106 protein-coding genes (1 of these 106 only partly in view) are annotated in these 100,992 nt (G+C 67.0%); 56 read left to right on the top strand and 50 right to left on the bottom strand.

The genetic code is table 11. The features are described from left to right. The 7 genes from ABDW31_RS17465 to ABDW31_RS17435 form a co-directional block, all read left to right on the top strand. The coding region (locus tag ABDW31_RS17465) for a hypothetical protein (RefSeq protein WP_343699229.1) at positions 1 to 188 on the top strand (188 nt) is incomplete at its 5' end. Then, positions 185 to 550, top strand: a complete 366-nt coding sequence (locus tag ABDW31_RS17460) for a DUF4810 domain-containing protein (protein WP_343699228.1) — start codon at positions 185 to 187, stop codon at positions 548 to 550. The genes ABDW31_RS17465 and ABDW31_RS17460, both read left to right, overlap by 4 nt. Positions 551 to 557: 7 nt before the next feature. Continuing rightward, complete coding sequence (locus tag ABDW31_RS17455) at positions 558 to 1,235, top strand: GNA1162 family protein (RefSeq protein ID WP_343699227.1); 678 nt, start codon at positions 558 to 560, stop codon at positions 1,233 to 1,235. Positions 1,236 to 1,392: 157 nt separating this feature from the next. Then, positions 1,393 to 1,833: a hypothetical protein gene (locus ABDW31_RS17450; RefSeq protein WP_343699226.1), complete on the top strand. Its 441-nt coding sequence runs from the start codon at positions 1,393 to 1,395 to the stop codon at positions 1,831 to 1,833. Positions 1,834 to 2,414: 581 nt separating this feature from the next. Beyond that, positions 2,415 to 2,867 (top strand): nuclear transport factor 2 family protein, encoded by a 453-nt coding sequence (locus ABDW31_RS17445; RefSeq protein WP_343699225.1) that lies wholly within the window; start codon positions 2,415 to 2,417, stop codon positions 2,865 to 2,867. 94 nt (positions 2,868 to 2,961) lie between these two features. Continuing rightward, positions 2,962 to 4,155 carry a chlorophyllase gene (locus ABDW31_RS17440; RefSeq protein WP_343699224.1) on the top strand — a complete coding sequence of 398 codons (1,194 nt, stop codon included), beginning with the start codon at positions 2,962 to 2,964 and terminating at the stop codon, positions 4,153 to 4,155. A gap of 74 nt (positions 4,156 to 4,229) precedes the next feature. Beyond that, positions 4,230 to 5,264 (top strand): AraC family transcriptional regulator ligand-binding domain-containing protein, encoded by a 1,035-nt coding sequence (locus ABDW31_RS17435; RefSeq protein WP_343699223.1) that lies wholly within the window; start codon positions 4,230 to 4,232, stop codon positions 5,262 to 5,264. A gap of 110 nt (positions 5,265 to 5,374) precedes the next feature. On the opposite strand, the gene ABDW31_RS17430 is transcribed toward ABDW31_RS17435, so the two are convergent. The 3 genes from ABDW31_RS17430 to ABDW31_RS17420 are packed head-to-tail and all read right to left on the bottom strand — an operon-like array spanning position 5,375 to position 6,911. Continuing rightward, positions 5,375 to 5,911 (bottom strand): DUF1003 domain-containing protein, encoded by a 537-nt coding sequence (locus ABDW31_RS17430; protein WP_343699222.1) that lies wholly within the window; start codon positions 5,909 to 5,911, stop codon positions 5,375 to 5,377. After that, complete coding sequence (locus ABDW31_RS17425; protein ID WP_343699221.1) at positions 5,908 to 6,390, bottom strand: low affinity iron permease family protein; 483 nt, start codon at positions 6,388 to 6,390, stop codon at positions 5,908 to 5,910. The genes ABDW31_RS17430 and ABDW31_RS17425 overlap by 4 nt, the downstream gene beginning before the upstream one ends. Next, positions 6,390 to 6,911 (bottom strand): hemerythrin domain-containing protein, encoded by a 522-nt coding sequence (locus ABDW31_RS17420; protein ID WP_343699220.1) that lies wholly within the window; start codon positions 6,909 to 6,911, stop codon positions 6,390 to 6,392. Before ABDW31_RS17420 ends, ABDW31_RS17425 begins: the two co-directional genes overlap by 1 nt. 240 nt (positions 6,912 to 7,151) lie before the next feature. Here ABDW31_RS17420 and ABDW31_RS17415 point away from each other — a divergent pair, with 240 nt between their 5' ends. Continuing rightward, positions 7,152 to 9,098, top strand: a complete 1,947-nt coding sequence (locus tag ABDW31_RS17415) for an ATP-binding protein (RefSeq protein WP_343699219.1) — start codon at positions 7,152 to 7,154, stop codon at positions 9,096 to 9,098. A 48-nt stretch (positions 9,099 to 9,146) separates the two neighbouring features. Here ABDW31_RS17415 and ABDW31_RS17410 read toward each other — a convergent pair whose 3' ends face one another. Then, positions 9,147 to 9,332 carry a helix-hairpin-helix domain-containing protein gene (locus tag ABDW31_RS17410; RefSeq protein ID WP_343699218.1) on the bottom strand — a complete coding sequence of 62 codons (186 nt, stop codon included), beginning with the start codon at positions 9,330 to 9,332 and terminating at the stop codon, positions 9,147 to 9,149. Positions 9,333 to 9,424: 92 nt separating this feature from the next. Here ABDW31_RS17410 and ABDW31_RS17405 point away from each other — a divergent pair, with 92 nt between their 5' ends. From ABDW31_RS17405 to ABDW31_RS17395, 3 genes are all read left to right on the top strand, one after another. Further along, positions 9,425 to 9,853: a GFA family protein gene (locus tag ABDW31_RS17405; protein ID WP_343699217.1), complete on the top strand. Its 429-nt coding sequence runs from the start codon at positions 9,425 to 9,427 to the stop codon at positions 9,851 to 9,853. Between the two features lie 621 nt (positions 9,854 to 10,474). Continuing rightward, the gene (locus tag ABDW31_RS17400) at positions 10,475 to 10,738 is read left to right on the top strand and encodes a hypothetical protein (protein WP_343699216.1); all 264 of its coding nucleotides are present in this window, start codon (positions 10,475 to 10,477) and stop codon (positions 10,736 to 10,738) included. 115 nt (positions 10,739 to 10,853) lie between these two features. Beyond that, positions 10,854 to 11,060 (top strand): hypothetical protein, encoded by a 207-nt coding sequence (locus ABDW31_RS17395; RefSeq protein ID WP_343699215.1) that lies wholly within the window; start codon positions 10,854 to 10,856, stop codon positions 11,058 to 11,060. A gap of 508 nt (positions 11,061 to 11,568) precedes the next feature. On the opposite strand, the gene ABDW31_RS17390 is transcribed toward ABDW31_RS17395, so the two are convergent. Continuing rightward, entirely contained in the window at positions 11,569 to 12,078 is a 510-nt protein-coding gene (locus ABDW31_RS17390; RefSeq protein WP_343699214.1) for a pyridoxamine 5'-phosphate oxidase family protein, read from the bottom strand. Between the two features lie 152 nt (positions 12,079 to 12,230). On the opposite strand from ABDW31_RS17390, the gene ABDW31_RS17385 reads away from it, so the two are divergent. The 17 genes from ABDW31_RS17385 (at position 12,231) to ABDW31_RS17305 (ending at position 26,777) form a co-directional block, all read left to right on the top strand. Beyond that, positions 12,231 to 12,599, top strand: coding sequence for an MmcQ/YjbR family DNA-binding protein (locus tag ABDW31_RS17385; RefSeq protein ID WP_343699213.1), 369 nt, complete (start codon positions 12,231 to 12,233; stop codon positions 12,597 to 12,599). Between the two features lie 170 nt (positions 12,600 to 12,769). Further along, positions 12,770 to 13,678 (top strand): P-type conjugative transfer ATPase TrbB, encoded by a 909-nt coding sequence (trbB, locus tag ABDW31_RS17380; protein ID WP_343699235.1) that lies wholly within the window; start codon positions 12,770 to 12,772, stop codon positions 13,676 to 13,678. A gap of 79 nt (positions 13,679 to 13,757) precedes the next feature. After that, positions 13,758 to 14,129, top strand: coding sequence for a TrbC/VirB2 family protein (locus ABDW31_RS17375; RefSeq protein ID WP_343699234.1), 372 nt, complete (start codon positions 13,758 to 13,760; stop codon positions 14,127 to 14,129). Further along, positions 14,129 to 14,395: a VirB3 family type IV secretion system protein gene (locus ABDW31_RS17370; RefSeq protein ID WP_343699212.1), complete on the top strand. Its 267-nt coding sequence runs from the start codon at positions 14,129 to 14,131 to the stop codon at positions 14,393 to 14,395. The genes ABDW31_RS17375 and ABDW31_RS17370 overlap by 1 nt, the downstream gene beginning before the upstream one ends. 3 nt (positions 14,396 to 14,398) lie before the next feature. Next, positions 14,399 to 16,843, top strand: a complete 2,445-nt coding sequence (gene trbE / locus ABDW31_RS17365; RefSeq protein ID WP_343699211.1) for a conjugal transfer protein TrbE — start codon at positions 14,399 to 14,401, stop codon at positions 16,841 to 16,843. Continuing rightward, entirely contained in the window at positions 16,840 to 17,556 is a 717-nt protein-coding gene (gene trbJ, locus ABDW31_RS17360) for a P-type conjugative transfer protein TrbJ (protein WP_343699210.1), read from the top strand. Before trbE ends, trbJ begins: the two co-directional genes overlap by 4 nt. Next, the gene (gene trbK-alt, locus ABDW31_RS17355) at positions 17,553 to 17,780 is read left to right on the top strand and encodes a putative entry exclusion protein TrbK-alt (RefSeq protein ID WP_343699209.1); all 228 of its coding nucleotides are present in this window, start codon (positions 17,553 to 17,555) and stop codon (positions 17,778 to 17,780) included. The genes trbJ and trbK-alt overlap by 4 nt, the downstream gene beginning before the upstream one ends. Continuing rightward, the gene (gene trbL, locus ABDW31_RS17350) at positions 17,777 to 19,045 is read left to right on the top strand and encodes a P-type conjugative transfer protein TrbL (RefSeq protein ID WP_343699208.1); all 1,269 of its coding nucleotides are present in this window, start codon (positions 17,777 to 17,779) and stop codon (positions 19,043 to 19,045) included. The genes trbK-alt and trbL overlap by 4 nt, the downstream gene beginning before the upstream one ends. After that, a complete protein-coding gene (gene trbF / locus ABDW31_RS17345; RefSeq protein ID WP_343699207.1) occupies positions 19,042 to 19,728 on the top strand; it encodes a conjugal transfer protein TrbF in 687 nt (228 codons plus the stop codon). Before trbL ends, trbF begins: the two co-directional genes overlap by 4 nt. Continuing rightward, on the top strand, positions 19,725 to 20,504 hold the full coding sequence (gene trbG, locus ABDW31_RS17340; protein ID WP_343699206.1) for a P-type conjugative transfer protein TrbG: 780 nt from the start codon (positions 19,725 to 19,727) through the stop codon (positions 20,502 to 20,504). The genes trbF and trbG overlap by 4 nt, the downstream gene beginning before the upstream one ends. After that, a complete protein-coding gene (locus ABDW31_RS17335) occupies positions 20,501 to 21,646 on the top strand; it encodes a TrbI/VirB10 family protein (RefSeq protein WP_343699205.1) in 1,146 nt (381 codons plus the stop codon). Before trbG ends, ABDW31_RS17335 begins: the two co-directional genes overlap by 4 nt. Continuing rightward, positions 21,643 to 21,867 (top strand): DUF2274 domain-containing protein, encoded by a 225-nt coding sequence (locus ABDW31_RS17330; RefSeq protein ID WP_343699204.1) that lies wholly within the window; start codon positions 21,643 to 21,645, stop codon positions 21,865 to 21,867. The genes ABDW31_RS17335 and ABDW31_RS17330 overlap by 4 nt, the downstream gene beginning before the upstream one ends. Before the next feature lie 42 nt (positions 21,868 to 21,909). Further along, the gene (locus ABDW31_RS17325) at positions 21,910 to 22,113 is read left to right on the top strand and encodes a hypothetical protein (protein ID WP_343699203.1); all 204 of its coding nucleotides are present in this window, start codon (positions 21,910 to 21,912) and stop codon (positions 22,111 to 22,113) included. Between the two features lie 77 nt (positions 22,114 to 22,190). Beyond that, entirely contained in the window at positions 22,191 to 22,796 is a 606-nt protein-coding gene (locus ABDW31_RS17320; RefSeq protein ID WP_343699202.1) for a DUF4142 domain-containing protein, read from the top strand. 21 nt (positions 22,797 to 22,817) lie between these two features. Next, positions 22,818 to 23,222: a DUF3597 domain-containing protein gene (locus ABDW31_RS17315; protein WP_343699201.1), complete on the top strand. Its 405-nt coding sequence runs from the start codon at positions 22,818 to 22,820 to the stop codon at positions 23,220 to 23,222. 333 nt (positions 23,223 to 23,555) lie between these two features. Next, positions 23,556 to 26,204: a DNA ligase D gene (gene ligD, locus ABDW31_RS17310; protein WP_343699200.1), complete on the top strand. Its 2,649-nt coding sequence runs from the start codon at positions 23,556 to 23,558 to the stop codon at positions 26,202 to 26,204. A gap of 66 nt (positions 26,205 to 26,270) precedes the next feature. Beyond that, on the top strand, positions 26,271 to 26,777 hold the full coding sequence (locus tag ABDW31_RS17305) for a hypothetical protein (RefSeq protein WP_343699199.1): 507 nt from the start codon (positions 26,271 to 26,273) through the stop codon (positions 26,775 to 26,777). Here the strand turns inward: ABDW31_RS17305 and ABDW31_RS17300 are convergent. The 6 genes from ABDW31_RS17300 to ABDW31_RS17275 form a co-directional block, all read right to left on the bottom strand. Next, positions 26,774 to 27,667: a Ku protein gene (locus tag ABDW31_RS17300; protein WP_343699198.1), complete on the bottom strand. Its 894-nt coding sequence runs from the start codon at positions 27,665 to 27,667 to the stop codon at positions 26,774 to 26,776. The two genes, ABDW31_RS17305 and ABDW31_RS17300, sit on opposite strands and share 4 nt — an antisense overlap. 71 nt (positions 27,668 to 27,738) lie before the next feature. Further along, positions 27,739 to 27,981 carry a DUF5961 family protein gene (locus tag ABDW31_RS17295; protein ID WP_343699197.1) on the bottom strand — a complete coding sequence of 81 codons (243 nt, stop codon included), beginning with the start codon at positions 27,979 to 27,981 and terminating at the stop codon, positions 27,739 to 27,741. A gap of 62 nt (positions 27,982 to 28,043) precedes the next feature. Beyond that, positions 28,044 to 28,325 carry a hypothetical protein gene (locus ABDW31_RS17290; protein ID WP_343699196.1) on the bottom strand — a complete coding sequence of 94 codons (282 nt, stop codon included), beginning with the start codon at positions 28,323 to 28,325 and terminating at the stop codon, positions 28,044 to 28,046. 181 nt (positions 28,326 to 28,506) lie between these two features. Continuing rightward, positions 28,507 to 28,869, bottom strand: a complete 363-nt coding sequence (locus tag ABDW31_RS17285; protein WP_343699195.1) for a hypothetical protein — start codon at positions 28,867 to 28,869, stop codon at positions 28,507 to 28,509. Positions 28,870 to 28,871: 2 nt separating this feature from the next. Next, on the bottom strand, positions 28,872 to 29,072 hold the full coding sequence (locus ABDW31_RS17280; protein WP_343699194.1) for a KGG domain-containing protein: 201 nt from the start codon (positions 29,070 to 29,072) through the stop codon (positions 28,872 to 28,874). Between the two features lie 94 nt (positions 29,073 to 29,166). Continuing rightward, positions 29,167 to 29,457 carry a hypothetical protein gene (locus ABDW31_RS17275; protein WP_343699193.1) on the bottom strand — a complete coding sequence of 97 codons (291 nt, stop codon included), beginning with the start codon at positions 29,455 to 29,457 and terminating at the stop codon, positions 29,167 to 29,169. Between the two features lie 277 nt (positions 29,458 to 29,734). Here ABDW31_RS17275 and ABDW31_RS17270 point away from each other — a divergent pair, with 277 nt between their 5' ends. Further along, positions 29,735 to 31,384: an EAL domain-containing protein gene (locus tag ABDW31_RS17270; protein WP_343699192.1), complete on the top strand. Its 1,650-nt coding sequence runs from the start codon at positions 29,735 to 29,737 to the stop codon at positions 31,382 to 31,384. Between the two features lie 8 nt (positions 31,385 to 31,392). Here the strand turns inward: ABDW31_RS17270 and ABDW31_RS17265 are convergent, their stop codons facing one another. Next, positions 31,393 to 31,620, bottom strand: coding sequence for a hypothetical protein (locus tag ABDW31_RS17265; RefSeq protein ID WP_343699191.1), 228 nt, complete (start codon positions 31,618 to 31,620; stop codon positions 31,393 to 31,395). 342 nt (positions 31,621 to 31,962) lie between these two features. Here ABDW31_RS17265 and ABDW31_RS17260 point away from each other — a divergent pair, with 342 nt between their 5' ends. Then, entirely contained in the window at positions 31,963 to 33,909 is a 1,947-nt protein-coding gene (locus ABDW31_RS17260; protein WP_343699190.1) for a PAS domain S-box protein, read from the top strand. A 25-nt stretch (positions 33,910 to 33,934) separates the two neighbouring features. Here the strand turns inward: ABDW31_RS17260 and ABDW31_RS17255 are convergent, their stop codons facing one another. Then, positions 33,935 to 34,582, bottom strand: a complete 648-nt coding sequence (locus tag ABDW31_RS17255; RefSeq protein ID WP_343699189.1) for a DUF6766 family protein — start codon at positions 34,580 to 34,582, stop codon at positions 33,935 to 33,937. 229 nt (positions 34,583 to 34,811) lie between these two features. Here ABDW31_RS17255 and ABDW31_RS17250 point away from each other — a divergent pair, with 229 nt between their 5' ends. Then, a complete protein-coding gene (locus ABDW31_RS17250) occupies positions 34,812 to 35,339 on the top strand; it encodes an antirestriction protein ArdA (RefSeq protein WP_343699188.1) in 528 nt (175 codons plus the stop codon). Between the two features lie 173 nt (positions 35,340 to 35,512). Here the strand turns inward: ABDW31_RS17250 and ABDW31_RS17245 are convergent, their stop codons facing one another. Together ABDW31_RS17245 and ABDW31_RS17240 are read right to left on the bottom strand one after the other, a co-directional pair. Then, positions 35,513 to 35,833 (bottom strand): hypothetical protein, encoded by a 321-nt coding sequence (locus ABDW31_RS17245; RefSeq protein WP_343699187.1) that lies wholly within the window; start codon positions 35,831 to 35,833, stop codon positions 35,513 to 35,515. Then, positions 35,830 to 36,603, bottom strand: a complete 774-nt coding sequence (locus ABDW31_RS17240) for an exodeoxyribonuclease III (RefSeq protein WP_343699186.1) — start codon at positions 36,601 to 36,603, stop codon at positions 35,830 to 35,832. Before ABDW31_RS17240 ends, ABDW31_RS17245 begins: the two co-directional genes overlap by 4 nt. 106 nt (positions 36,604 to 36,709) lie before the next feature. Here ABDW31_RS17240 and ABDW31_RS17235 point away from each other — a divergent pair, with 106 nt between their 5' ends. The 3 genes from ABDW31_RS17235 to ABDW31_RS17225 all read left to right on the top strand — a co-directional run bounded on the left by ABDW31_RS17235 (position 36,710) and on the right by ABDW31_RS17225 (position 42,126). Further along, the gene (locus tag ABDW31_RS17235; RefSeq protein WP_343699185.1) at positions 36,710 to 36,892 is read left to right on the top strand and encodes a hypothetical protein; all 183 of its coding nucleotides are present in this window, start codon (positions 36,710 to 36,712) and stop codon (positions 36,890 to 36,892) included. 123 nt (positions 36,893 to 37,015) lie between these two features. Then, entirely contained in the window at positions 37,016 to 37,441 is a 426-nt protein-coding gene (locus ABDW31_RS17230; RefSeq protein WP_343699184.1) for a hypothetical protein, read from the top strand. 209 nt (positions 37,442 to 37,650) lie between these two features. Beyond that, positions 37,651 to 42,126 (top strand): ATP-binding protein, encoded by a 4,476-nt coding sequence (locus ABDW31_RS17225; protein ID WP_343699183.1) that lies wholly within the window; start codon positions 37,651 to 37,653, stop codon positions 42,124 to 42,126. A gap of 1 nt (position 42,127) precedes the next feature. Here ABDW31_RS17225 and ABDW31_RS17220 read toward each other — a convergent pair whose 3' ends face one another. Together ABDW31_RS17220 and ABDW31_RS17215 are read right to left on the bottom strand one after the other, a co-directional pair. Further along, positions 42,128 to 43,624: an HWE histidine kinase domain-containing protein gene (locus ABDW31_RS17220; protein WP_343699182.1), complete on the bottom strand. Its 1,497-nt coding sequence runs from the start codon at positions 43,622 to 43,624 to the stop codon at positions 42,128 to 42,130. Between the two features lie 228 nt (positions 43,625 to 43,852). Continuing rightward, positions 43,853 to 47,191, bottom strand: coding sequence for a DEAD/DEAH box helicase (locus tag ABDW31_RS17215; RefSeq protein ID WP_343699181.1), 3,339 nt, complete (start codon positions 47,189 to 47,191; stop codon positions 43,853 to 43,855). 233 nt (positions 47,192 to 47,424) lie between these two features. Here ABDW31_RS17215 and ABDW31_RS17210 point away from each other — a divergent pair, with 233 nt between their 5' ends. Continuing rightward, entirely contained in the window at positions 47,425 to 48,285 is an 861-nt protein-coding gene (locus tag ABDW31_RS17210; protein WP_343699180.1) for a DUF1206 domain-containing protein, read from the top strand. Further along, positions 48,180 to 49,523, top strand: coding sequence for a DUF2252 family protein (locus ABDW31_RS17205; RefSeq protein ID WP_343699179.1), 1,344 nt, complete (start codon positions 48,180 to 48,182; stop codon positions 49,521 to 49,523). The genes ABDW31_RS17210 and ABDW31_RS17205 overlap by 106 nt, the downstream gene beginning before the upstream one ends. Here the strand turns inward: ABDW31_RS17205 and ABDW31_RS17200 are convergent. The 4 genes from ABDW31_RS17200 to ABDW31_RS17185 form a co-directional block, all read right to left on the bottom strand. Next, positions 49,520 to 50,443: an NAD(P)/FAD-dependent oxidoreductase gene (locus ABDW31_RS17200; RefSeq protein WP_343699178.1), complete on the bottom strand. Its 924-nt coding sequence runs from the start codon at positions 50,441 to 50,443 to the stop codon at positions 49,520 to 49,522. The genes ABDW31_RS17205 and ABDW31_RS17200 overlap by 4 nt on opposite strands. Before the next feature lie 84 nt (positions 50,444 to 50,527). Further along, positions 50,528 to 52,663, bottom strand: coding sequence for a catalase (locus ABDW31_RS17195; protein ID WP_343699177.1), 2,136 nt, complete (start codon positions 52,661 to 52,663; stop codon positions 50,528 to 50,530). A 61-nt stretch (positions 52,664 to 52,724) separates the two neighbouring features. Beyond that, positions 52,725 to 53,261 carry a hemerythrin domain-containing protein gene (locus tag ABDW31_RS17190; protein ID WP_343699176.1) on the bottom strand — a complete coding sequence of 179 codons (537 nt, stop codon included), beginning with the start codon at positions 53,259 to 53,261 and terminating at the stop codon, positions 52,725 to 52,727. A gap of 110 nt (positions 53,262 to 53,371) precedes the next feature. Then, entirely contained in the window at positions 53,372 to 55,504 is a 2,133-nt protein-coding gene (locus ABDW31_RS17185; RefSeq protein WP_343699175.1) for a PAS domain-containing protein, read from the bottom strand. Positions 55,505 to 55,887: 383 nt separating this feature from the next. On the opposite strand from ABDW31_RS17185, the gene ABDW31_RS17180 reads away from it, so the two are divergent. Then, positions 55,888 to 56,103, top strand: a complete 216-nt coding sequence (locus tag ABDW31_RS17180) for a hypothetical protein (protein WP_343699174.1) — start codon at positions 55,888 to 55,890, stop codon at positions 56,101 to 56,103. A gap of 303 nt (positions 56,104 to 56,406) precedes the next feature. Beyond that, complete coding sequence (locus ABDW31_RS17175) at positions 56,407 to 56,688, top strand: hypothetical protein (protein ID WP_343699173.1); 282 nt, start codon at positions 56,407 to 56,409, stop codon at positions 56,686 to 56,688. Here ABDW31_RS17175 and ABDW31_RS17170 read toward each other — a convergent pair. The 11 genes from ABDW31_RS17170 to ABDW31_RS17120 form a co-directional block, all read right to left on the bottom strand. Continuing rightward, positions 56,685 to 57,020 (bottom strand): hypothetical protein, encoded by a 336-nt coding sequence (locus ABDW31_RS17170; RefSeq protein ID WP_343699172.1) that lies wholly within the window; start codon positions 57,018 to 57,020, stop codon positions 56,685 to 56,687. The two genes, ABDW31_RS17175 and ABDW31_RS17170, sit on opposite strands and share 4 nt — an antisense overlap. A gap of 10 nt (positions 57,021 to 57,030) precedes the next feature. After that, on the bottom strand, positions 57,031 to 60,195 hold the full coding sequence (locus tag ABDW31_RS17165; protein WP_343699171.1) for an error-prone DNA polymerase: 3,165 nt from the start codon (positions 60,193 to 60,195) through the stop codon (positions 57,031 to 57,033). Further along, positions 60,192 to 61,613 carry a DNA polymerase Y family protein gene (locus ABDW31_RS17160; RefSeq protein ID WP_343699233.1) on the bottom strand — a complete coding sequence of 474 codons (1,422 nt, stop codon included), beginning with the start codon at positions 61,611 to 61,613 and terminating at the stop codon, positions 60,192 to 60,194. Before ABDW31_RS17160 ends, ABDW31_RS17165 begins: the two co-directional genes overlap by 4 nt. Positions 61,614 to 61,635: 22 nt before the next feature. Further along, the gene (locus ABDW31_RS17155; protein WP_343699170.1) at positions 61,636 to 62,436 is read right to left on the bottom strand and encodes a damage-inducible protein; all 801 of its coding nucleotides are present in this window, start codon (positions 62,434 to 62,436) and stop codon (positions 61,636 to 61,638) included. Between the two features lie 343 nt (positions 62,437 to 62,779). After that, positions 62,780 to 63,154: a hypothetical protein gene (locus ABDW31_RS17150; RefSeq protein WP_343699169.1), complete on the bottom strand. Its 375-nt coding sequence runs from the start codon at positions 63,152 to 63,154 to the stop codon at positions 62,780 to 62,782. A gap of 31 nt (positions 63,155 to 63,185) precedes the next feature. Next, on the bottom strand, positions 63,186 to 63,539 hold the full coding sequence (locus tag ABDW31_RS17145; protein ID WP_343699168.1) for a hypothetical protein: 354 nt from the start codon (positions 63,537 to 63,539) through the stop codon (positions 63,186 to 63,188). Positions 63,540 to 63,607: 68 nt separating this feature from the next. After that, the gene (locus ABDW31_RS17140) at positions 63,608 to 64,375 is read right to left on the bottom strand and encodes an SOS response-associated peptidase family protein (protein ID WP_343699167.1); all 768 of its coding nucleotides are present in this window, start codon (positions 64,373 to 64,375) and stop codon (positions 63,608 to 63,610) included. A gap of 69 nt (positions 64,376 to 64,444) precedes the next feature. Next, complete coding sequence (locus tag ABDW31_RS17135; protein ID WP_343699166.1) at positions 64,445 to 64,801, bottom strand: hypothetical protein; 357 nt, start codon at positions 64,799 to 64,801, stop codon at positions 64,445 to 64,447. Between the two features lie 67 nt (positions 64,802 to 64,868). Continuing rightward, positions 64,869 to 65,132: a DksA/TraR family C4-type zinc finger protein gene (locus ABDW31_RS17130; RefSeq protein ID WP_343699165.1), complete on the bottom strand. Its 264-nt coding sequence runs from the start codon at positions 65,130 to 65,132 to the stop codon at positions 64,869 to 64,871. A 108-nt stretch (positions 65,133 to 65,240) separates the two neighbouring features. Beyond that, positions 65,241 to 65,834: a peptidase S14 gene (locus ABDW31_RS17125; RefSeq protein ID WP_343699164.1), complete on the bottom strand. Its 594-nt coding sequence runs from the start codon at positions 65,832 to 65,834 to the stop codon at positions 65,241 to 65,243. Further along, positions 65,831 to 66,079, bottom strand: a complete 249-nt coding sequence (locus tag ABDW31_RS17120; RefSeq protein WP_343699163.1) for a hypothetical protein — start codon at positions 66,077 to 66,079, stop codon at positions 65,831 to 65,833. The genes ABDW31_RS17125 and ABDW31_RS17120 overlap by 4 nt, the downstream gene beginning before the upstream one ends. A gap of 210 nt (positions 66,080 to 66,289) precedes the next feature. On the opposite strand from ABDW31_RS17120, the gene ABDW31_RS17115 reads away from it, so the two are divergent. Beyond that, entirely contained in the window at positions 66,290 to 66,724 is a 435-nt protein-coding gene (locus ABDW31_RS17115) for a hypothetical protein (RefSeq protein WP_343699162.1), read from the top strand. On the opposite strand, the gene ABDW31_RS17110 is transcribed toward ABDW31_RS17115, so the two are convergent. Continuing rightward, positions 66,721 to 67,704, bottom strand: coding sequence for an ATP-dependent DNA ligase (locus ABDW31_RS17110; RefSeq protein WP_343699161.1), 984 nt, complete (start codon positions 67,702 to 67,704; stop codon positions 66,721 to 66,723). The two genes, ABDW31_RS17115 and ABDW31_RS17110, sit on opposite strands and share 4 nt — an antisense overlap. A gap of 154 nt (positions 67,705 to 67,858) precedes the next feature. Beyond that, positions 67,859 to 68,122, bottom strand: coding sequence for a hypothetical protein (locus ABDW31_RS17105; RefSeq protein ID WP_343699160.1), 264 nt, complete (start codon positions 68,120 to 68,122; stop codon positions 67,859 to 67,861). A 56-nt stretch (positions 68,123 to 68,178) separates the two neighbouring features. Here ABDW31_RS17105 and ABDW31_RS17100 point away from each other — a divergent pair, with 56 nt between their 5' ends. Next, positions 68,179 to 68,895 carry a Crp/Fnr family transcriptional regulator gene (locus ABDW31_RS17100; protein WP_343699159.1) on the top strand — a complete coding sequence of 239 codons (717 nt, stop codon included), beginning with the start codon at positions 68,179 to 68,181 and terminating at the stop codon, positions 68,893 to 68,895. A gap of 102 nt (positions 68,896 to 68,997) precedes the next feature. Here the strand turns inward: ABDW31_RS17100 and ABDW31_RS17095 are convergent, their stop codons facing one another. Next, a complete protein-coding gene (locus tag ABDW31_RS17095) occupies positions 68,998 to 69,756 on the bottom strand; it encodes a Crp/Fnr family transcriptional regulator (RefSeq protein WP_343699158.1) in 759 nt (252 codons plus the stop codon). Positions 69,757 to 70,080: 324 nt separating this feature from the next. On the opposite strand from ABDW31_RS17095, the gene ABDW31_RS17090 reads away from it, so the two are divergent. Together ABDW31_RS17090 and ABDW31_RS17085 are read left to right on the top strand one after the other, a co-directional pair. Continuing rightward, positions 70,081 to 70,815: a Crp/Fnr family transcriptional regulator gene (locus ABDW31_RS17090; protein ID WP_343699157.1), complete on the top strand. Its 735-nt coding sequence runs from the start codon at positions 70,081 to 70,083 to the stop codon at positions 70,813 to 70,815. 169 nt (positions 70,816 to 70,984) lie between these two features. After that, positions 70,985 to 71,911: a methyltransferase gene (locus ABDW31_RS17085; RefSeq protein WP_343699156.1), complete on the top strand. Its 927-nt coding sequence runs from the start codon at positions 70,985 to 70,987 to the stop codon at positions 71,909 to 71,911. Here the strand turns inward: ABDW31_RS17085 and ABDW31_RS17080 are convergent. The 6 genes from ABDW31_RS17080 to ABDW31_RS17055 are packed head-to-tail and all read right to left on the bottom strand — an operon-like array spanning position 71,908 to position 77,833. After that, a complete protein-coding gene (locus tag ABDW31_RS17080; protein WP_343699155.1) occupies positions 71,908 to 72,723 on the bottom strand; it encodes a cyanophycinase in 816 nt (271 codons plus the stop codon). The genes ABDW31_RS17085 and ABDW31_RS17080 overlap by 4 nt on opposite strands. Continuing rightward, entirely contained in the window at positions 72,720 to 73,607 is an 888-nt protein-coding gene (locus ABDW31_RS17075; RefSeq protein WP_343699154.1) for an isoaspartyl peptidase/L-asparaginase family protein, read from the bottom strand. The genes ABDW31_RS17080 and ABDW31_RS17075 overlap by 4 nt, the downstream gene beginning before the upstream one ends. Then, positions 73,600 to 76,338 (bottom strand): cyanophycin synthetase, encoded by a 2,739-nt coding sequence (gene cphA, locus ABDW31_RS17070; RefSeq protein ID WP_343699153.1) that lies wholly within the window; start codon positions 76,336 to 76,338, stop codon positions 73,600 to 73,602. The genes ABDW31_RS17075 and cphA overlap by 8 nt, the downstream gene beginning before the upstream one ends. Before the next feature lie 3 nt (positions 76,339 to 76,341). Next, positions 76,342 to 76,608: a hypothetical protein gene (locus ABDW31_RS17065; RefSeq protein WP_343699152.1), complete on the bottom strand. Its 267-nt coding sequence runs from the start codon at positions 76,606 to 76,608 to the stop codon at positions 76,342 to 76,344. Continuing rightward, positions 76,605 to 76,841 carry a hypothetical protein gene (locus ABDW31_RS17060; protein ID WP_343699151.1) on the bottom strand — a complete coding sequence of 79 codons (237 nt, stop codon included), beginning with the start codon at positions 76,839 to 76,841 and terminating at the stop codon, positions 76,605 to 76,607. The genes ABDW31_RS17065 and ABDW31_RS17060 overlap by 4 nt, the downstream gene beginning before the upstream one ends. Positions 76,842 to 76,846: 5 nt before the next feature. Beyond that, on the bottom strand, positions 76,847 to 77,833 hold the full coding sequence (locus tag ABDW31_RS17055) for an iron-containing redox enzyme family protein (RefSeq protein ID WP_343699150.1): 987 nt from the start codon (positions 77,831 to 77,833) through the stop codon (positions 76,847 to 76,849). A gap of 251 nt (positions 77,834 to 78,084) precedes the next feature. On the opposite strand from ABDW31_RS17055, the gene ABDW31_RS17050 reads away from it, so the two are divergent. The 5 genes from ABDW31_RS17050 (at position 78,085) to ABDW31_RS17030 (ending at position 83,152) form a co-directional block, all read left to right on the top strand. Beyond that, complete coding sequence (locus ABDW31_RS17050; RefSeq protein ID WP_343699149.1) at positions 78,085 to 78,672, top strand: SRPBCC family protein; 588 nt, start codon at positions 78,085 to 78,087, stop codon at positions 78,670 to 78,672. A gap of 27 nt (positions 78,673 to 78,699) precedes the next feature. Continuing rightward, positions 78,700 to 79,890, top strand: a complete 1,191-nt coding sequence (locus tag ABDW31_RS17045) for a zinc-dependent alcohol dehydrogenase (protein ID WP_343699148.1) — start codon at positions 78,700 to 78,702, stop codon at positions 79,888 to 79,890. Then, positions 79,890 to 80,681, top strand: a complete 792-nt coding sequence (locus ABDW31_RS17040) for an SDR family NAD(P)-dependent oxidoreductase (RefSeq protein ID WP_343699147.1) — start codon at positions 79,890 to 79,892, stop codon at positions 80,679 to 80,681. Before ABDW31_RS17045 ends, ABDW31_RS17040 begins: the two co-directional genes overlap by 1 nt. A 197-nt stretch (positions 80,682 to 80,878) precedes the next feature. Further along, entirely contained in the window at positions 80,879 to 81,061 is a 183-nt protein-coding gene (locus tag ABDW31_RS17035) for a hypothetical protein (protein WP_343699146.1), read from the top strand. 138 nt (positions 81,062 to 81,199) lie between these two features. Next, a complete protein-coding gene (locus ABDW31_RS17030; RefSeq protein ID WP_343699145.1) occupies positions 81,200 to 83,152 on the top strand; it encodes a glycoside hydrolase family 65 protein in 1,953 nt (650 codons plus the stop codon). On the opposite strand, the gene ABDW31_RS17025 is transcribed toward ABDW31_RS17030, so the two are convergent. After that, complete coding sequence (locus tag ABDW31_RS17025; protein ID WP_343699144.1) at positions 83,149 to 83,994, bottom strand: NAD(P)H-hydrate dehydratase; 846 nt, start codon at positions 83,992 to 83,994, stop codon at positions 83,149 to 83,151. The genes ABDW31_RS17030 and ABDW31_RS17025 overlap by 4 nt on opposite strands. Continuing rightward, positions 83,991 to 84,755 carry a histidine phosphatase family protein gene (locus tag ABDW31_RS17020; protein ID WP_343699143.1) on the bottom strand — a complete coding sequence of 255 codons (765 nt, stop codon included), beginning with the start codon at positions 84,753 to 84,755 and terminating at the stop codon, positions 83,991 to 83,993. The genes ABDW31_RS17025 and ABDW31_RS17020 overlap by 4 nt, the downstream gene beginning before the upstream one ends. Before the next feature lie 415 nt (positions 84,756 to 85,170). Between ABDW31_RS17020 and ABDW31_RS17015 the strand changes: the two genes are divergently transcribed. Together ABDW31_RS17015 and ABDW31_RS17010 are read left to right on the top strand one after the other, a co-directional pair. Beyond that, positions 85,171 to 86,427, top strand: a complete 1,257-nt coding sequence (locus ABDW31_RS17015; RefSeq protein WP_343699142.1) for a tyrosine-type recombinase/integrase — start codon at positions 85,171 to 85,173, stop codon at positions 86,425 to 86,427. Between the two features lie 55 nt (positions 86,428 to 86,482). Continuing rightward, positions 86,483 to 88,303 carry a hypothetical protein gene (locus ABDW31_RS17010; RefSeq protein ID WP_184719072.1) on the top strand — a complete coding sequence of 607 codons (1,821 nt, stop codon included), beginning with the start codon at positions 86,483 to 86,485 and terminating at the stop codon, positions 88,301 to 88,303. A gap of 5 nt (positions 88,304 to 88,308) precedes the next feature. Here the strand turns inward: ABDW31_RS17010 and ABDW31_RS17005 are convergent, their stop codons facing one another. The 6 genes from ABDW31_RS17005 to ribD all read right to left on the bottom strand — a co-directional run bounded on the left by ABDW31_RS17005 (position 88,309) and on the right by ribD (position 92,535). After that, complete coding sequence (locus tag ABDW31_RS17005; protein WP_172274710.1) at positions 88,309 to 88,464, bottom strand: hypothetical protein; 156 nt, start codon at positions 88,462 to 88,464, stop codon at positions 88,309 to 88,311. Between the two features lie 307 nt (positions 88,465 to 88,771). Then, positions 88,772 to 89,065, bottom strand: a complete 294-nt coding sequence (locus tag ABDW31_RS17000) for an AlpA family phage regulatory protein (protein WP_184719073.1) — start codon at positions 89,063 to 89,065, stop codon at positions 88,772 to 88,774. A 177-nt stretch (positions 89,066 to 89,242) separates the two neighbouring features. Continuing rightward, the gene (gene ribH / locus ABDW31_RS16995; RefSeq protein WP_184719074.1) at positions 89,243 to 89,746 is read right to left on the bottom strand and encodes a 6,7-dimethyl-8-ribityllumazine synthase; all 504 of its coding nucleotides are present in this window, start codon (positions 89,744 to 89,746) and stop codon (positions 89,243 to 89,245) included. Then, complete coding sequence (ribB, locus tag ABDW31_RS16990) at positions 89,743 to 90,966, bottom strand: 3,4-dihydroxy-2-butanone-4-phosphate synthase (RefSeq protein ID WP_343699141.1); 1,224 nt, start codon at positions 90,964 to 90,966, stop codon at positions 89,743 to 89,745. Before ribB ends, ribH begins: the two co-directional genes overlap by 4 nt. Then, the gene (locus tag ABDW31_RS16985) at positions 90,942 to 91,556 is read right to left on the bottom strand and encodes a riboflavin synthase (protein ID WP_184719076.1); all 615 of its coding nucleotides are present in this window, start codon (positions 91,554 to 91,556) and stop codon (positions 90,942 to 90,944) included. The genes ribB and ABDW31_RS16985 overlap by 25 nt, the downstream gene beginning before the upstream one ends. Before the next feature lie 13 nt (positions 91,557 to 91,569). Further along, positions 91,570 to 92,535 carry a bifunctional diaminohydroxyphosphoribosylaminopyrimidine deaminase/5-amino-6-(5-phosphoribosylamino)uracil reductase RibD gene (gene ribD / locus ABDW31_RS16980; RefSeq protein ID WP_184719077.1) on the bottom strand — a complete coding sequence of 322 codons (966 nt, stop codon included), beginning with the start codon at positions 92,533 to 92,535 and terminating at the stop codon, positions 91,570 to 91,572. Between the two features lie 144 nt (positions 92,536 to 92,679). Between ribD and ABDW31_RS16975 the strand changes: the two genes are divergently transcribed. Beyond that, on the top strand, positions 92,680 to 93,357 hold the full coding sequence (locus tag ABDW31_RS16975) for a GntR family transcriptional regulator (protein WP_184719078.1): 678 nt from the start codon (positions 92,680 to 92,682) through the stop codon (positions 93,355 to 93,357). Between the two features lie 111 nt (positions 93,358 to 93,468). Here the strand turns inward: ABDW31_RS16975 and arsH are convergent, their stop codons facing one another. Next, complete coding sequence (gene arsH, locus ABDW31_RS16970; protein ID WP_184719087.1) at positions 93,469 to 94,200, bottom strand: arsenical resistance protein ArsH; 732 nt, start codon at positions 94,198 to 94,200, stop codon at positions 93,469 to 93,471. A 54-nt stretch (positions 94,201 to 94,254) separates the two neighbouring features. On the opposite strand from arsH, the gene ABDW31_RS16965 reads away from it, so the two are divergent. From ABDW31_RS16965 to ABDW31_RS16940, 6 genes are all read left to right on the top strand, one after another. Continuing rightward, positions 94,255 to 94,611: a helix-turn-helix domain-containing protein gene (locus ABDW31_RS16965; RefSeq protein WP_184719089.1), complete on the top strand. Its 357-nt coding sequence runs from the start codon at positions 94,255 to 94,257 to the stop codon at positions 94,609 to 94,611. A gap of 2 nt (positions 94,612 to 94,613) precedes the next feature. Beyond that, a complete protein-coding gene (locus ABDW31_RS16960; protein WP_184719091.1) occupies positions 94,614 to 95,288 on the top strand; it encodes an MIP/aquaporin family protein in 675 nt (224 codons plus the stop codon). Further along, entirely contained in the window at positions 95,285 to 95,698 is a 414-nt protein-coding gene (gene arsC, locus ABDW31_RS16955; RefSeq protein ID WP_184719093.1) for an arsenate reductase (glutaredoxin), read from the top strand. Before ABDW31_RS16960 ends, arsC begins: the two co-directional genes overlap by 4 nt. A 534-nt stretch (positions 95,699 to 96,232) precedes the next feature. Continuing rightward, the gene (locus ABDW31_RS16950) at positions 96,233 to 96,565 is read left to right on the top strand and encodes a DUF3768 domain-containing protein (protein ID WP_184719095.1); all 333 of its coding nucleotides are present in this window, start codon (positions 96,233 to 96,235) and stop codon (positions 96,563 to 96,565) included. A 49-nt stretch (positions 96,566 to 96,614) separates the two neighbouring features. Further along, positions 96,615 to 96,878, top strand: coding sequence for a hypothetical protein (locus tag ABDW31_RS16945; RefSeq protein ID WP_184719097.1), 264 nt, complete (start codon positions 96,615 to 96,617; stop codon positions 96,876 to 96,878). A 37-nt stretch (positions 96,879 to 96,915) separates the two neighbouring features. Beyond that, positions 96,916 to 100,992, top strand: the 5' portion of a protein-coding gene (locus ABDW31_RS16940) for a hypothetical protein (RefSeq protein WP_184719099.1). The gene runs 2,619 nt beyond the window's last position; only the first 4,077 of its 6,696 coding nucleotides appear in the window; its start codon is at positions 96,916 to 96,918; its stop codon lies off the right edge, out of view.

Raw genomic sequence — 100,992 nt, 5'->3', positions numbered from 1 at the left:
ACATCCCCGTCTCGATCCGCGGCTACACAAGCCGCCGATCTGGCCATCAAAGCCTCAAGGACAGGGGGTCATTTTTGGACGCCGATATCCCCGAGATGGGGGTCATTTTTGCAAGCCGAAACACACTTTTCGACAAGGACATCTATGTCGGCGCCGGCTCCAAGGTCGCCGTGGAGCTTGCCCGATGACATTGCGCGCCCTGACACTTTTGGCAGTCCTTTCGGCCAGCAGCGTGCTTTGCGCCTGCGCCACACCAGCCCGCTTTGAATGGGGAGCTTACGAAAGCGCCCTCTACATCTATGCGAAGAAGCCGGATCGCCGCCCAGACTATCGCGCCGCCCTCGAAGCGGCCGTGGAGAAGGGGCGCAAGACAGATCGCATTGCACCCGGCCTTCTTGCAGAACTCGGCTACCTGCATCTGGAGGACGGCGATACCGACAAGGCCGTCTCGCTCTTCGAGGAAGAGATGCGCCGCTTTCCTGAAGCCCGGCCCTTTCTCGGCGGCGTGATCGCGCGCGCCAAGAAGAACAACGCCACCACGACCGAGTGAGGGGATGATGTCCATCAAAGCCTGCCTGCGACTGATAGCTCTCGCTGCCGCGGCCGTGTCGATCACCGCCTGCGCCGCCGCGCCAAAGGTCAAGGATTACCAGGCGTTTCGCGCCGAAAGCCCCCGCAGCATCCTGGTGGTGCCAACGCTGAACAACACCGTCAGCGTGACCGCGCCGGACTTCTTTCTCTCGACCATTAGCCGCCCGTTCGCCGAGCGCGGCTATTATGTGTTTCCAGCGCACATGGTTCGGCAGCTGCTAAACGCGGACGGGCTTTCCGATCCTGGCCTTGTGCACGCGGCCGACCCGCGCCGCCTGGGCACGCTCTTTGGATGCGACGCGGTTTTGCTCGTCGCCATTCAACAATGGGATTCAAAATACGCGCTGATAGCGACCACTACGACGGTCAAGTTCGACTACACGTTGAAGAGCTGCAAGACCGGCGCGACGATCTGGGAAGACACCCAGACCATGGCCTACTCACCTCAAGGCGGTTCAAGCGGCAATCCGCTCGCCGACCTGATCGCCGCCGCCATCACGGCTGCCATCGAGAAGGGCATGCCCAACTACATGCCGCTCACGGTCCAGGCCAATGCGCTGGCGGCTGGCGCGCCCGGGCGTGGAATTCCAGCGGGGCCGTACCTTCCTGCGCAGTTCGGGAAAGATCAGAAGGTGTTTCCGTGAAGTTGCATCGGCGTTTGAGCGTGAGCTTTCCTGGACTGCGATCTGACGGCCAGTACGGCCATCCGATTCTAGCACGTGGTCTTGGTAGGTGAGCGTACGTCAGCTCGTCGGTGTTGCCCTTGTCCTCCTGTTGGGGGGCTGTGGCGAAGAACCGGCCATGGCTCCGGAAGCGGCGGCCAAGGTGCCCGTGCAGTGGAACCTTCAGGCTAAGTCAATTAGCCAAGCGGATGCCGAGCGCGCTCTGGATATCTTCCTGAAAAGCTGCCCCGATCTCGGACAGCGAGCCGGAAACGACATCGAGAGCATCCGAGTCCGAACTACGGATGAGTACGCCGATCACCGCCTCAGGCTGGGTTGGAAAACCAGTTTCGAAGTGTCGGTCGCGCTGCGGGACGACTTGAAGACACTGCCCAATTTTACGAGTGATGGGTCCGGGCTTTCCGGTCAAACCCTCTGGTACAATCTGGGTGGTGGGTTGCGGCCGGGTGCTCTGTCAGGCAAACGCGCTGCCCAGGCGCTGTGCGGATTTCCGATGGGCGAGGGGGCCGATACCTTCAAGTCGATCTCGGCGCTCGGTTTCCTTGACTCGCCAAGCTAGGCAAAGGTCGAGTTTCTGGAGTTGGGCCAAGGTCCGCTTTTGGCGCGACGTCGCCGTCGAAGCTCCCTATCGTCGCCCCTAGTGAGCCGTCATCCGATCGCGTCTCTCATGACCTTCGCTCTTCGGCGAAGTTCCGCGGCGACTTCACGCGCCAGCGCGGGTCCACCTTCGAATGTGCCAGCCCCTTTGTCGCACTCTGCCGCTATTCGGTCGAAGTGGTCTGGTGATGATGGAGCCATCTCCTCAAGGATTTCCCTGATGATGAACTCTGCATCCGAGGAGAGATGAAATGGCGCATCATCATTAGGGGAGCGGGTCATAGCTACGTAACGTGCCAGCTCGCCCAGTAGAGCAAACTCTCCCATTTGCGGCTCAAATGAGGGCGTCGCGTCCCCGAGCAGATGGTCGAACTTGCAGTTGGGTCGCTGCGGCTGTCGCGTGGCGCAAAAACGTCCAGTTTCTGCCCGGATGCCAACGGCGGAAAATGGCGCAGGCCGGCAACGTTACAGGCTGCGGATCGGCGGGGGAGGATAGGAAGCGGCTCTCTTCCATGCCACCCTCGGGCGAACAAGGAGCAGCGTATGCGCATTCCACTGGTCGTCTTTGCACTGACCTGCTTCGTCGCCCACGGCGCCGCAGCTCAAAGCGCGCCATCGATCCGCATGCCGCCAGAAATAGGCGCTGCTTACGGTCGGCTGGGTAAGACTATCGTCACTCACGACGCGGAGGGCGTGAAGTCCGTTTGGGCCGAAGACTTCATCGTCAACTCGCCCAACAACACGGTATTGCGCCGCGACGAGGTGATCGCGGCGATGAATGAGGACCTGCTCGACTACAAAGACTTTCGCAAGAACATCACCGTCGTCGATCAGAAGCCCGGCGCCGTCATCGTGATGGGCTACGACACCCTGGTCCCCCTCAAAGGACCAGGCGCAGGCAAGCAAGTTTCGCGACCATTCACCGACGTCTGGATGAAGCGTGGCGAGGCGTGGATGCTCGTGGCCAGACAGGCCACGATTGCCGCCGCCAACTGAAACAAGGAAGATGTCAGCTTAGGTCTGACGTGGATCTCGCCGTTACACGGCGTGCCGAAGGTCCAGTTCCCGGAATTGACGACAGCAGCTCATCGTGCTGCGCAGCCGCCTCGCGCTTCCAGACCGCCAATACGAGCGAGATGGCCGGCAAAGGGTGCTGGTTGTCCACCGGCTAGGTCTATCCAATCGTGAGTTGGCGCCATCTGCCAGTAGACTGGCGCGCTCGGTGAATGTTCGAATTCTTGGGCGGCCTAACTTCGGGTCATCGGCGTCGGCGCTCTTCGTGATCGCCAACGCGTCTGATCCGGAGACGTCAGCCATGAACAACCTCATCAAACAAGCGCAACACATCCCGGTCGACGAGGCCAGGACCACAATTTCGATCAGCCCGATCACGCTGGCCGCGCCCGGCCGGGGTCTGCCGCTTGAGCTGCGCATCACCGGGCCTGTTTCGGGCGAGGCGTTGCCCATCGTCCTCTTATCGCACGGCCACGGCCCATCGAACTACATCCCCTCGAAGGACGGCTATGGCCCGTTGGTCAACTTCTACGCCGAGCGCGGCTTTGTCGTGATCCAGCCCACCCACCTCAACTCGAAAGTCGCTGGGCTGCCGGCCGGCTCCGCAGGCGGACCGCTCTTCTGGCGCTCGCGCGTCGAGGACATGAGCTTGATCCTGGATCGTCTGGACGAGGTCGAGGCTGCGGCGACAGCTTTCAGGGGGCGACTGGATCGCGCCAAGGTCGCTGTGGTCGGCCATTCGATGGGCGGCCAGACCGCTGGCTTGTTGCTCGGCGCGCGGCTCACCGACCCGAAGGATCCGGCGGCCCAAGACGTCAACGTGCTGGAGCCGCGCATCAAGGCCGGCGTGCTGCTGACCGCGCCTGGCAATGGCGGCGACAGCCTGACCGAGGCGACGGCCAGCAACTATAGCTGGTTCAATCCCGACTTTTCGCACATGACCACCAGGAACCTTGTCGTCGTCGGCAGCGACGACGCCTCGGCTCACCTCACGGTCCGCGGTCCGTCCTGGCACGCTGATCCTTACCATTGCAGCCCCGGCGCCGAGGCGCTCATGACCGTTCTGGGCGGCAAGCACGGTCTTGGTGGCATCTCCGGCTACGACGCCAAGGAAACCGATGACGAGGAACCCGAGCGCCTGGAGGTTGTCCTGCGCATGACCTGGGCCTATCTGCGCTCGGCGTTCGATGGTGACGATCGCGCCTGGGCCGCCGCGCGGGCCGCGCTGCAAACCCATGCCCCGTCGCAGGCGCGGGTCGACCTTCGCTAGCGGAGCAGAGCGTTCTTGACCATGTTTGGGCGCATGGTCAGGGACTCGCGCGAATGACGGGCAAGGAGCCACGTATGACCTCTCAAGTGTTGGATAGAGGCCGGTTTCCGCCAACGCTTTGGCGAGCGATGCAGAGCGCGGGGCTGAAGCCTTCCAAGGTCCTGCGCGCGGCCCGGCTTCCCTCGACCCTGCATCTTGACGCCTCCGCAATCTTTTCCACGACCCAGCTGTTCGCGATCTGGAAGGCGCTTGAGGCGATTGCAGATGACCCAGGCGTGGCGCTTCGGCTGCTCGACGGGGCCGATCGCTGCGGCCACCAGCCCGCCTTCATTTCCGCGCTCTACGCGTCCGACTTTCGGGACGCCATCCAGCGTATCGAGCGCTTCAAGCGGATGGGCGCCTGCGAGGTGTTCACCACTGAGGAGGCGAACGGGCGCTGGACGATCATTAAGGAGTGGCCGTTCGCGATGGAGACCGAGCCGGCGGTCTCGGTGGATCTGAGCTTCATGTTCTTGCTGGAGCTTGGCCGTCGAGGAACCGGCCGGCGTATTTGCCCGGCGCGAGTTGAATATCAACGAGCGGGCCCCAGGAACCGCGAACTTGAGGACTACTACGGGGCCCCGTTGGTGTTCGCGGCCCCGCGAAACGCGATGATCTTCCATGTCGAGGATCTAGCCGCGCCGTTCCCCGGGCACAGCCCTGAGTTTCTCGATCTCGTCACGCCGGGGCTGGCGGCCGCGTTCGCGGAAATGCATGAGGACCACACAATCGCCGACCGTGTGAAGTCGGTGCTCAAGCGCGCGCTCGCCAGCGGCCGCCCCGAGGTGGCGCACGTCGCGAGGGATCTGGGGATGAGCGAACGCACGCTGCAGAGGCGGATAACCGATGAGGCCACGACGTTTCGTGCGCTGCTCTCGGATGCGCGACGCGAGCTCAGCCAGCAACTGCTCGCCGATCCCGCCATTCACATCGACGAGGTGACCTACCTGCTCGGGTATCAGGACACCACCTCGTTCTATCGGGCCTTTAAGGACTGGGCGGGCGTTTCGCCGGGCGAGTGGCGATCAGGGTTTGGAGCGGAATCCAAGACGGCCGAAGGTCTTCACTGAATATGGGCCTGCCTCGTTGCCGGACCTGCCAAAGGCATTGAGGGGCTCGCAGGGTTTCAAGCGGCTAGGCCAGAGTCGTGTCGAACGCCAAGAGGCCGCGGTCGGCGCACCTACGCTTTGTGCTCGTCCCCTTCGCGGTCGATCGAAGCGGCCATGGCTTCCGGATCGGCGGGCTTGGCCATGTCGGCAGTCTCCGCATCGACCCGATCGGCGACCCCGGGATCGTCACGACGAAGCTCTTCCAGGAGCTGAATGATCTTGGCGCTGCGCCGATCTGCCAGGAGGGCCACTTCCAGGGTCAGTTGAGCGCGGCGGTCGGCGAGCAGGTCTTCGCGCCGTTGCGTGACCAGGATCAGGATCGATACGATGAGGGCTGCTACGGTCGCGGCCAACTCTAGCCACGCGAAAGCCGGCTGATCCACTTTGCCGCCACCCCGCACAGCGGCAAACAGCGTCCAGGCGCCGACGACGCATAGCAGGATGAGCGGCGCGCTCGGGCGCCCCAGGCGCTCGGTGATCTTGTCGATCGCCCTTTGCAAGCTTGTTGCCTTGCTATCGTGGTCGCGGTGGAGTTTGACGACGGACTCCACCGTCTCCTCGACATGCTGGGCCAAGACGCCGCCAGGTTTCGAAGCCGCGTCGCTCATGACCGCTTGGCCTTCGCGCCAGAACGGGGCGGGGCAGGGCGTTTGGCCTTCTGGTTGGAGCGCGCCGGCTTGGACTTGGGCGCCTGCCGCGCCGTCCGTTCCGCCGTTGCCCTGGCGGCGATCTTGGCGCTGCGTTCAGCGTCGCGCTGACAGCGCGCGTGCAGGGCTTCCAGCTCTTTGTCTGTGAGCTTCTCGATGCCCATGAACTCGTCCATCGCGTCGGAGGCGCGGATCAGCTCATCAAGCTTGGTCTGCAAGGCGACGCCGTCGCGATTTTGGGTGTTCTGGATCAGGAACACCATCAGGAACGTGACGATCGTCGTGCCGGTGTTGATGACCAGCTGCCAGGTCTCGGAGAATTTGAACACCGGGCCGCTTACGGCCCAGATCACGACAGCTGCGACGCAAAGCAGAAAGGCGACGGGGCTTCCCGTCGCCTTGGCCGTTGCGTTCGCGAATTTGGCGAACAGCTTGTCCATCAGTGCTGCGCGAGCGTCGTGCCTTCCAGGGTCGGCGTCTCGGGAACGGGAAGGCCGCCAGCCTTGTAGTTGGCGATCAGCTGCGCCTTTTCGGCCGCCATCTGCTCGCCCAGCGCATCCATGTCCAGTCCCGCCTTGCGCGCCTGGCTGAACATGCCCTCCACGCGCTGTTCCTCTTCCTTCACGTGGTGCTCGATCATCTCCGAGAGCACCTTGACCTTGGCGTCATAGAATTCGTCGTCGGGACCGCCAGCCTCGATTTCGGCGATCAGCACCTTGGCGCCGTCGTGCTCGACGTAGGCCTCTTTCAGGAGGTCTTCCTCCACCTTGCCCTCACAGGCCGGGTAGAAGATGTCTTCCTCGATCTTGGTATGGACAGTGAGTTCCATGCAGATCTGTTCGGCCAGCGCCTTCTTCTTGCCGTCGCCCTTGGCGGTCTCAAACTTGGCGAACAGATCCTCGACCTTTCGGTGATCGGCTTTCAACAGCGCGATGGCGTCGAGTTTACCGTTGTCGGCCATGGATACATCTCCTCAGAAACAATCAGGGTCGTCGTCAGCACAGCAACGATAGGCGTCAGCGGTCGTTCCCAAGCAGACAGCAGTTGAGAGGTGTTCGCGACTGGGCCGTTGGCGTGGAACGCGGGCGAGGGGCAGGGGTTGTCACTCAAGTCGTGTTCGACGACGCCTACGCGTCGCCGTGGCGTAGCCAGTTTCCGCGTAACTTTCCCTACAACTCTCCGCGCGCGTAACCGGACCGCCATGGCCATACACTTCGACGGCATAGACATTGATGGGCTGGGAAACCTCATTGATGTGCTCGAAGCCAGTCCCGACTGCGTGAAGATCCTGGATCCCGATGGCCGAATTCACGCGATCAATTCGGCTGGTTGCGCCTTCCTCTGCGAGACGAGCGCTGTCCTGGAGGGACGCCTGTGGGCGGATTTCCTGCCCCAGGGCTTCCGGGACGCGGCGCAGAACGCCGTCGCCGGCGCGCTGACCGGGGCAACGCTGCGCTTGTCCACCCCCTGCCAGACGCCGAAGGGGCCTCGATACTGCGATCTCACAGTCTCGCCATTGCGCAGCCCCGGCGGGCACGAGGTCGTCGCGGTCCTTGCCAGCACGCGCGACGTCACCGACCTCGTGACGGGCCGGCTCACCGCCGAACAGGTGGCGCGGGATATGGCGCGCCAGTCCGCCGCCCTGCGTGCGGCCGGCCTCGTGGCCAAGCTTGGCGCCTGGGAAATCGACTATCAGCGAGACGAGATCTTTTGGTCCGACGAGATCTGGATGCTGATGGGCCAGCAACCGCGCCGGCTTGCCCTGGAGGATGCGGACTCGGTGCTGACCGGCGAGAACCGCCGGCAGTTGCGTCAAGCCCTTCAGGACTGTCGTGAAACGGGCCGGCCGTTCGCCCTCGACGTGCCCATCACGCGCAATGATGAGACGATCATCTGGGTTCGGATTTTCGGCGAGCTTGATCCCAGCGGTCATATTCTGCGCGGCGCGGTCCAGGACATCACGGCGCAACGCACCGCCGAGGCCGAACTGGTGGCGGCGCGCGACGCCGCGCAGGCCGCCAGCGCGGCCCAGAGCGCCTTTCTAGCCAACGTGTCCCACGAGATCCGCACACCCTTGCACGGGATCTTGGGGATGGCGCAAGTCATGGAGACAGAAGGGCCCACGCCCCTGCAACGCGAGCGCCTGACGATCATCCGCCAGTCGGGCGAAACCTTGATGGCGCTGCTCAACGACATCCTGGACCTGGCCAAGATCGAGGCGGGTCACATCGAGATGCGGGAGCGGGCGTTCGACCTGCAGGCGGCATTGACGGCCGCATGCGGTCCGTTCACCTACCTCGCGGCCCAGCGTGACCTGCCGCTCGACCTTACAGTGGATCCAGAAGCGGCCGGGCGTTGGATTGGCGATGAGCTTCGGCTGCGCCAGATCATTTCGAACCTTGTCTCCAACGCCGTGAAGTTCACACAGGCGGGGAGCGTCACGGTGTCGGCGCGCGCCACGCAGCTGGGTCTCTGCGTTGCGGTGTCCGACACTGGGCCCGGCATCTTCCCCGGTGACGTTGACCAGCTTTTCGAAAAGTTCACTCAGGGGCATGGCCCAAGCCGTGGCGGATCTGGCGCGCTCAGCGGCACGGGCCTTGGCCTGGCGATCTGCCGGCAGCTGGCCAGGCTCATGGGCGGCGACGTCACGGTCGATAGCGAGCTTGGTCGAGGATCAACGTTCGAGGTCTGCGTGCCCCTGGAACGCGTTGCGCCGTTCGATAGCGCGACGGGTGCACAATCACCGTCCGCGCCGATCGCCGAGGCGGCGCCATTGCGCATCCTGGCGGCCGAGGACAACCCCACCAACCAGTTGATCCTGCGATCGATGCTCGCCCCCTTGGGGGCTGAGCTCCTGATCGTGGGCGACGGCCTATCGGCGGTGGAAGCCTTCGACGCCGAGCCGTTCGACGTGATCCTGATGGATATCCAGATGCCGCGGCTCAACGGTGTGGAAGCCACCCAACGAATTCGCAGCATCGAGTTCGACCAGCGTCGTCGGCAAACGCCTATCGTGGCGCTCTCGGCCAACGTGATGGCGCACCAGGTCGAGGCCTATCGCGCCGCAGGCATGAACGACGTCGTCGAAAAGCCTATCGATCTGGCTCGTCTCTACAGGGTGCTCGAAGGGGTGGTCGATCAGACATGACCGGGCAGGGCAGCAACCGTCCGGGCTGGCGTCGGAAGTGGAGCGTGACTAGCCGACAATGAGTTGGCCCTCGACGCCCTCGGTCTTGCCCGAGAGGCCGGGGACTTCGTCGAGCTGGCGCAGGCTCGTGAAGCGGCCGCGTTCTTCGCGATAGCGCACGATCTCGAAGCCGTGACCGTGAAGGACCTCAATGGTGTCCAGCTCATCGGCCGTGGCGGTGTTCAGGTTCAGCATGGTCGTGGTCCTCAAACCTCGGCGAATCCGACGAACGCCCGAGAAGACCGCTGGGTTCGCGTCCGAACGGCGCGGCCGCGCGTTGCAAGGCCATGAGCCACGTTGCTGAGCGGACCGGCGGCTGCGCCTGTGGCGCAGTGCGTTTGAAAACCACCGGCGAGCCCAAGCGCGGCGGGCTGTGCCACTGCCTGACCTGCCGGAAGGCCCACGCCAGCGCCTTCAATCCGTTCGTGGTCTTCGCGCCGCAAGCGGTCGAGGTGCTCGGGACCACCCAAGCGTGGCTTAGCTCGCCTGGCTACGTCCGGCGGTTCTGTCCCGAGTGCGGGTCCCGTGTTCTCGCCGAAAACAGCGACGGCGCGGGCGGCCGCGAGATCGAGCTGTCGTCGGGGAGCTTCGACGAGATCGGCTTGTTCTCCCCGCAGTATGAAAGCTGGACGGTGCGGCGAGAACCTTGGCTGGATCACCTTGAGGCGCCGCAATACGACGAGAACCGGCCAGCGCTGCCCGAGCCCGCCGACTAGACCGATCTGCGGGACCTGCGGTTCGGTGCTCGCTCCGGGCGGGCGTCAGGATAGGCGAGCGCTTACCGGATCGATCACAGCGCCGGCCACGTCTGGTCGGGATCGGCGGAGGCGGGGCCTTGCGCCTTTAGCGCGCGAGGTCGAGGCGCGGATGATAGGGCGCATCGCCGCGAGCCATCAAACCCGCCTCGGGGCGCTGGGGGTCCCTTCGCGGCGTCATTTGCTGGTGACATTGGTCGGCCTCTTGACCAGGGCGAAGGACGAACTAATTCATCGCCTGCTTGCCGGGGGCCGACAGGGTCCCGGCTCTGGGGCGCCGACGTTTCGCGCGGCGCTCTTCATGTCCAGTTTTCTTTCGAGGAGATGGAAATGAGCACAGCGTTTCGGTTCCGAACACCAACTGCCGCAAGGGTCCGTGTCGGTCACTCGGCCGCGTGCGCCAGGACTGCGCTGGCCACCTGCGGGGCTATAGCCCAGCCGCCACATCGCCTGGCCGAAACGGGGCACGACGCCAGGCGCGCGCGCCAGGCGACCGGCGCACCGGTTCCGACGGCTCGTCCTCGCGCCGCTCAGGCCTCGGTCGCGACAGCGGCCGAACTGGCGGCCTGAGGAGGTCGCGCCATGCACGTCGATCCGAAGGCCAATGAGCGCGTGCGGTCTTGGCCCGTACGCCCTGCGGTCGGATTCCTGCATCCGCTGGAGGTCGTCAAGGACACCGAGCTTGATCTTGCCGAGAAGCGCGAGATCCTCGCGGCCTGGGCGTCGGACGCCAGTGCTGTCGAGCATCGTCCAAGTCAGAGATGGCTCTTGGGAACACCGGCCCCCGTGCCGCTCAGCGAGGTCCTGTCCGCGCTGAAGCGGTTGGACCGCGAAACGTTCTCTTGAGTTGGGGCGGCGGCCGGCCCGTGAAGGGTCGGCCGCTACCCGTCCCATCCTGCCTGACCCTGTTATGACAATGCCCTGCTACGTGTTTGTCGAGCCTTTAGAGGACGGCTGGAGCGTGCGCGGCGACTTCGAAGACAGTCCCACGCGCTTTCCGACCGGCGCGCGCGCCGAACAGGCCGCTCGCGAAATTTGCCACCGGTTGGCCGATGCCGGCGATCCCGTGGTCCTGGAGATCCGCTTGCGCGACGGCGCGCGTGCCGGTCGGTTCCTCTTCCCGCCTTTTGGCGGCGAGCCGAGTCGCGCCTGGCCGTTGCGGGCCTAGCCTGGCGACCCTCGAGCGCCCTGGTCGATTGTTTCGGGCGCCACGCAACCAGGCTGGGGGGCGGTGGAAGCGATCGCATCGCCGCGTTTCTTCGCCGGTCGATCGCTGCCGTCCGCCGGGGGACTTGCATGACGGATCAAAAGATAGCGCCCCGGAAGGTCCGGGGCGCTGGTGTCGCTCAAGCCCATGGCGAGCGCTTAAGGCCGGAGGCCTCGTGGTCGACGTCGGGATGCGGCCTGACGCGGGTGGGCGTCAGGCCATCACGGCTCGAGGACGGCGGCGGCGCGGCGGCGCGGCGATGTCCGATCGCGCCGCGTCGTAGGAGCGCTGCAAGTGGCGACCAAATTCCTGATGCTGACGTGAGCGGACATTGTCGGACCTCCCGCTGATTTACATCGACACGCTCGCCCTGATCCAGCGACAGCGGCCCGGAGGGCGAGGCGTTTAAACTACGCTCGAGTCGCCCATCGCGTTCCCGGTGCTGATCCGTGATCGGACGAGCTTGGTCTCACAGATCGACCTTGGCGTTGTCGCCCATCTGCGGCGCCGCGCCTGTCACCGCCGCCACCACCATCTTGACCAAGGCCACGGTCTTGCCGGGGCTGTCCCAAAGTTCGCCGTTGTGGGGCGTGAAGGTGATCAGGCGGATCGACGGGTCGCTCGCGTCTTCCCACCAAGCCTTGTCGAAGTCCGTCCAGAGCGACGTGATCTTGGCGCGGTCGTTGCTAACCCGCGCTGATCCGGCCATCACCGCGTACTTGTAGTGGCTGTTGTCGGCCCAGGCGCACGACACGGCGGGGAAGTGCTCGACCTGGCCGTTCTTGTCGCCCTCGACGTCGACGAGAAAATAGATCGCGTGCTCGTCGCGGCGAACGCGGGCCGACAGCGGCCGGCTGTGCTGATGCTCGCCGTCCCAGGTGGTGAACATGCCGATGTCGATCTTCTCGGCCAGCTCCCAGATCCGGTCGGCGACCTCTTGCGGCGACTTGGTGTTGTCATCGCTGCGTTCCTTGGTCATCGGGTCTCCTCATGGCTTGGACAGAGCCAACGCGCCCGGCCGGGCGGCGTTGCGCAGCGGCCCAGCCCAGCCCACGACCGATCCTGACGGGGCAACACGACATTTTGCATGGGGCGGGCGACTCGGCTGATCTCACCGCGACGAGGCTTGCGATGACCCCTGACCAATTTTCCGCACTGGCGCTGGCGCTCGGACCTGCCGTCCAGGTCAAACCGATCCTGGAGACGGTTCAGTTCCGCGTGGGCGGCAAGGCGTTCGCGACCTTGGGCTGGCCGGCGGAGGGCTGGGCCGTGGTCAAGGTCGCGCCGTCTCGCCAGGCCTGGGCGCTGTCACTGGGAGCAGGTGTCGCCCCCGAGCCCGGTCGGCGTCGCAAGGCGGGTATCGTGCTCATCCGCTTGGCGGCGATAGACGCGGGCGTGACGGCAGACCTTCTGGGTGACGCCTGGTCCTTTGCCCATCGCGCCAGTCGGGCTTCTCGAGACGGCGGTGTCGCAGCGGCCGAGACCGCGCTTTTCGCCTGACAGGAAGGGGCGCTCGCCGCCGTTTGCCTGTCTTTCTACGCCACTGTCCGATCCGCCGATTTGGCTGTTGAGATCGGCCAATTCACGGTCTTCTTACTCATCCCCGTAGCCAACGGGGATCTGTCGTGGACCTTTCCGAAACCCAAGCAGGACGTGAGCGCAGCCGCCAGATGCTGCGCACCGCCCTGGGCCCGCTGCTCCTGGCGCGGCTCGAAGACCCCGGCGTCGCCGAGGTCATGCTCAATCCCGATGGTCGGGTGTGGATCGACCGCTTCGACGCGGGCCTGATCGATGCTGGCCTGTCGGTTTCGGCTGATGACGCCGAGCGGATCCTGCGGCTGGTCGCTCACCATGTGGCCGCCGAGATCCATGCGCAGCAGCCGCGGCTGTCTGCCGAGCTCCCCGGCACGGGTGAGCGCTTCGAGGGCCTGATGCCGCCGCTGGCGGCCGCCCCGACCTTCTCCATTCGCAAACCCGCGAGCCTGGTGTTCCGGCTCGATGACTATGTTCGCGCCGGCGTCATGACCGAGCGGGAAGGGCGGGTGCTGGCCAAGGCCGTCGCCGACCGCGCCAACATCCTGGTGGCGGGCCCGACCTCCAGCGGCAAGACCACCCTGGTCAACGCGCTCCTGGCCGAGATCGCCATGGGCGGCGACCGGGTGATCCTGCTGGAGGACCTGCGCGAGCTGCAGTGCACGGCGCCCAACCAGGTGGCCCTGCGCACTCGCGAGGGTGTCGCCAGCCTGACCGATCTCGTCCGCTCGTCCCTGCGCCTGCGGCCCGACCGCATCATTATCGGCGAGGTGCGCGGGCCCGAGGCCCTCGACCTGATCAAGGCCTGGGGCACTGGGCACCCCGGCGGCGTCGGCACCTTGCATGCCGGCTCGGCCCTGGGGGCGCTGCTGCGCCTGGAACAGCTGATCCAGGAAGCGGTGGTCACCGTGCCGCGAGGCCTGATCGCCGAAACCATCGATGTCATCGCCGTGCTCGCCGGACGCGGGCGAGCGCGACGCTTGATCGACCTTGTCCGCCTGGAGGGCCAGGCGCCCGACGGCGCCTACCAGCTCAGCCCCGCCTGAGACCCTAAGCCCCCCAAACCCCGACATCGTTGAAGGAGATGGTTTCGTGTTCACGAGCCTTGCCCTGCCGCGCGCCCCTATGCCTGCTCATCGGCCGCCCGGCCTGCCGTCCCGTGCGCGTCGTTTTCGCGATCGGTTTCCCCAGCTCAAGCCCTGGATCATCGCCGGCCTTGCCGGCGGGCTGACCCTGCTCAGCGCCCAGGCCCAGGCCGCCGGCTCGGGCATGCCCTGGGAAGAGCCGCTGCAGCAGATCCTGGAGTCCGTCGAAGGGCCGGTCGCCAAGATCATCGCGGTGATCATCATCATCGTCACGGGCCTGACCCTGGCGTTCGGTGAGACCTCCGGCGGCTCACGCAAGCTGATCCAGATCGTCTTCGGCCTGTCGATCGCCTTCGCCGCCAGCTCCTTCTTCCTGTCGTTCTTCTCGTTCGGCGGCGGAGCGCTGGTCTGATGGCCGGCGATCGCGCTCTGGGGTTCGCCGCGCCCGTCCATCGGGCCCTGACCGAACCGATGCTTCTGGCCGGCGCCCCACGCGCGATCGCCTTGGTCAACGGCACCCTGGCCGCGGCCCTCGGCCTTGGCCTGCGCCTTTGGATCGTGGGGCTTCTGGTCTGGCTGGTCGGCCATGGGCTGGCCGTCTGGGCCGCGCGCCACGATCCGCAGATCTTCGATGTCGGCCGCCGCCACGTGCGCCTGCCGGCCCACCTGGAGGTCTGAGCCATGCTCGACCTTCGCGAATATCGCCGCCGACCCACGCTTCTGGCCGACTACCTGCCATGGGTGGCTCTGGTCGCCCCCGGCGTGGTGCTGAACAAGGACGGAAGCTTCCAGCGCACCGCCGAGTTTCGCGGTCCTGATCTCGACAGTTCCACCGACGCGAAGGTCGCCGCGGTCGCTGCTCGCCTCAACGGCGCCTTGCGGCGTCTGGGCTCGGGCTGGGCGATCTTCGTCGAAGCACGGCGTGATCCCTCGGCGGCCTATCCGACCAGCGTCTTTCCCGATCCGGTCTCGGGTCTCGTCGAGGAAGAGCGGCGCGCCGACTTCGTGGAAAGCGGCGAGCACTACGAGAGCCGCTATTTCCTGACCCTCAGCTACCTGCCGCCGGCCGAGCAGCGGGGGAAGATCGAGCGGCTGTTCGTCGAGGGCAAAAGCAGCGCCCAGGTGGACTGGCGCGCCGAGCTGGCCGCCTTCATCGATCGCACCGACCGCTTCCTGGCCCTGCTCGATGGCCTGATGCCCAGCCTGGCCTGGCTGGATGACGCGGCGACCTTGAGCGTCCTGCACGGCGCTGTCTCGACGACCCGCCAGCGCGTGGCGGTTCCACAAACGCCGATCTATCTCGACAGCCTCCTGGCGACGGAGGCCCTGGCCGGCGGTTTGGAGCCGCGTCTGGGCCGCGCACACCTGCGAGTCCTCACCATCGTGGGCTTCCCGCCCGCGACGACGCCGGGCCTGCTGGACGATCTCAACCGGTTGGCCTTCGCCTACCGCTGGTCGACCCGGGCCCTGTGCCTGGACAAGACACTCGCCACGGGCCTGCTGACCAAGATCCGCCGCCAGTGGTTCGCCAAGCGCAAGTCGGTGCTGACGCTGCTGCGCGAGGCCCTGACCCAGGAGCCGTCGGCCCTCGTCGACAATGATGCGGCCAACAAGGCTGGCGAGGCGGATCTCGCCCTGCAGGACCTCGGCCGGGACGCCGTCGCCTACGCTTATGTCACCGCCAGCGTCGTGGTCTGGGACGATGATCCCGCCCGCGCCGACGCCAAGCTCGCCCTGGTCGAGAAGGTCATCCAGGGCCGCGAGCTCACGGTCATCCGCGAGAGCGTCAACGCCGTGGAAGCCTGGCTGGGAACGCTGCCGGGTCATGCCTACGCCAACCTCCGTCAGCCGCCGCTCTCGACCCTGAATCTGGCCCACCTGGCGCCGCTCTCGGCGGTCTGGGCCGGACCCGAACGCAACCGCCATCTCGACGGGCCGCCGCTGCTGATCGCCCGGACGGCCGGTTCGACCCCGTTTCGTCTCAGCCTCCACGTCGACGACGTCGGCCACACCCTGGTGGTCGGCCCCACGGGCGCGGGCAAGAGCGTGCTTCTGGCCATGCTGGCCATGTCGTTCCGGCGCTATCCGGGCGCCCAGGTCTTCGCGTTCGATTTCGGCGCCTCCAGTCGCGCCGCCGTGCTCGGCATGGGCGGCGACTTCCATGACCTGTCGGGCGAGGGCGGCAAGGCCCCGACCCTTCAGCCGCTGTCGATGATCGACCAGCCCGAGGAGCGCGCCTGGGCCGCCGAATGGCTAGCGGCGATCCTCGCCCGAGAGGGCGTGACCATCACCCCGGCGGTGCGCGAGCACCTCTGGGCGGCGCTGGGCAGTCTGGCCGGCGCGCCGACCGCCGAGCGCACCCTGACGGGTCTGGTGGCGCTGCTGGCCAGCCCGCCTCTGAAGGCCGCGCTCGCGCCGTTCGTCCTGGGCGGCCCACACGGCCGGCTCCTGGATGGCGCCGGCGAGCGGCTAGGGGAGGGCGACGTCCAGGTCTTCGAGACCGAGGGTCTGGCGCGTCTGGCGGCCGCGCCGGCGGTCCTGGCCTACCTCTTCCATCGCATCGGTCGGCGCCTGGACGGCCGGCCGACCCTGATCCTGATCGACGAGGGCTGGCTGGCGCTCGACGACCCAGCTTTCGGCGCGCAGCTGCGCGAGTGGCTGAAGACCCTGCGCAAGAAGAACGCCTCGGTCGTCTTTGCCACCCAGTCCTTGGCCGACGTCACCAGCAGCGCCATCGCCGCGGCGATCATCGAAAGCTGCCCGACCCGGATCTTCCTGCCCAACCCCCGGGCGCTGGAACCGCAAGGCGCGGCCGCCTATGCGCGGTTCGGTCTCAACGCGCGGCAGATCGAGATCCTGGCCCGCGCCACGCCGGCCCGTGACTACTACCTGCAATCGCGGGTCGGGGACCGCCTGTTCGATCTTGGTCTGGGGCCCGTGGCGCTGGCCTTCAGCGCGGCGTCTTCGAAAGCCGACCAGGCGCTGATCGGCAAGGTCCTCAAGAGCCATGGCAAGCGCGGCTTTGCCGCCGCCTGGCTGCGCGCCAAGCGCCTGACCTGGGCCGCAGCCCTCCTGCCGGGCGGATCGGCCGTCCCGGCGAGCACCTCCCCGGAGACTTCGTCATGATCCTCAACCGTCGCCGCCTGGCGGGCGTCGTCGTTGCGAGCCTGCTCGCCGCCGGGCCGCTCGCGACCTCCACGGCTCGAGCCCAGTTCACGGTCTTCGATCCGACCAACTACGCCCAAAACGTCCTGCAGGCCGCTCGCGCCCTGCAGACCATCAACAACCAGATCAGCTCGCTGCAGAACGAGGCGCAGATGCTGATCGGCCAGGCCAGGAGCCTGGCCAGCCTGCCATACTCGTCCCTCGCGGCGCTGCAGGCTCAGGTCGATCGCACCCGGGAGCTTCTGGGGCAGGCCCAGGGCCTGGCCTACGACGTCACCCAGATCCGCGAAGCCTTCCGCACCCAGTACGGGGCCGTTGACCTATCGGTGACGGACGCGGCCCTGACGCAGCGCGCCGATGCGCGCTGGGGCGCGGCCGTGTCGGGGTTTCAGGACGCTCTGAAGGTCCAGGCCGGCGTGGTCGGCGGCATGGGCGCCAGCCGCGACCAGCTGGCGGCCCTGGTCGGCCAAAGCCAGGGCGCGGTGGGCGGGCTGCAAGCCGCCCAAGCCGGCAACCAGCTCCTGGCCCTGCAAGCCCAGCAACTGGCCGATCTTCTGGCGCTCAGCGCCGCCCAAGGACGGGCCCAGGCCCTGGAAGCCGCCGACCGCGCCGCCGCGCGCGCCGACGCCAAGGCCCGCTTCTCCAAGTTCATGGGGAGCGCCGGCACGCCGTGACCAAAGCCCTCGTTTGGGGGACAGCACTCATCATTCTACTGGGCGCCGCTGTCTTGGCGGGCGGGGCGTCCCAGCCTTCATCGGTCACGAAGCCGGCCATCGGCCCGCGTGATCCAGAGCTGTCGCGCTGCCAGGGCCTCGGCGAGGCCGGCGGACAGGACGCGCGCTGCCGGGCCGCCTGGGCGTCGGCCCGCACCCGCTTCTTCGGCGGGGCCGCGTCATGAGCGACGTCGGCGTCATCGATCGCTTCTTCGATACCTTCAACCGATACCTCGATAGTGGCTTTGGGCTCCTGGGTGGGGAGGTGGCGTTCCTCTCCACGACCCTGGTGGCGATCGACGTCACCCTGGCGGCGCTCTTCTGGGCCTGGGCGTCGAATGAGGACGTGCTGGCCCGTCTGATCAAGAAGACCCTCTATGTCGGGTTCTTCGCGTTCCTGATCGGCAACTTCCAGACCCTGTCTTTCGTGGTGTTGAAGAGCTTCTCGGGCTTGGGCCTGAAGGCCTCGGGCGCCGGGATTTCGGCCGACGACTTCCTTCGGCCGGGCAAGTTGGCGGCGCTGGGCGTGTCCTCCTGCAAGCCGCTGCTGGAAGCGGCCGCCGAGCTGGGCGGCTTCCCGGGCTTCTTCGAGAACATCGTCCAGATCGTTGTCCTGCTGCTGGTGGCGCTCTTCGTGATCGTCGCCTTCTTCATCATCGCGGTTCAGATCTTCGTCGTACTGATCGAGTTTAAGCTGGTCACCCTGGCCGGCTTCGTCCTCGTCCCGTTCGGTCTCTTCGGCCGTACCGCGTTCCTGGCCGAGAAGGTGCTGGGCAACGTCATCGCCAGCGGCGTCAAAGTCATGGTGCTGGCCATCGTCGTCGGCATCGGCTCCTCGCTTTTTTCCGAGTTTACCCGCGCCGCCGGTGGCCAGCCGACGCTCGAAGAGGTCCTGGCCATGGCCCTCGCCGCCCTGACGCTTCTGGGGCTGTCGATCTTCGGGCCAGGCGTGGCCTCGGGCCTGGTGTCGGGCGCGCCGCAGCTGGGCGCGGGCGCCGCCGTCGGGACAGGCGTGGTCGTTGGGGGCATTGCGATGGCCGGCGCCGCCGCCGCGCAGATGGTCGCCAGTGGCGTGGCCAGTTCGGGCGCCGGCGCGGCGGCTGCGGCTGGCAGTGGCGGACGTCCGCCGCCCGCAGGCTCGGCGCCCTCGGGCGGCTCGCCGCCCAATCCACCGCCGGGCGGCGGCGGCGCCAGCGCGGCGCCGTCAGGCGGCGGTCCGTCCTCGCCGCCGCCGAGCAGCGGACCCGGCGGCCAGGGCGGGGCCAATGCTCCGAGCGGACCGGCCTCGTCGGCCAAACCAGACGACCCGTCCGAGCAACCGGCCTGGGCTCGAGACCTCGAGCATCGCCAGACCCTGACCCATGGCGCGGCCATGGCCGTCCACGCCGCCGGCAGCGGCGATGACCACAGCGCCGGCGCGGCGCCCAGCCTTTCGGAGGATCGATCATGAGCCCGCTCAAGGGACCGGCGCGCTATGGCGCGACGCCGGAGGCAGAGACCGCCTACCAACGGGCCGGGCAGGCCTGGGACGCAAGGCTCGGCTCAGCGCGCGTCCAGGCCTTCAACTGGCGCCTGGTGGCCATGGGACTGCTGGCGCTGAGTGGCGGCCTTTCGGCCGGCCTCGTCACCCTGTCCCTGCGTGGTGGCGTCACGCCGTGGGTCGTCGAGGTCGACAAGTTGGGCGAGCCACGGATCGCCGCGCCGGCCGTCCAGGGCGCGCGGGCTACCGATCCGATGATCGCCTGGACGCTGGCGCGCTTCGTCACCGACGTTCGCACCGTCTCCACTGATCCGGTGCTGATGCGGCAGGCCTGGCTTCGAGCCTACGACTTCACCTCGACCGAGGGGGCGGCGGTGCTGTCGGACCACGCCCGGCGCGCTGATCCGTTCAGCCAGGTCGGCAAGACCCAGACCACCGTGGCGGTGACCAGCGTGGTTCGCGCCTCGCCCGACAGCTTCCGGCTGGCCTGGACCGAGCAACGCTTCGCCGATGGCCAGCTGGTCGCCACCGAGCGATGGACCGCCATCCTCACCGTCGTCGTCAAGCCGCCGCGCACGGCCGAGGGCCTACGGGCCAATCCGCTGGGCGTCTTCGTCACCGCACTGTCCTGGTCCAAGGAGTTTGGCGCATGACCCGCCTGGCCTTTTGCGCAGGCTGGGCCTGCATCCTGCTGGCGCCCTCCGCCTGGGCGCAGCCGATCGAAGGCGACGCACGCCTTGCCGCGCCGGCGGGCATGAAGGATTTCGACTGGCAGGAGACCGCCGTCTATCCGGTGATCGCCACACCGGGACGGATCACCGACATCGTGCTGGAGCCGGGGGAGGCTCTGGTCGGAGCCGGCGCGATCGCCGCCGGCGACACCGCCCGCTGGGTCATCGGCGACACCGCCAGCGGCGCGGGCCTTGGCCGGCGGGTGCATGTGCTGATCAAGCCGACGGCGGCAGGGCTGGCGACGAACCTGCTGATCAACACCGATCGCCGCACCTACCATTTGGAGCTTCGCGCCTCGGCGCGGACCTGGCAGGCCCAGGTCTCTTGGACCTATCCGGCGCCGGCGCCGGGTCCGGTCGATGCGCCGCCGGCGCGGCCCGCGCTTGACCTGATGCGGGTCAATCGGGGCTACCGCGTCGAGGGCGATCATCCCGTCTGGCGCCCCGTCGCGGTCTTCGATGACGGTCAGCGCGCCTATGTCGAGTTCGGCCCCGGCGTCGTGCTGGACGACCTGCCGCCGCTCTATCGGCTCAGCCCCGACGGCAAGGCCAGCGAGCTGGTCAACTTCCGTGTCGAAGACCGCCGGATCGTGCTCGATCGCCTGTTCGACCGTGTCGAGCTGAGGCTGGGGATCAAAAGCCAGGCAAAGCGGGTTCGGATCGTTCGCCTAGGCGCCGCGCCGGAGGCGTCGCAATGAGCGCCGAGCGCACCGAGGCCGAAGAGGCCGTCGCCAAATCCTTACGCCTGCATGCGAGCCCGGCCCCCGTCGCTCGGATCTCGCGCCGGGCCCTGATCATCACCACCGCGATTATCTCAATCGGCCTGTTCGGTGCGGTGAGTTGGTCGATGCTCGATCATCGGCGCGCGGCCCAGCCCAAGGCCGACACGGCGCCGGTCGCGACGCCGTCGGAGCGGGTGACGGCTCTGCCCAAGGGCTATACGGGCCCGGCCGGCGTACCGGCCCTGGGACCGCCGCTGCCGGGCGATCTTGGCCGGCCGATCCTGGCGGCGCAAAGGGCGCAAGCGCCGGATGGGGCAGCGGCTGTGTCGACGGTTGATCCGTCGCCGAGGACGGGAGCGATCGCTCGGCCTGTCGACCCGGAGCGCGAGGCGCGGGCCGCTGTCCGTCGCGCCGCGGGGCAGAGCGGCCTCTTCGTCGCGGGACGCGCCGAGGCTGGTGGCCCTGCCGGGGGCGAAGTCCCGGAGAAGATCGCCGGGCAGGATCCTCGGACCACGAGCATCGAGCGGTTGCAGGCTCCCGCTTCGCCCTACCTGTTGCAGGCTGGCGCCGTAATCCCCGCCGCCTTGGTGACCGGCTTGCGGTCCGATGCGCCCGGTGTCGCCATCGCCCAGGTCACCCAGGATGTTTTCGACAGCCTGGGCGGCGGCTTCCTGCTGATCCCGGCCGGCGCGCGCCTGGTCGGCGAATACGAAGCCGAGGTGAAGAGCGGTCAGAGCCGCCTGCGTGTGGCCTGGACCCGCCTTATCCTGCCCTCGGGTCGCTCGATCATCTTGGACAAGCTGCCGGCCGCCGACGCCCAGGGCATGGCCGGCCTGCAGGACGGCGTCGATCGCCATAGCGGTCGCATCCTGGCGGCGGCGGGCTTGAGCACTGTGCTGGCGATCGGCGCGGAGAGCGGATCGTCCAGCGACGAGTCCGATCTCGTGCGCGCCATCCGTCGCGGCGGCGCCGACGCGGTCACCGATGTTGGCCGCCAGGTGGTCGGCGCCAGCCTCGATCGCGCCCCGACCCTGACGATCCGCCCCGGCGCGCCGCTGCGCGTCCTGCTGACCAAGGACCTCGTCCTGGAGCCCTACAGCGCGGGAGCAGGCCGATGAGCAAGCTGAAACTGCGCCCCCTGGAGGATGAGGCGCCGGTCAAGATGACCCTGGACGTTCCGCCGGCGACCTACCGTAACCTCATGGCCTATGCCCAGGCCCACGCCGCCCAAACGGGTGGGAAGGTCGCTGAGCCCGTGCGGTTGGTGGTGCCGATGCTCGACCAATTCATGGCCAGCGACCGCGTCTTTACCCGAGGCCGCAAAGGACGGGCGGACTAGACCACGCTTGCGGCCGGTCAAGCGCGGGTTCTAGCTAGCCGCATGAAGCCGCCACCGCCCTTGGACGAGATCGACTGGGACCAGGCGGCGCGCCATCTGATCGCCGCCCTTCCCGGCGCGTCCCTGGCCGACGTCGTGGCCCGGGCCGAAGCGGCGGCGACAAGACTGGCGGCCTGGGGCAAGGCGCGTGACGCAGAGTGCATGCGGCGCGCCGCGGCCCACATCCGCAAGCGCCTGATGCACTAGCCCTCAAACGATAGGCAGGGAACGCACGACAAGCCGCGCCGTTGAGACGTCACCGCAACCGATGGAGACGCCGACCCATGGCCCGACACTCTCTGCTTGCCGCCGCCGCGATGATGGCCCTGTCCCTGGCTGCTTGCCAGAAGAAGGACGCCGCGCCCGCCGCGACCGATCCTGGCACCAGCAACGCCGCCGTCAACGCCGCCCAAGACGCCACGGGCGCCGCCGTTGGCACGGCCGCCGCCGTCACCGGCCCGATGTCAACCGACGCCTTCGTCACCAACGCCGCGATCAGCGACATGTACGAGATCCAGGCCGGCCAGATCGCTCAGGCCAAGGGGCAGAGCCAGGCCGTCAAGGACTTCGGCAAGCAAATGGTCACCGACCACACCGCGCTGTCCAATGCGATGAAGCCGCTGATCATCGCCGCCGGCAAGACCGCTCCGACCGGTCTCGACGAGCGCCGCAAGGGCATGATCGACAACCTCAGCGCCGCCGCCCCGGCCGACTTCGACAAGGTCTACACCAGCCAGCAGGAAGCCGCCCACAACGAGGCCCTGACCCTGATGCAGGGGTACGCCGACCACGGCGACGACGCTGGCCTCAAGGCCGGCGCCGCCAAGGCCTTGCCTAAGATCAAGGCCCACCTCCAGCACGTCCAAGGCCTGACCTCGGGCGCTCACTAACCTCACGCAAAGGAGCGCCTGATGGGTCTCTTCTCCAAAATCGTCGACAAGATCTTCCACCACGACAAGGCCAAGCCCGCCGCCCCGGCGCAGGCTCCCGCGCAGGCTGCGCCGACCGCCCAGGCCGCGCCCAGCCCCGCGACGCCCGCGGCGCAGCCCGCGCCCGCACCGGTCGACGTCGAGGCGGTCTTGACCTCGATGGCCGAAATCGAAGGCGGCGGCGGCAACTGGCGCACCTCGATCGTCGATCTCCTCAAGCTGCTCAAGCTGGACTCCAGCCTGGAGGCCCGCAAGGACCTTGCCGACGAACTGGGGGTCCATGCCGGTGAGCACGGCAGCGCCGAGCAAAACATCGCGCTGCACAAGGCGGTGATGAAGAAGCTGGCCGAAAATGGCGGCCAGGTTCCGGCCAGTCTCTACACCTGACGTCCACCGAGCCGGCCGAGCCATCGGCCGGCTCGCGTTTGGCGCGCCCGCGATGGCCGCTCGTGCGGGCCCGTCGCGAACCGCCGACACTGGGTTCAGGGCCCGTGGGTTTGAGAGACCGCGGAGCGTTCGCGGAGGCTGGAGCCTTCGACGTCAAGGTCCGCTGCGTCCGGTGTCTCCGCCATAGAGGTCTGGGCCATAGAGGTCTGGGCCATAGAGGTCTGGGTTCTGGCCGAGCGGCGCAAGGCGGGGGGCGCCAAATAGACTGATCGGCTTCGCATCCAGGGATCAGCCAGGCGACTTGACCGTTTGGCCTCTCGAAGGGAGACGGCCATGGCCGCCAGCAAGCTCGCGAAATACCAGGAGATGCGGGACTTCTCGCAGACGGCCGAGCCGTCCGGGAACGACAAGGTCGTCGCCTCCGAGGCGCTGCGTTTCGTCATCCAGAAACACGCGGCCTCGCACCTGCATTTCGACCTGCGTCTCGAATACGAAGGGACCTTCAAGTCGTGGGCCGTGCCCAAGGGGCCCTCGCTGGACCCGGCCGATCGTCGCCTGGCCATGGAGGTCGAGGACCATCCCCTCGACTACGGCGACTTCGAGGGCACGATCCCCAAGGGCCAGTATGGTGGCGGCACCGTGATGCTGTGGGATCGCGGCTATTGGGCGCCCGAAAAGGGTTTTGAAAAGATCGGCGCGGCCCTGGCCAAGGGCGAACTGAAGTTCGTCATGGAAGGCGGCCGCATGCACGGTTCGTGGGTGCTGGTGCGCACCAAGCGCGACGGCCGTGGGCGCGCCTCCTGGATGCTGATCAAGCACCGCGACCAGGCGGCCGAGCCCGGCAATCCCAATGGTCCAACCGACGCCGATCGCTCGATCGCCTCGGGGCGCACGCTCGTCGAGATCACCCATGGCAAGGGCAAGGCGGCCACGCCGTTCATGACGGGCGAGAGCACGCAGGCTGGCGCGGTCTGGCAGAGCGACCGGGACGACAGCGCGCCGGCCGGCCTCATCAAGCCGGCGAAGGCCAAGGCGCCTGCCAAGCCCAAGGCGGTCAAGGTGCTGCCCGACTTCATCGAGCCCCAGCTGACCAAGCCTATGGAGAAGCCGCCGGCCGGTCCTGGCTGGGCTCACGAGATCAAGTTCGACGGCTATCGCATGCAATTGCGCACCGTTGGCGGCAAGGCGAGCCTTCGAACCCGCAAGGGCTTGGATTGGTCGACGAAGTTTCCGCAGATCACCGCCGCCGGCGCGGCGCTGGGCGATGGCATAATCGATGGCGAGGTCGTGGCGCTGGATGAGACCGGCGCTCCCGATTTCGCCGCGCTGCAGGCGGCGATTTCCTCGGGCGACACCGAGCGCCTGGTGTTCTTCGTCTTCGACATGCTGTTTGACGGTCTCGAGGATCTTCGCGACCTGCCGCTGGCCAGCCGCAAGGACCGCCTGTCGGTTCATCTCCGCGGCCAGGCGCCGAACCTGCGGTATGTCGATCATTTCATCACCGCGGGCGACGCGGTCCTGCTGTCGGCCTGCCGGATGGATCTGGAAGGCATCATCTCCAAGCGCCTGGACGCGCCCTATCGCTCGGGGCGCGGCGAAACCTGGACCAAGTCCAAGTGCCGGGCGGGGCATGAGGTGGTGATCGGCGGCTACACCACGACGGGCTCGGCCTTCCGCTCCCTGATCGCCGGCGTCTATCGTGATGGCAAGCTCGTTCATGTGGGACGGATCGGCACCGGCTTTGGTCGGGACAAGGTCGCCGCGCTCCTACCGCGCCTGCAGGCCCTGGAGATCAAGGCTTCGCCGTTCGAGGGCAAGGAGGGGCCCAGCCGGGCAGGGCGCCTGGGGGAGGTTCACTGGGTGGCGCCAGAGCTGGTGGCCGAGATCGAGTACGAAGGCTTCACAGGCGACGGCCAGCTCCGCCAGGCCGCGTTCAAGGGCCTGCGCGAAGACAAGCCCGCCGCCGAGGTCGAAACCGTCGAGCCCGCGCCGGCCACGACAAAGCTTGCCCAGCCCAAGGCTCAAAAGGCCAAGCCCGCGAGCGCCGCCGCCAACGTCAAGACGACCCTGGTCAGCCCGCGCGGATCGGCCGTCGTCATGAGCCAGACCCTTTCCAACGCCGGCAAGACCCTGTGGCCGAATGCCGGCGACGACGCCCCGGTGACTAAGCTCGACTTGGCGCGCTACTACGAGGCGGTCGGCGAATGGATGCTCGAGCATATCCGGGGTCGGCCCTGCTCGATGATCCGCATGCCCGACGGCATCGAGGGACAGCAAAAGTTCTTCCAGCGCCATACGAGCCAGGGACAATCGTCCCTGATCACCGAGGTCGAGGTCTGGGGTGATCGCAAACCCTATCTCCAGTTCGACCGAGTCGAGGCGCTGGTCGCCGCCGCCCAGGTCGGCGCCCTCGAACTGCACCCCTGGAACAACGAACCGTTCCTGCCCGAGCAGCCCGGGCGGCTGATCTTCGATCTTGATCCAGCCCCGGACGTCCCGTTCGAGCGGGTGATCGAAGGCGCCCGCGAGATCCGCGACCGGCTTACCGACCTTGGCCTGGTGTCGTTCTGCAAGACCACCGGCGGCAAGGGTCTCCACGTGGTCACCCCGCTCGCGGCCGAAGGCCTCAACTGGGACATCGCCAAGGCCTTCGCGCGCGATGTCTGCAAGGCGATGGCGGCCGACGATCCCGACCGCTACCTGATCGTTATGAGCAAGGCCAAGCGCACCGGAAAGATCTTTCTGGACTACCTGCGCAACGACCGCATGGCCACGGCGGTCGCGCCGCTCTCGCCGCGAGGACGGCCTGGCGCGCCGGTGTCGATGCCGTTGTCGTGGACCCAGGTGAAAAAGGGCCTGGATCCGGCCAGGTACACCGTGCGCACCACGCCCGCGCTCGTCGCGCGCCTCACCGCCTGGGAAGACTACTGCGACGGCGAGCGGCCGCTGGAAGGGGCCATCGCAAGGCTGGGCAAGCTCTAAGGTGTTATGGCTCGCTCGCCGCGCCTGAAAGTCTACGCCGCCCAATTTGGGTTCCACGACAGCGTCGTGGCCGCGCGCAGCCAGGCCGCCGCCCTGGAAGCCTGGGGAACCCGGCAAAACCTTTTTGCGGAAGGCAAGGCGGCCGTCACCGATGACGCGGACGCCATCGCCGCGGCGATGGCCCATGCCGGGATCCCGCTGCGGCGCGCCGTCGGATCGCGCGATCCCTTCAGCCTCGCGCCGGGCCTGCCCGATGTGCCCGACGATCCCCGACGCAAGACCCCGGCGTTGAAGGTGGTGGCCAGGACGCGCGAGCCTCCAGCGGATCGCGCACGCGATGTGGCGCCCAAGCCCCGGCCGCCTGACCGTTCAGCCTTGAACGCCGCGCAAGCGCGGCTCGCGGCGATCAACGCTCAGCGCCTCGACGAGGTCGCTCGATTGGCCGAGCGGCGCGCGGCCCTGGACACCGAGGACGCCGCAGCCCGCCGTCGCTGGATCGCCGAGCGCAAGGCCGCGCAGGCGGCTGTGGCGCAAGCGCAGCGCGCCTTCCGCGCGGCCGGCGGAGAGCCCTAACTGGCCTTCTTGTGAGCCGCCTTGGCGGCGGGCTTGGCCTTTGCGCCCGCGCGGGCCGGAGCCTTCGCCGAGGTCTTGGCCTTGCCGGCCGGTTTGGCCGAGCCTTTGGCCGGACTGTCCTTGCCGCCCAGGCTGGCGCGCAGGGCCGCCATCAGGTCGATGACATTGGTGTCCTCGGGCTCGGCGACCTTGGCGACCTTGTGGCCCTTTTGCTTGGCCGCGATCAGGTCCTTGAGCGCCTCTTCGTAGCGGTCGACGAACTGGCTGGGATCGAAGGGGCCTTCCTGCTGCTCGATGATCTTCTTGGCGATGGCGATCATCTGCGGATCGGCCGGCTTGTCGCTGATGGCGCCGAAGATCTCGTCGGCCTGGCGGACCTCCGCGTCCGTGCGCAAGGTGTAGACCAGAATGCCCTTGTCGCGCGGTTCCAGCGCCACGATGCGCTCGCGCGTCGACATCACCACCCGCCCGATACCGATCTGGCCAGACTGAGCCATGGACTCACGAATGACCGCGAAGGCCTCCTGGGCGAGCTTGCCGTCGGGCGCCAGATAGTAGGGGCTGTCCCAATAGATGCGATCGATGTCCTCGGCCGGCACGAACCGCTCGATATCGATGGTCTTGGTGCTCTCCAGCTTGACCCCGTTGATTTCGTCCTGGGTCAGCAGGATGTACTCGCCCTTGGAGACTTCGTAGCCCTTGACCAGCTTGGACCGCTCGATCGGCCCGGTGTCGGGATCGGTGGTGACCATCTTGATCCGGTTGTTGGTCTCCGGATTGATCAGGTTGAAGTGGACGTCGCCGCCGCTGTTGGTGGCGGTGTAGAGCGCCACGGGGCAGGTCACGAGCGAGAGCTTCAAATGTCCTTGCCAGGTCGGGCGGTAAGCCATGATCGTTGATCCTCATGCCCTGCTTTTGTCGGGCGCAGGGACTCAACGGCGACGAAACTGATTCGTTTCGGTCACCCGCATGGGGCCGTCTCGCCCGTCTCCAGATCGATGCGGAAGCAGTGCTCGCCGCCAGTGTCGAGATCGCGCACGATCACCCGGATGGCCTCGTCGTCCTCCGGCGCGATCGATAGGTCCTCGACATAGGCCACGGCCGCGGCCTCGAAGCTCGGCTCGTGGAGAATGCGGGCGTGGTGGCGGCCGGCATGGTCGGCGTGGACGCTGAAGCGGCGGTCGTCGTTGGCGGCGTTGGTCATATCGCACTCCTTGGCCAATCAACGCGCGACCCGCTTAAAGGATTCAGGGCGCCAAGGCGCGATCAGCGCGCTTCGGGCACGCTTTCGAAATAGGCCGTCGCACTGCCTTCTGCATGAGCGACGATCGAAACGTCGAGCGCCTTGCCGTTGTCGAGCGTCAGGACAACGCGGCCCTGCCGAAACGCCTCGCGCATGGTGTCGGGCTCGCCAGTCACTCCGCCCTTGGCGGCGCGAAGGCCGCGGTTGCTGTCGAGATAGTGCAGGGAAAAGGCCACGGGGTGGACCTGGCGCGCAACGGTGATGGCGCCTTGACCGGTTTGCGGAGGCTTGGCTGTTCTAGGCATCCCCGCTGAACGTTCCAAACGCCTCGCGGGTCCCGCCAAATCTGTGGACAATCAAGGAAGGGCGGCCCGGCGATCGTCGGGGGGGCGTCTGGCCGGGCCGCTGTCGTCCTCAGAGCCTGAAGACGCTTCCATGATCCTAAAGGTCGCGAGGGCTCACCGCGTTCCAAGCCGGGCCGCACTTTCAGTCGTCCTCGTCGTGCACCGCCAGCGCTACGTCGAAAACGGTGATGGCGATCACCGCGATCGAGGCGATGGCCAGAAGCTTGCGATCGGCCGCCGGCTTGCGCGCGGCCAGGGCCAGGCCGCCAAGATCCATGGCGTCCCCCGCCACCCGCATCCACAGGAAGGGCCCGAACTTGACGGGCGCCAGCAGGGCCGCGCCAGCGGCGAGCTCGCGCGACCCGAAGGCGGCGATCGCTTCGGCCGAGGTTTGCGCCGACGCGCCGATGGCGCCGGCAAAGCGTCGCGGCGCGATCAGCGCCGCCAAGCCCAGCAGCACGCTGGCGATGCCGACGCCCTGTTTGACCCTGGTCAGCAGCGCCATGTCTAGGCGTCGGACCGCTGGCGCGGCGAAGCCGACCCGCCGCTTCGCCCCGCGCGCACGGCAAGGTCGCGGTTCTGGGAAAAGCTGCGCTTTTCGGCGGGCACCGCGGCGCCGCCTTTGGCGGCGATTTCCCGCCGACGTTCGGCCGACAGGGAGGCAAAGCCGCGTTTGGACTTGGAGGGGGGTTGCGATTGCAGGGCCATGGGGCGCTCCGGGTTGCTGGTCCAGAAACAAGTCTGCGAATCGGTCAAGGGTTCCAATGGCTTAGCTGGAGGGTAGGGGCAGCGGCGCGCTGGGCTATTTGACGCCGCAGGCCTTGAGCATGGCCGTGGAGAGGGCGATCGCGTCGCCTGCGGGAAGGCCCTGCGTGTCGCGCGCCTTATCCAACGCCGCAAGGCAGGCGGGATCTCTGGCCTTCACGATCGTCGGCGCGGGCGCGGGATCATGGGCAGGCGCACGCTGCACGCCCAAGGCGACAAGGGCAGCGATCACGGCGACCAGCAACAGGCTTGCGAGGGCCATGGCCATGAGCGGTCCGTTGGCGCGGGTCGAAGGGCGAGGGGCGTCGAGGGCTTGAACCAAGGTCATGGCGTGCATCCCGCGCCTGAGCCGATTGCGCCCTGGCCAAGTCTCAACGCGCGAGCGGCCCAAACGTGGCGACGCTTCCGCCAAGCTGCAGATTTGGACGCCGATGGTGGGAAAAGCACCTCTGGCAGGCCTGCGTGCGACGACACGCCGCGAGGCGCGGCGAGGACTTGTTAGCCATGGCCCGGGCAATGTCCGGCGCGTGTCAGAGGTGTCTAAAGTGCAGATATCAAATGTTATTTCGCTTTCGCAGCGCCGGCCGGGACTGGAGCCCGAGCTGATGCTGACGGCCTTGTCCAACATGCCGCACGGCCTGTGCATGGTCGGCGCGGACGGGCGGCTGCTGTTTGGCAATCCCGCCTTTGTCGGCATGTACCGGTTGCCCGAGCCTCTGGCCGCGCCCGGCGCGCACCGCGAGGCGATCATCGCCTACTGTATCGAAAGCGGGCAGGGGCCTGTGCGGGGCGTGGCCGAGCATCTGGCCCAGAGCGCCAAGGCTGCGGCAGGCGAGACGGTGATCGGAGAATACGAACTGGCCGACGGCCGCACGGTGCGGGTGTCCCATACCATGCTGCCCGGTGGCGGCTATGTCGCCACCCATGAGGATATCTCCGATCGCATCGCCGCCAGCGCCCGGATCGAGTTCCTGGCCTATCGCGACACCCTGACCAGCCTGCCCAACCGCGCCGCCTTCCAAAAGAGCTTCGAGGCGGCCGTCATCGCCGCCGAACAGAGCGGGGAGATGTTCGGCGTCATGATGATCGACGTCGACCACTTCAAGGACATCAACGACACCCTGGGCCACGACGCGGGCGATGCTTTGCTGCTTCGTCTGTCGGATCTCCTGCGGCGGGCTTTTCGCAAATCCGACACGGTCGCGCGCCTGGGCGGCGACGAGTTCGCCGTCGTGCTGCGCGACCTTGCCGGACCGGCGGACCTGGTCCGGCCGATCGAGGCCCTGCAGGCGCTGCTGCGCTCTCCCATCGAACATGCCGGCCGCAGCTTTGCGATCAGCGCCAGCCTCGGCGCGGCCCTGCACGAGGATCGCGACGCCGATCCGCTGCATCTCCTCAAGAACGCCGATGTCGCCCTCTACGAGGCCAAGACCGGCGGGCGCAATCGCTGCGTGGTCTTCCAACCGTCGATGCGCACCCAGGTCGAGCAGCGCGTGGAGCTGCTTCGGGAAGTCCGACTGGGCTTGGCTCAAGGCGAGTTTGATCTCTACTACCAGCCCGTCGTCGATATCGGCGCCAACCAGGTCGTGGGGTTCGAAGCGCTGATGCGCTGGAACCACCCCGAACAAGGCGTACTCACGCCGGGCGCTTTCATGGCCGCGTTCGAAGACACCGATCTGGCGCTGAAGCTGGGTGAGGTCGCGTTCGACCGCGCCCTGGCCCAGATGCGCGCCTGGCTCGACGCCGGCGTCGCGTTCGGCCGCGTGGCTATCAATGTCTCCACCGAGCAGTTTCGCTCCGGGCGTCTGGCCAGCGATATCGCCGCGAAGTTGGCGCGTTGGGACGTGCCCGCCAGCTGCCTGACCATCGAGGTCACCGAAAACGTCTATATGGGCTGGGGCGCGGATGTCGTGGCCAGCACCGTTTGCCAGCTCCATGACGCAGGCGTGATGATCGCTCTCGACGACTTTGGCACCGGCTACGCCTCGCTGGCCAATCTGCGTCAGTTTCCGGTCGATCGCCTGAAGATCGACAAGTCGTTCGTTCAGAACGCAGAGGACGACGCCATTGTCCGGGCGGTGATCAACCTGGGCGCCAGCATGGGGATGAAGGTGGTGGCCGAGGGGGTGGAAAGGCCTGACCAGCTGGCCACGCTCAGCCGGTATGGCTGCGACCAGGTGCAGGGCTTCCATTTCGCCAGGCCCATGCCGGCCGCCGACGTCGCGGGCTTCATCAGCGGCTTTGGCCTGGACTGACGCCGATATCAGCCAAGCGGCTTTTGATAGGTTTCGTCGGCTTGCGCCTGACCGGCGGCGGCCAGCAACCGCCGGGCCGACGCGACCGCCGCCTCCAGCGTGAAGGCGGCGCTGAGGCCATCGGGCCCGGTGATCGCGACTTCGCCGTCAACGGCTTGGACTTCCAGCGGGGTGTCGAAGGCCTTGTGATGATCGTCCATGGCAAGCTCCCTGAGATGACGCTTCACGCGCGCCATGGGCTCGTGAACGCCCGATGCGGCGGGAAGGGTTCCCGGCCGCCTTTATGATGGTGGCCAACGGTTAAAAGGCCTGAAGGCGTCGACTCGACATGCGACGTTGACGGGGCCGCGTCTTGAGTGGGCCTGGGTTGCGGCGCGGGCCAGCCCTGAAAACTCATCTTGGTCCAGAAAAGGCAAAGACGGGGAAAGGCAGGGTCAGTACACGCCGAGCAGACACCAAGAGCGTTGATCGGCGACTTGCGAGCTGGCTGCTTTGTTTGATATTCGCCGTGGCAGGGCTTGGCGGCGAAAGCTCAAGCGCCATTGACCGCAGGTTTCCAATCGCCGTACGAGCGCCTGATGTCCTCCAACGACCGTGCACCCGTGGCTCGCCCCCGTCCGTTGAACGAGCGTCAGTCGGCTGAACGAAACCAGCTGCTGATCAACGCGGTCACCGACTATGCGATCTATCTGCTCGACGCCAACGGCGTGATCGCCACCTGGAACACGGGCGCTGCACTCTTCAAGGGTTACAGCGCCGAGGAGATCATCGGCCGATCCTTTACGGTGTTCTACACCGAGGCAGACCAGGCCGCCGGCCTGCCGGCCCGCGCTCTGGAGACGGCTCGTCGCGAGGGACGCTACGAGTCGGAGGGCTGGCGGGTGCGCAAGGACGGCTCGCGGTTCTGGACCCACGTCGTCATCGATCCGGTGATCGAGGACGGCGTCGTCATCGGCTTTGCCAAGGTCACGCGCGACGTCACCACCCGCAAGGCCTCGGACGTGGCCCTCTACGAGAGTGAGCAGCGGTTCCAGCGGCTCGTGCAGAGCGTGCGCGACTACGCCATCTACATGCTCGATCCGGTCGGCAACATCACCAACTGGAATTCCGGGGCCGAAGCGATCAAGCGCTACAAGGCCGGTGAGGTGGTAGGGCGCCATTTCTCGATCTTCTACACGCCGGAAGATCGCGCGGCGGGCGCGCCCGCGCGCGCTCTGGCCACCGCGGTCGAAGCGGGCAAGTTCGAGGGCGAGGTGGTGCGGGTGCGCAAGGACGGCGAGCGCTTCTGGGCCCATGTCCTGATCGATCCGATCCATGACGACGACGGCAAGCTCCTGGGTTTTGCCAAGGTGACCCGCGACATCACCGAAAAGCGCAAGGCTCAGGAAGAGATCGAGCGCACCCGCGAAGCCCTCACCCAGGCCCAGAAGATGGAGGCGATCGGTCGGCTGACCGGCGGCGTCGCTCACGACTTCAACAACCTGCTGACCGTGATCCGCTCTTCGGCCGAATTCCTTGGCCGCGCCGAGCTTGATGGCCGCTGGCGCAAATATGTCGACGCCATCGCGTCGGCCTCCGAGCGCGCGGCCCTGCTGACCAGCCAGCTCCTGGCCTTCGCGCGGCGTCAGCCCTTGCAGCCTGAAAGCTTCAACACCGTCACCCGGCTCGAAGGCCTTCGTCAGATCATCGCCGCGTCGGCCGGCTCGTCCATTGCCGTCGATATCGCTCTCGGCGCGGACGCGCTTTGGATCAAGGCCGATCCAGGCCAGTTCGACACCGCCGTCATCAACATGGTGGTCAACGCCCGCGACGCCATGCCCGACGGCGGGACCATCACCGTGCGCGCGAGCGCCACCGAGGGCGTGCCGGCCGTTCGGGGCCACGCCGCGGCGGCGGGGCAGTTCGTGGCCATCTCGATCGCCGACACCGGCACGGGGATGTCGGCCGAAACCCTCGGCCATATCTTCGAGCCGTTCTTCACCACCAAGCCGATCAATCAGGGCACCGGCTTGGGGCTCAGCCAGGTCTACGGGTTCGCCAAGCAGTCACGCGGGGAGGTCGCGGTCGACAGCCGCGAAGGGCAGGGCTCGACCTTCACCCTCTACTTGCCGGTCACGACCACGCGTGAGGAAAAGCCGGCGCCGCGCGAGGCTGACGAGCGCCCCTTCAAGCCCCTGCGCATCCTGCTGGTGGAAGACAATCTCGAGGTTGGTCAGTTCGCGGCCGGCATGCTCGAAGAAATGGGCCATACCGTCACGCGGGTCGGCGATGCGCAGGCGGCGCTCGAAGCGCTGGAGGTCGGCGCCGACCGCTTCGACCTGGTGTTTTCCGACGTGGTCATGCCCGGGGCCAGCGGCGTCGAGCTTGGCCGCACGGTCAGGACGCGCTGGCCGAGCCTGGCGGTGATCCTGACCAGCGGCTACAGCCACGTCCTGGCCGAGGAGGCCGGTCACGGCTTTCCCTTGCTCAGAAAACCCTACACCCTCGACAGCCTGATCGACATCCTGCGCAACGCCGGCCGATAGCCGCGTGTCGGCATTTGCGAAAGGGTCAGGCTCCGGTCTTGTCGTTTGGGGCGGCCACCGGCTTGGATTCCGGCGAATTCTTCTGACGCAGGAAGATCGACAAGACCACCAGCACCGCCGTCGACAAAAACTCGCTCTGCCAGTTTTGGAAGGACTCGAACCAAAGCTGGGCATCGGCGAGATAGGCCAGCAGGGTGGGCGGCGTGGCGCCATGTTCGAGCGCCGCCTGGGCCGCCTCCTGGGCGCTGAACGTCCAGTGCAGGATGAACGAGGCCACGAAGAGCAGCGCCAACGCGATCCCCAGGCTGTGGGCGTAGAGCCATCCAGCGCCGCCGCGCGCTCGCGCCAGCGGCGGCGCCTTGGCCGCGCGGCTGGGCAGCACGTCGCGCTCGGGCGCGTCGGGATCCTTGGATTCCGATGATCCGCGCTGAACGAGATAGGCGGTCAGAACGACATACACCGACATCTGCAGGAACTCGCTCTCCCAGTTCTCGAACAGCGTGGAGAGAAAGGCCGGATCGGCGAGATAGGCCAAGGCGCCGATCGACGGCTGGCCATGGCGCTGGAGGTCCTCCACCGCCACGCGCCAGCCCGTCAGCCAGTGTCCGAGCAAGCTGGCGGCGAACATCGCCATCAGGGCCAGGGTCAGGCCGTTGTTTTTCAGAAACCGCATCATGCCCGCTTAAGGCTCACCGCCGGACCACGGTTCCACCCGGACCCATTCCACGCCAAGCGCTTGGGGCTCCGCCCCTGGCGCGCTTCGGAGCGCCTTCCGCCCAGCTTCGGCCGGCCTGCGGCCGTCCTGCAGCCGGGTCCCCGCGAAGGCGCCCCTCCGCTTGCACCCCCGGTCTCGCCGACGGGCAAGGGTTCGTGACCGAACCCCTGCCTTGAAGGAGGCTCTGATGGGACAAGCTGAAGAAGACCTGTCGCCGCGCATCTATGTGGCCTGCTTAGCCGCCTATAACGGCGGCGTGCTGCATGGGGCCTGGGTCGAGGTGGGCGAGGACGTCCAGGCCTTGCGCGCGGCCATCGCCGCGATGCTGGCGGCATCTCCCGCGCCGATGGCCGAGGACTACGCCATCCATGACATCGAGGACTTCTGCGGCGTCGAGATCGGCGAACACGCCAGTCTAGCGCGCGTAGTGGCGGTAGCCGCCTTCGTGCGCGAGCGCGGCAGGCTCGGCGCCCTGGTGCTCGCCGAGCTGGGCGGCGATCTCGACGACGCCCGTAAAGCCTTCGACGACTATCGGGGCCTCTACGCGGGGCTCTGCGACTATTTCGCCGAACTGACCGAGGATACGGTCCAGATCCCCAAGAGCCTGGCGCCCTATATCGACTACGAGGCCATGGCCCGCGACGCGCGGCTGAGTGGCGTGGTCTTCACGATCGAGACCGGCTGCGACGAGGTCCACGTCTTTGGGGCGCTCTGAGGCCCAGCCCTCGTCAGCGCCTAGAGACGCGGCAGGATGAAGACGGCGGCCAGCGCCAAGGCGGACAGGACGGCCACGGCCAGACCCGCCCAGCCGGAGGGGGTCAGTAGACGAGCGGTCGGGCGAGAGCGGCTGGGCATGGGCGCCATGGTAAGGCGTCGCTAGCGGCCACGCTAGGCCTGCTTGGCCCACCAGTCCCCGTAGGGCGTGTTCCTGGCCATGTGGCGATTGAGGTCGGGGGCGGCGTCCGTCCACCAAACCGGCCCGCGCTCGCCCAGCCCCACCTTGGCCGCGTCGACCAGGGCCCGAGCCCTCGCCAGGCCGTCCGCGTCGCCCGCCCGCAAGGCCTGGCCCACGGCGCGGCGGGCCGCCATCAGCTGATCGACCAGGCGGCGACGCTCGTCTGGATCTAGCGCGGGATTGCTCCGCCGCCACAAACGGCCGCGGACGACGATATAGCGACCATCGGGCGTGATCAGCGGCGGCGCGCTCATCGCTCGACATCGATCCAGGCCGGCGCGTGGTCGCTGGCCGCCTCTAGACCGCGCACCCAGCGATCGACACCGGCATTGGTCAACTGACCGGCAAGCTCGGGCGAAACCAGCAGGTGGTCGATGCGCAGGCCTTTGTCCTTGGGCCAGCGAAAGCGCATGTAGGACCAGAAGGTCCACAGCGGACCATTGGGATGGACCGCCCTCAGGCTATCGGTCCACCCCTGGTCAAGAAGGCGCTGGAACGCGGCCCGGGTTTCGGGCCGCAGGAGCGCGTTGGCGCCGAAGGAATGGTTGGCATAGAGGTCGGCCTCGGTGGGCACGACATTGTAGTCGCCAGCCAGGACCACCGGGACGCCGGCGTTCAACAAGCTCTGGGCGTGGGCCAGGAAGGCCTCGAACCAGGCCAGCTTGTAGTCGAATTTCGGTCCCGGCGCCGGGTTGCCATTGGGCAGGTAGAGGCACCCGACCAGAACGCCGCCCACCGCCGCCTCGATATAGCGCGCCTGGCTCTTGTCGGGCTCACCGGGCAGTGCTGTGCGCGTCGTGACCGGCGTCATGCCGCGCGCCAGGATCGCCACCCCGTTCCAGGTCCGCTGACCCTTCCACACCGCGTCATAGCCCAGGGCTTGGAGAGCGGCGAGGGGAAAGGCGGCCTGGTCGGCCTTCAGCTCCTGCAAGCACACCACGTCCGGGGCCTCGGCTTGCAACCACGCGGTCAGCGCGGGAAGGCGCGTGACGATGTTGTTGATGTTGTAGGTGGCGATGCGCACGCGGAGACAAGGCCCGAGCGCCGCCGGCGTTCCCGCGGCCGCTCATCCGCTCGGTGGGAACAGTTTGGCTGAGTCGCGGATTCGTCTGTCACAGGAGGACTTCATCATGTCGAAACGCGAACTGATCGAGCCGAACGCCGGCGACAAGCGCTACATCCGCCGCGACGACCAGGGCCGCATCAAGGCGTCGGTCGATGTCGGCAAATCGCTCGCCGCCGACCAGCGCCAGCACGCCCAGCACGACGCCGGCAAGGGGCAGGGCGACGAGGGCGATCGTCAAAAGCATTAGGACTATCGGCGGGCGCACCTGGGGCAACGCCCCGCGCCCGCCGGGCCCGGCGCCGCGCCGCGAGCGCTTTTGACGCACCCGCGCGCGCTAGGGGCTCGCCGCCCGCCTCCCCATATATCCGTCATGGCCAAGACCCGCCCCGCTGCGGTCGCTCAAGACCCTCGCGCGTGCCACGTTGAGCCGCTTATCGTCGGCGCGCGCGATGAGGGCGCGGTGATCATCGATCTCGACGACGTCGCCGCGCGGCGCGAGCGGCTGGACGCCTACGCGCAGGCGACGCGCGCGGTCAATGTCTACCGGTTCCTGATCCCGCGCGATGCGCTCGTCGCCCCATCGCGCGCGGACGGCGCGCCGCGCGATGCGCTGCGCCAGCTGGAGATGGTCGTTGGCCTGACGGGTGGCGCCTTGGCCAAGGCGCAAGGCGGCCTGGCTGCGCGAATTCCAAGATCGCTGGCCGACAAATTCGAGGGCCTGGCCCGTCCGCTGATCGCCGCCTACCTCGTATCGCTGGAACTGGCGCCCGACGCCGAAAGCCCGGACGCACCCTAGCCGCCCGGCGAGCGCGCCCGGGTCGGCCCGCCGGCGCCGGGTCGGGCCGCGGGACCCGCCGCGGCGTTGTGCGGAACAGACTTTTGGCTTGGGCGCTTGAAGAGTTCCCCGCGATTTCGGGCCGGGCTTGGCGGCGGCGCGCGAATGACGCTAAGCCTTCGAGCACGGTCAGGCGGGGGCTTGGTGCGAGACGACTTAGGGCTGGGTTGATGACCGATAGGGGAGCGCGCGACGCGTCGGGGGACGACGATCGCGCAGGGCCGGGCTTCTTGGCCGGCGGCGGGCAGATGGGCGCGCGGATGCGCGCTCACGACTGGACCGGAACGCCGCTTGGCTTGGCTGAGGCCTGGCCCCAGTCGCTGAAGTCGGCGGTGAGCATCATGCTCAATTCGCGCTTCCCGATCGCGATCTATTGGGGCGACGCCCTTGCCCTGGTCTATAACGACGCCTGGGCGCCGATCCTTGGTGAAAAGCATCCCTGGGCCCTGGGCCGCGCCGGCCGCGAGGTCTGGCCCGAGATCTGGGACACCATCGGCCCGCTCTACGCCCAGGTGATGTCGAGCGGCGAGGGCGTCTGGCAGGAGGACGAACTCCTGCCCATGCATCGCCATGGCTACCTCGAAGAGTGCTACTACAATTTCACGTTCAGCCCGATCCAGGGCGAGGACGGTCGGGTGGCGGGCATCTTCAACGCCGTGGTCGAGACCACCGAGCGCGTGCTGTCCGAACGACGCTTGCGCACGCTCAGCCGCATGGGCGAGCGGGCCGACGCGGCCCTGTCGATCGACGCGGCCTGCCGCTGGGTCGCCGACACCCTGGCCAGCAGCGCCGTGGACGCGCCCTTCGCCCTGATCTATCGGCGCGAAGGGGAGGTCGCCAGGCTGGCCGCGGAAGCCGGACTGGAGGCGGGCGCCCCGGGCGCGCCGACGGTCTTGCCGTTGGACGGCGAGGGCCAATGGCCGCTGAGCGCCACGGGCGCGGCGGTGGTGACCGCGCCACCGGAAGGTCTCGTCCTGACCAAGGCTGCCTGGCCCGAACCGGTGGTCCAGGCCATCGTCTTGCCCGTCACCCTGGCCGGCGACCCCTCGCCGGGGGCCTACCTCGTCGCGGGGGTCAATCCGCGCCGTCGTCTGGACGAGAGCTACCGCGCCTTCTTCGACCTGGCGGCGGGCCACGTGGCCACGGCCATGACCGCCGCACGCACCTACGAGGAGGCCCAGGCCCGCGCCGAGGCCTTGGCGCAGATCGACCGGGCCAAGACCGCCTTCTTCTCCAACGTCTCCCACGAGTTTCGGACGCCCCTGACCCTGATGCTGGGTCCGCTCGAAGACGCCTTGGCCCCAGGCGAGCCGCTGTCGCAAACCCAACGGCCGCGGATCGAGGCGGCCCATCGCAACGCCCAGCGCCTGTTGCGACTGGTCAACACGCTGCTGGACTTCTCGCGCATCGAGGCGGGGCGGGCGCGCGCCAGCTTCGCTCCGACCGACCTGGCGACCTATACGGCCGAGCTGGCGTCCGCGTTCGGTTCGGCGACCGACAAGGCCGGCCTTGCCTTGCGCATCGACGCCCCGGCGCTGTCACGGCCCGTCCACGTCGATCCGGAGATGTGGGAAAAGATCGTCCTCAACCTCGTCTCCAACGCGTTCAAATTCACGCACGAGGGCGAGATCGCCGTGGGTCTGACCGAAGTCGGCGACAATGCCGTCCTCACCGTGCGCGACACCGGCGTCGGGATCGAACCAAACGAGCTTCCCAAGCTCTTCGATCGTTTCCACCGCATCGAGGGCGTCAAGGGCCGCAGCATCGAGGGCTCGGGGATCGGCCTGGCGCTGGTCAAGGAACTGGTGGGCCAACACGGCGGCGAAATCAGCGTCGACAGCCGCCCGGGGCAGGGCACGACCTTCACCGTGACCCTGCCGATCGGGACCCAGCACCTCCCCGCCGAGCAGGTCGTTTCCACGTCGAGCGCCGCGGCGGCACCAGAGCGAGCGCGGGCCTTCGTCGACGAAGCGCTGGGCTGGCTGCCCGAAGCGCTTGGCGCCCCCGTGCAGGACAGCCTCGTCGCCGGCCAGGCGCCGCCGGTCCCGGGGCAGACGCCCGCCGACCTTCCGGCCGTCCTCCTGGCCGACGACAATGCCGACCTGCGCGCCTATATCAGCCGCCTCCTAGAGGCTCAGGGTTACGCCGTGCACGCCGTCGCTGACGGCCACGCCGCGCTCGCCGCGGCGCGCGCGGCCCGGCCCCAGCTGCTGGTCACCGACGTGATGATGCCCGGGCTCGACGGCTTTGGGCTTCTGGCGGCCATCCGCCAGGACGCCCAGCTGCGCGACCTGCCGGTGATCATGTTGTCGGCCCGCGCCGGCGAAGAGGCCAAGGTCGAAGGGCTCGATGCAGGCGCAGACGACTATCTCACCAAACCGTTCTCGGCGCGCGAGCTGGTCGCCCGCGTCGCCGGCGCCATCGCCACCGCGCGCCTGCGCCGCGAGATGACCCAGGCGCTGAGCGAGTCCGAAAGCCGCTTTCGCAACATGGCCGACCATGCGCCGGTGATGATGTGGATGACAAACGCCCAAGGCGCCTGCACCTACCTCAATAAATCCTGGTACGCCTTCACGGGCCAGGACGAGGCGCAGGCCTTGGGCGAGGGCTGGCTCGACGCCGTCCACCCCGAAGACAGCCCCGCCACCGGCGAGACATTTCTGGCGGCCAACGCGCGCCAGGCGCCGTTCCGCCTGGAATATCGCCTGCGCCGCGCTGACGGCGCCTACCGTTGGATGATCGACGCGGCCGCCCCGCGGTTTGGCGCCGAAGGCGAGTTCCTGGGCTACATCGGCTCGGTCCTCGACATCAGCGACCGCAAGGAGGCCGAGATCCGCGTTCGCGCCAACGAGGCCGCGCTCGCCGAGCAGACCCAGGCGCTGCAGATCCTCAACCGCGCGGCCCAGGCCGTCTCGGGCAATCTCGACGTCGAGCGCCTGGTGCAGACCGTCACCGATGCGGGCGTGGAGTTGTCGGGCGCGGAGTTTGGCGCGTTCTTCTACAATCTCGTCAACGCCGCGGGCGAAAGCTACGTCCTCTACACGCTGTCGGGCGTGGATCGTTCGGCCTTCGAAGGCTTTCCGATGCCGCGCAACACCGCCGTCTTCGGGCCGACCTTCGCCGGCGAGGGCATCGTGCGCTCCGACGACATCACGCTGGACCCGCGCTATGGCCGGTCCGAGCCCCACAAGGGCATGCCCAAGGGCCACCTGCCGGTGCGCAGCTACCTGGCGGTCCCGGTGCGCTCGCGCACCGGCGAGGTGCTGGGCGGCCTGTTCTTCGCCCACTCCAAGCCTGGCGTGTTCGGGGTTCTGGCCGAAGAGCGCCTGGTGGGCCTGGCCAGCCAGGCGGCCGTGGCCATGGACAATGCCCGCCTCTTCCAGGCCGCCGAGCAGGAACTGGGCCAACGCCGCCAGGCCGAAGCGGCCCTACAGGCCCTCAATGCCACCCTGGAAGAGCGCGTCGCGGCTGAAATCGCCGAACGCGCCAAGGCCGAGGACGCCTTGCGCCAGGCCCAGAAGATGGAGGCGGTCGGCCAGCTGACCGGCGGGGTGGCCCACGACTTCAACAACCTCCTGACCGTCATCATCGGCGGTCTGGACACGATCAAGCGCAGCCGGCCCAGCGATGAGGCGCGTGTCCAGCGCGCCGCCGACATGGCCCTGCAAGGCGCCCAGCGCGCCGCCAGCCTCACTGAACGGCTCCTGGCCTTCTCGCGTCGCCAGCCCCTGGCCCCAAAGCCCGTCGACGCCAACGCCCTGGTGCGCGACATGACCGAGCTCCTGCACCGCACGCTCGGCGAACAGATCGAGCTCGAAGGCGTGCTGACGCCGCGGCTCTGGCCGATCGAGGCCGACCAGAACCAGCTGGAAAGCGCGATCTTGAACCTGGCCGTCAACGCCCGCGACGCCATGCCCGACGGCGGCAAACTGACCATCGAGACGGCCAACGCCCTGCTCGACGAAAGCTACGCGGCCATCGACGCCGAAGTCATCCCCGGCCAGTACGTCTCGATCGCCGTCAGCGACAGCGGCGCGGGAATGTCGCGCGAGACCCTGGCGCGGGTGTTCGAGCCGTTCTTCACCACCAAGGAAGTCGGCAAGGGCACCGGACTTGGCCTCTCGATGGTCTATGGCTTCGCCAAACAGTCGGGCGGCCACGTCACGGTCTATTCGGAAGAAGGGCAGGGCACGACGGTCAAGCTCTACTTCCCGCGTCATTTCGGCCAGGCCGCGCAAGGCCCCGAAGCCAGCGCGGTGATCGCGCCGTCGAGCAGCGAAGGCGAGATGGTGCTGGTCGTCGAGGACAACGACGATGTGCGCGCCTATAGCGTGATGATCCTCAGCGAGCTGGGTTACGGCGTCATCGAGGCGGCCAACGCCGAGGCGGCGATCGCCGTCCTGGCCTCGGACGCACGGCTGGATCTGCTGTTCACCGATGTCGTGCTGCCTGGCAAGACCGGCCGCTCGGTCGCCGACGCCGCGGCGCAGTTGCGGCCCAGCCTCAAGGTGCTGTTCACCACCGGCTATTCGCGCAACGCCATCGTTCACCACGGCCGGTTGGATCCTGGCGTCCAGCTGATCACCAAGCCGTTCACCTTCGAGCAGCTGGCCGTTCGAGTGCGTGAGGTGATCGACCGGCCTTGACCTAGTCGCGCGCCGGCAACTGGGCCTGGATCTGGCAAACCAGGCCTTCGGGGCGGAAGTCGAGCGCGGCGTGGCCCTTGAGCTCGCCCGCCAGGCTGCGCTCGATCATGCGCGAGCCAAATCCGCGTCGGGTGGGCGGGCTCACCCTGGGGCCGCCGGTTTCGCGCCACTCGAACGCCAGCGCCCCAGGCGCCTGCGCCGACAGGCGCCATGAGATCGCCACGCGGCCGGCCGACCCCGACAGGGCGCCATACTTGGCCGCGTTGGTGGCCAGCTCGTGCAGCGCCAGGGCGAAGGGAACGGCCTGGGCGTCGTCCAGCCGCACCAGCGGCCCCTCAATGGCGATGCGGCCACCGGCCAGGAAGGGCGCCAGCGCCGTGCGCACCAAATCCTCCAGGCTCCCGGCCCAGCCGGCCGTGGTGATCAGGTCATGGGCCGCTGCCAGGGCCGTCAGGCGCTGCTCGAAGGTGTCGCGCAGCGGCAAGGCCCCAAAGGTCTGGACCGAGATCGCCTGGATCGTCGACAGGAGGTTCTTGATCCGGTGACTGAGCTCGTTGTTGAGCAGGGTGGCCCGTTCCAAGGCCGCGACATAGCGCGTCTCGTCGGTGAAGGTGCACAGCGCGTAGCTGTCATAGGGCGTGTCGACCGGCGTGGCGCTGACCGACAGGGTCACGACCTGGCCATCGGGCCGCCTATAGCGCAGCGGCTCGTCGACGACGGTCTCGCGATGCAGGATGGCCCGCGCCGTCGGGTAGTCCTCTGGCGCATAAGCTTGGCCATCATCGTGCAGGCCGCCGTAGGAGCCGTAGTCCGACAGGACTTCGCCCCGCATATCGTGACCCATGATCCGCGAGGAGGCGCTGTTGTAGACCAGCAACTGGCCATCGGGGATCGCCGCCAGGATTACCCCGACCGGCACCTGCTCGATGACCGCCGTCAGCCGCGCCTCGCGCTCGCGCAGGCGCTCTTCGGCCCGAGCCCGCTCGGCCGCATGCCAGGTGCGCCGCGCCGTCTCGGTGATCAGGCGCAGGTCCAGCGCGCTCCAGGCGCGCGGCGCGGCGCTGCTGACATAGAGCCAGCCGCGAAGCTGGCCGTCGACCACCAGCGGCGCCTCGACGAAGGCGGCCACGCCGATGGCGGCGAAGGCGGCGCAGACCTTGGGCTCGCCGGGTAGAAACGCAGAGACGTCGTCGACGACGAGAGGCGTGTTCTCGGCCAAGGCGGCGAAGCGCTCGCAGCCATAGAGATCGACGGCGTGGCGTCCACGCATCGACGGGGTGGCGCCCGAAAGCCACTCGCTGACGACGAAGCCGACCCGGCGATCGGCCTCCAGTTCGACCACGCCGACCGCGGCCACGTCGAGCTTCCGGCCGAGCAAAGCACAGGCAAAATCGACGGCCGCGCGCGCTTCGGCGCGGGCGATCAGGCCGTCCTGTAAGCTCAGCAAGAACTGGCTGACCTCAAGGTCGGCCAGGGCCTCATTCATTCGCAACGTCATGCCCCTTGAGCGCCCCGTCGGCCGCCAAACCTTGAGTGTGATTGTGCCCCGCGCCGCTGCCCGACTCCAGCAACATTCCTTGACAATTGGCGGCAAGATAACCGCTTGCGGCGGCGCGTCCGTCGCCCTCCCGACGCGAGACGAGGCCGTTGCGCTTCAGTACGGCTTAGCCGGCATAGGGACGAGCGCTTGGCTCGGGGCCGGCGCCGAGGGGCAAGGCCGAGGTCGCTAGGCGCTGAGCGCCTGCAGGATGTGCTGGGCCATGACACGCCGCGCCGCCTCGTCTTCGAGGACCGCGGCGATCATGATCCGGTCGCCGTCGGACGACGCCGCCTCGCGCCAGGGCGCCAGCACTTGCATCGCACGATCATGGGATCGGGACGGCAAGGTCAAGGACACGCCCTTTGGGCCGCCGCGCACCCCCCGCACGCCCGCGCTTCTGGCCAGGGTCACCAGGCGCGCGTTGTCGAGAAGCGCGAGCGCCGGGTCGGGCAAGGCGCCGAACCGGTCAGTCAGTTCTTCTTCGAAATCGTCGATCTCTCCGAGCCTTTCGAGCCTGGCAAGCCGTCCGTAGAGATTGATCCGGGTCACCGCGTCGGGGACATAGTCGTCCGGTATGGCCCCGGGGGCCCCGAGATTGATCTCGGGCGTCCAGTCGTCGTCGGCGGGTTCCCCGCCGGCGATCTTGACCGCGCGCGCCAGAAGCCGCTGATAGAGGCCCGCGCCGATCATCGCCATGTGGCCCGCCTGGTCTTCCCCAGCCAGGTCTCCAGACCCCCGCAGATCAAGGTCGCGCGCGCTGATCGCCAGGCCCGAACCGAGGCGATCGAACGCTTCAAGCGTCGAGAGGCGGGCTCGGGTGGCCTCGGGCAGCTCTTCGTCGGGATCATGCAAAAGGTAGGCGACGCCTTGGATCCGCCCCCGGCCGACGCGGCCGCGCAACTGGTGCAGCTGCGCCAGGCCGAAGCGATCCGGGCGCCAGACGACCATGGTGTTGGCGCGCGGCACATCCAGCCCGCTTTCGATGATGTTGGTCGCCAGCAGCACATCGCCATCGCCGTCGGCGAAGCCGACCATCACCGCGTCGGCCGCGTCGGGGGGCAGTCCGCCGTGCGCGACGCGAACCGATAGCTCGGGCGCGAGATCGGCCAGTTTGTCCGCCAAGGGCGCGATGTCCTCGATCCGCGGCGCGACGATGAAGCTCTGGCCGTCGCGACGCTTCTCGCGCAACAGGGCGGTGCGCAGGCTGGCGGCGTCGAACGGGGCCAGGAAGGTGCGGATCGGTCGCCGACGAGCCGGCGGGCTGGCGATCAGGCTGACGTCCTGGACGCCGATCATCGCTGACTGCAAGGTTCGCGGGATCGGCGTGGCCGTCAGCGTCAGCAGGTGGCCTTCATCGCACAAGGCCCGAAGTTTGGCCTTCAAGGCCGCGCCGAACTTCTGTTCTTCGTCGATGATCACCAGGCCAAGCCTGTCGAAGGCGATGTCTTTGCCCGCCAGGGCCTGGGTGCCGATGACGATACCGATGTCGCCGCTTTCAAGGCCTTGCTTCACAGCGCGCGCCTCGGCCGGCGTGACCAGGCGCGACAGGTGGGCCACGCCAATGCCTGTGCCGGAAAAGCGGCGCTTGAAGGTCTCGACGTGCTGGCGCGCCAAGACCGTGGTCGGCGCGGCCACCGCGACCTGCCGGCCGCTGAGCGCCACGGCCGCGGCTGCGCGCAGGGCCACTTCGGTCTTGCCAAAGCCGACATCGCCGCAGACCAGCCGGTCCATCGGACGGCCGCAGGCCAGATCGGCCAGCACCGCCTCGATGGCCGCCGACTGATCCTGGGTCTCTGGATAGCCAAAGCGCGCGGCGAACTTGGCATAGGCCGCCTTGGGCGGGACGATCGGCTCGCAACGCCTGACCTGGCGCGCCTGGGCCAAGGCCACCAGACTCTCAGCGGTCTCGTCGATATGGCGGCTGACCTCGGCGCGCCGTTTGGCCCAGCCCTCGCCCTTGAGGCGATCCAGCGTCACGGCGCTGTCTTGCGCGCCATAGCGCCAGATCCGTCCAATCTCCTCGATCGGTGCGAGCAGCGTGTCGCCGCCGTTATACTCCAGCTGCAGGGTGTCGCGGCCCACGCCGTCGATCTCGATGCGCTTGAGGTCGCGCAGCACGCCAATCCCATGATCCTCATGCAGCACGACATCGCCGGGCCTCAGGTCGGGCTCGGCGAGGAAATCCTGGACGTTGCTCTTCTTGCGCGCGGCGGCGCGGCCGCCCGCGACGTCGCCCGCCGCGATCACGGCCAGGCCAGCGACCGGGTCGACGAAGCCGGTGTCGAAGTCGATCTCGACGGCGACGACGGCCCCCGGTTCGATCGCCGCCACCTGGGTCCAGTCGGCGACCGGTTGAGGTTTCAGATCAAGCCCTCGCGCCAAGGCGCGGGCAAGGGGACGAAGTTCATGCTGAGCGCCGGTCAGCACCACGCGGCGGTGGGCCAGCCGATGGCTGTCCACAAGGTCACAGAAGGCGCGGCCCGGATTGCGCGACAAGGCCAGGTTCGGCACAGCCTCGATGCCGGCAAGGGCAAGGCGGACCTTCGACCAGGTCTTCAAGCCCGCCTGAAGGGGCGCGCCCAGGAGATGCAGCCGATCGGCGGCGGTCGGGGAAGAGACCGTAGCCGACCCGAGCGTGCGTCGGGCTTCGAAGGCTTCGGTGACGTGGACCTCTACCTCTTCGAGACGGGCCAGGGCCTTGGGATCGGCGGACAACCGCGCCTTGGGAAGCAGTTCGAAGAGCGAGACAAGCTCGCCATAGTGGTCGGCCAGGGCGTGCTCGCACCCTGGCTCGCGCTCAGGCAGGGCCGCGTCATCGCCGGCTTGCGGAAAGATCAGCTCGCTGGCCGGACCAAGGTCCAACACCTCGATCTCGGCCTCCGACCTCTGGGTCAGGGGGTCATAGATACGGATCTCGGCGATGGCGTCCTGTCGCACCACGATGCGGGCGGGGCGGGGGGCGTCGGCGGGAAAGACATCGATCACCTCGCCCTGGAAGGCGATCTCGCCCGGCTCGTCGATGCGGTCGTCGGCGACGTGGCCGGTGCGCGCGGCGAAGGCGGCGAAGGCGTCGCGGTCCAGCGGTTGACCGGGCTTCAATTCGAGAAAGGCGCCGTCCAGCGCCGCGGGTGGCGGCAGCTTCTGAATGAGGGCCTCGGGCGAGGTGATGACGATGCGCGGCGAGCGCGTCTGCGACAGCTGCTTGAGCACGCGCATGCGCCGGCCCATCACGTCGCGCGAGGGCGAGGCGCGATCATAGGGCAGGCAGTCCCACGGCGGCAGCACCAGGATGTCCAGGTCCGGGCACAGCCCGGCCAAGGCCCGCCCTATCTCTTCGGCGCGCCGCTCGCTCGAGGCCAGATGGACGAGGCTTGCGCCGCGCAGGGTGGCGATCTTGCGCGACAGCGCCAGAGCCGCCGCCGAGGCCGGCGGCTGCGTGCTGACCCGGTCGGGCTGGCGATGCGGCCGAGCGCCCGGAACCAGGGTCTCGCCAACGGCGGGCGACGGCGGGGCGGATGCAGGCATGCGCAACTCGAGGGACTGGCGCTCGACGATCCGCGAGCACGGCCACAACACCGGATGGTCGAGGAAGTTGCAGGGGGCCTCGCGCGCCTTAGCCTTGGGCGCCGCGGCGATCTTTTGATCTGACGACGGCGGATCAGGGAACGCCCACGGATCGGCGCCGTTTGCTTGCGACCGGTGACGCTTGGGGATTGCGCTGCATCGCCCGCGCCGGCGACAGGGGCCGACGACGACCGATGCAACCGGAGAAAATCGCCAAAGCGGCGTCGCACTGGCTGGCGAGGGCGGACATAAGGCGCGTGCTCGAGGGCGCGTCCCGACTAGGATATGCGGCGCGCGGTCTGGTTTATCTTGGTCTTGGCGTGATCGTCCTGCTGGCGGCGAGCGATGTGACCCCGCGCGCTCAAGGCGCCAAGGCGATGCTGGCGGCCTGGGCCGCCTGGCCGCTCGGCCTGGTTCTGGTCGGCGCCGTCGCTGCGGGCCTGCTGGGGTTTGCGCTCTGGCGCGCCTTGCAGGCGGTCTTCGATGCCGACCAGCACGGCGCCTCGCCCAAGGGCGTGGTGGTGCGGATCGGTCAGGCGATCAGCGGCCTGATCTATGGCGGCCTTGGCCTCTGGGCGCTGGAGCTGCTCGACGCGTTCGAGGATGTTGGAGAGGCCGACGAGGAGCAGGCCGCGCGCGGCGCGGCGGCCACGGTTCTGGCTCTGCCCTATGGTGAAGTCCTGCTGCTCCTGGCCGGCGCGGTGATGCTGGGCGTGGGGGTTGGCAACATCGTCCAGGGCCTGGTCCAGGACTTCGCCAAGCGCCTGCGCTGCGACGACCGGCTGTGCCGATGGGTCGTGCCGATGGCCAAGGTCGGCTACGCGGCAAGGGGACTGGCGACCCTTCCGGCCGGCCTCTTCCTGATCCAGGCGGGCCTGGAAGCGCGCAGTCGCGACGCGCACAGCTGGGGCGGCGCGCTGCAAGCGCTCGAAGCCCAGCCGTTCGGATCGTGGATGTTGGGCCTTGTGGCCCTGGGCTTGATCGCCTTTGGCCTCTTTGGGTTCGTCGAGGCCCGCTTTCGGCATATTCGTCCCAGCCTGGAGCTGACCTCTTGAGCAAGGCTGACCGTGCAGAACGCCTGAAGGCCGCGCGGCGCGCCCAGGCGGTCAAGCCTAGCGACCGCGGCCCGGTTCTGGCCCGCACGCGCAATCTGAAGATGGCCCGCTCGGCGCACGCCTATGTTCGAGGCAGCACGATCAAGTTCTATGAGTGGCTGGAGACGCGTCCCTCGGCCTTGCCGAGCGGACCGCCCGTGTGGATCTGCGGCGATTGTCACCTGGGCAACCTGGGTCCCCTGGCCAACGCCAAGGGCCGCGTCGACATCCAGATCCGCGATCTCGACCAGACCGTGGTCGGAAATCCCGCCCATGACCTGATCCGGCTGGGGCTGTCGCTGGCGTCGGCCGCACGGGGATCGGACCTGCCGGGCGTGGTCACCGCCCAGATGCTCGAAGCCATGATCGAGGGCTACGAAGAGGCCCTGGCCGCCGACTTCGATCAGGATGCGCCGCACCCGCCGATGATCGGCGCCGTCCTGCGCGAGGCCGAGCGCCGAACCTGGAAGCACCTGGCCAACGACCGGTTGGCGGGCGTGCGGCCCGAGATTTCGATCGGCAAGCGCTTTTGGCCCATCACCCGCACCGAGCGCCACGAGATCGAGGAAATCTGCGCCGGCGCGCCGGTGCGCGACCTGGTGACCAGCCTGAAGTCGCGCGGGCGCAAGGACGAGATCCGCATGCTGGACGCGGCCTATTGGGTGAAGGGCTGCAGCTCCCTGGGGCGCCTTCGGTTCGCCGTGCTGCTGGAGGTCGATGGCGGTGATGGTCCGCCTGACATCTGCTTCCTGGATATCAAGGAGGCGATCAAGGCCGCCGCGCCGAGAGAGGAGGGCGCGGCCATGCCGCGCGGCAATGCCGAGCGGGTGGTGGCCGGCGCGATGGCGCTGTCGCCCAACCTTGGTCAGCGCATGGCCGCCGGCCGTCTGCTCGACAAAGCCGTCTTCGTGCGCGAGCTGATGCCGCAGGACATGAAGCTGGAGATCGTGGGCCTGGCCCCCGCCGAGGCCATGGATGCGGCCCGTTCCCTGGCGCGTGTGGTCGGCGACGCCCACGGTCGCCAGATGGACGCCGCCATGCGCAAGGCCTGGATCGCCGACCTGGCGCGCAATCGCTCGGGCACGCTGGATGCGCCCTCCTGGCTGTGGTCGAGCGTCGTGGACCTGATGGCCGTCCATGAGGCGGCCTATCTCGAGCATTGCCGGCGCTACGCGCTGGGTCTTCGACGCGAGGGCTAGAGCCTTGCCTGCGCCTGGGCGTCGCGCGCGCGAAGGCGTTTATGGATGTCGGTGGCGGCGATGGCGGCTTCGGCGGCCGCAACCGCGATCTGGTTGAGGCCACGCACCACATCGCCCGCCGCGTAGAGACCCTCGATCGAGGTCTCCTGATGGCTGTTGACGATCAGGTTGGCCTGGTCGTCGTGGGCCGCGCCCCATTGCACCGCCAGCCGACTCTGCATCTCGCAACCAAGCGCCAGGTAAAGGCAGTCGAAGTCCTGGACCGGCGCGCCGGGCGAAGACAGCCTGACCCGCTCAGAACCGACCGACAGGTCCGCGAGCGCGATCGGCTCGACCCTCACCTTGTGCGCGCTGAGGCTGGCCAGATCGCTCAGCGTTTCTGTCGCGCCCAGATGCAGGAGGGTGACGTCCGAGGAGTAGGTGGTCAGGAACGCCGCCTCGCGCGCGCCGAGATCACCCTCGCCGAGAACCGCGATCCTCTGGTCGATCGCTTCATAGGCGTCACAGATCGGGCACATGCGCACCCGAGCCGCGCCGATGGCGGCCTCGATCTCGGCCAGGTCGGGCAGGCGATCGACGACGCCTGTGGCCAGCAGCACGAACTGGGCTTGGATCGTGACCTCGCCCTGCGCGGTATCGATGAGAATCTCAAAGCCGTCCGCCATCCGCGTCAGCCGCCGCGCGCGCGCTTGACGCCGTTGGGCGCCGTAGAGGCTGGCCTGTTGCGACAGATTCTCCAGGAGCGCTGGGCCGCCCACGCCCCGGGGAAAGCCGGGCGTGTTGTGACTTTGCGGAATCCACGCCGCGCGGGAGCGGCCGCTATCCAGGATCAGGACGCGGCGCCGATAACGGCCAAGATAGGTCGCGGCGGTCAGGCCCGCCGGACCAGCGCCGATGATGACGACCTCGTAGCGGTCCATGCGGTCTCCCCGTCGCTGGCCTGATCCGCTAACGCGCAAAGGCGGTCCATGGCTCAGTGTCGCCCAAGCCATGGACCGCGGCGTTTAGAACACCTTGCGCACCAGGGGTTCGCGCGCCCAGATGCGGCCGGTTTCAGCCGTCGCGATAAAGTCGGCGATCGTCTTGGTCGGCAGGTTGATCAGTCCGGCGTCGGCGTCGGGATTGGCGTCGGACAGGCCGCCCTTGACGAACAGCGGCGCGGCGGCGGGCAAATAGGCGATGACCTTCAGGTGACCGAAGGCGTCGCGCACGAAATTGACCGCCGCGGCTTCCAGCGCCAGCGCCGCGCCGCCTTCGTCAGACGGCAGGACCGCCACGGCGTCGAACAGCACCGAAGGCCCACCGTCGACCCGGAAGTCCGCCGGGACCAGGACGCCGCCCGCTGTCACCACGCCCGTGATGGTCGGGGCGACGATCGCCAGTTTCGCGCCGGCCGCCTGGGCAGCCGCCTTCAGGTCATCCAGCAGGGCGTCGTCGACGCCGTCGCTGACCAGGACGCCGATCTTGCGACCCACAAGGCCCGGCGCGGACTTGGCCAGGATGCTGAGGGCGGGGGAGAGGTCCATCTCGGACGCGGGAACCTCGGTGGGCGCCGGCGTGATCGGATCGCGAACGCCCAGGCCGGCGGCGACCCGCGCCGCCAGGCTCTCGTCGATATTGACCAGGCGCGAGAGCATCGCCTCGCGCACGCGCGGCACATTGCACCGCGACAGCTCGAAGATCAGGGCCGCGACGATGTGGTCGCGTTCCGGATCGGTCTGGCTGAGGAAGAACAATCGCGCCTGGCTGTAATGATCGGCGAACGTCTCGGGCCGCACGCGTAGCTGCTCGCCAGCCTCGCCATTGGGGAAGGTGCGATAGCCCTGAGCCTGGCTCTCGCGCTTGACGTCCGCGCCCAGGCTCGAGGGTTCATAGTTCACCTGGCCCTTGGGGACGGCCATCTGCATGTGGCCATCGCGCTGCAGATTGTGGAACGGGCATTTGGGCTGGTTGATCGGGATCTGGTGGAAGTTGGCCGAGCCCAGGCGCTTGAGCTGGGTGTCCTGGTAAGAGAATAGCCTTCCTTGCAGCAGCGGGTCGCTGGTGAAGTCGATGCCGGGCACGACGTGGGAGGCGCAGTAGGCGACCTGTTCGGTCTCGGCGAAGAAGTTGTCCGGGTTGCGATCCAGCACCATGCGGCCCACGACACGCAGCGGGATGACTTCCTCGGGAATGAGCTTGGTGGCGTCCAGCACGTCAAAGGCCAAGCTGTCGGCGGTCTGCTGGTCGAAGGTCTGCAGGCAGAACTCCCACTCGGGGAAGTCGCCGGTGTCGATCGCCTCCCAAAGGTCGCGACGGTGGAAGTCGGGATCGGCGCCGTTGATCTTGACCGCCTCGTCCCAGACCACCGACTGGGAATTGAGTTTGGGCCGCCAGTGGAACTTCACGAAGGTGCTCTGGCCCGCGGCGTTGACCAGCCGGAACGTGTGGACGCCAAACCCCTCCATCATCCGGTAGGAGCGCGGGATGGTCCGGTCCGACATGATCCACATGATCATGTGCATGCTCTCGGGCGTCAGGGAAATGTAGTCCCAGAAGGTGTCGTGCGCGGTCTGCGCTTGCGGGAACTCGCGGTCGGGGTCCTGCTTGGCCGCATGGACGAGGTCGGGAAACTTGATGGCGTCCTGGATGAAGAACACCGGGATGTTGTTGCCGACGAGATCGAAGTTGCCTTGCTGGGTGTAGAACTTGACCGCGAAGCCTCGGACGTCGCGGGCCAGGTCCATCGATCCCTTGTTGCCTGCCACGGTGGAGAAGCGGGTGAAGACGGGGATGCGCTCGCCGGGGCGCTGCAGGAAGTCGGCGGTGGTGATGTCCGACAGGTCCTCCAGGCACTCGAAGAAACCGTGCGCGGCCGAACCGCGGGCGTGGACCACGCGCTCGGGAATGCGCTCGTGGTCGAAGTGCATGATCTTCTCGCGCAGGATGAAGTCCTGCAGCAGCACCGGACCACGGGCGCCGGCCTTCAGCGAGTTCTGATTGTCGCTGATCGGCACGCCCTGATTGGTGGTCAGCTGGGTCGGCTCGCCATCAGATTGCTGATGCAGTTCGCCGCCGGCGGGCACGAGCGTTTCGATGCCGGTGGTGGTGTCGGGCGCGGCGATCGGCGGCGCGGCGGGCGCCTTGGACTTGGTCGGCATGGTCGGTCCTGACTTCGAAAAGGGGCGGCGAGAGCGAAGGCGTTGGTGCGAGAAGCGGTGTTTAGGCGCGCGGCGGCGGGGCCAGCTGGGCCATCAGTTCGGCCTTACGGGCCGAGAGCTTCGCGCCCAACGCGATGAGATCCAGATCGGTGGCGCGGACCTCGGGAAAGAGCTCGCTTTCCTCTTCCTCGACATGGTGGCGAACCTGCTCGCCAAGCACCTTGACCTTGGCGTCGTAGAGCGGCTGGTCGGGCAGGCCGGCCTCGATCTGGGCGATCAGAGTCTTGGCGCCCATGTGCTCGACGATCGCCTCGTCGATCAGGTCGCCGTCGCCGGTCTTCTCGCGGGCCGGCGGATAGAAGAACTCTTCTTCGATCTGGGTGTGGACCTTGAGAGCCAAGCAGATCTTGTCGGCCAAGGCCTTCTTTTCGGCCGCGTCGGTCAGGCCGTCATAGGTCTCGAAATAGTCTTCGACCTCACGATGGTCGGCTTCCAGCAGCGCGATGGCGTCGGGGCCTTTCGCCTTCGGCGCGGCCTGGGCCTTGGTCGCGGCGCGCGCGGTCTTGCGGGTGGCCTTGGTCTTCGCCGTCGTAGCCATGGATCAATGTTCCGGATGTGAAGGGGCGATCCTTCAACCGCCCGCCTGGCGGGCCGTTCCGGTAACGATCAAACGATGGGTCTATGGTGGCGCTTGGGCTGACCGGCTGGTCAAGCCGCCGCGCCCGCTCGCAAACTGACCGACAGGCCGGCGGCGTCCCAGTCGAAGACGATCTGGCCGTCCAGCTGTCGAGCGAGGTTGGCCATCAGCCGCGAACCGAACCCCGAGCGCGACGGGGCCGTCACCGGCGGGCCGCCGCGTTCCTCCCACGACAGCGACCAACCCTGCGGCGCGCTGGCCCAACTGACTTCCAGCACACCCTCGCGAACCGACAACGCCCCGTACTTGGTCGCGTTCGTCACCAGTTCGTGCAGGATCATGCTCAGCGGCTGGAGGTGGTCGGCCGGCAAGGCGATCTCGCCGCCCGCCAGACGCACGCGCGCGCCGGCGCTGATCGAGGAGGCCAGCTCGTCGCGCACCACCTCGGCGATGGTTCCACCGCGCCATTGGGTCTTGGCCAGCGTCGATTGGGCCCGCGCCATGGCCTCGATGCGGCCGTGGATGGCGTGGCGGAAGTCGGCCGGGTCGGCCGCGTCGGTCAGGCGCACCACCGACTGGATGATGGCCAGCGAATTGCGGGCCCGGTGGTCGACCTCGCGCATCAGTAGGTCACGCGCGGCCTCGGCCTGCTTGCGGGCGGTGATGTCGATGGCGGTGCCGACCACGCGCAGGCACTGTCCCTGGTCGTCGAACACCCCGCGCCCCTTGGCCGCCACCCAGCGTTCGACGCCGTCCTCGGCCCCGATGGTGCGATATTCGACGTCGTAGAGGCCCTGGGTGGCCGGATCGGCCGCAGCCGCGTACGCCCTGGACGTGGCCTCCAGGTCGTCGGGGTGTAGGCCGCGATAGAAGTCGTCCAGGGTGACCGGAGCGCCAGGCGAATGGCCAAAGAGCGCCCGGACCCGGTCGTCCCAGTAGAGGGCGCCATCGCCATTATCGACGTCCCATAGCCCGACCTCGCCGAACTCGGTGGCCAGGCGCAGCCGGGTCTCGCTTTCCAGCAGGGCGCGTTCGGCGTCCATGCGCTTGGTGACGTCGGAGATCACCGCATAGAGGCCGATCACGACGCCGTCGGCGCCGCGCCGGGGCACATAGTCGACGTGAACGTCGCGAAGGCCGCCGGCTGGATAATCGACCCGGCTTTCGAAGGTCACACGTTCACCCGCCAGCGCCGCGTCGAGGTGCGGCCGGACAGGATCATAGGCCGCACCCAGGACATCCTCGACCAGACGTCCCTGCAGCGCCTCGCGCGGCTGACCAAACCACTGCTCGTAGGCGCGGTTGAGGAACCGATAGCGCTTTTCGCGGTCGACATAGGCTATCAGCAGCGGCGCGGCGTCGGTGATCCTTCGCAGCTCAGCCTCGCTGTCGGCCAGTTCAGCCTGGGATCCGACCCGTTCGACGAAGGCCCATGACCGCTCGGTGACCTCGCGGACTAAGGCAAGCTCCCGCTCCGTCCAGACATGCGGGCCCTTGTGGTGGACCGCCATGAGCGCCCGCAGCCGCCCATCGCGCACCAGCGGCATGCAGATCGTCGCGCCGATCCCGATGGCCTGGAACGTTTGCGCTTCGTGGGCGGCGATCTCGACCAGGTTGTCGTTGATGATCAGCGGCAGGCCGCGAGAGAGATTGGCGACCGCCATCTGGCCAAAGTCGGCCAGACGATAGCGGCCCACGATCGAGGTCGAACCGGGCCCGGCCCAGTCGCCGCGGATGGTGAAGCCGTCCTGGTCGGCGTCCATGTCGGCATAGGCGCAGATCGCCACGCCCATGTGCTCGCCGATCATCTGGGCCGCGCGCATCATCACCGCCTCGGCGCTGGACAGGGCCGAGGTGGCGCGGGTCAGGCGATCCAGGAAGAGCAGGGTGCGCTCGCTTTCTTCGCGCGCAGCGCGCTCCTGGGCCGCCGAGGTGGTCTCGACGCAGACGCACAGGATGCCCGGTATCTCTCCTGCGACCGGAATAGGGCTGTAGGAGAAGGTAAAACAAGCGCGTTGGGCCTGACCATTCCGGTGCAGCACGACCGGCAAATCCTCGTAAAAGGCCGCCGCGCCGCCAAACGCCGCCTCGATGATCGGCTCGATCGTGGGGCGGACCTCGGGCCACACCGTCCAGAATGGCCGGCCCAGGGCGCTTGGATGCTTGTCGCCGAGGATGGGGCGGTAGGCGTCGTTATAGATCAAAAGCCGGTCGGATCCCCAAACCAGGAACATCGGAAAGGGCGCGCTCAAAAGCACATCGACCTGTTGACGCAAGGCCTGGGGCCAGCCCTCCAGCGGACCCAAGCGTGCGCGGACGGCCTCGTCCGCAAGCAAGTCAACCACTTCGCCGCGCGCGGGGACTTGAGGGGCGATCAAGCTCATCAGGGGCGGGGATCCGGCAAGGCGACGTGGAGAGTCGGGCCGTCCTTGCATGCAGCAGCCCATCCGCAACGACAACGTCAAAGCCAAGCTTCGGTTGCGGCGCGCTATCTTCTGATCGGGGATGTGCGACGACCGAGCGGCGCTGTTGGAACGCGCCCCAGGCCGGCGTGTTGATTTTGCGCACGAAGCAGGAGGAGATCGTCATGAACGATCAAAGCACCAACCAAGACCGCAAGCCGCAGCAGCAGGACCAAAGCGGCCAGCAGCGCGCGCCCGAGCAACAGAACGAGCAGGGCCAAAACCGCGGCGCCGAGAAGACGGGTGAGCGGATCGACACCGACGGCGATGGTCGCACCCGCGATCCCAACGACACGCGTCCGACCGACGACGGCGGGCGGGGCGAGCCGGTTCAGCGGTGAGCTGCTAGATCACGAAGGAGGCCGGGTCTCACGCCCGGCCTTTTTTGTTTCCAGGGCGGCGCGATCGAACGCCGCGCCACCACGGCGGTGTGGGACGGGGCGAGAATGCGCAACGCGCCGATCCTCGCCCCTGACCCCAGTGCGCCGGCTCCGAGGAGGGCCTTAGGGCTAAGGCAACGCTAGCGAAGAAAGCTTGGCTTGTCTGTCTGCTCGCCAACGAAACAAAGCCTTCAGCCGCCAGGCGCGACAGAACGGATGGCTTGGGGCGGCGTTGTCTTTCCACAGACTATAGGAGAGACAAACATGGCCACCGGCAAGGATCCGCAAACCGCTGACGGCCTGGGCGGCGTACACAACGTCACCCAGCCGCGTGCGCCGGTTCCGGACTATCCGGCCGCCGCGCCGCCAAAGGCCGCTGCGCCCGGTCCTATCCCCGCCGTCGACAGCGTCATGGTCGAAGACTCCGATCAGGTGGGTAAGGTCGTCCATGCCCAGCCGGTCGCGCAGGCCGCTCCCTTTGATGGGCGCACAGCCGCCGACGAGGCCTCGGCTTGGGCCGCCGAAAAGGATCGCGAACGCGACTAGACCGAGCCGCCGAGCGTGGCGACGAGCGCCGCGTGGCCGGCCTGGGCGTCTTCCCAGCTTGTATAGCCGCGTGTGTCGACGACCTCGCCATCCTCAAAAGTCGCCGACTCGAAAACGATCGGGCGCTCAAAGCCTGGTGATGCGGCCGGGCCCCGGTCCATGCCGGTGAACACCGTCGAGACCTCAAGGCGCGGGTTGATTTGCGTCTTGGCCACGATGCGCCGGCCGTCCAGCTGCGCCGCGCGCATCCAGGCGCGCCAAGCGTCAGGATCGGGCTCGGCCACCGGGACTGGGCCGTCGAGGATGTAGCTGAGGGTCGTGGCGGGGATCATCGTCGCCAGCCTAGCAGAAGTTGCGGCTACGGCGAGCCCAGGCCAGGTCGCCGCCGTCCGCGCCCTGATCCTTCAACGTCGCCAGCACGCCCGTCAGGTCATGGAGCTTGTAGGCCACCAGGTGGACAACCTCGCCCTCGCGCTGGATGCGGCCATCGACGCCGAGCAGGTGCGCGCCCAGCGCGATGCGGGTCTGGGCCTCATAGAGCGTGCGCCAGACGATGACATTGGTCTCGCCGCTCTCGTCCTCCAGGGTCATGAACATCACCCCCTTGGCCGTGCCGGGCATTTGACGCACCAGCACAAGCCCCGCGGTCCGCACGAATTGGCCGTCACGCGCGGCAGTGGCGGCCTGGCAGCTGACAAGGCCAAGGTCCTTGAGCGCCGGGCGCAGCAACGCCAGCGGATGGCGGCGCAGGCTATGGCCTAGGTGGCTATAGTCCTCGACGATCTCGCGTCCTTCGGTCATGGCTTTCAGGCCGGCCGCCGGCTCGTTGAGTTCGCTGGCGCCGGCCTGCTCGAAGAGGGGCAGGGCCGCTTCGCGCAGGCCCTTGATCGCCCAGCCGGCCTCGCGGCGCTGCAAGCCAAGGCTGGGCAGGTACGCGTCGGCCTCGGCCAGGCGCGAAAGCGCCCCGGTCGGGGTTTGGGCCCGCCGCCAGAGGTCCCGCAGGGAGGCGTAAGGGACATCGCCCCGCAGCGCCACGAGACGCACGGCGTCGGCCTCGGCCAAGCCCCGCACGCGACGAAGTCCAAGCCGCACGGCGAATGATCCGTCGGGCTTTTCCTCCAGGGTCGTGTCCCAACGCGAGGCGTTGACGCAGACGGGCCGGATTTCCACGCCGTGGCGCTGGGCGTCCCGCAGGATTTGCGCGGGCTGATAGAAGCCCATCGGCTGGCTGTTGAGCAGGGCCGCGCAGAAGACGTCGGGGTGGTGGCACTTGAGCCAGGAGGAGGCATAGGCCAACAGCGCGAAGCTGGCGGCATGGCTCTCTGGAAAGCCGTAGCTGCCAAAGCCCTCCAGCTGGCTGAAGGTGGCCTGGGCGAAGTCGGCCGGATAGCCGCGCGCCACCATGCCGCCGACCAGCTTGTCCTTGAAATGGCTCACCCCGCCAGTGAACTTGAAGGTGGCCATGGCCCGGCGCAGCTGGTCGGCCTCGCCCGGGGTGAAGCCGGCGCACTCGATGGCCACGCGCATGGCCTGCTCTTGGAAGAGCGGCACCCCAAGCGTCTTGCCCAGCACCTTTTCGAGCTCCGGCGTGGGGTAGGTGACCGCCTCCTTGCCCTCGCGTCGGCGCAGATAAGGATGGACCATGTCGCCCTGGATCGGTCCTGGCCGTACGATCGCCACCTCGATGACCAGGTCGTAGAACGAGCGCGGCTTGAGCCTGGGCAGCATGCTCATCTGGGCCCGGCTCTCGATCTGGAAGACGCCCAGCGTGTCGGCCCGGCGGATCATCGCGTAGGTGCGCGGATCCTCAGGCGGCACGCTGGCAAGATCCAGCGCCACGCCCTTGTGATCCTTGAGCAAATCAAAACCGCGCTTGAGGCAGGTCATCATGCCCAGCCCCAGGACATCGACCTTCATGAATTTCAGTTCGTCGATATCGTCCTTGTCCCATTCGATGATCTGGCGGTCCTTCATCCGCGCCGGCTCGATGGGCACGAGCTCATCGAGGCGGTGCTCGGTCAGGACGAAGCCGCCAGGGTGCTGGCTGAAGTGGCGTGGGGTGTTGAGCAGCTGCTGCGCCAGCTCCAGGGTCAGGCGCAGGCGCCGGTCGGAAAGGTCCAGCCCGATGCCGCGAGCATGCTTTTCCTCGATCTGCTCGCGCGAGAAGCTCCAGATCTGGCTGGAAAGGCCCTTGGTCATGTCCTCGGGCAGGCCCAGCACCTTGCCCACGTCGCGCACGGCGCCTCGCGGGCGAAAGCGCTGGACGACCGCGACGATGGCGCTGCGCTGGCGGCCATAGGTCTCGAAGATCCACTGCATGACGGTTTCGCGGCGCGCATGCTCGAAATCCACGTCGATGTCGGGCGGCTCGTCGCGCTCCTGGCTGACGAAGCGCTCGAACAAGAGGTCGTTGCGCTCGGGATCGATCGAGGTGATGCCCAGGACGTAGCAGACGGCCGAATTGGCCGCCGAGCCGCGGCCCTGGCAGAGGATGTCCTGCTCGCGCGCATAGGCGACAATGGCGTTGACGGTCAGGAAATAGGGCGCATAGCCAAGCTCACCGATCAGCCGTAGCTCATGGTCCAGAAGTTTGCGAACCTCTGGCGTCACCCCGTCGGGAAAGCGCCGCGCCGCGCCCGCCCAGGTCAGACGCGCCAGGGTCTCCTGGGCGGTCTCGCCTGCCGCGCCAACTTCGCGCGGATACTGGTAGCTCAGTTCGGCGAGCGAAAAGCGGCAGCGGCGGGCGATCGCCAGCGAGGCGGCGATGGCCGCACCATGGCGAGGGAAGAGCCGCGCGATCTCGGCCGGGGCCTTGAGGTAGCGGTCGGCGTGACGATCGCGCTTGAAGCCGACATCGTCGATGGTGGTGTTCTCGCGGATGCAGGTGACGACGTCCTGCAGGAGACGGCGATCGCGATGGTGGAACAGCACCCGGTTTGTAACCACCGGCGTCACCCCCGCCTGCCGCGCCAGGCCCTCCAGCTCATGCAGGCGCAGCGCGTCGCCCGGCCGCCGGCGCAAGGTCAGGGCCAGGTGTGTGTCGGAGCCGAAGATCGCCGCCAGGCGCTTGAGTTGCTGGGCGCAGATGTCGTCGGCCTGATCGGGAACCAGGATGGCGATCAGCCCTTCAGCGTGGGCGGCCAGGTCGGTCAGGTCAAGGTCGCACGCGCCCTTACCGGCCCGCAACTTGCCCAGCGACAGCAGCCGGCAAAGCCGTCCATAGGCGGCGCGATCGGTGGGATAGACCAGGACCGTCATGCCATCGCGCAAGACCAACTCGCAGCCGACGATCAGCCGCACGCCCGTCTCCTTGGCCGCGATGTGGGCGCGCACCATGCCCGCCAGGCTGTTGCGGTCGCAGATCGCCAGGGCGCGATAGCCCAGCCGCGCGGCCTCGTCGAAAAGTTCGCCAGGCGAGGAAGCGCCGCGCAGCAACGAGAAGTGCGAGGCGCATTGCAGCTCGACATAATCACCATCGTCGTCATGGACTTGCGAGGCTTTGCTCATCCAAATACTCCGGCCATGAACCAGCGCTGTGAGCCCGTGGCGGCGTCCTCGCCGTCGCCATCGCGATAGATCCAGTAACGCTCGCCGCCCTCGTCCTCGACCTGGAAATAGTCGCGGGTGCGGGCCAGTTCGGCATCGGCCTTCCACCATTCTCCAAACACCCGCTCGGGGCCGTCGGCCCGCCGCACACGCCGACGCACGCCGCGCCAGGTGAAAGCGGCCGGCGGCTGGTCCGGGAGCAAAGCGACCGTCTCGATCGGTTCGGGGCGAGGAAAAAAGCGCGTGGGCCGCGGCCAGTCGATCGGCCAGGAAAAGGCCGCCGGGCTCTCCAGAGGCGGGGCCTTGCGAACGCTGCGCTCGGGAATGTCGCTGTCGGCGCTGGCCAGGCGGTAGACGTGCTCGGGGCCCAGCCGATTGGCCAGGGTGTCGATCAGCCCCGACAGATCGGCGGACGCCGGGCCGCCCAGAGCATCGTCCTGGCGATAGGCCAGGGGCTCAGCGCCGGGGGCGGCCAGCACCATCCGATCGACGCCAAAGCCTGGGTCGATGGTCTCAAGCTTGTCGCAAAGCAGTTTGGCGAGCCGGGCCGCGTCGCGCGAGGGCGCCGCCAGGCCCAGCCGCGCGGTCTCGATGCGGTTGTCGACCCGGAAGAAGAAGGCGTCCAGGCCCTTGGCCCCCAGACCCGCGGCCTCCAGCGCCGCGCAGAGTTCCACGGTGAGCGCGCACAGGTAACGAGCCAGGGTTTCGGGCGCGCCGATCGGCTCGGCGAAGACGCGACTGGCCCGAAGGGTTTCGGGCGCCAGCACCGGTTCGATCGGCTCGCGCTCGCGTCCCAGGGCCTGGTCCAGGCGCCGGATGGGCTCGAACCCGAAGCGATGGGCCAGCGGTCCCTTGGCCGTGGCCTCCAGTTCGCCGATGGTGTCAAAGCCGGGCTTGGCCAAGGCCTGGACGAGATCGGCGGGCAGTCGCAGCGCCGCCACCGGCAGGGGATGAAGCTCGCGTCCCAGCGCGCCGGGCGGCACGACGAAGATCGGCCGCGGGCTGTAGCGGGCCAGGGCGTGCGCGCCGCCCCAACTGTCGGCGATCGCCACCTTGACGCTCAGGCCCGCCTTGGTGAGCCGATCGCGGATGTCGATCAGCATCTTCTCTTCGCCGCCAAAGAGATGGGCGCAGCCGGTTGCGTCGATGACCAGGCCATCGGGCGGATCGGCGGCCACGGTGGGCGAATAGAGCCGCTGGGCCCACAGCGCCAGGCGCTGAAGGGCCGCAAGGTCGCCGGCCGCGTCGAGCTCGTGCAGGACAAGGCCGGGGACCAGCGCGGTGGCGTGGGCCACGGCCTGGCCCACCCGCAGGCCCGCCTGGGCGGCGAGGCGATTCATATGGGCCACAGCGCGCCGACGGCCGATCCGCCCGACCATGACGATCGGGCCCTCGACCCCCTCAGGCGACGACGCGGCCGGGCTCGCCCGGCGCTGGCCACGGGCCAGCCGGTCGGTGGGCCAGCGGGGCAGGAAGACGGAGATGACCCTTTGTGTCACAGGCTTCTAGCTCGATGTCGAAGGCGTCGCCGGCGCGGCAGCGGAGGAGTTCGAGGAACCAGCGGGAGCGGCCAAGGCCGGGCACCCGTGGCGGAAGGGGCGAAGAGGGCAGGGGCGAGACCCGCCAGCGTGTTTCGGCCGCGGTCGGCTGGCCCAGATCCGCCGCGTCCGCCACCCGTTTCCATCTTCGGACCGCGATGCACAGCGACCCGGTCTTTTCGGCCGCCAGCTGCAGGCGCCGCGAAGCGGTCATGGAGAGTTTGCCGACCTCGCCGACCACCCCAGCCAAGCCGCGCCAGCGCAGGCCTTCCTCCATCGCCGCCAGCACGCCGGCTTCATCGCCGGCGTCGGCGAAGATCACCCGCTCAGGCGCCAGGCCCACTTGCGCCAAGGAAGGAGCGAAGAGATCGGCCTGGCGGCGGCACCAAAGGACCTGGCCGCCGGCCCGGGCGACCACCCCTGCCGCGAACCTGGCCGCGGCTGCCCCATACAAGGCCTCGTTGGCGCCGCCGGCCACCTCGTGCAGCGCCCCCAGCGCCAGGCCCCCGCCCGGCAGGCGCGCGTCCAGCGAGGCCACGCCAAACGGCAGGACCGCGCGGGTGACGCGGTCCTGGGCTTCCAGGGCGCGGACCTGACGGCGCACCGCGGCGAGCGCGGCGCGGCGTGAAGACGGCGTGAGGAGCGGGGCGGGTGTCAGGGTCATAGCCGGGATCAAACGAAGTTGTTCTAGCTTTGTTCTCGGCTTGGCCGTGGAGTCAATCAGCTCTCGGCTGCGGCGCAGGCGCGCGCCCCATCTGAAATCCAGGCCCGGCAAGGCCTGGGGCGGAATCGGAATTTTTCACTGGCGACCGAAGCTGACGTAAGCGTCGCCTTGTCGGGCCCGCCAGCGAGGTTCGTCCGCGCCATCGCTGTGGCGGAAAGGCGCAATGGGCGCCATGGGGGAGGAGGCGAGAGACCCCGGTCTGGAGACCTGGGCCAGGACGGGCTTTAGGACTCTGACTTGGACTTTTACGCTGGGAACGTGCCTCGTCCCCCTGGCCCGTGGGTTACTCCTCGTGCGGCGCCGCCAAAGCCGCCAAGCGCTGGGCTGGATCAGGTTCGATCTCCTGGCAAAGGCGTTCGACCAGCAGCGCCTGATAGGCGGCGGCTTGTCGTGGCGCGGGCCCTTGCGCCAGGGCCTGGGCGAAGGCCTGGCGCACGGCCTCATCGGGGCCGGACTCAAGGGCGATGGCCTTGTCGATCTCCAGGGCCGCGTGAGCGGCGCGACGCACCAATCCCTCGGGCGCGCCTTGGGCCTCCGCGCCCAGCCACGTCTCGCCGGCGAACCGCCAGACCGTGAACCGCAAGGCCATCACGCCGCGCCGGGCAATGGCGCGCCAATAGTCGATTGGCGCTTGGTTTTGCGACAGCAGCGACCTCATCGCGATTCAACGCGTATGAGGCGGCATAGGTTTAAGCCGTCGAGCCGGCGAGCGCGCCGTCCTTGGTCGCCAGCCGGCTCATTCGTGACAGGCGCGCGTGAAAAGGCGCCAGGTCGGGCCGCTGGGCGACCAGCGGCTGTAGGGCCGCGGCGACCGGCAGGGCCAGGGCCGGGGTTTCTTCGGCCAATCGCGTGGTGACCGCCACGATCGTGCGCAGATCAGGCGCCAGCAACCGGCGATGCTGGTCTTCCAGCCGCCAGTACCAGCGCCGGTCACCCTCTTCGGGAAAGTCGGCTAGGGCCTTCTCGCAGTCGAGGATCAGGGCGGCCAGGCGCTGTTCGACGCCGATGGTCTGCGCGCAAAGGCGAAAATCGTGCTCAAGCATGGCGTCCCCCTGAACCGATGACGTCGCCGACCAACGCCTCCCGCCCTGAGCGGGGGAAATCCGATGGGCTAAGCGGCCGCGACCTCGCGCTTGGGCGGCGGGTCGATAACCCGCAGATCTGTCTCCGGCAAGGGCCGCTGTAGAGCGATGGCCTCAGTCCAAGGAGCGCGCAACCAGACCTCGACCTCCTCGGCGCTGCGCAGGAACACGGGCATGGCCTTCTTGTGATATGGCGCGACAATGGCGTTGGGGCTGGTGGTCAAGAAGCCGAACACCTCCATCTCCTCCCAGCCGGCCTTGATGGTCTTGACGCAGGCGTGCGGCGTCCAGACTCCGGCGAAATAGGCGAACGGCGCGCCGACCTGCGCGAACCACACCGGCTTGAGCGAGCGTGTCAGGTCTTGGTCGGGTTCGCTGAAGGCCGTGATGGGGACGACGCAGCGGTTCTCCACCGCCTGCCAGCGTCGCCAGTGTGGGTTTTCCAAGTCGCGGATGTTGGTGATCCCCGGATCCGGCTCCATCCGCAGCAAGCTGTCGTAGTCGTAAGGCTTGCCCTGGCTTTGCAGACGGGCGACGCGCTTGTCGGCCAGCTCGGTCATGCGCTTGCGCGACGAGGGCATTCCCCAGCGGGCGAAGTGCGCCTGGTGTTCGCCGGCCGGGCCGAGCCGGACAGTGGGCGCCAGGCGGTTGGGGCCGATGAACTGAGGGTAGGTGAGATCGACGTTCGAGGCCTCGAACGCCACCCCGCCGGGAAGGCTCAGATGGGTCTTCAGCAGCTCCTCGTGGGCCTTGGCCCAGCCGAAGATGTCGTAATAAAGCTCATAGAGGTTGCACATCGCGCAAACGTCTCCGAGAGAGGTCGCCAGCCTAGGGCGCCGCCAGGGGCGGGGAAAGCCGACCGCCGCTCAGGCGGCCGGCCGCAGCCAGACCCGCGCATGCCACCAGCCCCGCGGCGCGAACACCGGATCGCCAAGGCCGTCGAAGAACATCTCGACATGCTGGGCGCGCGGATGGGCGATCAACGCCTCGCAGGGCGCGCCGGGTCCATGCAGCTCGACGTCGGCGGGACGGGCGGGAGCCTCGTCGGCGAGTGACGGCGCGCAGGCGTTCGCCGGCTCCAGCCAGACGACAAGCCCGCCATTAGGGGCGGACTGGACATGGCGCACGAAGGGCAAGGCTTCGAGGTAGCCAGGATCGCCGCTGACGCCGTCGAGTTCCACGGCGCTCAGCGACAGCACGGTCGCGGGATGAGCGGGGGTCATGTGAACGAATATAGAACATTAACGAATGGGTGGCGAGTCGCCAGGGTGTCGCAGGCCATGTCACTGTTCAGCGCAGCTGGCTGTCCTTGCTGCCGCGCCGATTGATGCCCCCGATCACATGGCGCTTGTCGCGACCCGCCTGACAGGCGACGCAGGTGCGCACGCCGGGCAACGCCTGACGGCGGGCGAGCGGAATGTCTTCGTCGCATTCGTCGCAGGTCAGCGCGCTTTCGCCACTGGGCAGGCGCGCGCGGGCATGCAGGACGCCATCGATCACCGTGTCTTCGATTTGGTCCAGAACGCCCCCGTCATGGGTCCAACCACCGGCCATGGAAATTTTGATCTCCCGTGTGTTGTCAGGGCCTTAGATGGGAAGTCCTAACCCTGCCCACCAGACCGCGGACGGCTTGAGGAGGCTGGCGAATTGTCGCGGCGGCGCCTAGATCACCGCCCGGATCAGCCCTAGCGATCGGGCCTCCTCGGCCTCGATGTACCAATTCTCCGGGGCGCGCTCGAGTACGGTGCCCATGTCGACCGAGGACCCAGCGATCAGGTTGGCGAAGCCCTCGTTCTGGATAGCAATCGAATGTTCGATCTCATGCAGCACCGCCTTGACCGAGGCGACGCACGAGGTCAGCGGTCCGTTAAGCTCAAGCGTCTTGTTGAGCTTGCGCTCGTGGATCATCAGGCGGGTCCCGCGCGTCAGGTAGCGGTTGGCGGGGGCAAAGAAGCTCATGAAAGTCGCGCCGGCCGAATAGATCGCCGCCTTGCCCAGGAATGCGAAGCGCCGGTCGGGAGAAACCTCGCTGTGAAAGCGGACGTCCTCGCCCATCATTCGGGCGACCTCGGGGTCGCCGCCCAAGGTCGACAACTCCACGATCACTAGGTTCTGGTCGGCGCTGGCCAGTTGCTCGCGGAAAGCCTTGTACATGTCGTAATCGACCGGTCCGGCTAGCAGGATGCGGGGGCCGGCGAACGCCGCCGGCGGCAGGGTGAGGCCATCGTCAGCCATGGTGACGAACCCGTCGCTCATGCGGCCAAATCCCGAGCCGGGGCCGCGGCCGGTGTATAGGTCTCGGCCCACCAACGGCCAACGCGAGCGCCCGCCGCGTCCAGCAAGACGATCTCGCTTTCATGTCCGCGGACGTTGGCGCGTGCGGCCAGCCAGCGCGCGCGACGTTCGGCGGCTTGGAAATCAGGCAGCAAGGCCCACTGCGCCGCATCCTGCAGCTGGACCCGCCAGCCGTCAGCGGCGGGGTAGACAAGGTAGGTGAACACGAAAAGCGCTCCGGCCAGATCTGGGCGAGCAGCAACGAATTAGGGCAGCTTGCGGTTCCGATGGCGCCAGGCCGGCTCCGAATCCTCGCGCGCAAAGATCAAATGATCGCCTTCGCGGCGGCGAACGCGGTTCCGCGTCCAACGCATGCTTTCGCGCGTTTAGGCCGACGACACCCGCTAGGCCCGAACGCCCATCGCAAGGAGGCTTTGATGCTCGAGACCCCGTCGGCTGATCCCGCACATGCCGCGCCCATCCCCGCGCCGGCCGCGCCGGAAGGAGCGGATCTGTTGGTCCTCGGCAAGCCTCATGACGAGGCGTTTTGGGATCAGCATCCCGATGTCGAGCGCTACAAGGTGACGATGAAGGCCGGCCAAGCGCAGGTCGAGGATTGGGAGGTGCTGGTCTGGCTCAAGCCTGGCCAAGAAGGCGCCACGGGCGTGGCCGAACGCGGCGAGGTTCCCGATCGCCCCGCCGATGCGACTTTCGAGGTCCACGCGGCGCACGACCTGTCTTTCTTTGCCCGTCATCCGCAAATCGCCGCCTGGCGCGCGGCCATCGCCCTCAACGAACACGGACCCGGCGCGGTCCATACCGTGGAGGTGTGGATGCGGCCCGCGCGCTCGGCGAACGGTCTACAAGGTTAGGCGATTTGGTCCATGCGGCACTGCTCGGGCGCCTTGTCGGGCCGAAAGCGGATCAGCCGCGTGCCATGGCGAAAACGCCCGCCCGAGACGTGGTCGAAGGAAACCTCGACCACGACCTGGGGCTCCAGCGGCGTCCATTGGCTGGATCGCGCATCCGACCAGCGACTAGGTCCGCCCGGCGCATCGCCGGTGAAGCCCGTGCCGCCTGCCAGGGCCTCTAGGCGCTGGGTCAACGCGGTCCGGTCGACGCCGGCCAAGCCAGAGGTATGGCCGACATGGTCGAGGCGACCAGCCTCGTTATAGAGGCCCAGCAGCAATGAGGCGACAAGCTGGCTGTCCTTGCCATAACGAAAGCCGCCGACCACGCAGTCGGCCGTACGCTGGCGCTTGACCTTGATCATCGCCCGCTCGCCCTGGGCGTAGGGGCCATCCAGCCGCTTGGCTACGACCCCCTCCAGCTTGCCCTCGTCGAGCCAGGCTTGAGCGACGGCGAGATCGGAGGTTCCCGGCGTTAGGGTGATGTCGGTGGTTGCTTGACGGGCCAGGAAGGCGGCCAGCGCCGCATGGCGATCACGCAGCGGGCGGCCACGCAGGTCCTCGCCATCCGGCGCCTGTAACATGTCAAAGAGCGCCAGGACCGCCGGGGTCTCTTGGGCCAGACTATCGATGCGGCTCTGGGCCGGATGCAGCCGCAGTTGCAGGGCCTCGAACGAGAAGGCGCCATCCACAGGGATCAGCAGCTCGCCGTCGATGGCGAAACTGTCCTGCGGCAGCGCCGCAAGCCGAGCGACCACTTCGGGAAAGTAGCGGGTCAGTTGCTTGCCTGACTTGGCCTGCAAGACGACGTTGGGGCCTTGGCGGAAAGCCAAGCACCGGAAACCATCCCATTTTGGCTCGAACCACCAACCGTCGTCAGCGGGAAGGACGGCCGCCGAGCGTGCTTCCATGGCCTTGGCTTCCAGAAGGACAACCCTGCTCATCAGGCTTGGCGCCTGCCTTCAGCCGGATCGCCCGCCGGACCAAGTCGACCATCATTGGGCGAGGCTGGGATCTTGCCGGGCGCCGCGGGCGCGGCCTTCGGCGGCGGAGCGGGGTCCTTATCAGGCTTGGTCATGGCGGTATCTTTCCAGCCGTCTACGAAGCGCCCCGCGTCGCGGCCTGTTCCACCTCGGAGCCAGGTTGGCAGCCGCTGGCGCAGCCACTCCACACCATCTGGCCGGCCTCTCCGCGGACGCAGATCCGCAAGGAAATGGCGGTGTGACTGGAAAGGCCGTGATCGCGAAGAATTTCCGAGACCAGCAGCAACGCTTGTCGGATCGCCGCGTTCTGATCCGCTGCCTCGACGATTTCGGTGGTCGCCGCGCCGTCACTGTCGATGTCGAAGTGATAGGTGCTCATCGCTGCACGCTAGGCAGCCTTTGATGAACAGGAGCTGATGGGAGATGGAGGCATAGATGGGTGATCGATTGATCTCCAAGCTTAACCTTCGAGACGACCTTACCTCCGCCGAGCAGGACATTCTCGCCGATGTCCTGGGGCCCGAACGCCACCATCCGGCCGGCGTCGACCTGGTCGAGCCCGGCGCCAGGCCCGACCACGTGACCCTGCTGGTCTCGGGATTTTGCGGGCGCTACGGCATCTTGCGCGGCGGGCGACGCGTCTTCTCCGCGATCAACGTAGCCGGCGACTTCATCGATCTGTTCGGCTTGCTGATCCCTCAACTCGATTATGGCGTAGTGGCCCTCACACCCTGCGTCACCGCCTCGGCGCCACACGAAAAGCTGCGGCGCATCAGCGAGGATCATCCGCACCTGACGCGCATGCTGTGGCTGGAAACGGCGCTCGAGGGCGCGGTCCATCGCGAGTGGCTCTTGGGCATGGGCCAAGACGCCGTGGGGCGCCTGGCCCGCTTTCTTTGCGAGATCGTCGCCCGCTTGGACGTGGCCGGCCTGGTCGAGGATAACGCCTTTGAACTTCCCCTGACCCAGACCCAGCTCAGCCAGATTCTGGGCATGACCTCCGTGCACCTGAGCCGCACGCTCAAAGCGTTGCGAGCGACCGGTTCGGTGGCGTGGCAAGGTCATCATATCCAGATCCTCGATCGAGAACGGCTGATGGCGGCGGGCCAGTTCGATCCGACCTACCTGCGGCCGTATCGTGAAGCGGTCTGAGGATCGGCCGCTTCACGACAGCAGTCGTCCTAACCCAAGCCTCCGCCGCGCCGCGCGTTCCCGATAGGCTCGGCGGACGATCAATTGATCGCGTCCGCCCAATCAGGAGCGCCGACCGCGCGACGGCGCCGGCTTCACGGGCGGCTCAACCTCGGGATCGGTTTGCGGCCGAAAAGCCTGCGGGTCGAAATCGCCGAGCGCGGCCAGCCGGTCCCAGTCGAGGATTTGCAGGCCGCCATTCTTTACGACAGCCAAGCCATCGTCGCGCAGCGCGCGTAGCACTCTATGGATATGGACCACCGACAGGCCGAGGGCATCGGCGATGTCTCCTTGCACCGCGGGGAAAGCGCATCGATCGTCCTTGGCCAAGCCCAGGGTCTTCTGGCGCCAGTAGATCTCGCAAAACAGGTTGGCGGTGCGCGCCGCCGCAGACCGCCGTCCCAGGCTGATCATTCCGTTTCGGTGGGCGCGAGCTTCGGTGAGGACTGCCCGGCAAACCGCCGCCAGGAAACTGCCTTGGTCTTGCAGAAGGCCTTGAAGCTCCCGCCCATCGAGCCTGCGGACCTCACAAGGCCCGAGCGCTCGCACTTCGTAATCGGTCACGGCAAAAAGGCCGGCCAGGTCGATCAGGTCTCCGGGGGTGGCCACACCAAAAATCTGCCGCGCGCCATCGCTCAGCATGGTCTGTTTAACGGCCAAGCCTCGGGCCAGCAGGCGCAGTCGAGAGCGCTCGCCGGCGGGCAGAATGACCTGGCCGGCTTCGAACGTCTCCGACGTCAGGACGCACTCGGAAAGGCGCTCGCGCACGCCCTCCCGCAAAGGACCAAACCGATCCAGGCTGGCGATCAAAAGACGGTTCAAGCCGCCGGACCCAGCTCAGCGCGACCCACCACAGCGATACAGTTTTCTTGACGCCAAACCTCGACCGCCTCGCAGCTGAGATGCTCGACAAGAAGCTTCCGGGCGCGCTGGGCCGGGTCTACGGTCTCGACGTCGAGATCGACGAAGGTCGTCCGTTGGTCGCCGGCGACGCCGATGAAGATGAGCGGTTCGAGCAATGAGACCTCCGGATGGTCGAGAGTCTAGGCTCATCACCCGCGGTGCGCGTTGATCTAGGTTATCGGGCCGATCTTTTGATGGCCGCGCCGGTCTTCGAAGAGGAGAGGGGAGGTTTCCCCGTACGCCATGTCACCAGCCCCCGTGATCACCCCGCTGATCGAAAAGATGGCCCGCCGCGACGTCATCACGCCGGTCGAGCGCGAAGCGTTGGCCAAGCTGTTAGGACCTACGCGAAGAGTGCCTGCCGGCAAGGCCTTGGTTGAGCCGGGCGACCGCCCGCATTTCAGCACGTTCGTGGTGAGCGGCTTTTGCGCCCGCTTCACCTTGACGCCCACCGGAGGGCGGCAACTGACCGAGATCAATGTCGCCGGCGACTTCGTCGACCTGCACAGCCTACTGATGCGCCAGATGGACCACGGGGTGGTGGCGCTGGCCGACTGCGTCGTCGCCCCGGCCGCCCATGAGGATCTTCGACGCCTTACCGAGCAGCACCCCCACTTGACCCGTCTGCTGTGGCTAGAAACGGTGGTCGATGGAGCCATCCATCGCCAGTGGCTTGTGGCGCTTGGCCAACAGAACGCCGCCAGCCGTTTGGCGCATCTGATCTGTGAACTTTATTTGCGTCTGGAAGCGGCGGGCATCGCTCGGGACCTGACGTTTAGCCTCCCCATGACCCAGGTGGATCTAGGCGATGTCCTGGGTCTAACCCAAGTCCACGTCAATCGCGTCCTGATGGACCTTCGCCGCCAGGGTCTCGTCGAATGGAAATCCGGCCAGGTGACGATCAACGATTGGGACGCGCTCGTGCGTCTTGGCCAGTTCAACCCGGTCTACCTGCGTCTGCAGAGCGATCCGGTCTGACGCTCAAATGATCCTGGCGGAACGACGCCATTTCCGAGCGCGTTGCCGCCAGCAGCCATTCGGGGAGAACCCCGTCGAAGGCCGGATAGGTGGGGTCGACGTGTGGAATGATCATAGCAGGCCCGTGGCGCAGGCCGCGGTCGGGGACCCGAGCTTTGGGGATCGAGGCATGTCGGCCAAGACTGCGGCGCTGCTCGGGTTGCTTACGGCGCTCGACGCGGCAGGCTACGACTTCATCACGCCGACCCCGTCAGTCAGTCGCCGAGGCCTTGAGCGGCGCCTGTCGCAACACTCGCGATTGCGGGCCATCTTCGGCTGGAGCCAACCCTTCGCCCCCTGTGACCTGGACCCCGCGCTGCTGGCCCTGGCCGAGGAAGCGCAGGTCTTGGTGCAAGAGGGTGATCTCTACCGCTGCCAGGTGAGGGTTTCCCGGTTAGCCGGCCTGCTCTTTTTGCACTCGGCGTTTCCGGCCAATGCGAGCGACGCGGTCTTCCTAGGGCCCGATTCCTACCGTTTTGCCCGCCTCATCGCCCAGGCGACGTCGGATCAGGCTGTCGCCGCGATCGCCGAGATCGGATGCGGCGCCGGGGTTGGCGGGCTGGTAGCCTCACGTCTCCACCCCACCGCGCGGCTGGAGCTGGGCGACGTCAATCTGGCGGCGCTGGAACTGGCGCATGTGAACGCGACCCACGCCGACGTGGCCGCCCAAATCCGCAAAAGCGACGGCATGACCGCGTTAAACGGCCCCTACGACCTGATCGTAGCCAATCCGCCCTATGTGGCAGGGGTGTCTGGGCGCGCCTACAAGGACGGCGGCGACATGCACGGCGCCCGTCTGGCGCTCGATTGGACCCAACAGGCGATGGAGCGGTTGAGCCCAGGCGGCCGGTTCGTGCTCTACACCGGTAGCGCCATTCTCGACGGCGGCGTCGACGCCCTGCGCCAGGCGCTGGAGGACCGGGTGTCAGCCGCGTCTCTGCGCATGCGCTATGAGGAACTCGACCCCGACATCTTCTCGGGCGAACTGCGACGCGAAGCCTACGCCGACGTCGAGCGCATCGCGGCGGTTGGCGCGGTGATCGAAAGGCCGGTCTAGTCCAGTGCGCGCGGCTGGCCATGCGGCCGTCGCGTCGTCAGGTTCAGGCCATCGCCACTGGCCAGCACATGCAGCCGGACGTCGAAGATCGATAAGGCCCGTTCGGCCCTCGCCTCTGCGATGTTCGACGCGCTGACGCCTTCGGCGTCGACGACGTAGACCGCCCCGCTGCCGATCACCTTGAAGTCATCGCCCTCCAGCACGATGGCGGTGTCCTCGTCGATGCCGACGCCCAGCACGCGGGGGCTTTGGGCGACCGCGCCGAGCAACCGGCCGATGCGGCCGCGTTCGGCGAAATGTTGGTCGATGATGGCGTCACGCACCAGTCCCAGACCCGGCGCCATCTGCAGGTCCCCGATGCGGTGGGTCTCGGCGCTGGCTCCGCGCACCATCATGGTGTCGCTCATCACCGAGGCTCCGGCCGATGTGCCGGCTAGCACCCCGCCACCGCGCCAGATGTCTCGGATGCGGGCCTCGATGGGGGTGTCGCCGATCTGGCTGCTGATCCGCAGTTGGTCGCCTCCGGAAAAGAACACGCCGGCTGCCCCGTCTAGAAGCGCCAGCTTTTCGGCCGCGTGGGTCTCGGCGCGATCTTCGATGTAGAGCTCGACGAGGTCGGTGACGCCCAGCGATCCAAAGGCCTTCTGATACGTTTCGAAATAGCCCTCCGGCGCGTGGGAGGCGATGGTGGCCAGCACCAGGCGTCCGCCGTTCAGGCGCTCGGCCACCGCCTTGAGAATAACCTTGTCGCCTTCCTTGTCCTCATGGCCGCCAATGATGATCAAGGGGCCTTCGGTCGAGCGGATGGTCATGCGAGGTCCTTTTCAGCGTCCTGGCTTCTGTGGGTGAAGGCTTTGGCGGGCGTGTCCTGACGCGCGTGGGCGACGGCGAACTGAGCGCTGGAATGGCCCCAGCCGACCCGTCCTTCGGCATCGATCACGATCAGGCCAGCCTCGCCGCCAACCTTCTCCAGGCGACCTAGGGCCGCCTTGATGGCAGCGTCCGGCGGCAGGGCTTCCAGGCTCTGCATCAGGCGAGCGGCCAAGGTCGTGCGGATCAGGCTTTCGCCATCGCCCGAAAGCGACACGCCACCGACGGCGTTGTCGGCATAGAGGCCGCAGCCGGGGAGGGGACTGTCTCCCACGCGGCCTGGATGGCAGCCGCTCAGGCCCCCCGTCGAAGTGCCTGCGGCAATGTCGCCGTGGCGATCGAGGGCCACACAGCCAACGGTGTCGCAACCCGGATCGCCGGCGCGCTCGATGATCAGGTCCGCCGGCTCGCAAAATTCGCCGCCATGGGCGCGGGCGAAAGCCTCGGCCCCGTCGGCCACGAGCAGCACCGGGGTTTCGTCCAGCATGGCTGCGGCAACAGAGATGGGGTGGCGCAAGGTCCTGACCCCGGCCACGCCGCCGACCGCCAGGCTCGCCCCGTCCATGATGGCCGCGTCGAGCTCGACGACGCCGTCCCCATTGCGCACCGCGCCGTACCCGGCATTGAAAGTCGGATCGTCCTCCAACGCCCGGACCGCAGCTTCTACGGCGTCGACAGCATGGCCCCCGGTTTCGAGGATCGCACGGCCGGCGGCCAACGCCCTCAGGCAGCCGTCCCGATGGACGTCTTCCTGGCCGGGCGGGATGTCCTTGGCGCCGCCATGCACGATGATGGCCCAGCCGCGTGAAGCGACGGTCTCAGACATAGGCAAGGCCCTGATCCGAATAGAGCCCCTGGCTCGCCGCGCCGGCCGGTTGGAAGTCGGTCACCTGTTTCCACACCGCATCCACCGCCGTTGGAAAGACAAGAACAAGATCTCCGGGTTCGGCCATGCGCAGGGCGGCATCGACCGATCGCGTCTCGCTGAGGATGCGGTGGATGCGTTGGTCGGGAAAGCCGGCCGCCAACGCGCCGTCGGTGAGCAAGGAGACCACCGTGCCGGCTGGACGTCCACGGCCGTCTGGGCGCTCGCGGAAGATCAGCTCATCAAACATTTCCGCGGCGATCGCGCCCATCTCCAGGATGTCCTCGTCGCGGCGATCTCCTGGAATGCTGACCACGCCGATCACCCGCCCGACTTTGGGCCGCAGCTGGGCGACCAGGTCGCCCATGGCTCGCATGGCGCCGGGGTTATGGGCGTAGTCGACGATGACCCGAAAACCATGGGCGTCATGGACATTGAACCGGCCTGGATTTTCGGCATGCGACGACGTGAACGCCGACAGGGCGCTGGCGATGACCTCGGGGCTGGCTCCAAGCGCATGACCCGCCAGGATCGCAGCCAAGGTGTTGGCGATGTTGAATCGCGCCATGCCGTTCAGGGTGGCGGGCAGTTGGTCTGCGTGCATCAGCGACCAGCGCTGACCCTTGTCGTGAAGCACGAGCTCGCCGCCTCTCACCGAAGGATCCAGCACGGCCAGCAACCCGCCCTGGGCAACATGCTTTTGCAGGAACGGGCTGATCTCGAACCCACCCTTCAGGGTGAAATACCCCACACGACCCCCAGCGTGGCGGGCCATGCGCAGCGTGAGCGGATCGTCGGCGTTCAGAATGCTGACGCCGCGTCGCGACACCGCTTCGGCCACGATCGATTTGACCGCCGCAAGGTCTTCCAGCGTGTCGATCCCCTTGAGCCCCAGATGGTCGGCAGAGACGTTGAGCACGATCCCGACATCGCAGCGGTCGAAAGCCAGTCCCTCACGTAACATGCCCCCGCGCGCGGTCTCAAGGACCGCCACGTCAACAGTGGGGTCGCGCAGCACCATGCGGGCGCTCTTGGGGCCGCTGGCGTCGGCCTGCAGAACCCGCTCATCATTGACGTAAACGCCGGTGGTGTTGGTTAGGCCCACGGTCTTGCCCATCTCGCGGGCGATCCGCGCGACCATGCGCACCACGGTCGATTTGCCGTTCGTGCCGGTGACTGCGACGATAGGAATGCGGCTGCGCACGCCTGGCGGAAAAAGGTTGGCGATGACGGCCTTGGCGACGTCGCGAGGCTGCCCTTCGGACGGTTCCAGATGCATGCGGAAACCAGGCGCAGCGTTGATTTCGACGATGCCGCCACCGGTTTCGCGCACCGATTGGGTAATGTCGGGAGCCATGAAGTCGATGCCGGCGACATCCAGGCCCACGGTGAGGGCAGCGCGGCAGGCGATGGCGGCGTTGTCAGGATGGATAACGTCCGTGCGATCGATGGCCGTCCCGCCAGTCGACAGGTTGGCCGTGGCCTTCAGGGCCACAATGGCGCCCGGCGGGGGGACGGCGTTCAACGAAAGGCCCGCGCGGGCCAGCATTTCGCGCACTTGGTCATCGACCACGATGCGGGTCATCACCTGCTCGTGGCCGGCGCCGCGACGAGGGTCCTGGTTGACGATCTCGATCAATTGTCCGACCGAGTGTTGCCCGTCGCCGATCACGCGAGCAGGGACGCGCTCGGCCACGGCGACGAGGTTGCCGCCCACCACCAGGATCCGGTAGTCGCGGCCAAGATATTGCTCTTCGACGATCACGCGGCGTCCATGCTTGATGGCCTGGTCGTAGCCCCAGGCGACCTGCTCGGGCGTCGAAAGCCCTAGGCTGACGCCGCGGCCGTGGTTGCCGTCGAGAGGCTTGAGAACGACCGATCCCTTGATCTTCGCAGCTTGAGCCTGGGCCTCTTCAAGCGTGCGCACGACGCCGCCACGCGGAACCGGAACCCCGGCGGCGGCCAGCAAGGTCTTGGTCAGCGCCTTGTTGCCGGCGGTCTCCACGGCGATGTGACTGGTCTGGCCGGTAATGCTGGCGCGGATCAGCTTGCGCCGTGCGCCCCACCCCAGCTGAACCAGGCTTTGGTCGTCGAGGCGCTGGACAGGAATGCCGCGGCGACGGGCCTCACAGACCAGCGATCGCGTGGTTGGACCCAGGGCCTCGCCCCTAGCGATCGCCCTGAGCCGCTCGAGATTGTGCTTGAGGTCAAACAACGGCGGCGTCAAATCGCCGACGGGCGGCGCGATCTTCTCGAGACCCTCGACGCCCTGCAGCTCGTGGGGCAGCAGGTTGTTGACCAGCTCGATCGCAGCACGGCCGGCCGCGCGACCAAGGCCTTCGCCCTCATACACATAGAGGATGTTGTAGACGCCCGGTCGGCCCTTGACCGACCGGGTCTTACCGCGGCCCACCTGCACGCCGGCCAGCTTCTGCAGTTCCAGAGCGACATGCTCAATCACGTGTCCTAGCCAGGTGCCTTCGCGCATCCGCAGAACGAGACCGCCTGGCGCCTTGTAGGAACAGCCGTGGTTTTGCAGGCCCGGAAGGGCCAGCAGCAGACGGTCGGTGAAGCCGGGCAGGCGGTGTGTTGGCCAAAATTCCAACTGGCCTAGATCCAGCTGGATTCGCACCATTGGGCGCGAGGAATAAAGGTGGGGACCACGGTAGGTCGCCGCTTCGAGGACACGCATACGTCAGGCCGCCTTCGCGGATACTTGACCGTCGAGGTCGGCGACGGACGGGCGCCGCGTCAGGAGAATGTCGCGGATGACCAGGGCCGCGGCCTGCTTGCGGGTCGCCGCCAAGCCTTGGGCGCGCGTGTGGCCGTTTTGCAGGAAGGTACGCCACAGCCACGCTCCAGCAGCAGTGGGGGCGATCGAGAACCGGATCATGTCGATGTCTCCAGTCTCAAGGCCCTGCGCGCCCCGTGCAGCGCTCAGGGACTGCAGTTGCGCGTTCATGCCGGAACTCCAAGCGGATAGGGAAATGCCGCGAGATCCTTGGGCCAAGTCTCTGCAGGTTGGGTGCGCCGGCCGCGGACCTTGACCTGCGTCTCCTCGGGCCAAACGCGCGCCATCGCCCGGGCTTCGGCGATCGCGCGCCGCCGCGCGGTGAAGAAGAGGACCTCACCAGTATCGGAGATCTTCACGCACCATCCGCCGTCATAGGGCGAAACATCGAAGATGCAGGCCATGGCGATCACTCGGCCGCATAGACAAGCGGATGCGTGTGGGCCCAGAGATGGGCGCGATAGGTGTCGAAGCACTGCTCGCCACAGATCAGGCGCATCACCGCGCCCTCGGCGATATAACGGGCCCGCGACGCATCCTCCGCCACCAGCGGGATCAGCGCTTCGGCGTTCCAGGCCTTGGAGTGCTCGATATCCAAATGCGCGTGTAGGGCGAAGTATTTGCGGGCCTCGGGCGAGACACCGTTACGCTTGAGGCCGGCGTCGACGCAGGAGACTCGCGTGGGCGCGGTCAACTCCACCACGCCCAGGGCGCCGATCGAGTGCCAGGCGTACCGGCGTGTGGTCGCGAAGGCGGTCATGGTGTTGGCCAGGCAAAGCGACTGCCAAAGAGTGGTGTCTATCGTCGGGTTCAGACCGAGGGTGGCGGTTGTCCGCGACAACATCGGCCCGTGCATGCCCTTGACGCTCCCGCGTCCCATCTCGTCCCAGTAGTTACGGGCGAGTTCCAGCTTGGCTCGGTCGGGGACCTTGACCTGCGTCATGGCCACCAGATCCTCAAAGCCGGCCTCGCCGGCCGCCTCCTGGGTCAGGAACCATTTGATGTCCTCCAGGCTGGCTGCGCCCTCGAGCCAGTCGAAGAGCGGGTCCCATTGGCCGGGCCCGTGATCCTTGAGCGCTTCGAACCAGGCGACGAAGGCTTCAGCCTCTTGGGGAACCGTCGCCACGAACGGAGCGACATGGTCGCGGAAGGCCTCGATGAACTCGCCTTCCACGCGCTTCATGTGGCGCTCTTCGTCGATCGCCTCGCGCCAATCTGCGCTCGGCGCCTCTGGCGATAGGCGACGATGGTTCCAGTGGGCCAAACCCTTGTGCAGCGCGTCGGCGTCGGGGAACTGCGGGCAGAATGCGCCAAGGCGCGACAGGCGATCGCCACCAAACATGGTTGCTACTCCAAACTGGCGGGAGGCGGCTCGGCGCGAGTGCAGAATGCGCATGCTCGCCACCTCCCAGGTTGCGTTGGCCGCGTCTTGGGCGGCGAGCAGCACAAACGGAGGCGTTCAAGCGCGCGTTCCAATGTCGGAGAGCCGGCTCTTCGTAGAGGTCCAAAAACCCTTAAGCGCGCTGGACACAGGGCATTTTATGCGCGTCTGACCCCGTCATTTGATGGGGGCGGCGCGCTTGGACCTTGACCTTCGGAACAACGGTGGCGGCGGGCGGTTGATCGACCAAACCGAGGAGATCAACGATGTCCGAAGAGACCGTCGAGCGGGCGCTGGAAAGCGACGCGCCGCTCACCGCCGCCGTCCACCAGCGCGCGGTCGCCCACCAGGTCGCCGAGGAGAGAGGCTGGCATGAAGCAGCTCTCGTAGGCCGCACGGTGACCATCAACCGGCCCCGCGCCGAACTCTACGCCTTCTGGCGCGACTTCCGGAACTTGGCGCTTTTCATGGAAAACGTTGAAAGCGTCACGCCAGGCGATGGCAAGCGCTCGCGCTGGGTGGTCAAGGCTCCGGCCGGCAAGACTGTCCAGTGGGACAGCGTCCTGACCGAGGAGGTCGAGAACGAGCTCCTAGCCTGGGAGTCAGCTGAAGGCGCCGATATCAAGAATGCAGGGCGCATCGAGTTTCGCGATGGTCCGCCCGGTCGCGGCACGGAAGTGACCGCCACCATCGTCTACGAACCGCCTGGCGGCGACCTTGGCAAGCTGATCGCTAAGCTCTTCCAGAAGGAGCCGAAGATCCAGGCGCGCCGCGAGCTGCGCCGGTTCAAGCAGCTGATGGAGACAGGGGAAATCTCCACCGCAAAAACCCCTGACGCCGCGCCGCAAGGCTGATCCGAACTCACTTCATGGGAGACGCCGATGCGCGCTCTGACTTGGCACGGCAAACACGACGTGCGCATGGACACCGTTCCAGACCCCAAGATCGTCAATCCTCGCGACGCGATCATCAAGATTACCTCCACGGCCATCTGCGGCTCGGACCTCCATCTGTACGACAGCATGATCCCGTCGATGGAGAAGGGCGACATCCTGGGCCACGAGTTCATGGGCGAAGTCGTCGAGACGGGGCCGGGCTCGACCCTGCAGAAAGGGCAGCGCGTCGTTGTCCCATTCGTCATCGCTTGCGGAAAATGCTTCCACTGCGAAAAGCAGCAGTTCTCGGGCTGCGAGAACTCCAATCCCGCCGAAACCCAAGACCTGGGCGAGATCGCCTACGGCACGGCGATGACCGGCCTGTTCGGCTATTCGCACATGACGGGCGGCTATGCCGGCGGTCAGGCCGAATATGTCCGCGTGCCCTACAGTGACGTCGGTCCCATCGTCATCCCCGACGGCCTGGAGGACGAGAAGGTTCTGTTCCTGTCCGACATCCTCCCCACCGGATGGATGGCGGCCGAGAACTGCCAGATCGAACCGGGTGACACGGTGGCGGTCTGGGGCTGCGGTCCTGTCGGCCTGTTTGCGATCCAAAGCGCCCTGATCCAGGGCGCGCACAAGGTGATCGCCATCGACCACCACCCGCACAGGCTCGAGTTGGCCAAGTCGCTGGGCGCACAGGTGCTGAACTACCACGACGTCAAGGTGCGCGAAGCGCTGATGGCCATGACTGGCGGGATCGGCCCTGACGCCTGCATCGACGCCGTCGGCATGGAGAGCCACGGCTTCTCGATCGACAACATCGTCGACGCCGTCAAGGTCGCTACCCGCCTGGGCACAGATCGCGCTCACGTGCTGCGCGAGGTGCTGATGGCCTGCCGTACGGGCGGCCGTGTATCGGTTCCGGGCGTCTACGGCGGAATGGGCGACAAGATCCCGATCGGCGCTCTGATGGAGAAGGGTCTGCAGATCCGCACAGGTCAGACCCACGTGCAGAAGTATCTGCGCCCGCTGCTCGACCTGATCGGTGAAGGCGTCATCGACACCACCTTCCTGATTAGCCACCGGTTGCCGCTCGAGAATGCGCCGGATGGCTACAAGATGTTCAAGGAAAACCAGAACGAGGTGACCAAGGTCGTTCTCAAGCCCGACTGGCAGAAGGAGGCCGCGTGATGATCGAAGATCTTCGCCCACTGGCCGTGGTCACAGGCGCCTCATCCGGCATCGGCTACGAGTTGGCGCGCCTGGCTGCCGAAGATGGCTATGACCTGGTGATCGCCGCCGACGAACCAGCCATCGTGGAGGCCCAGGCTGGCCTTGAGCAGCATGGAGGCAGGGTCGAGGCGCTGCAGGTCGACCTGTCGACGACCGAAGGCGTCGACGGTCTGCTGGCTCTAATCGGCGACCGACAGGTCGATGCCCTCATGGCCAACGCCGGTCGTGGCCTGGGTCACGGCTTCCTGGATCAGGACTGGACCGAGGCGCGGTTCGTCATTGATACCAACATCACCGGCACGGTCTATCTGATCCAGCAGGTGGCGCGCGATATGCGCGAGCGCGATCGCGGAAGGATCCTGATCACCGGCTCGATCGCCGGCCTGATGCCGGGTTCGTTCCAGGCGGTCTACAACGGCACCAAAGCCTTCCTGGACAGCTTCGCTTGGGCGCTGCGCAATGAGCTCAAAGATACCGGTGTTTCGGTCAGCTGCCTGATGCCAGGGCCGACCGAGACCGAGTTTTTTGAACGCGCCGACATGCTGGACACCAAGGTCGGCGCCGATCCCAAGAAGGCCGATCCGGCGGACGTGGCCCTGGTTGGCTATCGGGCCATGCAGAAGGGCGAGGGCGATGTCGTCGCCGGCTTCAAAAACAAGCTGCAAGCGGCCGTGGCGGCTGTAACGCCTCAGAGCGTCCTGGCCGAGCAGCATCGCAAGATGGCCGAGCCCGGCTCAGGAGAGCGCTAGTGGACGGTCCAGACAGCGCGTCCGACCCAAAGCCTGTGGACACGGACGCCGGTCTCGAGGCGCCGCCACCACCGGCTCTGGATCCCAATCGGAAAACCGGGGCGACCTCAGACCCTACAGCCGACGATCCGGGCAACGGCGCGGACTGATCCGAAAAGGACCAGCAACCAAGAACGGCTCGACGATAGGAGAAAGTGATGAGTGACAAGCCCAATACCGAAGGGCGCGAGGCCAACGCGGCGCTGCCACTCGGCGACCGGCCTGGCTTGGTCTCCGAGAAGCAAACGGTTCGAACCGGCAAGGCCGAGCAAAACTCTGCGGGGCCTGATGGGCCCAGCGCCGCCGAGGTCGGCGACACCTTCAAGGGTAAGGCGCCGTAACGCGGCGGCAGGGCGCCCCCTATGCCTGAACCCATCAGCCCCGCGCCCGTTCTCGGCGCCGGAGGACCAGATCTCCCGGCCTATGTCAGCAACGGCTTGGTGGGCCTGCGTGTGCGGAGCCAGCCGCTAGAGCCGGGCATGGCGTTGGTCAACGGCTACACCGGCGAGGATCCCGAACGCCTAATCGAAGCTGCGGCCCTCGCGCCCTATCCGCTCGCCGCTGACCTGGCGATTGATGGTGTCTGGCTCTCGGACATTGGCCACGAAGGCGATGGGGAGCAGCGCTACAACTTCTCAGCCGGCGAACTGACGAGCCGCTTTGCTTTCGCCGCGAACGATCGACGCCTGCGTTGTTCAGTCCTGACGTTCGCCAGCCGGGAAGATCCGACCCTGGTCTGCCAGGAGATCACCTTGCAGGCCGAGCAAACCTGCGAGGTCCAACTGCGGGTCGGAATTTCAACGTCAGGCATCGCTGGGCGCGCCTTGCGATCCTTGCGTCAAACGCCGGGGGAGGGCGTCTGGCACAGTGATGGCGGTCTTTTGTGGGAGTCAGCTGGCAGCCTCAGTCGCGTCGGCTTGGGATATTTCAGCGCGCTGTCTGGATCGGGCGTCGACCGGATCGAACCTGCGCATCCGGCCTTGGACGGGGGCGGCCTCTTCAGCGTCTACAAATTCAAGGCTCGGGCCGGCTCAACGTATCGGCTCGTCCAGGTCACCAGCCTTGTTGCTAGCGCTCTACATTCATGTCCCGAAGAGCAGGCGGCACGGCTGGTCGCTAAGGCGAAGTTCGACGGCTTCGAGGCTCTGCGGGAGGAAAACCGTGCCGCCTGGGACGAGCTCTGGAAGGGCCGTATCAGGCTTGTTGGCGCCGAGCCGCGCTGGCAGGCCCTGGCGGATGCGGCGTTCTTTTACTTGAACAGCTCGGTGCATCCATCCTCGTGCGCGTCGACCTCGATCTTCGGCCTCGCGACTTGGCGGGACTACCACTACTACTACGGCCACGTGATGTGGGACATCGAAGCCTTCGCCGCGCCCGTGCTTACCTTCGTCCAGCCACAGGCCGCCGCCAGTCTCCTGGACTATCGCTTTCGAAACCTTGATCGGGCCCGCGACAACGCCAAGATGATGGGCCGCCTGGGCGCTCAATTTCCCTGGGAAAGCTCAGCCTCAGGAGAGGAAGCCGCGCCTCTACCAGGGACAGCAGCTTGGCATGAGGATCACGGCTCTCTGGACGTGGCGCGAGCCTTTGCGCTTTTCGCCGATGTGACAGGTCAAGCCGAGTTCCGGCGCGAGAAAGCCTGGCCGGTGCTGTCGGCCGTGGCCGAGTGGATTGTCTCACGCGTCCACCGCACCGAGGCCGGCTATGAGATCCGTAGCTCGATGGGGATCGCGGAACGCAAGATGCCTGCAGACAACGCCGCTTTCACCAATATGGCCGCCGTCGTCGTTCTCAAGGACGCAATCCGTTGTGGCGAGCGGCTCGGCCGACACATTGATCCGGCATGGCGAGACATTGCCGACGGCATGGTCGTGCCGAAACGAGGCCACATCATTGTCTCTCACGACGCATACCGAAAGACCGAGGAAAAGGGAGCAACGCCCGACCCCTTGATGGGTCTGTGGCCGTTCGGATTCGAACTGACGTCGCAGGAGGAGCAAGCCACCTTGGCCTTCTACCTCGAACAAGCCGACGACTATTTGGGTAGCCCCATGCTTTCGGCGCTCTACGGAGCATGGGGCGCTCGTACTGGTGATCGCGCGCTGTCCTTGCAGCTCCTTGAAGACGGTTACGCCAAGTTCGAGACCGGACGTTTCAGCCAGATTATGGAGTACCGGCCGGATCGCTTTCCTGAGCAACCCAAAGCCGGTCCGTTCTTCGCCAATATGGGGGGCTTCCTCAGCAGCCTCCTGCTCGGGTTTCCTCGATTGGAGCCTGCGGAGAATACAGCCGACGGGTGGGCCCGCGCCGACGTCGTTCTGCCTGAGGGGTGGGAAGCAATCGAGGTAGACCGGATCTGGATTCACGGGCGAGCGATGAAGCTCGCGGCGCGCCACGGCGAGAGAGCACGCCTCACCGATGCCGAGGTCTAAAAGCTGGATAGGATGGAAGGGGCTTCATCGGCTATCTCACGCGCGAGATAACCAAGCTTACCGACCTTCGCAGCGAGCTGCGCGCCGCTTTCGCCGTGGACGAATACGCCCCAGGCCGAGGCTAGGAACGGGTCCGCTCCGCGCGCCAGGAGACCTGTGATCAGTCCGCCCAGCACGTCGCCGGAGCCCGAGACCCCTAGGCCCGGACCTCCGCCCGCGTAGCGCGCGGCGGCGCCATCGGGGCCGACAACAAATGAAATCGCGCCTTTCACCACCACCACGGCCTTGAACCGTTGAGCGGCGCGATGGCCAGCCGCGAGGGGGTCAGCGTCGATCGCGGCCTTCTCCTCATTCAGCAGGGCGGCCATCTCGCCAGCGTTGGGCGTGAGAACGAGGCCTTGCTGCGGCCTGGCATTTGGAACGGCGCGAAGCGCGCCGGCATCGACAATGGTCGGCCGTCCTGTCCCGAGAGATAGAAGAGCTGCTGCCCTCCCTTTGCTATCGTCGATCATGCCGGGGCCGATCAACAGCGCGTCGCAACGCGAGGCGTGTTGAGTCACAAGATCGGCGGCGCCATCGGCTTGGTCCTTCGGCAATGCTAAGACACGGGCTTCGGGAAGGGCCACGCTCAAAACGGCCACCGCGTCGCTCGCGACCGCGACCTGCAGCTTTCCAGCGCCCGAACGCAGAGCTGCTACTCCCGCCAACATCGCCGCCCCGGCGAGTTCAGCCTCTCCACCGACAACTAGGACTTGGCCTCGCCCGTGCTTGCCTTGATCGCCAGGGTCGGGGAGGGGATGGCCCCGCATCCAAGATGCGTCGAGGATTTCGAATTCGCTCATCGGGCGGCAACGTTGGCATCTGGCGCCGCCGTGACCGGCGCGGCCTCGTCTTCCAGCGGAGCGGTGAAGTTATACCGGTGGAGGACAAGTTCACCGTGGGGACCGCTCGCCGGATCGAACCGATATTCGGTGACCCCGCAGTTGGCGATATCGGCTTCTCGATCGATCGCAAGAATCTGCTCTTCGCTTAAGCCTTCCAGCAGGTAGCGCATACAGAGCACCACGACCTGGTGCGCGATGATCAGGACACGGTCGCCGCCATGATGGAGGCTCAAGGTGTCCAGCAGGCTGCGCAGGCGAAGTACGACGTCGCACCAGCTCTCACCGCCTGGGGGGCGATGATAGAACTTGCCCAGCAGGCGCCGAAACTCAGCCTGTTCGGGAAACTGCGTCTCGATGCCATGGCGGGTGAGACGATCGAGGATTCCGAACTCTTTCTCGCGCAGGCGCTCATCGGCGCAAAACTTTCGGTCGGGCTCGATTAATCCTCCGACCTCGCGCACCGCTTGGCTCGTCTGAACCGCGCGCAGATACGGCGACGACATGACGGTCCGTGGCCTTTCGTCAGCCGGAAGTCTGGCGAACCATCTGCCGAGCGCGTGGGCTTGCTCGTGCCCCAAGTCACTGAGGGGGACGTCCATATCGCGATCGGCGATATCGATGCGAGGGAGACCGGCCGCGTCAGCGGCGTCGCGGGCGACGTTCCCCGCGCTCTGTCCGTGGCGAACGATCCATAACCGGGTGGGCCAGCGCTGTTCCATGACCCAAGAACTCGCGATGTACCGACTTGGTTCTAGGTTCCGCTTTCAATGTTGGCGTCAGGAGAGCATTTTGACCCATCTTGATGTTCTGGAGTGACGGGGCGTCTTTCAGGAGCGTTCGGCTGTGATTGAAAATACGGCGTAAGTTTCTGAAATAAAAAGTGTTTTCATTCGTTTAGGAGCGCTGGCAATCGCCAGCGCTCTTTTCGTTTGTCGGCACGGGCGACGGCGTTGCGCTGGGGTTGTCCAATTGACCTTAGCGGTTATACCGTCAGCCAATCACGTCGTGACGGCATTTTTTCTCAACTTAACTCTCTGAAATCGTTGTCGAAAGATCGATCTCGGCAGGCCAAAGTGGCCTGACGGCATTTTCGCTCGCTTTCAAGCGCTTTTCAGGGGGCTCAGAGGACCGTCCATGCTGACTGAAAGCAAACTCAAATCTCTGAAACCTAAGCAGAAACTGTACAAGGTCGCTGACCGTGACGGCATTTACGTCACGGTCTCCACCACGGGGGCGATTTCCTTCCGCCTCGACTACCGCCTGAACGGCCGGCGCGAGAGCCTGACGCTGGGTCGATACGGCGCGGACGGCATCAATCTGGTGCGCGCCCGAGAGCTGGGAATGGCGGCGCGGGCCACGGTCCGCGAGGGCCGTTCGCCTATGATCGAGAAGCAGCGGACCAAGGCCAGGGTGAATGACGCCAAGACCTACGGGGAATGGGCCGAGAAGTGGCTCGAGAAAGCGCCGATGGCCGACAGCACCCGCGCCATGCGCAGGAGCATCTACGAGCGAGACATCAAGGCCATCTTCGAAAACCGCCTACTAATCGAGATCGAGCCGCAGGACATCCGGCTGGTCTGCGAGAAGATCGTCGCGCGCGATGCGCCGGCCACAGCGATCCACGTGCGCGAGCAGATGAAGCTCGTCTTCGCCTATGCCCGCCTCTACGGCGAGAAGGTGGACAATCCCGCCACCGATGTGGCCCCGGCCTCGATCGCCAGGTTCGTTCCCCGCGAACGCTCCTTGTCGCCGCGCGAAATCCGCTTGTTCTATCCGCTGCTGGAGCAGGTGCCGACCCTGCCTACCATCCGGCTGGGCATGAAGCTGATCCTGCTCACGCTGGTCCGGAAGAGCGAGTTGACTTTCGCTACCTGGGACGAAGTCGACTTCGCCAACGCCATCTGGCGCATCCCCGCCGAGCGCATGAAGTGCGGCCGGCCCCACAATATCTACCTCTCGCGCCAAGCGCTCGACATCATGATCGCGTTACGCACCTGCGCCGGGAACTCTCCTTACCTCCTGCCGTCGCGGTACGAGGCCGACCAGCCGATGTCGCGCGCGACGTTCAATCGAGTGACCACGGCCATCACCGAACGGGCAAAGCAAAACCAGCAACGCCTTGAGGCCTTCACCGTCCACGACCTACGTAGGACGGGCTCGACGCTGCTGAACGACGTGGGGTTCGACGCCGACTGGGTCGAGAAGTGTCTGGCCCACGTAGACCGCAGGACCTCGCGGAGGGTCTACAACGTGGCCGAATACGCCCACGCTCGGATCCATATGCTGCAGGAATGGGCCAACATGATCGATGCCTGGGTGGCGGGGGAGAAGTACACGCCCACCCTTCAGCCCTCCGTGACCCATGGGGTCGTTCTGGACCCGGCGGCATGATCGGCTACAACTGGCAGTTCAGCTTCGCAGTTGGTGACCGCGTACGGAGATTGCGTTGAGCGTCACGATCAAAAAAACGGCGGCCTATACGCTTCGGGACGCGCTCAGGAGTCTCTTTCCAAGGGGTTACCTCGACCACAAGGGCTATCAGACGCGCCTTGAGCTCACGGACACGAAGCGGCTGCCTCCGAAGCTGCACAAGACCTTTGAGAACCCGCCCTATTTGGCGGTGGACCTCTTCGCGATCGCCGGCTTCCTACTTCTCAAAAGTGGTGGCTACCATCATGTCAGTCCCGAAGTCGGTGGGGCTGCTAGCCCCAGGATGATCACCGTTACGGCCGCTCAACGAGATGCTTGGAAAGCAGCCGGACGTCAGTGGCGAGAAGCGACTGGGGGTGTCGTTCCGCCTCCACCGCCCGAACTCATCGCGGCGTGGGATGAGCTCAAAGAGTGGTTCCGCAACGACCTCTTCCGGGAAAAGCTGCCGTCGGCCAAGCCGCGACCGTGGTGGCCCGCATGCGTCGCGCTTTTGGCGATCGCCGATGAAGCCGCGGCCAATGTCGGGTTTGAGGCCAGTGCGTCCAACGCCCAGGCGTTCACCGCCGACGTGCAGATGCGCAAAGAGATCGCCGCCAATCGCAAGGTCTACACGCTGTCGAGCGCCGACCCCGACCACATCTGCGTCCTGCCCAAGAGCCGTACACCGAAGGTCGGTTGCACATTGCGCTCGCTCTCGCATCATCTGGCGCTGTTGCCTTCGCGGGGCTTGGCGCGCGCCTATTGGAGTCCGGCCCCGCAGATCAGCGGCGAGAGCGCGACCGTCGCCAACGCGCCGTTCAACCTCGTGATCATTCCCTCGCCGTTCAAGGTGAGGGCCGAGGCTTTCAGGGGGACACCGGCGACGGACGCCACTTGGGGATGGTTCCACATCAAGTCCCATTGGTGTCCAGCGAGTGGAGCGAAGAAGGGTAAGGCCTTCAGGGATGGGTTTGAGCCGTTTCTGAAGTTCGTGACCGATGTGCTCGACGAAGCCGCGCGCGACGTGGGCACTGTTCATGGCCTTGTCTTCCCAGAAGCTGCGCTGAGCTACGAGGTGTTTCAGAAGCTTTGCCTCGAACTCCAGCAGCGGCCGGGATTGGAACTCTTGGTGGCAGGACTGTTCGACGCGCGAGACCCGACGGGCGGATACCGCGAGGGCAACTTCGCGGCGATGGCGCGCTTGGACGAGGACGCAAAGGGCAAGAAGAAGTTCGACATCGCTACCCGCGAAAAGCACCATCGGTGGCGCATAGAGAAGTCGCAGATCGACGCCTACGCCTTGGGCTCCGCCCTCGACGCCAATTCAGGCTGGTGGGAGAAGATCGACATTCTCAGCCGCAGCCTCGACGTCTTCGTGCTGCGCGGCGGTGCTACGGTCACGACCTTGATTTGCGAGGACCTCGCGCGCAATGACCCTTGCCAAGAGCTGGTCCGGGGCGTGGGTCCCAATCTGTTGATCGCGCTCCTGATGGACGGACCGCAATTGAAGGATCGCTGGCCAGCGCGTTACGCCACGGTTCTCGCCGAGGATCCGGGTTCGTCAGTGCTGTCGGTGACGTCGAAGGGCCTGATCGCCAGGTCCAACGCCACCAAGCGCTTCCCGGCTTCGGACAAAATTGCATTGTGGCGGGACGACTCGGGTCGCACCGAAGAATTATCGCTGCCCGACGGGGCGCACGGCTTATGCCTTACCCTTCAGCCGGGCGCCGTCAGCGAACGCAGTCTCGATGGACGCCTCAACAGCAACGCGCAGTCCTGGCGGCTGACCGGTATTGTACCGGTGACGGCCACGCCCGATGTCGATATTCTCGCGGGAGAGTGGCCTGGTGGGCTGTAGCCGCGTTACGCGGCTACAAGCTCTTCTTCGTCTTCGTCGACGACCTCAGCTTGGTGGGGCGCCATTTCGGCGGCCACGGCGAAGGCGGCAGGCGACATCGCTTCGAGAGCCTTCAGGGCTTCGCGATTTTGTTCAAGGAATGCGTCGCCATATTCCAACATGTTTGGCTCCTCAATCCCGTGATGGAATCACACTGTGAATTCCAACGTTGAAGACGATACTAATTTGGCCCCTCGTGTCACGACGTACAAGAGCGACCAAACATCCAACGCGATGTTCACGTTGGATGTTGCGTACATAATCCAAGTTGGTGTCGGAACACGCATTAAATCGGTTTCAAATTTCGTATCAAAACCCTGGCGAAAATAGTTCGTGGCCAACGACGAAGAAGTTCGCGGCAATTTCGAACCGGCGTCGAAGCGTACATGGCGACCGTGTCGACATCGCTGGCGAGGGCCTCGTTCTGATCTACCGGTGAACAGGACGCGTGCGGCGTGCACGCACGTCAGGGCCCTCGGCGGGCTCTGCCGAGTCGTGGGCGGCCTTTTTGCGCTGGGCCAGCCAGGTTTCGATCTCGCCCAAATCCCACACCACGCAGCGGCGGGTGAGAGGAAAGCGGCGGGGGAATTCCCCGCGCTTTTCCATTTCGTAGATCGTGGTGTCGGCCAGAGGCACCATTTTGCGCAGTTCCGGTCGACGGATGGCGCGGGTGGTGGGCATAGAGCCGAGCGAGCGAGAAGGCGACACGGTATTCTGCGGCATGGCGTACTCCTTCGCCATCAGTAGCCACCGCAGCCGATAGGCCCGCAAGCGTCAGGCCCGCCGGGGCGGGGCCTGGCGTAGAAAGACAGGCATTCGACGGGCCTTCGGGTCGTCAGGCCTCGGCCGCGATCTGGCGAAGGGCCTGTTTAAAGTACTTGGCTGGGTGGCCGCCAAAGATCAGGTAACGGTCGTTGATGACCACGGCCGGCATCGAACCTTGTCGGACGTTCCGCTAGACTGCTGATGGGCTATCCGCCTAAGCGACGCGGCCGTTTCCACGCATGCTGCTGCTGCCTCGCGGCCCTTGTTGCCGGCGTCGTCGCGGGAGCGAGTCTCCGCCTGTTGGTCGGTGTAGGTCGTCAGCACGCCGAAGGCGATTGGCGTCTCCGTCGCCAGGCTAGCGCTGACCAGGCCCCAGGCAGCGCCAGCACTGATGAATTCGAAGTGCGCAGTGTCGCCCTTGATGACACAGCCTAAACAGGCGACCCCGGCATATCGGCCCGTGCGTGCCAGAGTCTGGGCGATCAGCGGCAGCTCGAAGGCTCCGGGGGCTTCGAAGATGTCGGCCTCTTCGACTGGTGCGCCGTGTTCGGCGAACTCGGCCAGGGCGCCAGCCAGCAGGCCGCCGGTGACCTCAGGGTTGAAGCGGCTGATGGCGATGGCGAAGCGCGGAGCGGTCATGCGGAGATCCGGGAAGGCGGCAGGGAAAGGCGGTGGCCCAGCTTGGCGCGCTTGGTAGCCAAATAGTCAGCGCGGTGCGGATCGGGCGGGGCAACCAGCGGCAGGATCTCGCGTACCGTAATGCCCAGGTCTTCCAGCGCTGTGACCTTGCGCGGGTTGTTGCTGAGTAGCCGGACCTTGTCGGCACCCAGCGATCGCAAGATGTCGGCGGCGGCGGCGTAGTCACGCGCGTCGTCGGCGAAGCCCAGGGCGTGGTTGGCCTCCACGGTGTCCAGCCCCCGGTCCTGCAAGGCATAGGCAGCAATCTTGTTGGCCAGACCGATGCCGCGCCCCTCATGACCGCGCACATTGACCAACACGCCGTTATCCGACGCGGCGATCGCCGCCAGCGCTGCGTCCAACTGGGCCCCGCAGTCACAGCGGCGCGACCCTAGAGCGTCGCCGGTCAGGCATTCGGAATGCACCCGTACCAGTGGCGTGCCGGTGAGGGGGCCGCGCACGAGGGCTAGGTGTTCGCCGCCCTCTAGGCGGCTTCGAAAGGCCTGGACCTCGAAGGTCCCGTGGCGGGTGGGAAGCTTGGCGGCGCCTACCGCTTCGACCGGCGGATCGATGGCGATCAGAAAAGCGCGCAGTTCGGCGATGCTGAGAATCGGCAGGTCATGGCGGGTGGAAAAGATGGTCAGGTCGTCGCCCCGCGCCATCGTCCCGTCGTCGTTCATGACCTCGCAGATCACCGCCGCTGGCGTCAGGCCCGCCATACGCGCCAGTTCCACCGAGGCCTCGGTGTGGCCGGCTCGCGCCAACACCCCGCCGGGTACGGCGCGCAGCGGGAAGACGTGGCCGGGTGAGACCAGATCGGTCGGATTGGCGTTTGCCGCGACCGCCGCCTGGATGGTCCGCGCGCGGTCGGCAGCCGAGATCCCGGTATGGATCCCTTCGGCCGCCTCGATCGAGACGGTGAAGGCCGTGCCGCGACGGGTGCGGTTATCGGCGACCATGGGTGGAAGGCCCAGCTGGTCAATGGTCGGAGCGTCCATGGCCAGGCAGATCAGGCCGCTGGCCTGCTTGGCCATGAAGGCCACCGTATTCGCGTCAGCGAACTGGGCGGCCAGAACAAGGTCGCCCTCGTTCTCGCGGTCCTCGTCATCAACGAGAATGATCATGCCGCCGGTCTTCAGGCGTTCGATGGCGACGTTCAGGCGTTCAGGGAGGCGTGGCATAGCCGCTCCACATATTTGGCCAGCACGTCGACCTCGACATTGATCGGGTCGCTGACGCGGGCGTGCTGCAGGTTGGTGTGGGTCCAGGTGTGGGGGATCAGAGTGATCCCGACGGCGAAGCGGCCAGCATCGACCGGCTCAACAGAATTGAGTGTCAGGCTGACGCCATTCAGGGCGATGGAGCCCTTCTCGACGCAGTAAGGGGCCAGTGACGCCGGCAGGTCGAAGCGGACTTTCCTGGCTCCATCCTCTTGGACGGCCGAGGCCAAGCGGGCCTCGCCATCGACATGGCCCTGTACGAGGTGTCCCGACAGCCGCGTGGCCAGGGTGACAGCCCGCTCCAGGTTGACGATGTCGCCGACCGCAAGAGTCTTGAGGTTGGTGCGCGCGAGGCTTTCGGCGCTGACGAACACCTCAGCGTCACCGGTCTCGTCGCTGGCGACGATGGTCATGCAGGCGCCGTTGACCGCCAAGCTTTCGCCCAGGGCTAGATCAGGAAACGCCGTCTGTAAGGTCAGGCGCATGGCCCCGTTGGCCACCGGCTCGACAGCCGTCACCTCGCCCAGGCGCTCGATGATTCCGGAAAACATCGGCTCTCCCCCTTTAGGCCAGCCGGCGGCTGACGGTGTCGCCGCCCGCGCGCTGGCGAATGATCACGTGCTCGTCCCACAGGCCGGCCTCCAGAAAAGCGGACAGCAGGGTGGGACCGCACTCGACCAGGGCCTCCATGACCCCGTCCTCGGCCAGGGCGGCCAGCATTTCGGACATGTCGCCGTGCAGGCTGGGGACAAAGCCTCGCTCCCGCGCCGCGTCGAGATAGGCCGGGGCGGTGCGCCCGCGACGATCGAGGATGGCCAGGCGGCGCGACTGACGGCGCGGATCCTTGACGTGCCGGACGGTGAAGAGCGGCGCGTCGGCCAGGATCGTGCCCGAACCGGTGATCACTGCGTCGGCCCGTCGGCGCAGGTCGTGGGCCAGGGTCAGCGAAGTCTCGTTCGTGAAGGTCTTGGCGCCGGCCGGCGGCAGCATCGAGCCCTCAGCGTCCAGGGCCTGCTTGATCGTCAGCCATGGCCGCGCCTTGGTCAGGCGGGTGGCGAAGGGCGCGATGAGGCGGGAGGCTCTGGCGGCAAGTGCGCGTGCGTCGCGGTGATCGAGGTCGGTGATTGGACGGGTGGCCACGCCCATGGCCTCCAGCCTCGCCGCTCCGCCGGCGGCCGTCGGGTTTGGGTCGGTCGCCCCGTACCACACCGCCCGAGTGGGGCTGGCCAGGATCGCCTCGGCGCAGGGCGGGGTGCGGCCGCGGTGCGTGCAGGGCTCCAGGGAGACGACCAGCGTATGAACGGCGTCGAAGCGTCCTTTGGCGTGGCAAGAGGCCAGTGCAGCGCCTTCGGCGTGGGGCCGCCCTGCGGCCTCGTGAGCGGCGACTGCCAGCACCATCCCGTCCGCCGCCAACAAGGCGCAGCCCACCGGCGGGTTGGGCGCGGTGGCGCCGGTGAAGCGGTCGGCGGCGTCCAGGGCTAGCCGGAAGCCGGTCGCGATCTGAGCTGGGGTCGGGGAGGGGGCCGTCATGGGCCGTCTACTAATGACGGGATCGGCCGCGTCTCAAGCAAGCATCGCCAATCTCGCGCCTAACATGTTAGGCGGCATTGGGAATGACGATCGCGCCGTTATGGCTTAACTGCCCCGTATGATTGACGATGTCCGAGCGCCACGATGAAGGGGCCGCGCAACAGCGTGCAGCCGCATGGCGCATGGTCGCCGGGGCTCCAGAAGGCCCGACTCTACGAGGCGATCCTGCAGGATATCCTCTTGGGCGATCTCGCCCCCATGCAGGTCCTGGAGGAGAGGGCGCTGGCCGTCCGCTATGCTGGCGGCGTGGCTGGGGTGCGTGACGCCCTAGGGCGTCTAGCGATAGAAGGGCTAGTCGTGCGTCGGCCGCGCGTCGGCACCGTCGTCGCGCCCCTGGACCTCGCCGAGATCGAGCACGCCTTCCAGGTCCGGCGCATGCTGGAGGCCAAGGCCGTAGGTCTCGCGGCACGCAACCGTCGCGAGGATGACCTGCCCGGCATCCTGGGCGCCTTCGACGGGGCCGAGGACGCCATCGCCGCAGGCGACTTTAGGGCCATGCTGGCCATGGATCTGGCGTTTCACCGCGCGGTCGCCTTTGCCGGTCAGAACTCGACGCTGGCCCGCTTCGTCGTCAGCCTGCAGAACACCGCCACCCGCTTCTGGGTCTGGCAGATGGAGCAGCAGACGCCCGAGGCGCAATTGGTCGATGTAGGCCTGCACAGGCGGATGGCGGACGCGATCGCCGCGCGCGACGTCGTTCGCGCCGAGGCCCTTTGCGAGCAACTGATCGGCCTCCCGCCGGGCGCTTGGCGCTCCGAGTAAAGGCGCTGCTTTCACTAGTCGGTTGTTTTCGGCGCGCAGCCAAGCAAAGGCAGACTTCCGGAGATGCGCTAACGTCTCCTAACGACCCCTCCGAGACTTTCGGAAGGTCGGCTAGCTGGCTGCCTCGTGCCTCATAGCCTCCGCGCCGAGCGCCAGGTGCTCCGGGATAAGCCCGCCGGCTTTGCGTTCACTGTAGCGATCAACGAGGTAGTCGGCCCGGTCGCGGGTCAGCAGAGTGAACTTCACTAGCTCTTCCATCACGTCCACGACGCGGTCGTAGTAGCTGGACGGCTTCATCCGGTCGTTCTCGTCGAATTCCTTGTAGGCCATGGCCACGGACGACTGGTTGGGGATGGTGATCATCCGCATCCAGCGGCCCAGCAGGCGCAGTGTGTTGACCGCGTTGAACGACTGCGAGCCGCCGCTGACCTGCATGACGGCGAGTGTCTTGCCCTGCGTGGGGCGGACGCTGCCGATCTCCAGTGGGATCCAGTCGATCTGAGCCTTCATGATCCCGGAGATCGCGCCATGGCGTTCCGGGCTGCACCAGACCTGCCCCTCTGACCATTGCGACAGGGCCCGCAGTTCCTGGACCTTGGGATGATCAGGGCCGGTGGCGTCGGGCAACGGCAGGTCGCGGGGATCGAAGACGCGGATCTCGCAGCCTAGGGCTTGAAGGATGCGCGCGGCCTCCTCGACGAGCAGCCGGCTGAACGAGCGCTCCCGCAGCGACCCGTAGAGCAGCAGGATGCGTGGCGGATGCTGGGCCGGCGCGGCAACCTCCAGCCTTCCCTGATCGACCTGGGCGAGGAACTTGGCGTCGAGGGCGGGGAACTCGGTCACAGGCGACTCCAACGTGGTCATTGAACTGTCGAATAATTCGAGCATATTGGAAATATGGAAACAAAGGCCGCTGTCAACATGCTCTCCGCACTCGGTCACGAGGGACGCCTGGCGATCTTCCGCCTGCTGGTGAAGGCTGGCCCGGAGGGGATCGCGGCGGGCGAGATCGCGCGAACGCTCGATGTGCTGCCCAATAGCCTGTCGGCAAATCTCAATGTCCTGTCCCATGCCGGCCTGATCGCTTCGCGCCGGGAGGGACGCTCGATCATCTACTCGGCGGACTATGACGCCATGAGCGGGATGCTGGGCTTCCTGATGGAGGACTGCTGCAATGGCGCGCCTGAAATCTGCGCGCCTCTGGACTCGATCCTGGCCCGCGCGAAGGCCTGCGCCCCCGACTCGACCTGCTGATCATGGATGCCTTCAGCACGTCTCGTCGGCTTGTCGCCGAAGGACTGGGCACGGCGCTGCTGTTGGCCGTGGTGATCGGCTCTGGGATCATGGGCGAGCGCCTCGCTGGCGGGAACGTGGCCATCGCCCTGCTGGGCAATACCCTGGCGACCGGCGCGGCCCTGGTCGTGTTGATCGGGGTGTTCGGCCCGATCTCGGGCGCCCATTTCAATCCGGCGGTGACCCTGGTCGCGGCCCTGCGGCGGGATCTGCCTTGGCGGCTGGCGCTGGCCTATTCGGTCGCCCAGATTGCGGGCGCAGTGCTGGGCGTCTGGGCCGCCCACGCCATGTTCGGCGAGCCGGTCCTCCAGGTCTCGACCAAGCTGAGGGCTGGTGGCGCCCAGGCCTTTTCCGAGGCCGTTGCGACATTCGGCCTGATCGCGACGATCCTGGGAACGGTTCGTTTCCGGTCCGAGAGCACGCCGATGGCCGTCGGTCTCTACATCACTGCCGCCTACTGGTTCACGGCCTCGACGTCTTTCGCCAATCCGGCGGTGACGATCGCGCGGAGCCTCTCGGACACCTTCGCAGGCATTGCGCCCTCCAGCGCGCCAACCTTCATTCTGGCCCAGATCGTCGGCGCGCTGCTCGCGGCGGGCGTCTTCGCCTGGCTTCTCAAAACGGAAAGGACCTCATGAGCCACGCCGACTTCCCGATCACCATCTTCCACAATCCGGCCTGCGGCACCTCGCGCAACACCGTCGCCATGGTTGAGGCTGCTGGCTACGCGCCGAAGGTCGTCGAGTACCTGGAGGCTGGCTGGACCCACGAGCAACTTCGGGAGCTAGCCAGCGAAGCGGGACTGACCTTCCGCCAGCTCATGCGCGAAAAGGGAACGCCCGCCCAAGAGCTGGGCCTTCTGGCCGACGGCGTGAGCGAGAACAGTATCCTCGACGCCATGATCGAGCACCCGATCCTGGTCAATCGGCCAATTGTCGTCACGCCGAAAGGCGTGAAGCTCTGCCGTCCATCGGAGGGCGTGCTCGATCTGCTGGATCGAAAGCCTGAGAGCTTCACAAAGGAAGACGGCGAGGTCGTGAAGCTCTGATCGTCTAGTTCCGGGTGGGAGGCCAATGGCCGCTTTCCACCCTTAGCGGACCTATTGTCCGCTTCGCCGCGATGTCTGCTTAGGCGGCGAGCCTCCAACCGATGTCGGAGAACAGGGTTCTCGCCGGGCGCTTGCGCGCCCAGCTTCACCCGAAATCGAGAGCGCCCGGCGGTCACGCTCGGTCCCGCAGCTTTCGCTGCTCCTACGGGCGCGACCCTGCGGGCAGGCTTTGGCCTGCCGCCGGGCCCTCAACGCCGCTTCCCACCACGCGCGGTGCGCGGGCTCCTGTGCAGGCTTCATTGTTACAGGGCGTCCGCTTCTCGGCCGCGTGGCTTAGGGCTCCGCCCTCGGCGCACTTCGGATCGCCTTCCGCCCAGCTTCGGGCGTCATGACAGGCGGGTAGGGCGACAGGGCGCGCCCTGCAGCCGGGGCCCCGCGAAGGCGCCCCTCCGTTTGCACACCCGGTCTCGCCGACGGGCGTCGGGGTCAGGCGAGCTTTTCGCCCTGACCCCGGACCCTGAACTGGAGACCAAGATGACCGAAGCTGAACATGTCGCCGCAATCGCGGCCCTTAACGACGCCCTGCGCGCCGAGCCGGGCGCCCGTTGGATGCTGACCCCTGGCGTGCGCGCCATGCCGTTCGCCAAACAGGCCGTCGCCTTCGCCCTGGTCAGCGCCTTCTGCGAGTTCAACGCCGACAACGACCCTCATGGCGAGCGCGACTTCGGCGCCTTCGAGGCTGATGGGCAGCGGCTCCTCTGGACGATCGACTACTACGATCTCGACATGACCCTGGCCTCGCCCGATCCGGCTGATCCGGCCGTCACAAAGCGGGTCCTGACCTTGATGCTGGCCGAAGAATACTAAGGCCTGGGCGCGGCTGCGCTCTATCGGGGCGGCGGCGGACCCTGGCGCGATGCCAGCGACGCTGGTGAAGGGGGGCCGATCTTTCGGGATCGGCCCGCCTTTTTGGCAATCAGAACTGGGCGGTGGGAGGCGATCCGCTGATCGGGACGAGGCCATGGGACGCTGGGGCATGTCGGCCGATAGCGCTTTGATGGCGTTCGAGGCGTTTTCCGCGCCCGAATTCTCCATCACGATACCCCCTAAAAAACTCCACGATTTCTCAAAAATTCTTTATGACAAACCAATGGTTGCTCTTGCAGAATTTCTACCTTGAGTAATGATCCCTCCTAGGTAGAGTTTGGGAGGGCTTCATGGCGACGATCAACGGCACCAACGGCGACGACACGCTTACCGGCACGGCAGTAGCCGATATCATCAACGGCCTCGCCGGCAACGACATCCTCAATGGCGGTGACGGCAACGATGTCCTGTCTGGGGGATTGGGTGCGGACGCGTTGTTTGGGGGCGCAGGGACCGACACCGCCGTCTACAGCTCCGCCGTGACGATCAACACCGCGACCGGCGTTCATATCGGCGAGGCGGCTGGCGACACGTTCGATAGCATTGAGATTATTGCCGGCTCCAATTCGACGGACACCTTCGTCTCCGGCGCGGGCGCCGACAACTTCGATGGCGGGGGCGGGACCGATATCCTGAGCTACGCGGCCTCAGATGCGGCGGTGAACGTCAATATCGGCACAAACACCGCGTCGGGCGGCTACGCCCAGGGCGATGTTATCAAGAACTTCGAGCGCCTGGTGGGCTCGGTGTTCGGCGACACCCTGGGGTCCAGCGGCAATGGGCACGTTCTGGATGGTGGGGCGGGGGATGACCTCTACATCGTCAGCGGCGCCGGCGTCGTCGTCAGTGAGGCGGCTGGAAGCGGTGACGACACCGTCCAGACCGCCCTGGCCACCTACACTCTGGGCGTGAACCTCGAGCGTCTGACCTATTCGGGGGCGGGCGCCTTCTCAGGCATCGGCAACAACGACGCCAACGTCATGACCGGCGGGGCCGGCAACGACACCCTTCAGGGGATGGGCGGCGACGACACCCTCTACGGCGGGGACGGCAATGACGTCCTGATCGGCGGCGCGGGCGTGGACAAGCTCTTCGGCGGCGCGGGGATCGCCTCGGTCGCCTTCGCGGGCTCGGTCACCATCAACACCGACACCGGCGTGCACACCGGCGACGCGGCGGGCGACATCTTCGACAGCATCGAGATCATCCAGGGTTCGGCGTCTTCCGACACCTTCATCTCTGGCGCAGGCGCTGACAATTTCGACTCCGCCGGTGGTGTCGACATCCTCAGCTACGCCGCTTCGAATGCGGCCGTCAGCGTCAACATCACCACCAACACCGCCTCGGGAGGCTACGCCCAAGGCGACGTGATCAAGAACTTCGAGCGCGTGCAGGGGTCGGCCTTCAGCGACACCCTGGGTTCGACGACCAGTGGCCACGTGCTCGAAGGCGGCGCGGGCGATGATCTCTATATCGTTGGCACGGGCGTCACCGTCATCGAGGCGGCAGGGGGCGGCGACGACACCGTCCAGACCGCTCTGGCCACCTACACCCTGGGCGTCAACCTCGAGCGCCTGACCTACTCGGGCGCAGGCGCCTTCTCGGGTCTCGGCAACAACGACGCCAACATCATCACCGGCGGGGTCGGGAACGACACTCTGCAGGGCATGGGCGGTGACGACACGCTCTACGGCGGGGACGGCAACGACGCGCTGATCGGTGGCGCCGGCGCCGACAAGCTCTTCGGCGGCGCGGGGATCGACTCCGTCGCCTTCGCCGGTTCGGTCACAATCAATATGGCCACCGGTGTTCACACCGGGGATGCGGCTGGCGATATCTTCGACAGTATCGAGCTCATCCAAGGCTCGAATGCGGACGACGTTTTCGTCGCGGGCGCCGGAGCGGACAATTTCGACGGCGCCACCGGCTTCGACATCTTGAGCTACGTGGCCTCGGACGCGGCCGTGAACATCAATGTCGTAACCCAGACCGCGTCTGGCGGTTACGCGACCGGAGACACCTTCAAGGGTTTCGAGCGCTTCGTCGGCTCGGCCTTCGACGACACGTTCACCGCCACGACGGCGAGCGCGCCCCTGGAAGGCGGGGCGGGCAACGACACCTACTTCGTCACCAGCGCGGTTGCCCTCATCGAATCGGCTGGCGGTGGCGAGGACAGCGTGGTCACGACTTCGGCGTCCTATACCTTGGGCAACAATCTCGAGCGGCTGACCTATACCGGCACGGTGGCCTTCACCGGCACAGGTAACGCGGAGAACAACGTCATCACCGGTGGGACCGGCAACGACACCCTTCAGGGGCTTGGCGGCGACGACACTCTCTACGGCGGGGACGGGAACGACGTCCTGATCGGCGGAGCCGGCGCGGACAAGCTCTTTGGCGGCGCTGGGACCGATACGGCGAGCTACGCCAGCGCCGTCACCATCAACATGGCCACCGGCGCGCACGCCGGCGACGCGGCCGGCGACACCTTCGACAGCATCGAACTGATCCAGGGTTCGGCTGCGGCCGACATCTTCATCGCCGGCGCGGGCGCGGACAATTTCGACGGCGCGGCCGGAACCGACACCCTCAGCTATGCCGCGTCGGACGCGGCCGTGAGCGTCAATCTCCTCACCGGCGCGGCGTCGGGTGGATATGCCGCCGGCGATACCGTCGTGAACTTCGAGAAGGTCGTGGGCTCAAGCTTCAACGACACCTTCACATCGTCCAACGCGACCCTGGAAGGCGGCGCTGGCGACGATACCTATGTTGTCAGCCACCAATCGGTGACCATCATCGAGGCGACCAGCGGCGGCAATGACCTGGTGCTGACCTCGACCGTCTCTTTCACGATCGCCGACAACATCGAGCGGCTGACCTATACGGGCACGGGCTCCTTCTCCGGCTATGGCAACGCTTCGAACAACATCATCACGGGCGGCGTCGGGGTCGATACCTTGCGTGGCCTGGAGGGCGATGACGTCCTGAATGGCGGCGACGGCAACGACATCTTGATCGGCGGCCTGGGCGCCGACGTCCATAACGGTGGCGCGGGCACCGATTTGGTCACCTACGCCGCCGCCGCGGCGGCCGTTACCGTCGATCTCGTCGACGGCGCCAATGCTGGCGAAGCGGCAGGCGACACCTACAGCGACATCGAGAACTTCACCGGTTCCACCTTCAACGACACCTTCGTCTCGGGCGCTGGCATTGACCGTCTCGACGCCGGGGCTGGCACGGCCGACGTCATCAGCTACGCAAAGTCGACGAGCGGAGTGAACGTCAACCTCACCACCAAGGTGGTTTCGGGCGGCTTCGCCGAGGGCGACGTGCTGACCAACTTCGAAAGTGCCGTCGGATCCAACTGGAACGACACCCTGGCCAGCAGCACGTCCGGCCACGTCCTGTCGGGCGGCAAAGGCGACGACACCTATGTCGTGGGCCATCAGCTCGTCACGATCAACGAAGCAACGGATGAGGGCGATGACCTCATCATCACCACGCTGGCGACCTGGACGCTGGCCGCCAACTTCGAGCGGCTGAGCTATTCGGGGACAAGCGCCTTTACCGGCATCGGCAACGGCGACGACAACGTCATCACCGGCGGCGTGGGGGCGGACACCCTGCGCGGGATGGTGGGCGACGACACCCTGAACGGCGGCGACGGCAATGATATCCTGATCGGGGGCGCGGGCGCCGACCACCTGGTTGGCGGGGCAGGAACCGACACCGTCCGCTACGAAAGCCAAGTGACGGTCGACATGGCGACGGGGCAGCACGAAGGCGACGCCGCAGGCGACACCTTCGATGGCGTCGAGCTGATCCAAGGCTCGACCAGCAACGACGTCTTCATCTCCGGGGCCGGTGCGGACAAGTTCGACGGTAACACCGGCGCCGACACGCTGAGCTACGAGGGTTCCGACGCAGCCGTGGACGTCAATCTGACGACGGGGGCGGCGTCGGGCGGCTACGCGCAGGGCGACGTCATCACTAACTTCGAGCGCGTGGTCGGCTCGGCCTTCGGCGATACCCTGCGCTCCAACACGACCGGCCAGACGCTGGCTGGCGGCGCCGGCGACGACGTCTATTACATCAGCGGCGCCACGGTGACGGTCGAGGAGGCGGTCGGCGGCGGCATCGACACCGTCATGACTACCGGCGGGGCGTCCCTGTCGAGCATGACCAATGTCGAGAACCTGATCTTCATCGGCACAGGCAATTTCAACGGCTTCGGCAACGCCGGCGACAACACCATCACCACCGGCGACGGCAACGACAATCTCAATGGTCGTGACGGCGACGACATCCTGAACGCTGGCGCCGGCAACGACGAACTGCTGGGCGAGGCCGGCGACGATATCCTCAAC

The sequence above is a fragment of the Caulobacter sp. genome (genome assembly GCF_039596335.1).
Taxonomy (GTDB): domain Bacteria; phylum Pseudomonadota; class Alphaproteobacteria; order Caulobacterales; family Caulobacteraceae; genus Caulobacter.
This window is presented reverse-complemented; position numbering and strand designations above follow the sequence as displayed.

What these genes read in the sequence shown, in the direction of transcription:
- ABDW31_RS17460 (WP_343699228.1), top strand. Translation starts at nt 185, where the DNA reads ATGACATTGCGCGCCCTGACACTTTTGGCAGTCCTTTCGGCCAGCAGC.
- ABDW31_RS17455 (WP_343699227.1), top strand. Translation starts at nt 558, where the DNA reads ATGTCCATCAAAGCCTGCCTGCGACTGATAGCTCTCGCTGCCGCGGCC.
- ABDW31_RS17450 (WP_343699226.1), top strand. Translation starts at nt 1,393, where the DNA reads ATGGCTCCGGAAGCGGCGGCCAAGGTGCCCGTGCAGTGGAACCTTCAG.
- ABDW31_RS17445 (WP_343699225.1), top strand. Translation starts at nt 2,415, where the DNA reads ATGCGCATTCCACTGGTCGTCTTTGCACTGACCTGCTTCGTCGCCCAC.
- ABDW31_RS17435 (WP_343699223.1), top strand. Translation starts at nt 4,230, where the DNA reads ATGACCTCTCAAGTGTTGGATAGAGGCCGGTTTCCGCCAACGCTTTGG.
- ABDW31_RS17430 (WP_343699222.1), bottom strand. Translation starts at nt 5,911, where the DNA reads ATGAGCGACGCGGCTTCGAAACCTGGCGGCGTCTTGGCCCAGCATGTC.
- ABDW31_RS17425 (WP_343699221.1), bottom strand. Translation starts at nt 6,390, where the DNA reads ATGGACAAGCTGTTCGCCAAATTCGCGAACGCAACGGCCAAGGCGACG.
- ABDW31_RS17420 (WP_343699220.1), bottom strand. Translation starts at nt 6,911, where the DNA reads ATGGCCGACAACGGTAAACTCGACGCCATCGCGCTGTTGAAAGCCGAT.
- ABDW31_RS17415 (WP_343699219.1), top strand. Translation starts at nt 7,152, where the DNA reads ATGGCCATACACTTCGACGGCATAGACATTGATGGGCTGGGAAACCTC.
- ABDW31_RS17410 (WP_343699218.1), bottom strand. Translation starts at nt 9,332, where the DNA reads ATGCTGAACCTGAACACCGCCACGGCCGATGAGCTGGACACCATTGAG.
- ABDW31_RS17405 (WP_343699217.1), top strand. Translation starts at nt 9,425, where the DNA reads ATGAGCCACGTTGCTGAGCGGACCGGCGGCTGCGCCTGTGGCGCAGTG.
- ABDW31_RS17400 (WP_343699216.1), top strand. Translation starts at nt 10,475, where the DNA reads ATGCACGTCGATCCGAAGGCCAATGAGCGCGTGCGGTCTTGGCCCGTA.
- ABDW31_RS17390 (WP_343699214.1), bottom strand. Translation starts at nt 12,078, where the DNA reads ATGACCAAGGAACGCAGCGATGACAACACCAAGTCGCCGCAAGAGGTC.
- ABDW31_RS17385 (WP_343699213.1), top strand. Translation starts at nt 12,231, where the DNA reads ATGACCCCTGACCAATTTTCCGCACTGGCGCTGGCGCTCGGACCTGCC.
- trbB (WP_343699235.1), top strand. Translation starts at nt 12,770, where the DNA reads ATGCTGCGCACCGCCCTGGGCCCGCTGCTCCTGGCGCGGCTCGAAGAC.
- ABDW31_RS17375 (WP_343699234.1), top strand. Translation starts at nt 13,758, where the DNA reads ATGCCTGCTCATCGGCCGCCCGGCCTGCCGTCCCGTGCGCGTCGTTTT.
- ABDW31_RS17370 (WP_343699212.1), top strand. Translation starts at nt 14,129, where the DNA reads ATGGCCGGCGATCGCGCTCTGGGGTTCGCCGCGCCCGTCCATCGGGCC.
- trbE (WP_343699211.1), top strand. Translation starts at nt 14,399, where the DNA reads ATGCTCGACCTTCGCGAATATCGCCGCCGACCCACGCTTCTGGCCGAC.
- trbJ (WP_343699210.1), top strand. Translation starts at nt 16,840, where the DNA reads ATGATCCTCAACCGTCGCCGCCTGGCGGGCGTCGTCGTTGCGAGCCTG.
- trbL (WP_343699208.1), top strand. Translation starts at nt 17,777, where the DNA reads ATGAGCGACGTCGGCGTCATCGATCGCTTCTTCGATACCTTCAACCGA.
- trbF (WP_343699207.1), top strand. Translation starts at nt 19,042, where the DNA reads ATGAGCCCGCTCAAGGGACCGGCGCGCTATGGCGCGACGCCGGAGGCA.
- trbG (WP_343699206.1), top strand. Translation starts at nt 19,725, where the DNA reads ATGACCCGCCTGGCCTTTTGCGCAGGCTGGGCCTGCATCCTGCTGGCG.
- ABDW31_RS17335 (WP_343699205.1), top strand. Translation starts at nt 20,501, where the DNA reads ATGAGCGCCGAGCGCACCGAGGCCGAAGAGGCCGTCGCCAAATCCTTA.
- ABDW31_RS17330 (WP_343699204.1), top strand. Translation starts at nt 21,643, where the DNA reads ATGAGCAAGCTGAAACTGCGCCCCCTGGAGGATGAGGCGCCGGTCAAG.
- ABDW31_RS17325 (WP_343699203.1), top strand. Translation starts at nt 21,910, where the DNA reads ATGAAGCCGCCACCGCCCTTGGACGAGATCGACTGGGACCAGGCGGCG.
- ABDW31_RS17320 (WP_343699202.1), top strand. Translation starts at nt 22,191, where the DNA reads ATGGCCCGACACTCTCTGCTTGCCGCCGCCGCGATGATGGCCCTGTCC.
- ABDW31_RS17315 (WP_343699201.1), top strand. Translation starts at nt 22,818, where the DNA reads ATGGGTCTCTTCTCCAAAATCGTCGACAAGATCTTCCACCACGACAAG.
- ligD (WP_343699200.1), top strand. Translation starts at nt 23,556, where the DNA reads ATGGCCGCCAGCAAGCTCGCGAAATACCAGGAGATGCGGGACTTCTCG.
- ABDW31_RS17300 (WP_343699198.1), bottom strand. Translation starts at nt 27,667, where the DNA reads ATGGCTTACCGCCCGACCTGGCAAGGACATTTGAAGCTCTCGCTCGTG.
- ABDW31_RS17295 (WP_343699197.1), bottom strand. Translation starts at nt 27,981, where the DNA reads ATGACCAACGCCGCCAACGACGACCGCCGCTTCAGCGTCCACGCCGAC.
- ABDW31_RS17290 (WP_343699196.1), bottom strand. Translation starts at nt 28,325, where the DNA reads ATGCCTAGAACAGCCAAGCCTCCGCAAACCGGTCAAGGCGCCATCACC.
- ABDW31_RS17285 (WP_343699195.1), bottom strand. Translation starts at nt 28,869, where the DNA reads ATGGCGCTGCTGACCAGGGTCAAACAGGGCGTCGGCATCGCCAGCGTG.
- ABDW31_RS17280 (WP_343699194.1), bottom strand. Translation starts at nt 29,072, where the DNA reads ATGGCCCTGCAATCGCAACCCCCCTCCAAGTCCAAACGCGGCTTTGCC.
- ABDW31_RS17275 (WP_343699193.1), bottom strand. Translation starts at nt 29,457, where the DNA reads ATGACCTTGGTTCAAGCCCTCGACGCCCCTCGCCCTTCGACCCGCGCC.
- ABDW31_RS17270 (WP_343699192.1), top strand. Translation starts at nt 29,735, where the DNA reads ATGCTGACGGCCTTGTCCAACATGCCGCACGGCCTGTGCATGGTCGGC.
- ABDW31_RS17265 (WP_343699191.1), bottom strand. Translation starts at nt 31,620, where the DNA reads ATGGCGCGCGTGAAGCGTCATCTCAGGGAGCTTGCCATGGACGATCAT.
- ABDW31_RS17260 (WP_343699190.1), top strand. Translation starts at nt 31,963, where the DNA reads ATGTCCTCCAACGACCGTGCACCCGTGGCTCGCCCCCGTCCGTTGAAC.
- ABDW31_RS17255 (WP_343699189.1), bottom strand. Translation starts at nt 34,582, where the DNA reads ATGCGGTTTCTGAAAAACAACGGCCTGACCCTGGCCCTGATGGCGATG.
- ABDW31_RS17250 (WP_343699188.1), top strand. Translation starts at nt 34,812, where the DNA reads ATGGGACAAGCTGAAGAAGACCTGTCGCCGCGCATCTATGTGGCCTGC.
- ABDW31_RS17245 (WP_343699187.1), bottom strand. Translation starts at nt 35,833, where the DNA reads ATGAGCGCGCCGCCGCTGATCACGCCCGATGGTCGCTATATCGTCGTC.
- ABDW31_RS17235 (WP_343699185.1), top strand. Translation starts at nt 36,710, where the DNA reads ATGTCGAAACGCGAACTGATCGAGCCGAACGCCGGCGACAAGCGCTAC.
- ABDW31_RS17230 (WP_343699184.1), top strand. Translation starts at nt 37,016, where the DNA reads ATGGCCAAGACCCGCCCCGCTGCGGTCGCTCAAGACCCTCGCGCGTGC.
- ABDW31_RS17225 (WP_343699183.1), top strand. Translation starts at nt 37,651, where the DNA reads ATGACCGATAGGGGAGCGCGCGACGCGTCGGGGGACGACGATCGCGCA.
- ABDW31_RS17220 (WP_343699182.1), bottom strand. Translation starts at nt 43,624, where the DNA reads ATGACGTTGCGAATGAATGAGGCCCTGGCCGACCTTGAGGTCAGCCAG.
- ABDW31_RS17215 (WP_343699181.1), bottom strand. Translation starts at nt 47,191, where the DNA reads ATGCCTGCATCCGCCCCGCCGTCGCCCGCCGTTGGCGAGACCCTGGTT.
- ABDW31_RS17210 (WP_343699180.1), top strand. Translation starts at nt 47,425, where the DNA reads ATGCAACCGGAGAAAATCGCCAAAGCGGCGTCGCACTGGCTGGCGAGG.
- ABDW31_RS17200 (WP_343699178.1), bottom strand. Translation starts at nt 50,443, where the DNA reads ATGGACCGCTACGAGGTCGTCATCATCGGCGCTGGTCCGGCGGGCCTG.
- ABDW31_RS17195 (WP_343699177.1), bottom strand. Translation starts at nt 52,663, where the DNA reads ATGCCGACCAAGTCCAAGGCGCCCGCCGCGCCGCCGATCGCCGCGCCC.
- ABDW31_RS17190 (WP_343699176.1), bottom strand. Translation starts at nt 53,261, where the DNA reads ATGGCTACGACGGCGAAGACCAAGGCCACCCGCAAGACCGCGCGCGCC.
- ABDW31_RS17180 (WP_343699174.1), top strand. Translation starts at nt 55,888, where the DNA reads ATGAACGATCAAAGCACCAACCAAGACCGCAAGCCGCAGCAGCAGGAC.
- ABDW31_RS17175 (WP_343699173.1), top strand. Translation starts at nt 56,407, where the DNA reads ATGGCCACCGGCAAGGATCCGCAAACCGCTGACGGCCTGGGCGGCGTA.
- ABDW31_RS17170 (WP_343699172.1), bottom strand. Translation starts at nt 57,020, where the DNA reads ATGATCCCCGCCACGACCCTCAGCTACATCCTCGACGGCCCAGTCCCG.
- ABDW31_RS17165 (WP_343699171.1), bottom strand. Translation starts at nt 60,195, where the DNA reads ATGAGCAAAGCCTCGCAAGTCCATGACGACGATGGTGATTATGTCGAG.
- ABDW31_RS17160 (WP_343699233.1), bottom strand. Translation starts at nt 61,613, where the DNA reads ATGGTCGGGCGGATCGGCCGTCGGCGCGCTGTGGCCCATATGAATCGC.
- ABDW31_RS17155 (WP_343699170.1), bottom strand. Translation starts at nt 62,436, where the DNA reads ATGACCCTGACACCCGCCCCGCTCCTCACGCCGTCTTCACGCCGCGCC.
- ABDW31_RS17150 (WP_343699169.1), bottom strand. Translation starts at nt 63,154, where the DNA reads ATGAGGTCGCTGCTGTCGCAAAACCAAGCGCCAATCGACTATTGGCGC.
- ABDW31_RS17145 (WP_343699168.1), bottom strand. Translation starts at nt 63,539, where the DNA reads ATGCTTGAGCACGATTTTCGCCTTTGCGCGCAGACCATCGGCGTCGAA.
- ABDW31_RS17140 (WP_343699167.1), bottom strand. Translation starts at nt 64,375, where the DNA reads ATGTGCAACCTCTATGAGCTTTATTACGACATCTTCGGCTGGGCCAAG.
- ABDW31_RS17135 (WP_343699166.1), bottom strand. Translation starts at nt 64,801, where the DNA reads ATGACCCCCGCTCATCCCGCGACCGTGCTGTCGCTGAGCGCCGTGGAA.
- ABDW31_RS17130 (WP_343699165.1), bottom strand. Translation starts at nt 65,132, where the DNA reads ATGGCCGGTGGTTGGACCCATGACGGGGGCGTTCTGGACCAAATCGAA.
- ABDW31_RS17125 (WP_343699164.1), bottom strand. Translation starts at nt 65,834, where the DNA reads ATGAGCGACGGGTTCGTCACCATGGCTGACGATGGCCTCACCCTGCCG.
- ABDW31_RS17115 (WP_343699162.1), top strand. Translation starts at nt 66,290, where the DNA reads ATGCTCGAGACCCCGTCGGCTGATCCCGCACATGCCGCGCCCATCCCC.
- ABDW31_RS17110 (WP_343699161.1), bottom strand. Translation starts at nt 67,704, where the DNA reads ATGAGCAGGGTTGTCCTTCTGGAAGCCAAGGCCATGGAAGCACGCTCG.
- ABDW31_RS17105 (WP_343699160.1), bottom strand. Translation starts at nt 68,122, where the DNA reads ATGAGCACCTATCACTTCGACATCGACAGTGACGGCGCGGCGACCACC.
- ABDW31_RS17100 (WP_343699159.1), top strand. Translation starts at nt 68,179, where the DNA reads ATGGGTGATCGATTGATCTCCAAGCTTAACCTTCGAGACGACCTTACC.
- ABDW31_RS17090 (WP_343699157.1), top strand. Translation starts at nt 70,081, where the DNA reads ATGTCACCAGCCCCCGTGATCACCCCGCTGATCGAAAAGATGGCCCGC.
- ABDW31_RS17085 (WP_343699156.1), top strand. Translation starts at nt 70,985, where the DNA reads ATGTCGGCCAAGACTGCGGCGCTGCTCGGGTTGCTTACGGCGCTCGAC.
- ABDW31_RS17080 (WP_343699155.1), bottom strand. Translation starts at nt 72,723, where the DNA reads ATGACCATCCGCTCGACCGAAGGCCCCTTGATCATCATTGGCGGCCAT.
- ABDW31_RS17075 (WP_343699154.1), bottom strand. Translation starts at nt 73,607, where the DNA reads ATGTCTGAGACCGTCGCTTCACGCGGCTGGGCCATCATCGTGCATGGC.
- cphA (WP_343699153.1), bottom strand. Translation starts at nt 76,338, where the DNA reads ATGCGTGTCCTCGAAGCGGCGACCTACCGTGGTCCCCACCTTTATTCC.
- ABDW31_RS17065 (WP_343699152.1), bottom strand. Translation starts at nt 76,608, where the DNA reads ATGAACGCGCAACTGCAGTCCCTGAGCGCTGCACGGGGCGCGCAGGGC.
- ABDW31_RS17060 (WP_343699151.1), bottom strand. Translation starts at nt 76,841, where the DNA reads ATGGCCTGCATCTTCGATGTTTCGCCCTATGACGGCGGATGGTGCGTG.
- ABDW31_RS17055 (WP_343699150.1), bottom strand. Translation starts at nt 77,833, where the DNA reads ATGCGCATTCTGCACTCGCGCCGAGCCGCCTCCCGCCAGTTTGGAGTA.
- ABDW31_RS17050 (WP_343699149.1), top strand. Translation starts at nt 78,085, where the DNA reads ATGTCCGAAGAGACCGTCGAGCGGGCGCTGGAAAGCGACGCGCCGCTC.
- ABDW31_RS17045 (WP_343699148.1), top strand. Translation starts at nt 78,700, where the DNA reads ATGCGCGCTCTGACTTGGCACGGCAAACACGACGTGCGCATGGACACC.
- ABDW31_RS17040 (WP_343699147.1), top strand. Translation starts at nt 79,890, where the DNA reads ATGATCGAAGATCTTCGCCCACTGGCCGTGGTCACAGGCGCCTCATCC.
- ABDW31_RS17035 (WP_343699146.1), top strand. Translation starts at nt 80,879, where the DNA reads ATGAGTGACAAGCCCAATACCGAAGGGCGCGAGGCCAACGCGGCGCTG.
- ABDW31_RS17030 (WP_343699145.1), top strand. Translation starts at nt 81,200, where the DNA reads ATGGCGTTGGTCAACGGCTACACCGGCGAGGATCCCGAACGCCTAATC.
- ABDW31_RS17025 (WP_343699144.1), bottom strand. Translation starts at nt 83,994, where the DNA reads ATGAGCGAATTCGAAATCCTCGACGCATCTTGGATGCGGGGCCATCCC.
- ABDW31_RS17020 (WP_343699143.1), bottom strand. Translation starts at nt 84,755, where the DNA reads ATGGAACAGCGCTGGCCCACCCGGTTATGGATCGTTCGCCACGGACAG.
- ABDW31_RS17015 (WP_343699142.1), top strand. Translation starts at nt 85,171, where the DNA reads ATGCTGACTGAAAGCAAACTCAAATCTCTGAAACCTAAGCAGAAACTG.
- ABDW31_RS17005 (WP_172274710.1), bottom strand. Translation starts at nt 88,464, where the DNA reads ATGTTGGAATATGGCGACGCATTCCTTGAACAAAATCGCGAAGCCCTG.
- ABDW31_RS17000 (WP_184719073.1), bottom strand. Translation starts at nt 89,065, where the DNA reads ATGCCGCAGAATACCGTGTCGCCTTCTCGCTCGCTCGGCTCTATGCCC.
- ribH (WP_184719074.1), bottom strand. Translation starts at nt 89,746, where the DNA reads ATGACCGCTCCGCGCTTCGCCATCGCCATCAGCCGCTTCAACCCTGAG.
- ribB (WP_343699141.1), bottom strand. Translation starts at nt 90,966, where the DNA reads ATGCCACGCCTCCCTGAACGCCTGAACGTCGCCATCGAACGCCTGAAG.
- ABDW31_RS16985 (WP_184719076.1), bottom strand. Translation starts at nt 91,556, where the DNA reads ATGTTTTCCGGAATCATCGAGCGCCTGGGCGAGGTGACGGCTGTCGAG.
- ribD (WP_184719077.1), bottom strand. Translation starts at nt 92,535, where the DNA reads ATGACGGCCCCCTCCCCGACCCCAGCTCAGATCGCGACCGGCTTCCGG.
- ABDW31_RS16975 (WP_184719078.1), top strand. Translation starts at nt 92,680, where the DNA reads ATGAAGGGGCCGCGCAACAGCGTGCAGCCGCATGGCGCATGGTCGCCG.
- ABDW31_RS16965 (WP_184719089.1), top strand. Translation starts at nt 94,255, where the DNA reads ATGGAAACAAAGGCCGCTGTCAACATGCTCTCCGCACTCGGTCACGAG.
- ABDW31_RS16960 (WP_184719091.1), top strand. Translation starts at nt 94,614, where the DNA reads ATGGATGCCTTCAGCACGTCTCGTCGGCTTGTCGCCGAAGGACTGGGC.
- arsC (WP_184719093.1), top strand. Translation starts at nt 95,285, where the DNA reads ATGAGCCACGCCGACTTCCCGATCACCATCTTCCACAATCCGGCCTGC.
- ABDW31_RS16950 (WP_184719095.1), top strand. Translation starts at nt 96,233, where the DNA reads ATGACCGAAGCTGAACATGTCGCCGCAATCGCGGCCCTTAACGACGCC.
- ABDW31_RS16945 (WP_184719097.1), top strand. Translation starts at nt 96,615, where the DNA reads ATGCCAGCGACGCTGGTGAAGGGGGGCCGATCTTTCGGGATCGGCCCG.